General features: G+C 64.7%; 75 protein-coding genes, 1 tRNA gene and 1 riboswitch. Of the genes, 34 read left to right on the top strand and 42 right to left on the bottom strand.

All coding sequences use genetic code 11. The features are described from left to right. Positions 1 to 144 precede the first annotated feature (144 nt). The 4 genes from ACIPUB_RS11660 to ACIPUB_RS11645 all read left to right on the top strand — a co-directional run bounded on the left by ACIPUB_RS11660 (position 145) and on the right by ACIPUB_RS11645 (position 4,969). On the top strand, positions 145 to 1,635 hold the full coding sequence (locus ACIPUB_RS11660; protein ID WP_407607518.1) for a glycoside hydrolase family 1 protein: 1,491 nt from the start codon (positions 145 to 147) through the stop codon (positions 1,633 to 1,635). Positions 1,636 to 1,686: 51 nt separating this feature from the next. Beyond that, positions 1,687 to 2,307, top strand: coding sequence for a LysE family transporter (locus ACIPUB_RS11655; RefSeq protein ID WP_407607517.1), 621 nt, complete (start codon positions 1,687 to 1,689; stop codon positions 2,305 to 2,307). A 120-nt stretch (positions 2,308 to 2,427) separates the two neighbouring features. Next, entirely contained in the window at positions 2,428 to 2,937 is a 510-nt protein-coding gene (locus tag ACIPUB_RS11650; RefSeq protein ID WP_407607516.1) for a low molecular weight protein-tyrosine-phosphatase, read from the top strand. Further along, positions 2,927 to 4,969 carry a chorismate-binding protein gene (locus ACIPUB_RS11645; RefSeq protein WP_407607515.1) on the top strand — a complete coding sequence of 681 codons (2,043 nt, stop codon included), beginning with the start codon at positions 2,927 to 2,929 and terminating at the stop codon, positions 4,967 to 4,969. The genes ACIPUB_RS11650 and ACIPUB_RS11645 overlap by 11 nt, the downstream gene beginning before the upstream one ends. Before the next feature lie 20 nt (positions 4,970 to 4,989). Here ACIPUB_RS11645 and cls read toward each other — a convergent pair whose 3' ends face one another. Beyond that, positions 4,990 to 6,480, bottom strand: coding sequence for a cardiolipin synthase (gene cls, locus ACIPUB_RS11640; protein WP_407607514.1), 1,491 nt, complete (start codon positions 6,478 to 6,480; stop codon positions 4,990 to 4,992). 100 nt (positions 6,481 to 6,580) lie between these two features. On the opposite strand from cls, the gene ACIPUB_RS11635 reads away from it, so the two are divergent. Further along, on the top strand, positions 6,581 to 7,456 hold the full coding sequence (locus tag ACIPUB_RS11635) for an aminodeoxychorismate lyase (protein ID WP_407607513.1): 876 nt from the start codon (positions 6,581 to 6,583) through the stop codon (positions 7,454 to 7,456). A gap of 19 nt (positions 7,457 to 7,475) precedes the next feature. Next, positions 7,476 to 7,937: an NUDIX domain-containing protein gene (locus ACIPUB_RS11630; protein ID WP_407607512.1), complete on the top strand. Its 462-nt coding sequence runs from the start codon at positions 7,476 to 7,478 to the stop codon at positions 7,935 to 7,937. An 88-nt stretch (positions 7,938 to 8,025) separates the two neighbouring features. On the opposite strand, the gene ACIPUB_RS11625 is transcribed toward ACIPUB_RS11630, so the two are convergent. Both ACIPUB_RS11625 and ACIPUB_RS11620 read right to left on the bottom strand, forming a co-directional pair. Beyond that, the gene (locus ACIPUB_RS11625) at positions 8,026 to 10,395 is read right to left on the bottom strand and encodes an ATP-binding cassette domain-containing protein (protein WP_407607511.1); all 2,370 of its coding nucleotides are present in this window, start codon (positions 10,393 to 10,395) and stop codon (positions 8,026 to 8,028) included. Between the two features lie 15 nt (positions 10,396 to 10,410). Further along, complete coding sequence (locus ACIPUB_RS11620; protein ID WP_407607510.1) at positions 10,411 to 11,034, bottom strand: ECF transporter S component; 624 nt, start codon at positions 11,032 to 11,034, stop codon at positions 10,411 to 10,413. 55 nt (positions 11,035 to 11,089) lie between these two features. Then, a riboswitch (TPP riboswitch) is annotated at positions 11,090 to 11,211 on the bottom strand. A 71-nt stretch (positions 11,212 to 11,282) separates the two neighbouring features. On the opposite strand from ACIPUB_RS11620, the gene ACIPUB_RS11615 reads away from it, so the two are divergent. Then, positions 11,283 to 11,543 (top strand): DUF4235 domain-containing protein, encoded by a 261-nt coding sequence (locus tag ACIPUB_RS11615; protein ID WP_264269959.1) that lies wholly within the window; start codon positions 11,283 to 11,285, stop codon positions 11,541 to 11,543. Positions 11,544 to 11,672: 129 nt separating this feature from the next. Here ACIPUB_RS11615 and mnhG read toward each other — a convergent pair whose 3' ends face one another. Genes mnhG through ACIPUB_RS11585 form a run of 6 tightly spaced genes read right to left on the bottom strand, consistent with a single transcriptional unit; the run spans position 11,673 to position 18,024 of the window. Then, complete coding sequence (mnhG, locus tag ACIPUB_RS11610) at positions 11,673 to 12,080, bottom strand: monovalent cation/H(+) antiporter subunit G (protein ID WP_407607509.1); 408 nt, start codon at positions 12,078 to 12,080, stop codon at positions 11,673 to 11,675. Beyond that, entirely contained in the window at positions 12,080 to 12,343 is a 264-nt protein-coding gene (locus ACIPUB_RS11605) for a monovalent cation/H+ antiporter complex subunit F (RefSeq protein ID WP_264269961.1), read from the bottom strand. Before ACIPUB_RS11605 ends, mnhG begins: the two co-directional genes overlap by 1 nt. Next, complete coding sequence (locus ACIPUB_RS11600; RefSeq protein ID WP_407607508.1) at positions 12,340 to 12,954, bottom strand: Na+/H+ antiporter subunit E; 615 nt, start codon at positions 12,952 to 12,954, stop codon at positions 12,340 to 12,342. The genes ACIPUB_RS11605 and ACIPUB_RS11600 overlap by 4 nt, the downstream gene beginning before the upstream one ends. After that, positions 12,951 to 14,579: a Na+/H+ antiporter subunit D gene (locus ACIPUB_RS11595; RefSeq protein ID WP_407607507.1), complete on the bottom strand. Its 1,629-nt coding sequence runs from the start codon at positions 14,577 to 14,579 to the stop codon at positions 12,951 to 12,953. The genes ACIPUB_RS11600 and ACIPUB_RS11595 overlap by 4 nt, the downstream gene beginning before the upstream one ends. Next, on the bottom strand, positions 14,576 to 15,040 hold the full coding sequence (locus ACIPUB_RS11590; RefSeq protein WP_407607506.1) for a Na(+)/H(+) antiporter subunit C: 465 nt from the start codon (positions 15,038 to 15,040) through the stop codon (positions 14,576 to 14,578). Before ACIPUB_RS11590 ends, ACIPUB_RS11595 begins: the two co-directional genes overlap by 4 nt. Further along, positions 15,037 to 18,024, bottom strand: coding sequence for a Na+/H+ antiporter subunit A (locus ACIPUB_RS11585; protein ID WP_407607505.1), 2,988 nt, complete (start codon positions 18,022 to 18,024; stop codon positions 15,037 to 15,039). Before ACIPUB_RS11585 ends, ACIPUB_RS11590 begins: the two co-directional genes overlap by 4 nt. A 247-nt stretch (positions 18,025 to 18,271) precedes the next feature. Here ACIPUB_RS11585 and ACIPUB_RS11580 point away from each other — a divergent pair, with 247 nt between their 5' ends. The 3 genes from ACIPUB_RS11580 to ACIPUB_RS11570 are packed head-to-tail and all read left to right on the top strand — an operon-like array spanning position 18,272 to position 21,188. Next, a complete protein-coding gene (locus ACIPUB_RS11580; protein WP_407607504.1) occupies positions 18,272 to 19,615 on the top strand; it encodes an MFS transporter in 1,344 nt (447 codons plus the stop codon). Between the two features lie 26 nt (positions 19,616 to 19,641). Beyond that, a complete protein-coding gene (locus ACIPUB_RS11575; protein WP_407607503.1) occupies positions 19,642 to 20,670 on the top strand; it encodes a malate dehydrogenase in 1,029 nt (342 codons plus the stop codon). A gap of 29 nt (positions 20,671 to 20,699) precedes the next feature. Next, positions 20,700 to 21,188 (top strand): GNAT family N-acetyltransferase, encoded by a 489-nt coding sequence (locus ACIPUB_RS11570; RefSeq protein WP_407607502.1) that lies wholly within the window; start codon positions 20,700 to 20,702, stop codon positions 21,186 to 21,188. Positions 21,189 to 21,245: 57 nt separating this feature from the next. On the opposite strand, the gene dcd is transcribed toward ACIPUB_RS11570, so the two are convergent. Next, positions 21,246 to 21,827, bottom strand: coding sequence for a dCTP deaminase (gene dcd / locus ACIPUB_RS11565; protein ID WP_407607501.1), 582 nt, complete (start codon positions 21,825 to 21,827; stop codon positions 21,246 to 21,248). 180 nt (positions 21,828 to 22,007) lie between these two features. Between dcd and ACIPUB_RS11560 the strand changes: the two genes are divergently transcribed. Continuing rightward, the gene (locus ACIPUB_RS11560) at positions 22,008 to 22,841 is read left to right on the top strand and encodes a D-alanyl-D-alanine carboxypeptidase family protein (RefSeq protein ID WP_407607500.1); all 834 of its coding nucleotides are present in this window, start codon (positions 22,008 to 22,010) and stop codon (positions 22,839 to 22,841) included. Positions 22,842 to 22,997: 156 nt separating this feature from the next. Here the strand turns inward: ACIPUB_RS11560 and ACIPUB_RS11555 are convergent, their stop codons facing one another. Then, positions 22,998 to 24,704 carry a fumarate hydratase gene (locus tag ACIPUB_RS11555; RefSeq protein WP_407607499.1) on the bottom strand — a complete coding sequence of 569 codons (1,707 nt, stop codon included), beginning with the start codon at positions 24,702 to 24,704 and terminating at the stop codon, positions 22,998 to 23,000. A 110-nt stretch (positions 24,705 to 24,814) separates the two neighbouring features. Here ACIPUB_RS11555 and ACIPUB_RS11550 point away from each other — a divergent pair, with 110 nt between their 5' ends. From ACIPUB_RS11550 to ACIPUB_RS11505, 10 genes are all read left to right on the top strand, one after another. Further along, positions 24,815 to 25,306 carry an SseB family protein gene (locus ACIPUB_RS11550; RefSeq protein ID WP_407607498.1) on the top strand — a complete coding sequence of 164 codons (492 nt, stop codon included), beginning with the start codon at positions 24,815 to 24,817 and terminating at the stop codon, positions 25,304 to 25,306. A gap of 74 nt (positions 25,307 to 25,380) precedes the next feature. Continuing rightward, positions 25,381 to 25,863 carry a cation:proton antiporter regulatory subunit gene (locus ACIPUB_RS11545; protein ID WP_302264888.1) on the top strand — a complete coding sequence of 161 codons (483 nt, stop codon included), beginning with the start codon at positions 25,381 to 25,383 and terminating at the stop codon, positions 25,861 to 25,863. 17 nt (positions 25,864 to 25,880) lie between these two features. Next, positions 25,881 to 27,068 (top strand): cation:proton antiporter, encoded by a 1,188-nt coding sequence (locus tag ACIPUB_RS11540; RefSeq protein ID WP_407607497.1) that lies wholly within the window; start codon positions 25,881 to 25,883, stop codon positions 27,066 to 27,068. Positions 27,069 to 27,156: 88 nt separating this feature from the next. Continuing rightward, positions 27,157 to 27,227 (top strand) — tRNA-Gly (locus ACIPUB_RS11535). 99 nt (positions 27,228 to 27,326) lie between these two features. Next, positions 27,327 to 28,253 carry an AEC family transporter gene (locus ACIPUB_RS11530; protein WP_407607496.1) on the top strand — a complete coding sequence of 309 codons (927 nt, stop codon included), beginning with the start codon at positions 27,327 to 27,329 and terminating at the stop codon, positions 28,251 to 28,253. Between the two features lie 180 nt (positions 28,254 to 28,433). Continuing rightward, positions 28,434 to 29,255: an amino acid ABC transporter substrate-binding protein gene (locus ACIPUB_RS11525; RefSeq protein ID WP_407607495.1), complete on the top strand. Its 822-nt coding sequence runs from the start codon at positions 28,434 to 28,436 to the stop codon at positions 29,253 to 29,255. A 71-nt stretch (positions 29,256 to 29,326) separates the two neighbouring features. Further along, the gene (locus tag ACIPUB_RS11520; RefSeq protein WP_407607494.1) at positions 29,327 to 29,992 is read left to right on the top strand and encodes an amino acid ABC transporter permease; all 666 of its coding nucleotides are present in this window, start codon (positions 29,327 to 29,329) and stop codon (positions 29,990 to 29,992) included. After that, positions 29,979 to 30,758: an amino acid ABC transporter ATP-binding protein gene (locus ACIPUB_RS11515; RefSeq protein ID WP_407607493.1), complete on the top strand. Its 780-nt coding sequence runs from the start codon at positions 29,979 to 29,981 to the stop codon at positions 30,756 to 30,758. The genes ACIPUB_RS11520 and ACIPUB_RS11515 overlap by 14 nt, the downstream gene beginning before the upstream one ends. 83 nt (positions 30,759 to 30,841) lie before the next feature. Next, a complete protein-coding gene (locus ACIPUB_RS11510; protein ID WP_407607492.1) occupies positions 30,842 to 32,551 on the top strand; it encodes a helicase HerA-like domain-containing protein in 1,710 nt (569 codons plus the stop codon). Between the two features lie 46 nt (positions 32,552 to 32,597). Then, positions 32,598 to 33,593: a hypothetical protein gene (locus ACIPUB_RS11505; RefSeq protein ID WP_407607491.1), complete on the top strand. Its 996-nt coding sequence runs from the start codon at positions 32,598 to 32,600 to the stop codon at positions 33,591 to 33,593. Between the two features lie 32 nt (positions 33,594 to 33,625). Here ACIPUB_RS11505 and ACIPUB_RS11500 read toward each other — a convergent pair whose 3' ends face one another. The 9 genes from ACIPUB_RS11500 to ACIPUB_RS11460 form a co-directional block, all read right to left on the bottom strand. Next, positions 33,626 to 34,897: an MFS transporter gene (locus ACIPUB_RS11500; protein WP_407607519.1), complete on the bottom strand. Its 1,272-nt coding sequence runs from the start codon at positions 34,895 to 34,897 to the stop codon at positions 33,626 to 33,628. 5 nt (positions 34,898 to 34,902) lie between these two features. Next, positions 34,903 to 35,391, bottom strand: coding sequence for a MarR family winged helix-turn-helix transcriptional regulator (locus ACIPUB_RS11495; RefSeq protein WP_407607490.1), 489 nt, complete (start codon positions 35,389 to 35,391; stop codon positions 34,903 to 34,905). 228 nt (positions 35,392 to 35,619) lie between these two features. Further along, entirely contained in the window at positions 35,620 to 37,575 is a 1,956-nt protein-coding gene (locus tag ACIPUB_RS11490) for an NHL domain-containing thioredoxin family protein (RefSeq protein WP_407607489.1), read from the bottom strand. A gap of 147 nt (positions 37,576 to 37,722) precedes the next feature. Then, on the bottom strand, positions 37,723 to 38,499 hold the full coding sequence (locus tag ACIPUB_RS11485) for a hypothetical protein (protein ID WP_407607488.1): 777 nt from the start codon (positions 38,497 to 38,499) through the stop codon (positions 37,723 to 37,725). Next, entirely contained in the window at positions 38,489 to 40,618 is a 2,130-nt protein-coding gene (locus ACIPUB_RS11480; RefSeq protein ID WP_407607487.1) for a cytochrome c oxidase assembly protein, read from the bottom strand. Before ACIPUB_RS11480 ends, ACIPUB_RS11485 begins: the two co-directional genes overlap by 11 nt. A 130-nt stretch (positions 40,619 to 40,748) precedes the next feature. Further along, positions 40,749 to 41,345, bottom strand: a complete 597-nt coding sequence (locus ACIPUB_RS11475; protein WP_407607486.1) for a copper resistance protein CopC — start codon at positions 41,343 to 41,345, stop codon at positions 40,749 to 40,751. A gap of 58 nt (positions 41,346 to 41,403) precedes the next feature. Next, complete coding sequence (locus ACIPUB_RS11470) at positions 41,404 to 42,039, bottom strand: hypothetical protein (protein WP_407607485.1); 636 nt, start codon at positions 42,037 to 42,039, stop codon at positions 41,404 to 41,406. A 187-nt stretch (positions 42,040 to 42,226) separates the two neighbouring features. Further along, positions 42,227 to 42,511: an HU family DNA-binding protein gene (locus ACIPUB_RS11465; protein ID WP_071212675.1), complete on the bottom strand. Its 285-nt coding sequence runs from the start codon at positions 42,509 to 42,511 to the stop codon at positions 42,227 to 42,229. Positions 42,512 to 42,833: 322 nt separating this feature from the next. After that, on the bottom strand, positions 42,834 to 43,817 hold the full coding sequence (locus tag ACIPUB_RS11460) for an SDR family NAD(P)-dependent oxidoreductase (RefSeq protein ID WP_407607484.1): 984 nt from the start codon (positions 43,815 to 43,817) through the stop codon (positions 42,834 to 42,836). A gap of 202 nt (positions 43,818 to 44,019) precedes the next feature. Between ACIPUB_RS11460 and ACIPUB_RS11455 the strand changes: the two genes are divergently transcribed. Then, complete coding sequence (locus tag ACIPUB_RS11455) at positions 44,020 to 44,658, top strand: DUF1992 domain-containing protein (RefSeq protein WP_407607483.1); 639 nt, start codon at positions 44,020 to 44,022, stop codon at positions 44,656 to 44,658. Positions 44,659 to 44,770: 112 nt separating this feature from the next. Here ACIPUB_RS11455 and rpsN read toward each other — a convergent pair whose 3' ends face one another. From rpsN to ACIPUB_RS11415, 8 genes are all read right to left on the bottom strand, one after another. Next, positions 44,771 to 45,076 carry a 30S ribosomal protein S14 gene (rpsN, locus tag ACIPUB_RS11450; RefSeq protein ID WP_068733062.1) on the bottom strand — a complete coding sequence of 102 codons (306 nt, stop codon included), beginning with the start codon at positions 45,074 to 45,076 and terminating at the stop codon, positions 44,771 to 44,773. A 2-nt stretch (positions 45,077 to 45,078) separates the two neighbouring features. Then, on the bottom strand, positions 45,079 to 45,246 hold the full coding sequence (gene rpmG / locus ACIPUB_RS11445; RefSeq protein ID WP_007270730.1) for a 50S ribosomal protein L33: 168 nt from the start codon (positions 45,244 to 45,246) through the stop codon (positions 45,079 to 45,081). Further along, positions 45,246 to 45,482, bottom strand: a complete 237-nt coding sequence (gene rpmB, locus ACIPUB_RS11440; RefSeq protein WP_132359223.1) for a 50S ribosomal protein L28 — start codon at positions 45,480 to 45,482, stop codon at positions 45,246 to 45,248. The genes rpmG and rpmB overlap by 1 nt, the downstream gene beginning before the upstream one ends. A 416-nt stretch (positions 45,483 to 45,898) precedes the next feature. Further along, the gene (locus ACIPUB_RS11435) at positions 45,899 to 46,372 is read right to left on the bottom strand and encodes a MarR family winged helix-turn-helix transcriptional regulator (RefSeq protein ID WP_407607482.1); all 474 of its coding nucleotides are present in this window, start codon (positions 46,370 to 46,372) and stop codon (positions 45,899 to 45,901) included. 90 nt (positions 46,373 to 46,462) lie between these two features. Continuing rightward, on the bottom strand, positions 46,463 to 47,260 hold the full coding sequence (locus tag ACIPUB_RS11430; RefSeq protein WP_264269989.1) for an ABC transporter permease: 798 nt from the start codon (positions 47,258 to 47,260) through the stop codon (positions 46,463 to 46,465). Between the two features lie 11 nt (positions 47,261 to 47,271). Next, positions 47,272 to 48,216: an ABC transporter permease gene (locus ACIPUB_RS11425; protein WP_407607481.1), complete on the bottom strand. Its 945-nt coding sequence runs from the start codon at positions 48,214 to 48,216 to the stop codon at positions 47,272 to 47,274. Further along, positions 48,213 to 49,367 (bottom strand): ABC transporter ATP-binding protein, encoded by a 1,155-nt coding sequence (locus tag ACIPUB_RS11420; protein ID WP_407607480.1) that lies wholly within the window; start codon positions 49,365 to 49,367, stop codon positions 48,213 to 48,215. The genes ACIPUB_RS11425 and ACIPUB_RS11420 overlap by 4 nt, the downstream gene beginning before the upstream one ends. Positions 49,368 to 49,470: 103 nt before the next feature. Next, entirely contained in the window at positions 49,471 to 50,706 is a 1,236-nt protein-coding gene (locus tag ACIPUB_RS11415) for a spermidine/putrescine ABC transporter substrate-binding protein (RefSeq protein ID WP_407607479.1), read from the bottom strand. A gap of 318 nt (positions 50,707 to 51,024) precedes the next feature. Between ACIPUB_RS11415 and ACIPUB_RS11410 the strand changes: the two genes are divergently transcribed. Together ACIPUB_RS11410 and ACIPUB_RS11405 are read left to right on the top strand one after the other, a co-directional pair. Beyond that, complete coding sequence (locus ACIPUB_RS11410; protein ID WP_071213195.1) at positions 51,025 to 51,462, top strand: Lrp/AsnC family transcriptional regulator; 438 nt, start codon at positions 51,025 to 51,027, stop codon at positions 51,460 to 51,462. After that, a complete protein-coding gene (locus ACIPUB_RS11405; protein ID WP_407607478.1) occupies positions 51,459 to 52,874 on the top strand; it encodes an aspartate aminotransferase family protein in 1,416 nt (471 codons plus the stop codon). The genes ACIPUB_RS11410 and ACIPUB_RS11405 overlap by 4 nt, the downstream gene beginning before the upstream one ends. 116 nt (positions 52,875 to 52,990) lie before the next feature. Here ACIPUB_RS11405 and ACIPUB_RS11400 read toward each other — a convergent pair whose 3' ends face one another. Beyond that, a complete protein-coding gene (locus ACIPUB_RS11400; RefSeq protein ID WP_407607477.1) occupies positions 52,991 to 53,275 on the bottom strand; it encodes a cupin domain-containing protein in 285 nt (94 codons plus the stop codon). A gap of 468 nt (positions 53,276 to 53,743) precedes the next feature. Next, positions 53,744 to 54,151: a DoxX family membrane protein gene (locus tag ACIPUB_RS11395; RefSeq protein ID WP_407607476.1), complete on the bottom strand. Its 408-nt coding sequence runs from the start codon at positions 54,149 to 54,151 to the stop codon at positions 53,744 to 53,746. A gap of 96 nt (positions 54,152 to 54,247) precedes the next feature. Here ACIPUB_RS11395 and ACIPUB_RS11390 point away from each other — a divergent pair, with 96 nt between their 5' ends. After that, positions 54,248 to 54,916, top strand: coding sequence for a helix-turn-helix transcriptional regulator (locus tag ACIPUB_RS11390; RefSeq protein WP_407607475.1), 669 nt, complete (start codon positions 54,248 to 54,250; stop codon positions 54,914 to 54,916). Between the two features lie 173 nt (positions 54,917 to 55,089). After that, a complete protein-coding gene (locus ACIPUB_RS11385; RefSeq protein WP_407607474.1) occupies positions 55,090 to 57,039 on the top strand; it encodes an acyl-CoA dehydrogenase family protein in 1,950 nt (649 codons plus the stop codon). Here the strand turns inward: ACIPUB_RS11385 and ACIPUB_RS11380 are convergent. Genes ACIPUB_RS11380 through ACIPUB_RS11350 form a run of 7 tightly spaced genes read right to left on the bottom strand, consistent with a single transcriptional unit; the run spans position 57,036 to position 63,325 of the window. Next, positions 57,036 to 58,007: a PDR/VanB family oxidoreductase gene (locus ACIPUB_RS11380; protein WP_407607473.1), complete on the bottom strand. Its 972-nt coding sequence runs from the start codon at positions 58,005 to 58,007 to the stop codon at positions 57,036 to 57,038. The genes ACIPUB_RS11385 and ACIPUB_RS11380 overlap by 4 nt on opposite strands. A gap of 45 nt (positions 58,008 to 58,052) precedes the next feature. After that, positions 58,053 to 58,856, bottom strand: coding sequence for an amino acid ABC transporter ATP-binding protein (locus ACIPUB_RS11375; RefSeq protein WP_407607472.1), 804 nt, complete (start codon positions 58,854 to 58,856; stop codon positions 58,053 to 58,055). Beyond that, on the bottom strand, positions 58,853 to 59,788 hold the full coding sequence (locus ACIPUB_RS11370) for an amino acid ABC transporter permease (RefSeq protein WP_407607471.1): 936 nt from the start codon (positions 59,786 to 59,788) through the stop codon (positions 58,853 to 58,855). The genes ACIPUB_RS11375 and ACIPUB_RS11370 overlap by 4 nt, the downstream gene beginning before the upstream one ends. 15 nt (positions 59,789 to 59,803) lie before the next feature. Continuing rightward, entirely contained in the window at positions 59,804 to 60,736 is a 933-nt protein-coding gene (locus ACIPUB_RS11365) for an ABC transporter substrate-binding protein (RefSeq protein ID WP_310292082.1), read from the bottom strand. 56 nt (positions 60,737 to 60,792) lie between these two features. Beyond that, the gene (locus ACIPUB_RS11360) at positions 60,793 to 61,833 is read right to left on the bottom strand and encodes a succinylglutamate desuccinylase/aspartoacylase family protein (protein WP_407607470.1); all 1,041 of its coding nucleotides are present in this window, start codon (positions 61,831 to 61,833) and stop codon (positions 60,793 to 60,795) included. After that, positions 61,830 to 62,279, bottom strand: a complete 450-nt coding sequence (locus ACIPUB_RS11355; protein ID WP_407607469.1) for a hypothetical protein — start codon at positions 62,277 to 62,279, stop codon at positions 61,830 to 61,832. The genes ACIPUB_RS11360 and ACIPUB_RS11355 overlap by 4 nt, the downstream gene beginning before the upstream one ends. Positions 62,280 to 62,284: 5 nt before the next feature. Then, complete coding sequence (locus tag ACIPUB_RS11350; protein WP_407607468.1) at positions 62,285 to 63,325, bottom strand: Rieske 2Fe-2S domain-containing protein; 1,041 nt, start codon at positions 63,323 to 63,325, stop codon at positions 62,285 to 62,287. A 169-nt stretch (positions 63,326 to 63,494) separates the two neighbouring features. Between ACIPUB_RS11350 and ACIPUB_RS11345 the strand changes: the two genes are divergently transcribed. Next, complete coding sequence (locus ACIPUB_RS11345; protein WP_302264832.1) at positions 63,495 to 64,157, top strand: GntR family transcriptional regulator; 663 nt, start codon at positions 63,495 to 63,497, stop codon at positions 64,155 to 64,157. A gap of 28 nt (positions 64,158 to 64,185) precedes the next feature. On the opposite strand, the gene ACIPUB_RS11340 is transcribed toward ACIPUB_RS11345, so the two are convergent. Then, on the bottom strand, positions 64,186 to 65,748 hold the full coding sequence (locus ACIPUB_RS11340) for a PucR family transcriptional regulator (protein ID WP_407607467.1): 1,563 nt from the start codon (positions 65,746 to 65,748) through the stop codon (positions 64,186 to 64,188). A gap of 191 nt (positions 65,749 to 65,939) precedes the next feature. On the opposite strand from ACIPUB_RS11340, the gene ACIPUB_RS11335 reads away from it, so the two are divergent. The 3 genes from ACIPUB_RS11335 (at position 65,940) to ACIPUB_RS11325 (ending at position 71,667) form a co-directional block, all read left to right on the top strand. Beyond that, the gene (locus ACIPUB_RS11335) at positions 65,940 to 67,994 is read left to right on the top strand and encodes a hydantoinase/oxoprolinase family protein (protein ID WP_310292072.1); all 2,055 of its coding nucleotides are present in this window, start codon (positions 65,940 to 65,942) and stop codon (positions 67,992 to 67,994) included. A gap of 2 nt (positions 67,995 to 67,996) precedes the next feature. After that, positions 67,997 to 69,994: a hydantoinase B/oxoprolinase family protein gene (locus ACIPUB_RS11330; RefSeq protein ID WP_310292070.1), complete on the top strand. Its 1,998-nt coding sequence runs from the start codon at positions 67,997 to 67,999 to the stop codon at positions 69,992 to 69,994. Between the two features lie 371 nt (positions 69,995 to 70,365). Then, entirely contained in the window at positions 70,366 to 71,667 is a 1,302-nt protein-coding gene (locus ACIPUB_RS11325) for a purine-cytosine permease family protein (RefSeq protein WP_407607466.1), read from the top strand. Between the two features lie 114 nt (positions 71,668 to 71,781). Here the strand turns inward: ACIPUB_RS11325 and ACIPUB_RS11320 are convergent, their stop codons facing one another. Further along, the gene (locus tag ACIPUB_RS11320; RefSeq protein ID WP_407607465.1) at positions 71,782 to 73,434 is read right to left on the bottom strand and encodes a PucR family transcriptional regulator; all 1,653 of its coding nucleotides are present in this window, start codon (positions 73,432 to 73,434) and stop codon (positions 71,782 to 71,784) included. Positions 73,435 to 73,553: 119 nt separating this feature from the next. Here ACIPUB_RS11320 and ACIPUB_RS11315 point away from each other — a divergent pair, with 119 nt between their 5' ends. Continuing rightward, entirely contained in the window at positions 73,554 to 75,047 is a 1,494-nt protein-coding gene (locus tag ACIPUB_RS11315) for a CoA-acylating methylmalonate-semialdehyde dehydrogenase (protein ID WP_407607464.1), read from the top strand. Between the two features lie 31 nt (positions 75,048 to 75,078). Beyond that, positions 75,079 to 76,452 (top strand): aspartate aminotransferase family protein, encoded by a 1,374-nt coding sequence (locus tag ACIPUB_RS11310; RefSeq protein ID WP_407607463.1) that lies wholly within the window; start codon positions 75,079 to 75,081, stop codon positions 76,450 to 76,452. A gap of 209 nt (positions 76,453 to 76,661) precedes the next feature. On the opposite strand, the gene ACIPUB_RS11305 is transcribed toward ACIPUB_RS11310, so the two are convergent. The 3 genes from ACIPUB_RS11305 to ACIPUB_RS11295 all read right to left on the bottom strand — a co-directional run bounded on the left by ACIPUB_RS11305 (position 76,662) and on the right by ACIPUB_RS11295 (position 79,939). Next, positions 76,662 to 78,128, bottom strand: coding sequence for an APC family permease (locus ACIPUB_RS11305; protein WP_407607462.1), 1,467 nt, complete (start codon positions 78,126 to 78,128; stop codon positions 76,662 to 76,664). Between the two features lie 135 nt (positions 78,129 to 78,263). Beyond that, positions 78,264 to 79,193 (bottom strand): helix-turn-helix domain-containing protein, encoded by a 930-nt coding sequence (locus ACIPUB_RS11300; protein WP_407607461.1) that lies wholly within the window; start codon positions 79,191 to 79,193, stop codon positions 78,264 to 78,266. Between the two features lie 152 nt (positions 79,194 to 79,345). Then, the gene (locus tag ACIPUB_RS11295) at positions 79,346 to 79,939 is read right to left on the bottom strand and encodes a TetR/AcrR family transcriptional regulator (RefSeq protein WP_407607460.1); all 594 of its coding nucleotides are present in this window, start codon (positions 79,937 to 79,939) and stop codon (positions 79,346 to 79,348) included. A gap of 177 nt (positions 79,940 to 80,116) precedes the next feature. On the opposite strand from ACIPUB_RS11295, the gene ACIPUB_RS11290 reads away from it, so the two are divergent. Together ACIPUB_RS11290 and ACIPUB_RS11285 are read left to right on the top strand one after the other, a co-directional pair. After that, positions 80,117 to 82,033, top strand: coding sequence for a primary-amine oxidase (locus ACIPUB_RS11290; RefSeq protein WP_407607459.1), 1,917 nt, complete (start codon positions 80,117 to 80,119; stop codon positions 82,031 to 82,033). 10 nt (positions 82,034 to 82,043) lie between these two features. After that, positions 82,044 to 82,535 carry a hypothetical protein gene (locus ACIPUB_RS11285; RefSeq protein WP_407607458.1) on the top strand — a complete coding sequence of 164 codons (492 nt, stop codon included), beginning with the start codon at positions 82,044 to 82,046 and terminating at the stop codon, positions 82,533 to 82,535. Positions 82,536 to 82,615 lie beyond the last annotated feature (80 nt).

The raw sequence follows: 82,615 nt of genomic DNA, 5'->3' as shown, positions 1-82,615 counted from the left end.
GCGGCACGGGCACAGGTCCCGGGAAGGGCACCTCCCCCGGCCGGTCCCGCCGCCTCTGGCCCGCGGTGGCGATTCGCACTAGGCTCGTGGCAACCGTCGGCCGAACGCTGGTGCGTTCATGATCGTTGAGGACCAGTCCCCGCCATGACCGAACTCCCCACCACGGGCACGCCCCGTCCACTTGCCGCCGGATTCGATTCCACACGCACCCTGGAGTTTCCGCCCGGATTCCGCTTCGGCTCCGCCACCGCGGCCTTCCAGATCGAGGGCGCCGCCCACGAGGAGGGCCGCGAGGATTCCATCTGGGATGCATTTTGCCGGGTGCCCGGCGCCGTCTTCGAGGGGCACGACGGTTCCGTTGCCGCGGACCACTACCACCGGATGCCGCAGGACGTGGCGCTCATGGCCGAGCTGGGCCTGGACACCTACAGGTTCTCCACCTCGTGGGCGCGGATCAAGCCCGGGGACCGGACCCTGAACCCCAAGGGGCTGGACTTCTACTCGCGCCTGGTCGATGAGCTGCTGGGCCGCGGGATCGCCCCGTGGCTCACGCTCTACCACTGGGACCTGCCGCAGGCGCTGCAGGAGCGCGGCGGCTGGGCCAACCGCGACACCGCCTACCGCTTTGCCGACTACGCGCTTGAGGTGTTCGAGCACCTGAAGGACCGAGTCACCGATTGGACCACGCTGAACGAGCCGTGGTGCTCGTCCTTCCTCTCCTATGCAGGCGGCGAGCACGCCCCCGGGCACACGAGCCCGGAAGAGGCGGTGGCAGCGGCTCACCATCTGCTGCTGGGGCACGGGCTGGCCACCGGCGCCATGCGGGAAGTGGCGGACAAGGACCACCGGCTGGGGATCACGCTGAACTTCACCGTGGCAGATCCGGCCGACCCGCAGGATCCGGCCGATGTCGATGCCGCACGGCGCATCGACGGCGCCTTCAACCGCATCTTCCTGGATCCGATCTTCCGCGGCCAATACCCACCGGATGTGCTCGAGGACATGGCCGGGGCAGGCCTGGAGCAGCACATCCACGGCAACGACCTGGAGGTCATCGCCGCTCCCATCGACGTGCTGGGCGTGAACTACTACAACGGCGAGCTGGTGGCCGGGCCCACGATGCCGACCGCACCCGATGAGTCACTGGTGTTCGCCTCGGATCGCGGCCTGCCCCGCCGCTCCCCGATGGTGGGCAGCGAACGGGTGGGGCGCGCCTCGCGGGACCTGCCACGCACGGCCATGGGCTGGGAGGTCCAACCCGAGGGACTGGAGCGCCTGCTGCTGCGCTTGCAGGAGCACTACACCGGCCCGGCCGGCATCCCCATGGTGATCACGGAGAACGGTGCCGCCTATGACGACGTCGCCGACGAATCGGGCTTTGTCGATGATTCCGGGGACCGGCTGGCCTTCATCGACGCGCACCTGCGCGCCACGCACCGGGCCATGGAGCAGGGCGCGGACGTGCGCGGGTATCTGGTGTGGTCGCTCATGGACAATTTCGAGTGGGCCTTCGGGTACGACAAGCGCTTCGGGATCGTGCGTGTGGACTACCCGACCCAGCGGCGCATCCCCAAGGCCTCGGCCAAGTGGTACGCGCAGGTTGCGGCCTCGCACCGCCTGCCGGCACGCCGGTAGCGGCGTGACCGCGGGTACGGGAGGGTCGGGGAGCTGCCCTAAACTTGAGCGGTGACTCTTTCCTTGTGGCTTTCGCTTCTTGGCGCCTCGACGCTGATCAGTTTCACCCCGGGCGCCGGGGCCATCAACACCATGACCAACTCGCTGAACTCCGGGTTCCGCCGTTCCATGTGGGGAATCCTGGGCCAGCAGGCGGCGCTGCTGGTCCACGTGGTCGTGGTCGCTGCCGGAGTCGGGCTGCTGGTCTCCCGTTCCCCGGCCGCCTTCACCGCCATCCGCTATGCCGGAGCCGCCTACCTGGTGTACCTGGGCGTGCGGCTGATCCTGGCCAAGCCGCAGGATGCGGCGGAGCTTGACGTCAAGGGCCGGGAATCGGCACTCTCGATGTTCAGGCGCGGGCTGTGGGTCAACCTGCTCAACCCCAAGGCCATCGTGTTCTTCCTGGCCTTCACACCGCAGTTCATTCGCCTCGATGCCCCCGCGCTGCCACAGTACCTGGTCTTCATCGGCACCATCGTGGCCGTGGACATCATGGTGATGTGGCTGTTCTTCGCCGCCTCGGCCAAGAGCTTCAGCCGCTTCACGGCCACCGAGCGTGGCCAGCGGATCCTGAATCTGGTCTTCGGCACGCTCTTCATCTTCGTCGCGGCCCTGCTGGTCTTCATCCACTGAGTCGCTGCAACCCCGCCCCATGCCCCTCGGAAGGCCCAGCCAAGGCCACAATCCGATAACCATCGCGGCGAACCGTGTTTGGTCCTGTCACGAGGTGCGTCAGGGCCCTAGACTAAAACCATGTTCCGGATAATCACAGTGTCCACGGGCAATATCTGCCGCTCCCCCATGGCCGAGTACATGATTCGCACCGCGCTTGGCGATGCGGGAATCGTCGACGTCTCGGTCGAGTCCGCCGGCACCAGCGACGGCGAGGCGGGGAACGCGATCGACCCGCGGGCCGCCGCCATCCTGCAGTCCCACGGCATCAACGCCGAAGAGCACGTGGCACGGGTGCTGGACCCCGCCATGATCACCGGTGCCGACTTGCTGCTGGCCATGGACCAGGACCACCTTGCGACGCTGGCGAAGATGCTGCCTGCCGAATCCTCGGCGCCCCGGCCCGACTTGCGCATGATGCGCTCCTTCGACACGACCCTGGCCTCGGCCCCGGTCGAAGGCCAGGGCATTTATGATCCGTGGTTTGGCGACTCGGCGGACTTCCGCCTGTGCTGGCAAATGGTCAACGCCGCCATCCCGGGCGTTCTCGACTACGTGCGCGCACACATCATGCCCCAACGTGGCAACTAGCCCCGTACTGGTCCTTGGCATCGATGGAAGATCGGGCGCGGGAAAGAGCACGCTTGCCGCGGAACTAGCCACCGCGCTGCGCCGCCACCGCGAGGTAGCACTCTTCCACCTCGAGGACATCTACCCCGGATGGGACGGCCTGGAAGCCGGCACCCACGCCTATGTCACCCAGGTCCTTGCACCCCTGTCGCGCGGCGAGGCCGCCGCCTGGAACAGCTGGGACTGGGCGGCAAGCACCCCCGGTCCGCGCACCACGCTCTCGCCCGCACCCGTCGTGATCATCGAGGGCGTGGGTGCCGGCTGTGCCGCTGCCCGCGAACTGCTCGATGCAGTGATCTGGGTCCAGGTTCCCGATGCCACGCGCAAGGTCAGGGCGCTGGAACGCGACGGTGAGGTCTTTGCCGCGCATTGGGACCATTGGGCAGCCCAGGAAGAGGCGTATCTCGCCGCCGATGCGGTCCCCGACCACGCCGATGTCACCGTGGAGAACCGGGCCGACGGAAGCGCCCCGGACCACGTGCTGCGCGCGCTGAAGGCCCTGCCCCGGTGTGCCCCGGCCCTCTCCCCCGAACGCACCGAGTCCGCTGCGCAAGCACCGTTGCACATCGCACTGCAGGGCGCGCCCGACGCAGCCGCACTCTTCGAAGCGCTCTACGCCGAAGCCGGGCACGCGGTCCTGCTCGAATCCAGCAACCTGCACTTCGCCGACCCGCGCCAACGTAACCGATACTCCATCATGGCCGCTGCCACCACCGACCAATGCGCTACCTACGAACACCGCGGCGCGGTGGGGATCCTGCGCGAGGGCACCGCCACGGCCAGGCTCGCGGGCGGCTTCTTCGACTGGCTCGCCGGCAGCTGGGATGCCGCCGGCTTCCTGCCGGCGCAAGGCGAGCTTCCCTTCGTTCCAGGCTGGCTGGGCTACCTGGGGTACGAGCTCAAGCGGGAAACCGGCGGAAGCGACATCCCGGTGGACCCGCAGGTACCCTCTCGACCGGCGGACGCCGCCATGATCAGGCCGTCCCAGGTCATCGTGGTTGACCACCACGCCTCCACGGTGCACCTGCTGGCCACGGCCGCGACTGACACGGAGGGCTTCTTCGGCCGCGTCCGGGAGCTGCTGCCACAGCTGCCGACCACGGCCGCCGTGCCCGCGCCCCTGGTCCCGGCACCCGCGTTCACCTCGCATGACGACCGCCCCGCCTACCTGGAGAAGGTCCGTGCCGCACAGGAACAGATCCGCCTGGGCAACAGCTACGAAATCTGCCTCACCACCTCGCTGCAGGCTCAGGAGGTGCCCTGCGACCCGTGGGAGAACTACCTGCGACTGCGTGCGGCAAACCCCGCGCCGTTCGCGCACTACCTGCGCTTTGGCGACATGGCGGCGGCCAGCACCTCCCCCGAGCGCTTCATGTCGATCGGCTCCGATGGCTGGATGCGCGCCGAACCCATCAAGGGCACCAGGCCGCGCGGTGACTCGCCCGAGGCCGACCTGGCACTGGTCCGCGAGCTGGAAAGCTCACCCAAGGACCGCGCCGAAAACATCATGATCGTGGACCTGTTGCGCAACGACCTCTCGCATTTCGCCGATCCCGCGACCCTCTCGGTGCCGCGACTGTGCGCCATCGAAAGCTACGCGAGCGTCCACCAGATGGTCTCGACCATCGACGCCAGGTTGCGTCCCGGGGCCCCGCGCGCCGAGGCCATTGCCGCGGCGTTCCCCGCCGGGTCCATGACCGGTGCGCCAAAGGTCTCCACCATGGAGATCCTGGATGTGCTCGAGGACGGCAGGGCCCGCGGGCTGTACTCCGGGGCCGTGGGGTATTTTTCCGCCACCGGCGCCGCCGACCTGTCGGTCGTCATCCGCACCCTGGTCATGGGCAGCGCCGCTACCCCCGGCACCTGGAACCTGTCCCTGGGCGTGGGCGGTGCCATCACCGCCGATTCGTCGCCGCAGGAGGAATGGGACGAAGTCAGGACCAAGGCCTTCGGCGTCCTCTCCGCGCTGGGCAGCGTGTTCCCGGGCCCCTGATCTCTCCGGCGGCGTCGGGCTTACTGCAGGGTGGCCGACAGCCGGGCCACGTTGTCGATCCACCGGTTCACCGGGGTGCGCCGGCTCCACGTCTCAAGGGTGAGCTCGGTCGAGTTGGCCCGGTAGATGTCCTGAACCTTCATCAGCTCCCCGACCAGGTCCGCGCCCAGGAGCATCAGGGTGATCTCAAGGTTCAGCGAGAAGGAACGCATGTCCATGTTGGAGGACCCCATGACCACCACGTCGTCGTCCACCGCCATGCACTTTGAATGCAGGACCGCGGGGGCCTTGTAGAGGTAGATCCGCACCCCCGCCCGCAGCAGGGCCTCGTAGTAGGACTGTTGGGCGTGCTGCACCAGGGCCTGGTCGCCCTTCTCGCAGACGAAGAGTTCCACCGCCACCCCGCGCTGGGCGGCGGTGGTGATGGCATAGAGCAGCGAATCGTCGGGAACGAAGTAGGGGCTGGTGATGGAGAGGCGCTCGGTGGCCGAATAGATCAGCGTGTTGAACAGCCGCAGGTTGTTTTCCGACTCGAAACCCGGTCCGCTGGGCACCACCTGCCCCAGGTCCTCCCCGGCGTTCGGCGCCTCGGTCATCGCCTCTTCCACCACCGCCAGGTCGTTGAGCAGGTCTTCGTCGGACTCCTGGGACCAGTCGGTCGCGAAGACCACGTCCAGGCTGGTCACCAGCGGGCCATGGATCTTGGCCATGAGTTCGACCCATTCCCGCCCGATCTTGTGCGCGCTGGTCCGCTTGTATCCGGGTTCAATGAGGTTTTGGCTGCCGGTGAAGGCCACGTGGCCGTCCACCACCACGATCTTGCGGTGGTTGCGCAAGTCCGGGCGCCGCCACCGGCGCTGGAAGGGCGCCAGCGGAAGCATCCGCCGCCACTTGATGCCCGCCTCGCTCATCCGCCGCACCAGGGAAAAGTAGCCCTTGACGCGCAACGAGCCCAGGTGGTCAAAGAGCACCCTCACCTTGACCCCGCGCGCCACCGCCCGTTCCAGGGCCTCGAGGAACGGGGCGACGTACTGCTCGTCGTCGCCGATGATGTAGAACTGCACGTGCACGTAGTGCCGGGCCTTGTCGATTTCCCGTCGCATCTCATCGAGGGATTCCTTGTAGCCGGTGATGAACTCCACCGCGTTGCCGGCCTGCAGCGGCAGCGCGCCCAGCCTCCGGTTCAGCTGTACCGCCGAGAGCACCCAGTCCGGGGCATCGGGCGCCGAGGTGTCCCCGCTCAGGTGCTGGGTGGCTTCGAGGATCGACGCGTTGACGCGGCGCTGGCGTTCGATGCGGCGCCGGGAGAGCTTGATGTTGGCAAAGAGCAGGTAGAGCAGCAGGCCCGCCACGGGCAGGAAGAAGATGGCCAGGAGCCACGCCATCGCGGTGGTGGGCCGGCGGTTGCCCGGAACGATGCCCACCATGGTGATGCGGATGGTCAGCTCGATGCCCACGGCGATCGACCACAGGGCTGCACCAATCTCCAGTGCGTCGTTGCCTGCGTCCATGGATCCCTCCTTGCCAGAGCCGGGTTGCCAGCCATACCCCAGACTACCGCCCGCACGGCGCACACCGGAGAACCACTTTCGCGGCGGTAATCTGGTAGCCATGACTGCACTTGTGTTCCTTGACAGCGATTTTCCCGCCGGCCGCGTCGCCGATGCCGCAACCGCACAGCTCTCGGTCCTCGACCAGGGCGTGACGCGCGGGGACGGGATCTTCGAATCCGCGTTGTACTCCCGCGGGGTCGTGCGCAAGCTCGACGCCCACCTGGCACGGATGCGCGTCTCGGCCTCGACCTGCGACCTGTTGATCCCGCACGAGGAGGACTGGCGCACGGCGATCAAGACCGCCGTGGCAGCATACGATGCCGAGTCCCCCAGCGAGGAAGCCGTCGTGAAGCTCGTGGCCACCCGCGGCACCGAGGGCACCGGCCACGGCACGTCCTGGGTCATGGTCTCCCCCGCCCCGGAGCTGGGACGCCGGCAGCGCGAGAGCGGGGTCTCGGTGATCTTCCTGGACCGCGGCTACGACTCGCGGGTTGCCGAGCGCGCCCCCTGGCTGCTGATGGGCGCCAAGACGCTGTCCTACGCGGTGAACATGGCAGCGTTGCGCCATGCCAGGAAGCTGGGCGCCGATGACGTCATCTTCGTTTCCAGCGACGGAATCGTCTTGGAGGGCCCGACGTCCACGGTGCTCATGGCGCACCGTGACGGGGACACCAAGCGGCTGATCACCCCGACCCTGGAAACCGGCATCCTTCCCGGCACGACCCAGGGCGCCATCTTTGCCGCCGCGCGGGAAGCCGGGTGGGAACTGGGCTACGGGCCGCTGACCCCGCAGGACCTGCTGGCTGCCGAAGCCCTCTGGCTGGTCTCCAGCGTGCGGCTGCTAACCCCGGTGAACTCCATCGACGGCACCGCCATTGCCCGCGACGCCCGGCTGCACGCCGAGCTCACCGCGATGGTCGACGCCATCGCCTAAGATTCGAGGCACAACCCCCATGCAAGAGCTGTTCCAGCTGGTGCCCGCCGCCTACGTGGTGCTGCGCCGCGGCAACCGGGTGCTGCTCCAGCTGCGCCAAAACACCGGTTTCATGGACGGGCACTGGGCCTGCGCCGCGGCCGGCCATGTCGAGGCGGGGGAATCGGTGGAAGCCGCCGCGGTGCGCGAGGCCGCCGAGGAAATGGGATTGCGGGTGGATCCGCGGGACCTGCTCCCGCTGGCCACCTTGCACCGCACCAACGGCGGGGATTCGCCGCGCGCCCAGCGCGTGGACTTCTTCTTTGCCGTGTCCCGCTGGGCCGGGGAACCGAGCATCATGGAGCCGGAGAAGTGCGGGGCCATTGCCTGGTTCGATCTGGACAAGCTGCCCGACCCCATGCCGGAGCATGAACGCTATGTGCTGCAAAACCTTGCGGCCGGCACGTTGCCGGCCATCGCCTCGCTGGGCTTCACCGGGTAGCCCGGAGCACCCAGGGAAACGAACGGGGCCTTGCCCGTGCCCATCGCAAGATGCACCCGGGCAGGGACCCGTCGTGTCGTTGGCCGGGCTAGCTCCAGACCAGGTTCCAGGTTCCCAGAGTGAGGGCAGCCCAGGTGGCCGCGGCACCCAGCAGCAGGCCGGCGGCGACGATGGCTGCATCCCGCCGCCCGTAGACAGAGGTCCGGAGCCAGGTCCGGGCATTGGTCCCGAAGCCCTTGGCTTCCATGGTCACCGCCAGCCGCGAGGCCCGGCGGATGGCCTGGACCAGCAGCCCGAAGACCTGTCCCAGGTTGGCGCGCAGCCGCTGCCCCGCCGAGCCCCGGCTGCCCACGCCGCGGGCGCGCCGGGCCATGCCCAGCGTGGTCCACTCCTCGATCAGCAACCCCAGCAGGCGCATGCCCGCCAGCGCCCCGAGCACGAAGCGGTGTGGAAGCCGCGCCTTCTGCGCCAGCGCGTTGGCCAGGTCCGTGGGGTCGGTGGTGAACAGCACCAGCACCGCCGGGATGGCGATCGCGAAGGCCCGCAGGCCCGTGGCGGCACCGGCAGCCAGCGAACCCTCGGTGATGTCGAAGATGCCCAGGTCAAGAAGCACCACGCCGGAATCGTTGCCCACCAGTGCGGTGCCCCATGCCCCGAAGAGCGCCGCGAGCAGCAGCGGCCAGCCGCGAGCCAGGAAGCGCGGGATCGACAGCCCCGCCAGCGGCAAGGCCAGGAAGGTCGCCACCACCACCAGGGCGCTGCTGACCCAGTCCATGGAGGCCACCAGCGGGATCGTCGCCAGCGCCACCGCGGCGAGCTTGGCCAGAGGGTTGGCCCTGCCCAGGAAGCTGGCCCCGCCGCGCGCATCGGCCTCCAGCAACCCGGGCCGGATCGCGACGCCGTGTTCGCCATACGTGGTCCCCGGGCTCTCGAGGACAAATTCCCCGGCCCCCAGGGCGCGGGCGAAATCCGCGTCGTGGGTCACGGCGATGATTGCCGTGCCGCGCTCCAGTTCCTCGCGCAGCAACAACGCCAGCTCCCGCCAGGTGTTGGCGTCCTGGCCGAAGGTCGGCTCGTCAAGGATCAGGATCCGCGGACCCGAAGCCAGAACAGTGGCCACCGAGAGACGTCGCTTCTCACCGCCCGAAAGCGTGAAGGGGTTCGCCTCGGCAAGATGCCCCAGCCGCAGCCGCAACAGCAGTGTTTCGACCCGTGCCTCGATCTCCCCGTCCGTGAACAGCGGATCCCGGGTGCCGGGCTTGACCGCGTGGGCAGGCCCGAAGGCCAATTCCTCGCGGACCGTGTTGGTGACGAATTGGTGCTCCGGTTCCTGGAACACCGAACCGATGCGCCCCACCAGTTCGGTGGCGCGCCAGTGGTAGGGGCGGGCCTCGGAGCCGGCAGCCAGCTCCCCGGTGGCCAGCACGGTGCCTGAGGCCTGTGGCAGCAAGCCCCCGAGCGTCAGGGCGAAGGTCGACTTGCCCGAGCCGTTGGCCCCGCGCACGCACCAGGCCTCACCGGCCGCGACGCGCAGGTCAAGCCCCCCGGCAGCGATTGATCCGCCGCGCTTCCGGGTGACCGCCAGGTCCGTGGCCTCGAGCAGCAGGGCGCCGCCATCGGTTCCGGCGGACCGCACGTCGATCGACGGGGTGTATCCGGGGACCCAAACCCCGGCGGAGATCAGTTCCTCGCGCACCTTCCCGGGCCCGAAGAGCTCGCCGGGGGTTCCGTCGTGGGCGATGCCGCCGCCCGGTTCCAGCACGATGACCCGGTCCATGTGCGGAGCCCAGGCCTCAAGGCGGTGTTCGACGATCAGCAGGGTTGCCCCGGTGGCATCCAGCGCCGCCAGCACCGCATCGCGGACCTCCAGAACGCCGTCCGGGTCGAGGTTCGCCGTCGGCTCGTCCAGGAGGACCAGTCCCGGGCCCATGGCCAGGATCCCGGCGAGGGCCAGGCGCTGTTTTTGTCCGCCGGAGAGTGCGGCGGTGGGGTGGTCCAGCGGGACATCGAGTCCCACGGCATCGAGGGCCTCGATGATGCGTTGGGCGATCTCTTCCGGCGGCACCGAAAGGTTTTCGGCGCCGAAAGCCGTGTCGTCCCCGACCCGGGCCTGGACGACCTGGGTTTCGGGGTCCTGTTGCATGAGCCCGACCAGGCCGCGGCCCTGGGCCGCCGGGGTTCCGTCCAGCAGCAGTTCGCCGGAGGAATAGGCCTCGTCGTCCTCGTGCAGGACCCCCGCCAGGGCATAGAGCAGCGTGGATTTGCCAGCGCCCGAGGGACCGGCCAGGAGCACGCGTTCCCCGGCGCGGATATCCAGGTCAAGGCCGCGGAGCGCCGGCTGGGCGCGGTCGGCATGCCGCCAACCCCAGTTGCGGGCGCTGACCGAGACGGCCGTGGCCAACCGGCTGCCGGTGTCCGGGGTGCCGGCTTCACGGTTCAGCATCGAAGGTGAGGTCATGATGGCTGCCGCGTCCTAGAGGATGGCTTCAGTGGCCGCCTTGCGGCTGGCCAGGGCGCCCAGGGCGCCGGTCTTGGCCAGGGCGCGGGTGGCCAGGAAGGAGAGCAGCCCGGCAATGACGATGCCCGAGATGGTCATGAACGCGATGTAGGAGAAGAGCATGCCGGTGGTGTATTCGGGGAACCAGCGGAAGATGAAGGTGTCGTTGACACTGCCGAAGAGCCCTGCCGCGCCTCCGGCCAGCAGTGCCACGGGAAGGTTGAACTTGCGGTAGCGGAACGCGGCGAACACCAGTTCAGCGCCCAGACCCTGGATCAGGCCGGAGGCCAGGACGGTCAGCCCGAATTCGGAGCCCATGAGTGCCGAGACCATGGCGGCGACGATTTCGCAGAAGAGTGCGGCACCGGGCTTGCGGATAATCAGCGCGCCGAGCACCGCAGGGAAGAGCCACATGCCCGAGACCAGGGAGGCGGAGGGCGGGAAGGCCAGGAAGAGGAAGTCAAGCAGGTGGTGGGTGCTGTTCCAGGCCCAGAAGATGACGCCCGAGGACACTGCGATGACTGCCGCGATAACGATGTCAACGACACGCCAGGACGAGGTTGCCGGCTTGTGCCCGGCGGGCTGGTTGGTGGTGCTCATGGTGGTGATCCTCCTTGGATACAAGGAGGGGAGGGAAAACGCGTTTTTGAACGCACCCCCTGAGAACTCGACTTCCTTCGCCGGTACTAGCCGGGGCAGGTTCGAGGGTCTGCGGCTATCCGCACTCTCAGCGCCTTGGTGCGAATTTCTTCGCACGACGCTCCCCTGTCGTGATTGTTTCAGTTCTTTGATGTTACCTCAGGCTATGCTGGGGCAGGTACCGTTGCCAGCAACATTTGGGAGTCCCCTTGAACAGCTTGATGAAACTCATCGGCCCAGCTATCTCGATCGCCGCCGGTTTCCTGGGTGGAAAAATCGTTGACAAAGCCTGGACCGGTTTCACCGGCCGGAAGCCGCCGAAGCATGGCAACGCGGAAGCGCAGGCCGAGGCCAGCCTGCGCCAGATCATTGGCTTCGCCGTCCTGTCGGCCACGACCGCGGCCCTGATCCAGGTGTTCACCGACCGCGGCACCCAACGGGCATTGGCCAGGTTCGCCAAAAAGGCCTGACGCAGTAAATGACTGAGGAGGGGGTCCACGATTTTTCGTGGACCCCCTCCTCAGTCATTTGCCGCCGAGCCGTCCCGGACGCCGGCCTGGAACCGGGCCTTCGCCAACCACCGGCGGGCCGAGGGCGCCCTAGTCGATGAAGTCGGTGCGGTCCCGGGGCTGGCCCTTGCCGTGGTCTTGTTCCTCGCGCTGGGCCGCGGCATCGACGACGGCGGCCAGTTCGTCGGCCACGAGTGTCTCGCGCTTGAGGTGCCGCGTCCGGTATCCGGCGCGTCCCACCATGTGCGCGGAGACCGGCGCGGTGAGCAACTGCAGCAACCAGGCCAGGACCAGCACCGGCAGCACCGCCCAGGAACGCAATTCCAGCCCGAGCGCAGCCAGCAGCAGGAACAAACCCAGCACCTGCGGCTTGGTAGCCGCGTGCAGGCGCGAGAGCAGGTCGGGGAAGCGCAGCATGCCGATTCCGGCGGCCAGGGACATCAGGCAGCCGACGATCATGAACGTCCCGGCAATGATGTCGATGATGGTGTCAAGCATCAGGCGTTTCTCCGATCCGTGACGAAGCGGGAAACGGTGACCGAACCCACGAACCCGACCAGGCACGCCAGCAGCACGAAGACCAGATTGTTGGTGTGCCGGTTGACTGTCATCTCCACGCAGAGTGCCGCGGAGATGATCAGCAGCAGGACGTCGGTGGCGATGACGCGTTCCAGGATGGACGGGCCCATTGCCAGCCTGACGATGGCCAGGCAGGCGGCAATCGAGAGCGTGATGCCGCAGATCCACAGGACGATGATCATGAGGGTGCTCCGTCTTCGTTGTTCGGGGCCGTTGTTTCGGCGTTCAGCGCGGCCAGTTCTTCCTTGGTGCCCATCATGCGGATCAGCCGTTCCTCGATCAGCAGGACGGCCGCCCTGGCCTTCTCCACGCCCGCCTGGTCGTTGACATTGAGCACGTGCAGGTACAGCGTGGAGGACCTGCGGTCCACCTCGACGACATAGGAGCCGGGCACCAGCGTCAGCACGTGGCCCACGCAGGTGGCCAGCAGGTCGGACTCGGTGCGCAGCGTGACGGTGATGACGGCGCTGGTGGTCCGCGGGCCGCGGAATATCGCCAGGAACATGACCTCGAAGCTGGCACGGGTGATGTCGCGCAGGAAGGCGAGGATGAAGACCACTGCACGCCAGATGTTGAAGCGTCCCGAGAGGATGATCGGCGGCAGGCGGAAGACCCGCACCAGCAGCAGCGAGATCAGCAGCCCGAAGACCAGGTTGCCGACGGCGAAGTCCTGCCAGAGCGCGCCCCACACCAGGGTCATGCCGATCAGCAGCGGGATTTCCTGGCGCAGCGTGGAGCGTTGGCGATGGCCGCTCTCGTCCTTGGCGTCGACCAGTCGTTGTTCCGGGCTCATCGTGCCTGCCCTTCTCCGGTGCCGAGGACGGCCTCGATGTAGTTGCCCTTGTCCAGCATTTCCATGGCCACCCTGTCGGTGAAGTCGAAGAGCGGCCCGGCAAACACCGTCAACGCCACGCCCACCAGCACCAGGGCAGCGGTCATGGCGACCATGCCGTTGGGCAGCAGGGCTGCGTTGCCGCGGTCGGAATAGCGGCTTGCCGGCTCGTCCGCGACGATGTCGTAGGTGGCGCCGCGCGCCGCGGAGACGCCCACCAGCAGCAGCGGGTCCGGGTCCGTGGCGTCCTCGGCATTGCGCCAGAAGGCCCTGTTCCAGATGCGGGCGACGGCCAGCAGGGTCAGCAGCGAGGTCAGCAGGGAGACTCCCACCAGCGCCCAGGCCATCGGGGTGCCCAGCTCGGCACCTCCCTGGACCAGCCCCAGCTTGCCCAGGAAGCCGGAGAACGGCGGGATGCCGCCGAGGTTCATGGCGGGGACAAAGAAGAGCAGGGCCAGCAGCGGGGAGAGCTTCGCGAGGGAACCGAGCCTGTCGATGTTCGAGGTTCCGGCGCGGCGCTCAATGAGCCCCGCCACCAGGAACAGCGAGGTCTGCACCACGATGTGGTGGGCCACGTAGTACACGGTGGCGCCGAGTCCCAGCTGGTTGCCCACGGCCACGCCGAAGATCAGGAAGCCGATGTGGCTGGTCAGCGTGAAGGAAAGCATTCGCTTGATGTCGGTCTGCGCCACGGCACCCAGGATTCCCACCAGCATGGTCAGGCCGGCCACGACCATCAGCGCGTCGGAGAGCTGGTTCCCGGGGAAGAGCAGGGTCTCGGTGCGGATGATGGCATACACGCCCACCTTGGTCAACAACCCGGCGAACACCGCGGTGACCGGTGCCGGGGCCGTGGGGTAGGAGTCGGGAAGCCAGAAGGACAGCGGGAAGACCGCGGCCTTGATCCCGAAGGCCACCAGCAGCATCACATGCAGCACCGTCTGGGTGCCCGGTGAGATCTCCGGCAGCTTTTGTGCCAAATCGGCCATGTTCACGGTGCCGACGGCCGCGTAGATCATGCCGATGGTGATCAGGAACAGCACCGAGGAGGTCACCGACACCACCACATAGGTGGTTCCGGCGCGGATGCGCGCGGTGGTGCCGCCGAGGGTCAGCAACACGTAGGAGGCGGTCAGCAGGATCTCGAAGCCCACATAAAGGTTGAACAGGTCCCCTGCGAGGAAGGCGTTTGACACGCCGGCCACCAGGATCAGGTAGGCAGGGTGGAAGATCGACACCGGCCCGTCCTCGTCCCCGTCGGCCATGCCCTGGCTGGTGGCGTAGAGCAGCACCGCGAGGGAGACGATGGTGGAGACCACCAGCATGAAGGCGGAGAACCCGTCGACGACCATGGAGATTCCGAAGGGCGGCGCCCAGCCGCCCAGGGTGACCGAGTAGGTCCCGCCGTTCCAGACCGTGGCCAGCATCCAGGTCTCAAGGATGAGGGTGAACACCAGGACGCCAATGGTCACCGCGCGCTGGGTGCGGCGCTTGCGGCGCAGGATGAAGGCCAGGGCCGCGCCGAAGATCGGCAGGGCCACGGCAAGCGGGGCAAAGGAAACGGCGCTCAGTGGTGCGTCGATCATGCGCCGGGCCCCTTGTCGGTGGTGGTGTCCGTTGGCACGGAGTCGTCCCCCTCGAATTCTGTGGTGTCTTCTGGCACCGGCGAGTCTTCCTCGAAGTCGAAGGTCGACTGCTGGGAGACGCGAAGGTCCTCGACGTCGTCGGCAACCACGTCGGCCCGGGAAATCACCCAGGAGCGGTAGATGATGCCCAGCATGAACGCGGTCACCGCAAAGGTGATCACGATGGCCGTGAGGATCAGCGCCTGCGGCAGCGGGTCGCTGTATTGTTCCGGGCCCAGCGCCGACTGGTACAGCGGCGCCTCGCCGCGGCGTCCGCCGGCGGAGAGGATCAACAGGTTCACCCCGTTGCCCAGCACCACGATGCCCAGCAGCACCCGCGTCAGCGAGCGTTCGAGCAGGAGGTAGATCCCGACGGCAAAAAGTACGCCCATCACTATGAGCAAGGTGATATTGGTGCTCAACGTCCCACTCCCGTCTCCGCGTCGGAAACCATGTCATGTGTGTCGGTGGGGCTGCGGCCCTCGGAACGGTCGTCGATTTCCGAGCCCAGGGAACGGAGCACGTCGATGACCAGCCCGACCACCACCAGGTAGACGCCGATGTCGAAGATCGTCGAGGTCACGAACTTCTGCTCCCCGAAGAGCGGCCAGGTGAATTCGATGGCGGCGGAGGTGAACATCTGGGCGCCGAAGAGCAGCGGTGCCGCCGCGGTGAGTGCCGCGAGCCCCAGCCCGGTGCCCATCAGCGTTCCCGGGCTCACCGGCGTGGCCTCGGCCAGTTCCACCCGGCCGCCGGCCAGGTAGCGGATGGCCAGGGCCAGGCCGGCCAGCAGGCCGCCGGCAAAGCCGCCGCCTGGGGTGTTGTGCCCGGCCAGCAGCAGGTACACCGAGGCCAGCAGGATGGTGTGGAAAACCAGCCTGGTGACCACCTCGAAGGTGATGGAGCGTCGCTCGGGGGCCAGCGTATGGCCTGCCACCAGCCAGGAGTCCTTCTTGGAGATCGCGAAGTTCCGCGCCACGGCAAGTCCCGCACGGCTCTGGTCACGTCCGCCGATGGCCTCAGAGCCGTGGTCCACCGAACCGTGGGGCACCGCGGAGACGCGCAGCCGTTTGTCTCCGCGACCGCGCACGAAGATCAGCGAGGCGACGCCGGTGGCGGCGGCAGCAAGCACGGTGATCTCGCCGAAGGTGTCCCAGGCACGCATGTCCACCAGGGTCACGTTCACGATGTTCTTGCCCGCCCCGCCGACGTAGGCCAGCTCCGGGTAGGCCAGCGAAATGGGGTCGGCCACGCGCGAGGCCATGGAGGTGGCGGCGATGTAGATCATCGACGCACCGAAGCCGATGCCGATCAGCGCGCGGCCCAGCCGATGGCCGGTGGGGTTCTTGGCCCACAGTTCCACCGGCAGGGCACGCAGTGCCAGCACGAAGGCCACCAACACGATGGTTTCCACCAGCAGCTGGGTGATGGCCAGGTCTGGCGCTCCCTGTAGCGCGAAGATCGCCGCCATGCCGTAGCCGCTGACCGACACCATCAGCACGGCCAGGAAGCGCCGGTTGGCCTGAACTGCCCCGATGGCGCCGACAATCATGATCAGGCCGATAACCATCTGGGCGGGGTGGTCAAAGGCGATGAAGTTCCCCGGGTCCGGGGTGCTGAGCATGATGGCGACCGAACTTGGCAGCAGCAGCGCCACCAACAGGATCACCACGAGGTAGAAGGACAGGGAACCACGCTGGGTGCGGCCGGTGAGCCAGATGGCCAGGTTGTCCACGCCGCCGACGGTGTATTTGTAATCGCGTTCGGCATCGAACACCGCGGGGACCTTGGCCTGGAAGGCAAAGACCTTTTCACGCGCCAGGAAGAGCAATGCACCGACCACCATGGTCAGGGCCGTGAGTCCCAGCACCGGGGTGAAACCGTGCCAGAGTGCCAGGTGGATGGGGGCCTGGGCGGGCTCGAACAACCCGATGTACGGGGCAATGGCGCCCTCAAGGACCTGCGGGATCCAGGCGAATGCGACGGTCGCGGCGGTCAGGACGAGCAACGGCGTCAGGAACAACAGCGGCACCTTGGGGAAGGCGGTCGGTGCCATGCCTGGCTTCGCTGCAAATCCGCCCCAGAGGAAACGGGCCGCATAGGCGAAGGTCATCATTGACCCGGCCACCACGCCGATGAACAGCACAATGCCGGTTGTGCCATGGCCCTGGGCGTATTCCAGGAGGGACTCGTAGACGGCTTCCTTGGCCACGAAGCCGTAGAGCGGCGGGAACCCGGCCATGGAGGCCGAGGCAATAGCCGCGACCGTAAAGAGCAACGGCGAGGACTTGTAGAGCCCGGAAAGCTGGTGGACATCGCGCGTCCCGGATTTGTGGTCGATGATGCCCACGATCAGGAAGAGCGTGGCCTTGAAGAATCCGTGGGCCAGCATCATGGCCAGGCCCGCCAGCGCCGCGTTGGGGGTGCCTACGCCCATGATCAGGATCAGGAAGCCCAGCTGTGAGACGGTGCCGTAGGCCAGCAGCAGTTTGAGGTCGTGTTGCTTCAGCGCGCGCCAGCCGCCGATGAGCATGGTGGCAAGGCCGAGCCACAGCAGCATCGGTTGCCAAAAGGCGGTTTCACTGAAGCCGGGCGCCAACCGCGCGACCAGGTAAATGCCGGCCTTGACCATGGCTGCGGCGTGGAGGTACGCGGAGACCGGCGTCGGTGCGGCCATCGCACCGGGCAGCCAGAAGTGGAAGGGAACCAACGCGGACTTCGAGACGGCCCCGATCAGCACCAGGGCAATGGCCACGTCGATGTAGGTGCCCAGGGCGGTGAGGTCCGGTGCCATGGCCAGGATCTCGGAGATGCGATAGGTTCCGGCGGCATTGCCGAGCATGATCAGCCCGGCCAGCATGGTCAGGCCGCCAAAGGTCGTGACCATCAGCGCAGTGAGGGCCGAGCGTCGGGCGCTCATGCGGGTGCGGTTGAAGCCGATCAACAGGAACGACAGGATCGTGGTCAATTCCCAGAAGACGAACAGCAGAAGCAAGTCGTCGGCGGTCACCAGGCCGAACATTGAGGCAGCGAAGGCGAGCAGTTGGGCACCGAAGGCGGCTGTGTGCGGATCCTCGTTCTTGAAATAGCGTGCGCAATAGAACAGCACCAGGGCACCGACTCCCAGCACCAGAAGGCACATCACCGCGGCAAGGGCATCCATCCGGAAATCAAGATGGGCGTTCAGCGGACCGATCCAGCTATAGAGCTCGGACGGCGGTGCATTGGGGCCGCCGCTGGCGACGGCCTGTTCGGACTGGGTGAATGCCGAGAAATTCGCCAGCAGCCAGACGAAGGCCAGCGCCGGGACCGCGGCCAGGACATAGAACGTTGACCGGCCCAGATATCGAAAAATCAAAGGTGCAATTCCCGCAACGACAAAAAGCGCAATCAGGACAAGGAGCACACGTATCTCCTATGGTCGGCGGGCCAGTACACTGGCGGCGAAACGGTCAAAAAGGCTCCTTCATCCTAACAGCCGTCATGCCCTTGCCCGGCGATTTGACTCGTGATTCAGCTGATGAAATCTTGCGGAATAATACGTCATTTCAGATTGTTAAAGATCCGTCGCACAATGATTCATTTCGCGGCACGCCACGATGCATTTATCCGAGGCATCCCCGTTGTTGGTTCGATGCGGCTACGATGCACCCATGAGCGAGTTTCCCGCGGCACCGTCGGCCTCGACCGATCGGCAACGTATTATCACCAAACCCGTCGTGGCGTGGGCTTCGTGGGATTGGGGTTCCGCGGCCATCAACGCGGTGATGACCACTTTCGTGTTCACCGTCTACCTGACCAGTGACCTATTCGGAGACACGGATGCCAACTCGGTGGTCCTGGGCAACGGACTGGCCATCGCCGGCGTGGCGATCGCACTGCTGGCCCCGGTGACGGGATTGCGCTCGGATGCCGGCGGACGCCGCCGTTTCTGGCTCGGAGTGAACACGATAATCGTCGCGGTGCTCACCGCGGCCTGCTTCTTCATTTTCCCCGAACCGCGCTTCCTGGTCCTCGGAGTGACGCTCATCGCGATGGCTTCGGTGTTTGCCGAGTTCGCCACGGTGAACTACAACGCGATGCTGCCGCAGATTTCCACCCCCGCCACCATCGGCAAGGTCTCGGGCTTCGGCTGGGGCATGGGCTACCTCGGCGGCATCCTGGCGCTGGCCATTGTCTTGTTCACTCTGGTGACCCCGATCTTCCCATGGGCCGGTGCCTCCGAAACCGATGCCCTGAACCTGCGCCTGGTCGCAGTGTTCTCCGCGGTGTGGTTCCTGGGCTTCGGCCTGCCGGTGCTCTTCGCGGTGCCGGAGATCCCGGGGGAATCCGGCGGGCCGCGCTTCACCGTCCTGCAGTCCTACGCCGAGCTGCGGCGACGGGTCGTTGCCTTGGCCCGCAAGGACCGGCACACCGTCTTCTTCCTGCTCGCCAGCGCGGTCTTCCGTGACGGGTTGGCGGCCGTGTTCACCTTCGGCGGCATCATCGCCGCCGGAACCTTCGGGTTCCCGCTGCAGCAGGTGATCATCTTCGCCATCGTCGGCAACGTCGTCGCTGCCTTCGGCGCCATGGTGGGCGGGGTGCTCGATGACAAGATCGGACCAAAGCGCGTGATCATCGCCTCGCTCATCGGGTTGCTCGTGGCGGGTCTGGGTGTCTTCCTCTCCCCCGGGGCCTCCGGGTTCTGGGTCTTCGGTCTGCTGCTCTGCCTGTTCGTCGGGCCTGCCCAGTCCTCCAGTCGCGCGTTCCTGGCCCGGCTGGCCCCCGCGGGGCAGGAGGGCGAGCTCTTTGGCCTCTATGCCACCACCGGCCGCGCGGTCAGCTTCCTGGCCCCGGCATTGTTTGCCGCGTCGATTGCGCTGGCGGCCCCCCACGTTGCCGAGGCCCAGCGCTATGGCATCCTGGGCATCCTGGTCGTGCTCCTGTTGGGGCTGCTCCTGCTGATCCCGGTGCGGGCCCCGGACCACGGGCCGGTCCCCCTGGACCGTGGCCCCTGAGCGGCGTTGATGGTTGTATGGGAGCCATGAGCACCCAAACACCAGTGACAGTGACAGTGACCGGCGCCGGAGGGCAGATCGGGTACGCGTTGCTCTTTCGCATCGCCTCGGGTGCCATGTTCGGGCAGGAGGTTCCGGTCAGGCTGCGGTTGCTGGAAATCCCGGCCGGCCTGAAATCTGCGGAGGGCACCGCCCTGGAGTTGCAGGATTGCGCCTTCACCACCTTGGACTCGGTCGAGGTCACCGACAATGCCGCCCGCGCCTTCGCCGGCACCAATGTTGCGCTGCTGGTCGGTGCCCGGCCCCGCGGCCCGGGCATGGAACGCGGGGACCTGCTCTCGGCCAATGGCGCCATCTTCGGCCCCCAGGGGGCGGCAATCAACACCGGCGCCGCCGACGACGTGAAAGTCCTGGTGGTGGGCAATCCAGCGAACACCAACGCGTTGATTGCCGCCGCCCATGCGCCTGATGTCCCACCCGAACGCTTCACCGCGATGACCCGCCTGGACCACAACCGTGCGCTGGCCCAGCTGGCCGGCACCCTGGAGGTTGGGGTGGGTTCGATAAGGAATGTCATCATCTGGGGCAACCATTCGGCATCCCAGGTTCCCGATGTCTCCCACGGCGTCCTCGTCGTGGAGGACGGCACCCAACGCCCGTTGCCCGATGCCCTCGCCGAGGCCCTTGGCGGTGCCGGCAAGGTGGCCCCATGGCTCAATGAAACCTTCATTCCCCGGGTGGCCGGGCGCGGGGCGGAGATCATCGACGTGAGGGGTTCCTCCTCGGCGGCCTCCGCAGCGGCGGCGGCCATCGACCACGTCCGCGACTGGGTGCAGGGTACCGACGGTTCCTGGACATCGGCGGCCATCCGCTCCGACGGCTCCTACGGCGTCCCGAAGGGGCTGGTCAGTTCCTTCCCGGCACATGCCCGCGACGGCGCCTGGGAGATCCAGCAGGGACTTTCGATGGCCGCGGACGTGCGCGCCCGCATCGACAGGTCGGTCAAGGAGCTCGAAGAGGAACGCGACATGGTCAGGTCCCTGGGACTGGTCTAACGGGGGCTGCCCGCGAAAGGAAATGGCCAGTGGAGCAAAGAGCGGTCTTGCAGATCGACGGGTTGGAGGTCGCGGTGCGCGATGCCGTCAGGGAGGACCTTCCAGCACTTTTGGCCTTGTTGGCCGACGATCCCCTGGGAGCGACACGTGATTCGTCCCCAGACTCCGATTCGGCGCCTTATCTGGCAGCCTTTGCGGCAATCGACAGCGATCCGGCGCACCGACTACTGGTGTGCGAGAGCGACGGGCAGGTTCTCGCCATGTTGCAGCTGTCCTTTATCCCGGGGCTTTCGCGCCGCGGGGCTTGGCGCGCCCAGATCGAGGCTGTTCGCACCCACGCAGACTTCCGTGGCCGCGGCTTGGGCAGGAGTTTTTTGACGTGGGCCATCGAGCACGCGCGCAACCGTGGCTGCGCCCTGGTCCAGTTGACCACCGACAAGAGCCGCGCGGATGCCCACCGCTTCTACGAGGGCCTGGGCTTCATCGCCAGCCACGAGGGCATGAAGCTGGTTTTCTAGGAAAATTTCCCACCCGGCCCCGGGGCCCGCACGCGTATTGGCCAGTTGCCTGGCTACCTAGTTTTCCAGGGTGGTCCTGTGGAAGTTCAAGTGGCTGCGCGACGCCGTGGGGCCGCGCTGGCCCTGGTAGCGGTTCCCGTAGGCTCCGGAACCGTACGGGTGCTCGGCCGGAGAGGAGAGCTTGAAGAAGCACAACTGCCCGATCTTCGAGCCCGGCCACAGCTTGATGGGCAGGGTCGCCATGTTCGACAGTTCCAAGGTCACGTGCCCGGAGAATCCGGGGTCAATGAAACCGGCGGTGGAGTGGGTCAGCAATCCAAGTCGTCCCAGTGAGCTTTTGCCTTCAAGCCGGGCGGCAATGTCGGTGGGCAGGGTGACCGCTTCATAGGTGGACCCCAGGACGAATTCGCCCGGGTGCAGGATGAACGGCTCATCCGGCTCGACTTCCACCAGTCGGGTCAGCTCGGGCTGGTCCGTGGCCGGGTCGATGTGGGCGTACTTGTGGTTGTCGAAGAGACGGAAGAACCGGTCGATCCTCACGTCCACGCTTGCCGGCTGGATCATCGCCGGGTCGAAGGGGTCCAGCTTTATACGTTCGGACGCCAGCTCGCGTCGAATATCACCATCAGAAATCAGCACAGTACCCAAAATATCCCATTTGGCCCGTGGTTCCGGCATCGAAGACGTGGGCGGATTGTCGGCGGCAGGGTGGCCGTGCCCCCGCAGGGCGAATCAGTGCCCGTCAGACATGGGCAGAACCACGGGGTCTGCAGTTATCCTGAAAGGGCTCCATCCAGATTTTTTCCCCGAAGGGACATCGTGTCTTTGTTTCGTGGCGGCATCCCCGCCATCTTGTTAGGCGTCAGCCTGGTGCTGGCGGCCCCGCTCGCTGCACAGGCTGCACCCGCGGGACCCGCAGCTGCAACCGTGCGTGCCGAAAAGCCACGTAAGGCACCGACCACCGACGAACTGACGAAGGACCAAGGCTCGTACCTGGCGCTGGTAAGCCGGGACCACCCCCTGGATCCGGCGAACTACAAGCCCAAGGACCTGCGCACGATTTCCGGGACCGGACTGGAACTGCGCAAGGATGCGGCCACCGCACTCGAAAGCCTGCTCAAGGCCGCACGCAAGGATTCACAGTCGCTGAGCGTGCTCAGCGCCTACCGTTCCTACGACCGTCAACTTGCGCTGTTCAATGGATACAAGGCTCGCTACGGGACAGACTATGCCACGCGGATCTCGGCACCTGCCGGCACCAGCGAGCACCAGATCGGGCTCGCGGCGGACATCGGCATGAGCAGCGGCCGGTGCGATCTCAAGGCCTGCTTCGGGGACACGGGCGGCGGAAAATGGCTAGCCGCCAACGCCGCTGACTTTGGATTCATCATTCGCTACCCGGCCGAAGGTGAAAAGGTGACCGGCTACAAGTACGAGCCATGGCATCTTCGTTTTATCGGCGTGGACCAGGCAAAGGCCATGGAAAAGTCCAAGACCGTCACCTTTGAACAATTCCATGCGGCTCTGCTGAAGGCTTCGAAGGTCAAGACGCCCACCGCGGCCGAGATCAAGAAGCAGCGTGAGGCACTGCTGATCCTCCGATTCCTTCCGCCCTACCGCGACTGGTCGATCGGCTACGACTTCGCCCGGTAACGAATAGGCGCGGCACATCAGCTGCCGCGCCGCGCCAGAAGATTTTGGCGAGCCGCCGTTGGGCTGACGCCCCCACACACTGCGAACCAAAAAGGCATCGGTAGTCCGGGTTTAAACCCGAACCACCGATGCCTTTTGGGATCTTCCTGCCGCGGCCTACTTGGTGCGGATCGGAAGGCCCGTGAAGGTCGGCTTCGAGGTTTCGGAGAAGAAGTCGTTGCCCTTGTCATCGACGACGATGAACGCCGGGAAGTCCTCGACCTCGATCTTCCAGATGGCCTCCATGCCGAGCTCCTCGTATTCGAGCACCTCGACCTTCTTGATGCAGTCCAGGGCCAGGCGGGCGGCCGGGCCGCCGATGGATCCCAGGTAGAAACCGCCGTGGGTGTTGCACGCATCGGTGACCTGCTTGGAGCGGTTGCCCTTGGCAAGCATCACCATGGAGCCGCCGGCTGCCTGGAACTGCTCGACGTAGGAGTCCATGCGTCCGGCGGTGGTCGGGCCGAAGGAACCCGAGGCCATGCCTTCCGGGGTCTTGGCCGGGCCCGCGTAGTACACCGGGTGGTCCTTGAGATACTGCGGCATTTCCTCGCCGGCGTCCAGCAGGTCCTTGATCTTGGCGTGCGCGATGTCGCGGGCCACCACCAGCGGGCCGGAGAGCGAGAGGCGGGTCTTCACCGGGTGCTTGGTCAGCTCGGCCAGGATCTCATCCATTGGCTTGTTCAAATCGATTTTCACCACGGAGGAACCGCCGGTGCCGGAGACACCGCTGGTTTCATCGTCGTGTGCTGCGATCGCCGGGTGGTCGGACTCGGGCATGAAGCGCGCCGGGTCGGTTTCCAGCTGTTCCACGAAGACGCCCTCGGGGGTGATCTTCGCAAGCATCTGGCGGTCGGCCGAGCAGGAGACGGCGATGGCCACCGGCAGCGAGGCGCCGTGGCGCGGCAGGCGCACCACGCGCACGTCGTGGCAGAAGTACTTGCCGCCGAACTGGGCGCCGATGCCGAAGTTGCGGGTCAGTTCAAGGACCTGCTCCTCCAGCTCGGTGTCGCGGAAGCCGCGGCCGGTCATCGCACCGGTGGTCGGCAGGTTGTCCAGGTACTTGGCCGAACCGTATTTGGCGGTCTTCAGCGCGAATTCGGCGCTGGTGCCGCCGATGACGATGGAGAGGTGGTACGGCGGGCAGGCGGCGGTGCCCAACGAGCGGAGCTTCTCATCGAGGAACTTCAACATCGCGTTCGGGTTCAGGATGGCCTTGGTTTCCTGGTAGAGGAAGGACTTGTTGGCCGATCCGCCGCCCTTGGCCATGAACAGGAACTTGTACTGGTTCTCGTGGCCCGGCTCGGTGTCCGCGTACAGTTCGATCTGCGCGGGCAGGTTGTTGCCCGTGGACTTCTCTTCCCACGTGGTCAGCGGGGCCAACTGCGAGTAGCGCAGGTTCAGCGTGGTGTACGCGTCGTAGATGCCCTTGGACAGGTCCTTCTCGTCCGGGCCCTGGGTCAGCACCTGCGAACCGCGCTTGCCCATGACGATCGCGGTTCCGGTGTCCTGGCACATGGGCAGGACACCGCCGGCGGCGATGTTGGCGTTCTTGAGCAGGTCAAGGGCGACGAACTTGTCGTTGGGGCTGGCGTCCTCGTCGTCGAGGATGTTGCGCAGCTGCTGCAGGTGCGCCGGGCGCAGGTAGTGGGAGATGTCGTGCAGCGCGGTGGTGGCCAGCTGCTGCAGGGCCTCGGGGTCGACCTCGAGATACGTTCGGCCGCCCGGACCCTCGATGGTGCGGACACCATCGGTGGAAATCTGGCGGTAGGTGGTCTCGTCCGCCCCAATGGGCAGGAGGTCTTCGTACTGGAATTCGGGCATGAGGCTTCCTCGCAAAAGATTCAAAACGTTTCCCACCAGTTTAGGACGGTTGGGCGAACAACCAGACATCGGGTTGCGCCGACGGGCGCAATGTAGACATGCTTGGGGGCATGAGCGAAGAGAACCCGCAAGCCAAGTCCACCAAAGGCACCGACGACATCCAGTCGGCGCTGGGCATTGAACCGACCGTCACCGGCAACGAACCGGCGACCCATTTTGAAATGATGATCCGGGCCGCGCAGAACGACCCCGCCCTCAACGGCCAGGTCATCGCGACCCTCATGAATTCCGAGGTGTATTTCCTCAGCCGCGAGGAAGTCAGCGGCGAAGCCCGCAACGCCCAGCCCATGGTCCTGCAGAACGCCGCGGGCGAGCCGGTGATTGCCTTGTTCACCCACCTGGCCCGCATCCCCGGCGCCTACATCGATGTCGCCCCGTACGGCGTCCAGGTCCTCGGCGGGACCGTCGTCCGCTCGCTGCAGGACACAGGCTTGGTCATCAACCCCGGTCACGAACTGTGCCTGGAGATCGACGCCGCCGGGGTGAAGACCATTCGCGAGGAATTCAACCTCGACGGAACGCCGAAGGACCCCTCGAAGTAGGGGTCGAGAACACCTCGCGCATCACCCCCGAAACCCGGCCTCCTTTCGCGTTCCGGGAGGTCTAGAGTGGGAGCATGGATTTTGAAGATACGTCGTTGCCCGGCCTCGGTGTCCGTCGCGAAATAATCCTCGCGTCCGGGCGCCGGGTCGGCGTGGTGATCCTGCGTGATGGTTCGATGCAGTTGATCATTTCCCAGCGCGACGACCCCGATGCCTGTGCCGCGTCCATTCCGTTGAGCGTTGAGGAAGCCGGGGCCATCGGCGCCATGCTCGGTGCCCCACAGCTGGTGACACAACTATCGGACCAGCACCGCGACTTGCCCGGTGTCAACACCCAGCAATTCGTGTTGAGCCATGAAAGCCCCTACGTGGACCAGACCCTGGGCGACACCCGCCTGCGGACCCGCACGGGCACCTCTGTTGTCGCCATTTCCCGTAGCGGGAAGGTCTTCCCCTCCCCCGCTCCTGATTTTGAACTCAATGTGGGTGACGTTCTGGTCATTGTCGGAACCGCCGCAGGTTTGGAAAAAGCAGCGCACCTGATCAACAACGGCTAAGGGGAGGTGCGCGGGACATGCACGGCACCGCTCTAATACTCGTTGAGCTCGGCGCCGTCTTCTTGGGGCTTGGCCTGTTGGGGCGCCTGGCGGCAAGATTCGGGATGTCACCGGTTCCCCTGTACCTGCTCGGCGGCCTGCTCTTCGGAAGCGGCGGCGTGGTCAACCTTGCCGGCATCTCAGAGTTCGGGGAGATTGCCAGCGAAATCGGCGTGATCCTGCTACTGCTCATGCTGGGCCTGGAATACACCGCCCGCGAACTTGTCACCGGGCTGAAAGGTTCATGGGTCGCCGGAGTCGTGGACCTGGTCCTGAATTTCACTCCGGGTGCGGCCCTGGCCTTGATCATGGGCTGGGGCGTTACAGGAGCCTTGGTCCTTGGCGGGGTCACCTATGTGTCGTCCTCCGGAATCATTGCCAAGGTGCTCTCCGACTTGGGCAGGTTGGGCAACCGCGAGACGCCGGTGGTGTTGTCCGTGCTGGTGCTCGAGGACCTGGCCATGGCCGTCTACCTGCCGGTGCTCACCGCAACCTTGGCAGGACTCGGATTCCTGGGCGGGCTGCGTGCAGTGGGTATTGCCATGGGCACCATCACGCTGGTGTTGCTGGCCGCCCTGCGCTTCGGGCCGCAGATTTCACGGTTGATCCATTCCTCGGACCGGGAAAATTTCCTGCTTAAGCTCATTGGTGCCGCGCTGCTGGTTGCGGGTCTGGCCTCAGCGTTGCAAGTCTCCGCTGCGGTCGGCGCATTCATGCTCGGTATTGCCATTTCCGGATCAACCGCACATTCGGCCACCAAGGTCCTGGAGCCGCTGCGCGACCTTTTCGCTGCCATGTTCTTCGTGGTCTTCGGCCTGAACACCGATCCATCGAGCATTCCCGCGGTCTTGCCCATGGCCATCTTGTTGGCCATTGTCACCTCGCTGACGAAGGTGGCCACCGGAGTGTGGGCGGCTAAGCGGGCCGGGATCGGGATCCCCGGCCGGGTTCGCGCCGGCGTCGCCTTGATTGCCCGGGGTGAGTTTTCCATTGTCATCGCCGGCCTGGCAGTTGCCTCCGGTGCGGTTACCGGGGAACTTGCCGCCTTGGCAACCGCATACGTCTTGTTGTTGGCGGTATTCGGGCCGGTCGCCGCCCGCCTCGCCGAACCCCTGGCCAGGCCGTTCCTGCCCAAACCCTCGCAGGCGCCCGACGCCGCATTTTGACGCGCGCGACGTTCCCGATTAGGTTTTGGCACCCCACCTTGGGATATGCTGTTTTAGCCCGGGACGCCATTAGGCTTTCCGGAGCTTCGCGGGCGTAGCTCAATGGTAGAGCGCCAGCTTCCCAAGCTGGACACGCGGGTTCGATTCCCGTCGCCCGCTCGCTATGACATTGGGACCCGGCCGGCGGCCGGGTCCCAATGCGTTAAGCGCACCCCCGGTGCGGTGAAGGAACAGCGGAAAGAGGGAATCCAAAGGCTTATGAACGGCGTGCTCTCTGGTTTTGCCGTGGTCTGGACCGTCATTGCCGTGGGGTACTTCGTCGGACGCACGGGTGTCCTGGGAGAAAACGCGCGCTATGTACTGAACCGGCTCACCTTCTTCGTGGCCAGCCCAGCATTGTTGTTCACTACGCTCGCCGATTCGGACCCCGCTTCGGTGCTCGGCCCCTTCCTGGGCGTTGCTGCGATTTCCTCCCTGGCCACCGCCATCGTCTTCGTACTGGTGACCCGGTGGTGGCTGCGGCGCGACCTGACCGAGTCGACCATCGGCGCGATGAGCGCCTCCACCGTGAACTCGGCCAATCTCGGCCTGCCCATTGCCCTCTACGTCCTGGGCGACATGGCCCATGCGGCACCGGTCATCCTGTGGCAGCTGGCCCTGTTCTCCCCGGTATGCCTGGCCATCCTGGACGCCAGCACGTCCAGGCACCGGACCACCGTGTTTTCCATGTTGGTGCAGACACTAAGGAACCCGATGATTGTCGGTTCCCTGGCCGGATTGGTGTGCGCGCTCTTCGATCTGGAACTTCCCCAGCCGCTCGCCGACCCGATAGAGCTGATTGCCGGCGCTTCCATCCCGGCCATGCTCATAGCCTTCGGCATTTCCTTGGTCGGCTCCAAGCCGCTCGAGGCTTCCGGCGGGCGTCGAGCCGATACGCTGTTGGCCACGGGAATGAAATTGTTCTTCCAGCCCGTTGTCGCCTGGATGCTTGCCGTGTGGCTCTTTAGGCTGGACAGCCACGCTGTGTTTGTTGCGGTGATCATGGCCGCCCTGCCCACGGCCCAAAATATCTTCGTGACTGCCTCTCGCTACGAACGCGGCGTCGTGCTGGCCAAGGACACCGTCCTGCTTACCACCATCGTTGCCGTGCCGGCGATGATGCTGGTTCCCCTGCTGTTGACCTGACTTCACCGGACGGCCGGGTCAGAACTTGCCTCGACGCACACGGCAATATGGGGCTTATGCGAGCCCCACCTCCGTGTTAGCGTCAGAGCAAGGTTCATCCTGCCACGGGTGCGGATCCCTATCCCGGGGTGCCGCTCCCCCGTCGGCATGTGAACGATTGTCATCGAAAGGACCGTTTCCATGAAGCGTCAAATTATCGCGCTAATGACCACCGCGTTGCTCGCCTTGACGGTCACCGGCTGCAGCGGCTCCACCGAGCCATCCGGTTCACCGGCCGCCAGCGGAACCGCGACCGGTTTGACCCTCCAACAGGTCCAGGATGCAGGCGTCCTGAAGGTCGGAACCGAGGGGACCTACAAGCCGTTTTCCTTCCACGAGGGCGGAACCGGTCCGCTGACCGGATTCGATGTGGAAATCGTGACGGCCGTAGCCCAGAAGCTGGGTGTGGAGCCACAGTTCGAGGAAACCCAGTTTGACGGGATCTTCGCCGGGCTCGAGGCCGGACGCTTTGACGTCATTGCCAACCAGATTTCCATCACCCCCGCGCGCGAGGCGACGTACGAGTTCTCCAAGCCATATACCGTGAGCACCGGTGTAGTCGTGACCCAGGCGGGGAACACCGATATTGCGTCTTTCGAGGACCTGAAAGGGAAGTCCACCGCACAGTCGCTGACCAGCAACTGGTACCAGCTGACCAAGGATGCCGGGGCGAACGTCCAAGCCGTGGAAGGGTGGGCACAGGCCATCACGCTGCTGAAGCAGGGCCGTGTGGACGCCACTGTCAATGACAAGCTGACCTATCTGGATTCACAGACCACCAAGCAGGACGACGGCATAAAGATCGCCGCCGAAACCGCCGACAAGTCGCTCAGTGCCATGGCCTTCCGCAAGGGTAGCGGCGACCTGGTCGAGGCCGTCGACAAGGCCCTGGATGAACTCGCGGCCGACGGAACGCTCTCGAAGATTTCCCAGAAGTACTTCGGAGCAGACGTCACCAAGTAATTTCCGGCAGTGTCGCGCGCCGCACCCCAGTGGCCCGCGGTTTCACCTTGCGAATGCGAAGGAGTCCTGCCATGGATATTGATTGGCAGTTAGTCGGCGATTCTTTTTGGCCCATAGTGGTGGGTGGACTACGCGGGACCATTCCACTGTCGTTGGCAAGCTTTGCCATCGGCCTGGCGATCGCATTGCTCATGGCACTGATGCGGTTGAGCCGGAATCCAGCGGTCACGTTCATTGCCAAGGCGTATATCTCGGTGATCCGCGGAACCCCGTTGTTGGTGCAGCTCTTCGTCATTTTCTACGGGTTGCCCTCGATCGGGGTCACGCTGGACCCATGGCCCAGCGCCATCATCGCCTTCTCGCTAAACGTGGGCGGGTACGCAGCCGAGGTGATCCGAGCCGCCATCCTCTCGGTCGCCAAGGGCCAGTGGGAGGCCGGATACACCATCGGCATGTCGCGCACCACGACACTGCGCCGGGTGATCCTGCCGCAGGCCGCCAGGGTTTCGGTGCCGCCGTTGTCAAACACCTTCATCTCCCTGGTCAAGGACTCGTCCCTGGCATCGCTGATCCTGGTGACGGAGTTGTTCCGCAACGCCCAGGAAATAGCCGCCTTCAGCCAGCAATTCTTGCTGGTCTATATCGAGGCAGCGTTCGTGTACTGGGTATTCTGTCTTGTGCTCTCCTCCGGCCAGACCAGATTGGAAAGAAGGCTTGACCGCTATGTCGCACACTAACGTCCCCGGTGCACCGGCCCTGTTGAAAGTCCGCGACCTGCAGAAGAGCTTTGGCGACCACCAGGTCCTGAAGTCCATTGACCTGCAGATCGGCAAGGGCCAGGTGCTCGCCTTGATCGGCCCCTCCGGCTCGGGCAAGACGACGGTGTTGCGCTGCCTAAACGGGCTGGAGATCCCCGATGGCGGGGAGGTTGCCTTCAGCGACGGTCCCGCCGTGGTCTTTGCGCCGAAGACAACGCAAAAGCAAGCCCAGGTGTTGCGCACACGCAGCGCCATGGTCTTCCAGAACTACAACCTCTTTCCGCACATGACGGTGCTGGAAAACGTGATTGAAGGGCCGGTCCAGGTCCAGCGCCGCAAGCGTTCCGAGGCCGTCGCCGAAGCCGAATCGCTGCTGGCCAGGGTCGGACTAGACCAGAAGCGCGACCAGTACCCGCACCAGCTGTCCGGCGGGCAGCAGCAGCGGGTGGGCATTGTCCGGGCGCTCGCGCTCAAGCCCTCGTTGTTGCTCTTTGACGAGCCGACCTCCGCGCTGGACCCGGAGCTGGTGGGTGATGTGTTGAAGGTGATCAAGGAATTGGCCGACGAGGGCTGGACCATGGTCCTGGTGACCCATGAGTTGGCTTTTGCCCGGGAGGTCGCAGACGAAGTCGTATTCATGGACCAGGGAGTGGTGATCGAGCGCGGCCACCCCGATGTCGTCTTGCGGGCGCCGCAAAACGAGCGGACCCAGCAATTCGTGCACCGCCTGCTCAACCCGTTCTAAGGGCATGGAGTTTCCGACGCGGGGTTCGGCAACAAAAAGAATTGGCGCGCCCACCACCACGGACACGATCCAGACCGTAGGCTATGGACATGGCCAAGATGACAACAGCCCAGCATGTGGAATCCATCAGCGCAGGTTATGCCTTTGACGGTTTGGCGGTGAATCTGGGGGCGGCACTGGTCGACGGGCAGGTCTTCCCCGAAGCGCAGGTCCGTTTGCCGCTGCGGATGATGAACCGGCACGGATTGGTGGCCGGAGCCACCGGAACCGGCAAGACCATTACCCTGCAATTGATGGCCGAACAGCTTTCCGCCCACGGGGTTCCGGTGTTCCTTGCAGACATCAAGGGGGATCTCACCGGCCTCTCCACACCCGGAACGGCCACGGAAAAACTCACGGAACGCACCGCGTCGGTCGGCATGAAGTGGCAGGCCAAGTCCTTTCCCGTCGAGTACTACGCCCTGGGCGGCGACGGACAGGGAACCCCGATCCGCGCCACGATCTCCTCCTTTGGTCCACTGTTGCTGTCGCGGATCATGGAGTTGAACGAGACCCAGGAATCCTGTCTGCAGCTGATCTTCCACTACGCCGACACCAAGGACCTGGAACTCCACGACCTCAAGGACCTGCGCGCGGTCATCCAACACCTGACCAGCGACGAGGGCAAGGACGAGCTCGAGGGCCTCGGCGGCGTGTCCAAGGCGACCGCCGGCGTCATCCTGCGCGAGCTTGTCACCCTGCAGTCCCAGGGCATGGAGTCCTTCTTCGGCGAACCGGAGTTCGACACCGCAGAGCTCCTGCGACAGGCTCCCGACGGCAGAGGGGTCATCAGCATCCTGGAGCTGCCGACCCTTATGCAAAAGCCGCTGCTCTTTTCCACCTTCATGATCTGGCTGCTGGCGGATCTTTTCTCCGAGCTGCCGGAGGCAGGGGACCCCGAGAAACCCAAGTTGGTCTTCTTCCTTGACGAGGCACACCTGCTCTTCAACGACGCATCCAAGGCATTTTTGACCTCGATCACGTCAACCGTGAGGCTGATCCGCTCCAAGGGCGTCGGCGTCTTCTTCGTAACCCAGACTCCCAAGGACGTTCCCGGCGACGTGCTGGGACAGCTGGCCAACCGGATCCAGCACGCGCTGCGTGCCTTTACCCCTGATGATGCCAAGGCGCTGAAGGCAACCGTCTCCACGTTCCCCACCAGCGAATACGACCTCGACCAGGCACTGACCCAGGCAGGAACCGGCGAAGCGGTGGTTACCGTCATGAACGAAAAGGGCGCGCCCACACCGGTGGCCTGGACTCGCATGTGGAGCCCTGAATCAACCATGGGCCCCTCGTCCCCGGACACGGTATCCGGAATCATCGCTTCCTCGGCCCTGATGCAGGTTTACGGCACGAGCGTGGACCGTGAATCCGCCTACGAGAAGATCAACGGAACCAGCACCGAGGCCACGGCCGCACCGGTGCCCACCGGAGGGTCGGTCGCCGCCAGGGTCCCCGGCCCCGGCCAAAGCCAGGCGGACATCGATGCGGCCGCACGGAACATCGAGGAATCCATCCTTGGACGCCCGTCCTCCCTCCCGAATTCGGCTCCGCAGCCGGGCGCCTCGGACTACACCATGCCCGAACCGCCGGTGGCCACCACGGGTTCCCCGAAGCGGCAGACCAAGGCCCCCGCCCCGGCGCAGAATCCGGACAATCCGCTGCTTGACATGGCTCTACAGGCGGCGAACATTTTTGGCCGGGAGATGCTCCGCGGCATGTTCGGCACCAAGCGGAGGCGTCGCCGCTAGGAAGGGTTGCGCAAACGGCGCAATTTTCCCGGTAGCCTTGGATTCAATGAGCGAACGTTTATCACCCACAAGGGTCGCTGCCATCTGGGCGGCGGCCCTTGTGGTGCTGGCCGTAGTTGCAGTTTCCGTCATCGCCCTGGTGAACCAGAGGGTCTTTGGGCCCGCCCAAATGGTCAAGACACTCCACTCCCACCTCGTCAACGGCGAAGGCGCCCGGGCATTGGGGCTGCTGAATGCCAAGGTGCCACCGGGCAATGCCCTGCTTCTCGACGGGGAGGGCCTGAAGGCGGCCAGTGCCGACATCAAGGATTTCACTGTCGGCGAGCCCGAGGAGATCCCCGGGGCCGAAGACACCGTCAAGGTGGTGGCAAGCTACTCGATCCATGGGGTCGAGCAGCAGACGTCCTACCAGTTGCGGAACGCCGGCAGCCGTTGGATGTTCTTCGATGAGTGGGAATTCATTCCCACGACCCTTCCCACCGTGGCGATCTCGGCAAACACCACCAATGAAGTCGTCGTGAACTCGCGTCCTGCACCGCTGGTCAAGGGCCGGGCCACGGTTCCGGTCTTTGTGCCGGCGGTCATTGACACCAGTTTTGCGACGCCCAATTTCGCGGCTGACTCACGCGGCCTTGCCGTCACCGACTTCGCGAAGAAGGACACTGCCGTGAAGTTGCGGACCCAACCCACCAAGAAATTGCAGGACGAGGTCAACAAGCAAATCAATGCATACCTCGATGGCTGCGCCGAGCAGCAGGTACTCATGCCTGCGGGCTGCCCCATGAGCTACTCCACCACGGCGCGGGTGCAGTCGGACTCCATCCACTGGAGCATCCTGGGCTACCCGCCCGCCGAGATCGTTTCCTTTGACGGCGGCTGGGCCCTGCGCCCGCTGACGGTCAAGGTCCGCCTGGAACTCACCGAGCAGGACCTGCGCACCGGCAGGTACACCGAACAGACCATCGACAACGACTTCGGATTCACCGCGTCACTCAGGGCCAACACCACCAAGGTCAGCGTCACCCCCGTCTCCAGCGAGTAACGGCCGCGCTGCCCGGTCCTGCCGCCAGTGGACTACCGTCCGAGCGCGGGGACCAGGGCGCGGGCCCTGGCCCTATGCCGGGCCGGGGACCCGGCTTGCTTGCCAGGGGTCGCCCGCGACCTGCGCACCACCAGGGCAACGGCAATGAGCCCGGCAACCAGGGACAGCACGGCGCCGCTGCCGACCGACCAGCGGGCGCCGAATTCCGTGCCCAGCCAGCCCACCAACGGGGCGCCCAGGGGCGTTCCGCCCTGGACCACCATCATGTAGAGCGCCAGGACGCGCCCGCGGTAGGCCGGATCCACGGAGAGCTGGATCATGGTGTTGGCGCTGTTAAGGAACGTCAGCGAGGCCAGGCCCACCGGCACCATCATGAGCGCGTACCAGAGGAAACTCGGCATGAAGCTGGCGATCAGTGCCGTGGCGCCAAAGCCAACGGCACCACCCAGCAGGTAGCGCATGCGCGGCCTTCCCCGCCGGGCTGCCAGCAGGGCCCCGGCGAGTGTGCCGATGGCCATGATGGTTCCCAGCAAGCCGAATTCCCCGGCACCGACATGGAAGACGTCGGTGGCCATCATGGCGTTGGTGAGCTGGAAGTTCAGGCCGAAGGTGGCCACGACAAAGGCCAGGCCAAAGATCAGCAACAGGTCAGGGCGCTGGCGCACATAGGCCACCCCCTCCCGGATCTGGCCCTTCCGGCGGGCCACCAGGGTGGTGGGCTGGAAGCGCTCCTTGCGCATCTTGGCCAGGGAGAAGATCACCGCACCGAAGCTGGCGGCGTTGATGAGGAATGCCGGTCCGGTCCCGAAGACGGCGATCAGCATCCCGGCGACGCCGGGGCCGGCCAGCCGGGCCAGGTTGAACGAGGCGCTGTTCAACGCCACGGCGTTGGGCAAGTCGCTTGTCGGGACCAGTTCCGAGACAAAGGCCTGGCGGGCAGGGGCGTCGAAGGCGCTTGCCACGCCCAGGCCGAGGGCCAGCAGGTAGACATGCCAGAGCTCGGCCGACCCCGTGAGCACCAGCAGGCCCAGCAGCACGGCAAAGAAGCCCATGGCCGATTGGGTGATCAGCAGCAGCTTGCGCTTGTCCATGCGGTCCGCAAGCACCCCGGCAAACGGGCCAAGGAGGAGGATGGGGAGGAATTGCAGGCCGGTGGTGATGCCGACGGCGGTGCCGTCGTGGTCGGTCAGGATGGTGAGCACCAGCCAGTCCTGGGCCACGCGTTGCATCCAGGTGCCGATGTTCGAGACCAGGGCACCGGCGGTCCATAGGCGGTAGTTAGGGTTTTTCAGGGCGCTGAACATCCGGCTCACTTGGCGCTCATTTCCTGCAGCAGGGCGGCTGCCCGTGCCAGTGTCGCCCGGTCCTCGGCACCGAGTGTTTCCACGCGGCGCGCCAGCCAGGCGGTGCGCTGGCTGCGGGCCGCTTGGAGAGCGGCCTTGCCCTCGGCGGTGGTGGCGACCAGCACCTGGCGCCCATCGTGCTCGCTGGCCGTGCGGGTGACCAGCCCCGCCTCCAGCAGGGACCTCACGATGCGTGTCATGGACGGGGCGGCGATCTGTTCGCGGGCGGCCAGCTCGCCGATGGTGTGCTGCTCGTTTCCCAGGCCCGCGAGCACCGAATACTGGGCGGGGGTGAGCGTCTCGGAACTGGATTCCAGGCGCAGGCGGCGGGATGTCTTCATCACGGCCACCCGTAGTTCGGCGGCCAGGTCGCCGGTGCCGCCGGCATCGGCGGGGGTTGTTGGTGCGGGTTTCGGGGCGTTGTTGGTTACGTTCACTTGATCCGGGCGAGCCACGGACCCTCCTTCAATGCGCCGGGCGACCCGGCGTCTTTGGTTTCGACCTCGTTAGTTTCTTTAGCATTGCTAACGATACGCGGGCCGAATTTTCCCCGCCATGACGCGCCTCACCGAAGGCGTGTCGGAGCGGGTGAGATGCCCCACCTTCGCCGCCATCCCCAGACGGCACGAGGCCCGTCCCCCGGAAAGGGAACGAGCCTCGTGCAGTGGACGTGGGGCTGCCGGTTAGGTGTCCAGGCCGCGCAGGTCCAGGACCAGCTCGCTTTCGCCCTCGGCATCCAGGACCACCGGGATGCCCCAGTCCTGCTGGTAAAGGTGGCAGGCGGCGTGCATCGGGATCTCGCCGCCGGGCTCGCCGTCGCAGGCGGCCGCGCGGGCTGTGATGTGCAGGACGCCCTCGAGGACCTCGGGGTTCAACTCCAGGGTCCGGGTCAATCCGGTCGAGGTGCCGCCGCCGGACAGCAGCAGCTCCTCCGGGGAGGACGAGATCTTCAGCTGGGTGGGATCGCCCCAGCGGTCATCGAGCTTCTGGCCCTTGGGTGCGGAGAAGCGGACCGTCAGTGCGTGCTCCCCCGCAGTGACCTTGGTCTTGGGGCGCTGGGTCTGGCTAGCACCCTCGTCAACGACCAGTGCCTCGGCAGGCAACGGCAGGCGCACCAGCTGGTGGCTGTTGGTCTCCACGACCAGCAGCACCGGTTCACCGTCCACCGAGGTGTCGAGCTGCACGTCCGCGGGCTCGTTGAGCCCGCGGGCCAGGGTGCTGACGGTGGCGGTTGAGGGGTCGTAGCGGCGCACCGCGCCGTTGTAGGTGTCGGCGATGGCGATCGAGCCGTCGGGCAGCGCAGCAACGCCCAGCGGGTGCTGCAGGCGGGCCGCCTCGGCGGCGCCGTCGCGGAACCCGAAGTCAAAGAGCCCGGCGCCGATGGCGGTCTCGACGGCGGCGACGGAGCCGTCCTCGGCCAGCACCAGGCGGCGCAGCGCGGAGGTCTCCGAGTCGGCCACCCAGATGTTTTCCGCCTTGTCCAGGGCCAGGCCCGAGGACTGGGCGAACCAGCTCTCCGAGGCCGCGCCGTCGGTCAGCCCCTCCAGCCCGGTGCCGGCGAAGACCGACAGTGCCGAAGTCTGGGGGTTGAAGGCGAAGATCTGGTGGGTTCCGGCCATCGCGATGATGACGGAGTCGGTCTTGGGGCTCCACAGCACGTCCCACGGGGAGGACAGCGAGGTGTTCAGCGGGTCGCTGCCCAGGTCGCTGAGCCAGGCCTCTTCGTTGTCCTCGCCGACTTCCGAGCGCGCCTGTTCGGCGTCGAGCAGGCGCTGGATGCCGTTGCCTGCCAGCGTGGTGACGACGCCGGTGTCAAGGTTCAGCCCGCGCAGGCGGTGGTTGACGGTGTCTGCGATGACCGCGTGGTAGCCCAGGGCCGCGGCGCGATCGGCCGGGAGCAGAGCCAGCCCCTGGGGCTCGTTGAACTGCGCGGTTTGGGCGTCGCCGTCGGCAAAGCCCTTGGTCCCGGAGCCGAAGGTGCGCACCACGGTGGACAGGTCGTTGCCCAGTTCCACGATGCGGTGGTGGCCGGAGTCGCCGACGAGGAAGTTCCCGTTTTCCAGGGCAACCGCCTTGCCGGGGAAGCGCAGGTCGCCCTCGCGCGCCGGGGGCGCCACGTAGGGGCCGGTGCCGCGGTGCAGGGTGCCCTTGGCGTCGTGCTCGGCGATGAGCTCCTCGACCAGGGATTCCAATCCGCTGGCGTGGCCCTCGCCCGAGAGGTGGGCGACGATGTAGCCCTCGGGGTCAACGACCACCAGGGTCGGCCAGGCGCGGGCGGCATACGCCTGCCAGGTGACCAGTTCCGGGTCATCGAGCACCGGGTGCTGGATTTCGTAGCGTTCCACCGCAGCTGCCAGCGCCACAGGGTCGGCCTCGTATTCGAACTTCGGGGAGTGCACGCCCACGGTCACCAGGACATTGGAGTACTTGGCCTCCAACGGGCGCAGCTCGTCCAGCACGTGCAGGCAGTTGATGCAGCAGAACGTCCAGAAGTCCAGGATCGTGATCTTGCCGCGGAAGTCCTCAAGGGACAGCTGCTTCCCGCCGGTGTTCAGCCAATTGCGGCCGACCAGTTCGGAGGCGCGGACCTTGTAGGAGGTGCGCACGGATTCGGTTCCGGCGTTTGTGGACGCTGTCATGTGGGGGTACTCCTCGGCTTGTCGGCTGACACTGTGCTGGATTCAATTATCCCGGTTTGCTGCCGGGAGCGGGACATCATGACCTGATGCGACGAACCCGGGTCCGGGACCGTCGCCAGGTGCCTCCTGGACGGGAAGCGCGGGCTGCTAGCCCGCCTGGGCGAGTGCGGCGTTGAGGATCTCGGCAGCCATCTGGCTGAACTCGGGCGCCTCGAGGCCGTCGGCGGCGATGAAGGACACCATTGCCACGTGGTCCCCCTTGGACTTGATCAACACCAGGGCCTGCTGCCGCATTCCCTGGCCCGGCGTGCCGCGCGTCCAAGCGATGGCCGAGTCCGCCGCGCCGGCCTTAAGCTGCGGCTTGGAGGTCTTGAAGGGAACGGTCTCGGTTTCCTGGTGCATGGTCACCGACTTGCACTCGGTCAGCATGGCCAGCACGGTGGCGTAGTGCGCCTCCAGGGCCGCCTTGTCGGTGATCTCGGCAACCTCGACGGAACCGGTGGCGGCGATCTTTTCGGTCAGGAAGTCGGTGCGCGCCCCCTCGCCGCCCATTTGCAGCGGCGACCAGTTCAGCGACTCGATGACGTCCCCGCACTGCGTGGGCAGCACGGCAACCGAACCCCGGTTTTCCTCCGGTGACTTCTTCAGGTCGGCGAGTTCGGTTCCGGAGATCACCCGGGCCTGGTCGAAGCCCAGCCGTGCGGCCATGGAGATTCCCGAGGCCACCGACAGCCCAGAGACGTCCAGCTCCGTCGCCGCGGATGGTGCCGCGGGGGAAGCGGCTGCGGATCCACCGGTGACGGGGGCGTGACCCTCGGGCAGTTCAACGGCCTGCGGGGATCCGGCACATCCGGCCAGCAACAGGCCCATTGACATGCTCAGGGCAAGGGTGCGCAGCGCACCCATCTTGGTCCTAGCGGCCACGGCGCGCAATCTCCTCGTCTCGCTTTTTCAATTGGGCAAACATGTCGTTGTAGGCGTTCAGTTCCGCTTCGTTGTCCCGGTCGGCCTGCCGGTCCTTGCGCTTGGATTCCTTGGAATCGTCCCGGTTCCAGGACACCATGACGCCCAGGGCCAGCAGCAGTGTGGGGATCTCGCCGATCCCCCACATGGCCCCGGCGCCCAGCCGTTGGTCCTCCAGCGCGTCCTCGCCCCAGCTGCGTCCCATGTTGCCGAACCAGTCGGCCTGCATCAGCGAGGTGGAGCTCATGATGGAGACCCCGTAGAAGGCATGGAAGCTCATGGTCGCCAGCAGGATCACCAGGCGCAGCGGGTAGGGCGCACGGCGCGGCACCGGGTCGGTGCCGATCATGGACAGGGCAAAGAGGTAACCGGTGATCAGGAAGTGCACGTTCATCAGTTCGTGGCCCACGTGGTTGCGCAGGGCGAAGCCGAAGATGTCGGTGCCGTAGAAGATGATGATCGATCCGGCGAAGTTGGCGGCGGCGAAGATCGGGTTGGTGACCAACGCCGAGAACTTCGAGTGGACCAGCACCAGGATCCATTCGCGCGGTCCGCGGGTGCCGTCGGAGCGCGAGGGCAGTGCCTTCAGCGCGAGGGTGACCGGCGAGCCGATCACCATGAACAAGGGTGCGACCATGGTCATGGCCATGTGGTCGACCATGTGCACGGAGAAGAGGATCTTGCCGTACACGGCCAGGGCGCCGGAGGTGAAGTAGAACAGGCAGACCAGGCCCACCAGCCAGGAGATCGTGAGCAGGACCGACCACTTGTCGCCGCGGCGGCGCACCTTCACCACCGCCCACAGGTAGGCGACAGCCAGGAAAATAACAATGGCGATCCAGAGCCAGTCGAAGCGCCAGACCTCCAGCCAGCTGTCGCTGGTGAGCTCGGGGGGAAGTTCGTATCCGGTCAGCAGCCGGGCGGGGGTCGGCAGTTCCGGCGGCGTATCGGGAGTGGGGGGTGCGGTGCGGGCCAGCACCGTCGCCAGTGCCATGACGGCGGCCATCACGATGGTTTCGGCAGCCACCACCAGCCAGGCGGCGCGCGTGGCCTCCAACCTTCCGGCCCGCAGTGCAGGGATCACCCGGCTGCGGTGGGCAAGGCCCAGCGCCCCCAGGGCCAGGGTCGCGACGGCCTTGGCAATCACGATCAAGCCGTAGGGGGTCATCCACTGGTTCCAGTCGGTGATACGGATGGTGGCGTTCACGACGCCGGAACCCGCGACCAGGACGATGGAGATGGTGGCCAATGCCGAGAAACGCTGCAGCACGGTGCCGGCCAGGATCGGCCGGGTGCCCGAATGGCGCCCCGGGGCCTTGGAGGCCAGCAGCGGTGCCAGGGCGGCCAGCACGACGATGCCGCCGAACCAGAGGCACACGCCCACCAGGTGCAGCATGATCGAGTTGACCGCGCCCCAGTGGTCATCGCCGCCCGCGGCGTGTCCGATCAGCGACATCGGGAGGACTCCGGCCAGGGAGAAGACGGCGGTGGCACCCACCCATGACGGGGACCTCACGCCAAAGGCCAGCGATGAGGTGATCGCGGCGATCACGATCATCCAGGCCCATGCCCGGCCCACGGAAATATTCAGCACGTAGTCGAGCATCGCGGATGTGTAGCTCGGGTCGGTGCTCATGGGCTTGCCCACGAGGTCCCAGAAAGTGAAGACCAGCACCGCCGCCGCGGAAACCGTCCAGAGCAATCCGGCGGCGGCCGCCAGGTTCATGGTGCGGGCAAAGGCCGGGTGGACTTCGCCGCCATCGGTGTCCTGTTCGCCCGGTGCAGGGCGTTTGGGCTTGGTGGAACGCGGCAGGATGGTTGCGGCAAAGACCAGGGCGGCCACGGTAATGGCCATCGAGGAGTGGTGCAGCGCCTTGGCCGCAGGCAGGGCCCACCGAACCAATGGACCGGGGTCACCCAGCTCGCTGGCCGTTGCGGTGCCGGCAAAGTAGCTGGCGGCGACGAGCACCAGCACGCCGACCAGCAGCGCCGGAAGGGTCAACAGGGGCCAAAGCGGCCCCGTGGGGGTCGCCGCCTGCGCCCGGGAGGCCGTGGCCTGCGTGTTCCGTGACTTGTTCACAATGTCCTTTCAGCGTCCTGCCGCTTCATTCTCCCACCGATTGGCAGAAGCCGAGGGACCAGGGTGGCCTGTGCCACCCCGGGCCCCCGGCCGCTGCCCGGTATGTGCGGTTCCGGTACCGCGTCGCCGGCTACCTGTTTTGTCGGCGGACCTTGAGCAGCACCAGGACGATCATGCCGATGCCGGCAAGTGCGAGGATGGTCCAGATGAGGCCGGTGGGCATGCCGGCCAGGGGCTGGCTGTCCTCGGAATCCTCTGTGGCCTCAGGTGCTGGTGCTGCCGCCGGCGGGCTGGCGTTCGCGCCCTCGGGTGCGGAGCTGGCGACCTCCGCGGGGTCGTTGATCTCGAAGTCAATGTCCTTGGCGATCGGGTGGCCGTCGGAGGACACCACGCGGGCCACCAGCGTGTAGCTGCCGTTGGTCAACGGGGCCTCCGGGGTCACTGTGACGTCTCGGCGGTCGATGTTGAATGTGGTCCCGACCTTTTGCCCGTCCGCCGCTTTCAGTTCGAGAATCGTGCCGATCTTCTTGATGTCACCGCTGAAAGTGAGCACGAGTGAAGTTGGTGCGCTCTTCAGCACGTCGCCGGAGGCAGGGGTCGAAGAGATCAGTTCGTCGTGCGCCTGGGCACTTGAGACCCCAATGAAGGTCATCAGGCACAGCAGCACTGCAGCGAAGATGACGCCAATTCGGGTAGCCGTTCGTGGGGTTTGGATTGCATCGGTCATGGGTCTTGTGATCCTGTCCTTCGCGGCAGCTATGCGCCGCGCTTGTGGTCTGGGGCTTTTACGAGAATGCGAAAGCGGGACCACCGGGAGGACCTCGGCGATGCAAAGCAGGACGCAACACGTCCCTGAGGACCGGGGGCTGGTAGGCGACACCGCACAACGGCTGCTTGCCGCGTACGGACGGCAGGCCGCCAATGAAGAGGATTCGTCGCAGCACGCATAGGGACACTGCCTCGGTAAAAGCACGAACCGCCATTTCGCCCCGGCGCAGGGCGGCAATGGTCAGCAGGGCAGCGACCATGTGTGCGACGGGCATCAACCAGGGATTGGAGGAATCACCAGTGCCTGCGCTTGCCAATGACGGGCCGACGACCAGATCCATTTCGTGTGCCGCATGTCCTGCGAGGCCGGTGGATTCATGGAGCAGTCCGGAGGGCTGGTGTTGGTGCCCGAAGAGGGCGAAGGCCCCATGGTAGGCACCCTGGCTCAACGCCACGGCCAGGCCGGTGCGCAGCAACGAGATCCCGCTGGAGGACAACGCCGTGCAGATGACCGCGCTGATGCAGAGCAAGAGGCCAAGGATCGGCAGCGGCGGCAGGGCACCGTCGACCAGGGTGTGGGAGGCAGCAGCAAGGCAGGTGCATAGAAGTGCACCAATCCAGCCACGCAGTATGCGCAGGCCTTGATTCTTCATGCCGTGATTCCTCCGCTAGGGAATTCCGAGGTCTTGCCTACAAGTACCAGCAGACATTCTACGGGTTTCTACTGTACGTAGAACCCGGATTTCGCCGAGGGCTCCCGTTAACGCCAAACCGCCCCCTGGCACCCGGTCAGTGGACCGAGGCAGGAGGCGGTTTGAAAGCTGTTGCGCGGGGCGCAGACTACTTGCCGGTGACGGCAGCTTTCAGCTTCGAGCCAGCGGTCAGCTTGACCGAGTGGCCGGCCGGAATCTGGATGGCTTCGCCGGTCTGCGGGTTGCGGCCGGTGCGTGCTGCACGGTCGGTGCGCTCAACTGCGAGCCATCCCGGGATCGAGACCTTCTCGCCCTTGGAAATCTGGGAAACGAATACGTCGAACACTGCATCCAAAACACCGTTGACGGCTACCTGGGAGTTGCCGGTCTTCTCGGCGACAGCTGCAACAAGTTCACTACGGTTCATAGCCAAAGTATGTCCTCCTGGACTTCTCTTCCCGCCCGGTATCGGCGCGGGTCGCCTCGCGTTCGCGGGGACTTCTGTGTGAGAACTTACCAAATCTTCCTGCGCAAAACGCCCGAATTGGGCCGAATTCCCGGGAAATTTTTGAACTTTGGCAGGTTTTTCGCTGTCAGCGGTAGATTTTTCCCCAAAAGAGAGACGAACAGCACGCTTGGGCCCCGAGAGGGCTTCAAGCAGGTCTGCCACCCCCAGCGACCGTTTACTGTCCTTCCGCCGACCAATTTCCGGTGTGGTTTGACCCGCTGGATCGAATCACGGGCGATACCAGGCCTTAGCCGAGCAGGGAATTTCCGGTGGCGGATTCGGCCGCGAACCAGATGGTTTTCGCCGCGTCCCGATTCGTTGTGATTGATGCGGGCCTGGACAATGTTGGGCCACCCTTGACCCAACCCCGCGGACCGTAAAACACAGGTCCCGGTAGCTCGAACACCTTGGGGTCCAGGGACGCCCGAACAATGGGCCAGGCACCGCGGTCCTTGCCCTGGGTGAAGGGTGCCTGGAGCGTATCGCCGGTTCGCTTCAGAATGCCTGGCTCGTTGATTCCGGCAACAGCGGGGGTGCGACCGGAAATCGAATAGCCGGGATGCGCGCTCAGTGCACGGATGCTGCTCGACGCCAGCTGGAGTCGTCGATCGAGCTCGAAGGCAAAGGACTGGACCATGATCTTGGATTGCGCGTAGGCACGCCACGGCGAATAGTTTTCCAGCAACTGCGGATCGTCAAGGTGCGGGCGAACCAGCCGTGTCGACAACGATCCAAGTGTCACCACCCGGGCAGCGCCTGCCCGTTCCAATGCAGGCAGAAGTCCGGCGACCAGGGCAAAGTGGCCGAAGTAGTTTGTCGCTGCCACCAGTTCCAGTCCGTCCACGCTGCTCCGGCGCGTGCGCGGAGTGTGGACCATGCCGGCGTTGGCAATCAGGACATCCAGATGCGAGAGACCGTTGAGCATCTTGGCCATGTTGGCCACGGAATCGAGGCTGGATACATCGAGCTCGACGGTGCGAAGATTTGCGTTGGGCACCCTGGCCCGGATGGCCTTGGCAGCGATTTCGGCTTTGCCGGTGTTGCGGCACGCCATGATGACCTCGGCGCCGCGCTGGGCGAGCTGGAGGCTGCTCCAGAATCCGATGCCGGCATTCGCTCCGGTAACCAGAATCCGCATCCCCGATGCATCGCCGGCCTCGCGCTGCGCCTCGGTATCCATCAGTGGGGCGGCCCGGTTCGGGTTTGCATCTGTGGTTTGATTCTTGCTCATGATTTCCAAAGCTACAGCCTGCCTTCCATTCGGCCCGCGTTGCGGCTTGGTTGATGCCGCCCACCCTCTCCTCGGCGCAGGGGGGGCAACAACTTGAAAGTCCCGACCACAGGTCCTGCAATCCCCACCATTGTTCTTCGTTGCTCCGTTGTCTTGGCCTCGATAGTGTTGGTAACGAACCGTTCTGGAAGGCTGGCACCACATGTCCCGACGCAATCTTGACGAAAACAGCGAGGCCTCGCTGCGTTCGGCCCGTTACCGATCGGAACGTGAAAACGCCGAAGAACACATACCCGCCGATGAATACGCCCGGCGGACCGGGAAAACATTTGGCGACCCGGAGGACTCGACATCGACCATCCCGCAGTTCCATGCCGACGACGATGTTTGGGAGGTCGCCAACAGCGCCCTCGACGCAGCTTTTGCACGGGGAGAATTCGACAACCTTGCATACGCCGGCAAACCCATACCCGGCCTGGGCACCTCAACGGACCCCGATTGGTGGGTCAAGGGACTTATTGAGCGAGAGCACATCAGCGGCCTCGGTCCCCCGGCCTTGATGCTGCGCAAGGAAGACGAAGAGCTCGAGTCGACACTCGACCAGCTGGCCGGCCAGTCCGCCGTGCGCGAGCTGCTGGAGGACTTCAACGCCCGTGTCATCGAGGCACGCCGCCAACTATTGGGCGGTCCCCCGGTGATTACTCCCCTACGGGACGTCGACGCCGAAATCGCGGCATGGGAATCACGACGAAACGCCGATGCAGGGACTGATGATACGCCGGAGGTGCGCCCGCGGGCCTTCTGGCTCGGTCGATGGCTGACTACGCGCAAAACGCACTAATCCCGTTCCAAGGCACGACGTCGTCCGGAGTCAGCCCGCAATAAAATCGCTGGCCGTTAAATGGCCAATGGCCCCAACCGAATCGGTTGGGGCCATTGACTGCTTCTGGAATTTACCAGGAAGACTTGGTGATGCCCGGAAGCTCGCCACGGTGTGCCATGTCGCGGAAGCGAACACGGGAGATACCGAACTTCTGGAGGGTACCGCGGGGACGGCCGTCGATGGCGTCGCGGTTGCGAACGCGGATCGGCGATGCGTTGCGGGGCAGCTTCTGCAGGCCCAAGCGGGCCTCTTCGCGTGCCTCGTCGGTTGCGTTCGGGTCAACGAGGGTCTTCTTCAAGGTTGCACGCTTTTCGGCGTAACGCTCTACGATGACCTTGCGCTGCTCGTTCTTAGCAATCATGGACTTCTTGGCCATCTTTAGCGCTCCTCTCGGAATTCGACGTGCTTGCGGACTACCGGGTCGTACTTCTTCAGAACCATGCGGTCTGGGTTGTTACGACGGTTCTTACGGGTCACGTAAGTGAAACCGGTGCCGGCGGTCGACTTGAGCTTGATGATGGGACGTACGTCCTTATCCTTAGCCACTAGATCTTCACACCCTTTGCAATGAGTCCGGTTACAACGGCGTCGATACCGCGAACGTCAATGAGCTTGATGCCCTTTGCCGACAGGGTCAGCGTGACGTTACGGCGCAGGGACGGAACCCAGTAGCGCTTCTTCTGGATATTCGGGTCGAACCGACGCTTGTTGCGGCGGTGCGAGTGGGAGATGCTGTGTCCGAAGTTCGGAACTGCACCAGTCACCTGGCATACTGCTGCCATGATCACTCCTCAGTTGTAGTAAATATTGGCGGTACTCGTTGACAGATACAGCGGAAAACTGCTGCCTCTGAATCTGCGTATAAGAGTCCCGCCACCAGTTGTGACACCGTTATTACTGCACACTTTGAAGGTAACCAGGCTGGGTGAGAACCAACCGAAGCGCCTTGATTAGCGTGAAAGACGGTGAACCTCGCGGTCGGTGAGTATTTTTCCCTACTCAAATGACCGCGATATTCGGTTTTACGGGTAACCGCACAAACCCGATTGGGCATGCACGACTTAACGCCTAATCATTCTAGGCGATTAACACATCGGCAGCCAAATCGACAACAGGCCTTTTAAGCTTCCCCGCATGCGATCTACCTCACTACCGCGCCCGGTTGGGCCGCTGCGGGGCAGATTGGCCCGGACGCTCCCTACCGAAGGATCCAATGTTCGGGGTTCAGCCGGCCGACGAGCTTCCGGCCGATTCGCGCCAATTCAGCGACATCGCGGTCGTCAAGTCCTTGAAAAATCAGCTTTTGCACCGAGTCGACGTGTTCGGGGGCCAGGGAAACGACAGTGTCCCAACCTTCGCCCGTGAGCTTGGCAATGGTGACCCGGGCGTCCTCGGCAGACCTGCTGCGCATGACCCACCCGCGCCCCTCAAGCTTCTTGACCACATGCGAGAGGCGCGACAGCGAGGAACTGGTGCGCGATGCAAGCTCGCTCATGGGGAGGATGTGCTCGGGTGCTTCCGACAACATGGCCAGCACCGTGTAATCAAACAGGGTGATCTTTGCCTGGACCTGCAACTCGCTGTCGAGAGCCGCCGGCAACAACGTCGTAACCGACACCAGTGCCAACCAGGCTTCTCGTTCCACGGGCGTCAGCCACTTCGGTTCAGTCATGGGCACTATCCTTCCATAGCCCCCGCCCGCATTCCCCTTTTTCGCCCTTGTCACAAGTGGTTAGTGGCAAAAATCGCGCTCCTTGCAGCGTCAGCGCGCGGCAAGCGCCTTGCGGCGGCGGTAGGCAATGACCTGGGAGGTCACCACCACCACCAGCGCAAGGATGAACATCGCCGATCCGATCACGTTCGCCTGGGCCGGGATGCCCCGGGTGGCAGAGACATAGATGAACTTCGGGAAGGTCGAGAAGTTCCCGGAGTTGAAGTTCGTGATGATGAAGTCGTCGAAGCTCATCGCGAACGACAGCAACGCCGCGGCCACGATGCCGGGGACCAATAGCGGGAAGGTCACCTTCCAGAAGGTGGCGAACGGACTGGCGTAGAGGTCGGAGGCTGCTTCTTCCAGGCGCGGGTCCAGCGACGACACTCGTGCCCTGACCGTAACCACCACGAACGACATGCAGAAGATGATGTGGGAAATCACGATGGTGCTGAATCCGAGTTCCCATCCAAGGTTCAGGAACTGGGCCAGGAGGGAGGCGCCGAGCACCACCTCGGGTGTTGCCAGGGGCAGGATGATCAGCAGGTCCGCGGTGTTGCGGAACTTGAACTTGTAGCGCACCAGCCCCAGTGCCACGCAGGTTCCGAGCACCGTGGCGAAGATGGTGGCAACCACGCCGATCTGCAGTGAGTTCACCAGCGACTCGCACACGTTGGGCGCACCGCAGGGGTTCTTCCAGTTGTCGAGCGTGAATCCACGCCATTCAAGATTGGTTCGCCCGGCATCGTTGAACGAGAAAACGAAGATGTAGGCAATTGGTACCAGCAGATAGATGAAGGCAAGGCCCCCGGCGACCGGAATGAACCAGCGCCCAAATTTTTGTCTCATGCCAAGCCTTCCTAGAACAGTTCCTTGGTGCCGAAGCGCCTGATGTAGAGCATGACCAGCGCAAGGATCAGGATCATCAGGATGAAGCTCAATGCCGAGGCCCCGGGGTAGTCGACAACCTTGAAGAAGCGCGAATCGATGATCTGCCCGATCATGGCCGTGTCGCGGTTGTTCCCCAGCAGTGCGGCATTGACGTAGTCGCCGGCCGCCGGGATAAACGTCAGCAGGGTTCCGGCAAAGACGCCGGGCATCGACAGCGGCAAGGTCACCTTGAAGAATGTGGTCAGCGGACTGGCGTACAGGTCTCCCGAGGCCTCCAGGAGGTTGGTGTCCAGCCGGTCCAGGTTCGCGTATATCGGCAACATCATGAACGGCAGGAAGTTGTAGGTCAGGCCGCACACGACGGCGAAAGCGGTGGCGGTGAGGTGGCCGTCCGCCGGCAGGATCGCGATGGCCCGCAGCACCGTCACCACCGGGCCCTCGTCGGAGAGGATCTGCTTCCACGCCTGGGTGCGCAGGATGAAGCTGGAGAAGAAGGGCGCGATCAAAAGCACCAACAGGATCCCCTGCAAGAGCTGCCGCCCCCTCAGCCGCACCGCCACGAGATACGCCATGGGGTAGCCGATGACCAAGGCAGCAACGGTTGCAATGAACGCGAAGAGGAACGAGCGCAGGAACACCTCCCAATAGGCGCTGACCACCGTGGCGTAGTTGCCGAATTCGAGTCCCGGAACGAACTCGCCGATTTCGGCTCCCGGGGGCCTGGCGTAGAGCGACATTCCCAGGAGCACCACGACCGGGGCCGCAAAGAACAGGGCCAGGACGGCCATGCCCGGAATGATCAGGTACAGGCCGATCCGGCCCTTGCGCCTTTCGGCGAGGATTTCCTCTTCGCTGCGCAGATCCTGTGGAGGCTTGCTCTTGCGCCCGGGCGAACGGGCGGCCGTGGCGGTCATACCGCGTCCTGCCCTGTGGTGGTCTTCTCTGACCCGTCGAGACCGAAGGAGAATTCCGGTTCCCAGGTCATGCGGACGGTGTCCCCGCGCTGTGCCGGGGCTTGTCCCAGGTTCTGGGAGAACGTGGCGATGGTTCCGATGCCCTGGACCTCCACTAGGTATTCGGTACTGACCCCGGTGAACGAGGCGTCCAAGACGGTGCCGGTGAGCATGTTGGCGCTGGCCGAGTATTCGTCGGTCACGTTCATCACCCGCATCTTCTCCGGTCGAACGCCCACCACCGCGGCACCGTGATGCGACACGGCCCGCTCCTTGGGCATGACCAGCCGGTGCCCTGCCACGTTGACGGCGACGGCGTCGCCGAGGTCCTCGGTGACGGTTCCGGGCATGAGATTGGATTTGCCCAGGAAGTTGGCGACGAAGGCCGTCCTGGGCAGTTCATACAATTCCCGTGGCGCACCCATTTGCTCGATCTTGCCCTTGTTCATCACCGCGACGGTGTCGGCCATGGTCATGGCCTCTTCCTGGTCGTGGGTCACGTGGATGAACGTCAGGCCGACCTCGGTCTGGATGGATTTGAGTTCGACCTGCATTTGCCGGCGCAGCTTCATGTCCAGCGCACCGAGGGGTTCGTCGAGCAACAGGACCGCGGGACGGTTGACCAGGGCGCGGGCGAGGGCCACGCGCTGCTGCTGCCCGCCGGAAAGTTGCATGGGCTTGCGCGAGGACATGTGGTCCAGCTCCACCATGGCCAGCGCCGCCTTGGCCCGCTCGAGTGAATCCTTGACCCGCTTGCGCTTGAGTCCAAACGCCACGTTGTCCAGAACGGTCATGTGCGGGAAAAGGGCGTAGGACTGGAAGACCGTGTTCACCTGGCGTTGAAAGGACGGGAGCTTGGTGACGTCCTTGCCACCGATGCTGATGGTGCCGCTGGTGGGCTGTTCCAGGCCTGCGATCATCCGCAGCGTGGTGGTCTTGCCGCAGCCCGAGGGTCCCAGCAGGGCGAAGAACGTACCGCTTGGCACCGTCAGCGTCAGGTCGTCGACGGCGGTGAAATCCGTGAACCGCTTCGTGACATTGCCCAGGTGGAGGTCAGCTCCGGAGGAGGCCATGGGCTGGGTTTGGTCCTTCAGGGTGGTCGTGGTTGTCATTATCGGACGCCAATCACTTGCTGGGACTTGTTGTGGACCGGGGTTTCGGCAATCCCGCGGAAAGGTCGCCGGTGCGAGCCCCGGCGGTGTCCAGGGAATGGCATCAAGCGCCGATCGATGTCTGGAACTGGCCGTTGAAGTTGGTTTCTTCCTCGGCGCTCAGGGACCTGAACACGTGCGCCTTGGCCAGATCGGACTCTGAGGGGAAGATCAACGGATTGTCCATCAGGCTCGGATCGATTTTTTCCATCGCTTCCTTGGCGCCCTGGACCGGGGAAATAAAGTTCACGTAGGCCGCCACCTGGGCCGCGATCTCCGGTTCGTAGTAGTAATCCATCAGCTTTTCGGCATTGGCCTTGCGGGGGGATGCCACGGGAACCATGAGGTTGTCGCTCCACAGCGTTCCGCCTGCCTCCGGGAGCACGAACTCCCACTGGTCGTCGTTCTCGAAGTTCATCTGGGTGATGTCACCACTCCAGACTATTCCGGCAATTGCGTCCCCGGAGATGAAGTCTTCCTTGTAGGAGTTGCCCTTGACCTGTCGGATCTGTCCGTTGGCGATTTGTTGGGAGAGCACGTCGGTGGCGGCGGCGAATTCGGTGTCTCCCCAGCCGCCGGCGATGTCCACGCCGTTGTCGAGCATCAGTAGGCCCATGGTGTCGCGCATTTCATCGAGTACGGTGATGCGGCCCTTGAGGTCAGAATTCCACAGGTCTGAGACCGTCCGAAGACCCTTGGGGTACTTTGCCTTGTTATAGGCAATGCCCGCGTAGCCGCTTTGCCAGGTCAACGAGTTCTTGCGCCCCGGGTCGAAGTCGACTTCCTGCAAGCTCGGCAGCAGGTTCTTGATATTGGGGATGTTCGCCTGGTTCAGCTCCTGCGTGAACCCTTGGCGAATCACGCGGCCCGCCATCCAGTCGGTCAGGGTCATGATGTCCTGCCCGATGTCCTGCCCGGCTGCGAGCTGCGCCTGGACCTTGCCGTAATAGGAATCGTTTCCGTCGATGTCCTCGGCGTAGTTCACCTTGATTCCGGTGCGCTTGGTGAAGTCCTCCAGCGTCGGATAGTTCTTGGCTTCATCGTCGTAGTCCAGGTAGAGGGTCCAGTTGGCCCAGAAGATGTTCTTGTCGCTTTGGGACAAGTCGCTCACTGCGGGGGCGCTACTCGCGGTGCTGCTTCCCGTGCCACCGGTTCCGCAGGCGGCCAGGAAGGCCGCGAGGCCAAGGCCCCCGGCGCCGGCCAGCAACTTGCGTCGCGAGAGCTGGATTCTTTGCGCCTGCTGGACCAAGGCCCGTACCGCTGGATCCCTGGGCAACTCACGCTGGTTCTGGTTGGACATACTCGGATTCCCCTTCAGCTGGGCAGCGTCTTGCCTTGACGCGCAGTGGGTGATCGTGACCCCAGTCACGCTCGACTCTTGTCATGGATCATGTCAGGAATCATCTGTGCTGACAATAGTTTTCGTTGACTTACATTTCCCACACGAAGGAAATCAACCGTAAGACGACCCTTCCGCAACTGATTCCTTCGGGCTATGCTCATTCCCAAGCAATGTGGCAGGGGCCACGTCGCGGAGCACGGACACCCGTTTGATCGATCAGGAGGTCGATAGGAAGTGACCCAGTCCCCACCCAACGGAGCATCCAACGGTTTCATCATGGATGAAACCTCCAAGGCCATCATTGAGCAGTTGCAGCAGGACGGTCGCCGTTCCTACGCAGCGATTGGCAAAGCCGTTGGCCTGAGCGAGGCCGCGGTGCGGCAACGGGTCCAGAAACTCGTCGATAGCAAAGTCATGCAGGTGGTTGCGGTAACCGACCCCCTCCAGCTTGGCTTCAAGCGCCAGGCCCTACTGGGCATTAGGTCCACCGGCGACATCATTGCCACCGCGGATCGGATCGCCGCCCTGCCCGAAGTCGACTACTGCGTTGTGGTGGCCGGACCCTCGGACATCATTGCCGAAGTCATTTGCGCCAATGATGAGGACCTGCTTCGTATCATCACTGAAATTCGATCCGTGGAAGGGGTACGTGAAACCGAAACGTTCATGTATCTCTCGCTACGCAAACAGGAATATAACTGGGGTACCCGATGAGCATTTCCAGCACCACCGCCAGCACCTCCACCAGCACCACGCCCCTGGGCACCGACCGACAGTCCGCCGCCCGGGACCACCTGTGGATGCACATGGCTCGCCACTCGCCCTTACAGGGCGGGGCCCGAGTCCCGATCATCACCCGCGGCCAAGGGCACATGCTCTACGACGATGCGGGCAAGAGCTACATCGACGGATTGGCCGGTCTCTTTGTCGTCAACGCCGGCCACGGCAGGGCCGAGCTGGCCGAGGCCGCGGCCAAGCAGGCGGAGAAACTCGCCTTCATGCCCCTGTGGTCCTATGCGCACGAACCGGCCATCGACCTGGCCGAGCGCCTGGCCAACTACGCACCAGGCGACCTTAACCGCGTCTTCTTCACCACCGGCGGCGGAGAAGCCGTCGAATCGGCATTCAAGTTAGCCAAGCAGTACTTCAAGCTGCAGGGAAAACCGGGCAAGCACAAGGTCATTTCCCGCGCTCTTGCCTACCATGGCACCCCGCAGGGCGCTCTGGCCATCACGTCGTTGCCGGACATGAAGACACCGTTCGAGCCGCTGGTGCCCGGGACCTTCCGGGTGCCGAACACCAACTTCTACCGCGCCCCGGAGCAGTTCGCCGACAACGAGAAGGACTTCGGGTTGTGGGCTGCCGAGCGCATCCGCGAGGCGATCGAGTTCGAGGGGGCGGATTCCGTAGCGGCGGTCTTCCTTGAACCGGTGCAGAACTCCGGCGGCTGTTTCCCGCCGCCGCCGGGCTACTTCCAGCGGGTGCGCGAAATCTGCGACGAGTACGACGTGTTGCTGGTCTCGGACGAGGTCATCTGTGCCTTCGGTCGCATCGGCTCGATGTTCGCCTGCGAGGATTTCGGCTACGTGCCGGATATCATCACCTGCGCCAAGGGCCTGACCAGCGGCTACTCTCCGCTGGGTGCCATGATCGCCTCGGAGAAGCTCTTCGAGCCGTTCAAGCACGGGGACACCACGTTCTATCATGGCTACACCTTTGGCGGGCACCCCGTGTCCGCCGCCGTGGCGATGGCGAACCTGGACATCTTCGAGCGCGAGGGCCTGAACCAGCGGGTCAAAGACAACGCGCCGATCTTCAAATCCACTCTGGAGAGGCTCAAGGACCTGCCGATCGTCGGCGACGTGCGCGGCGCCGGCTACTTCTACGGCATCGAGTTGGTCAAGGACAAGAAGACCAAGGAGACGTTCAACGACGATGAGTCCGAGCGTTTGTTGCGCGGCTTCCTGTCCACCGCACTCTTTGACGCCGGCTTGTATTGCCGCGCCGATGACCGCGGGGACCCCGTCATCCAGTTGGCACCGCCACTGACGGTGGGCCCGCCGGAGTTCGACCAAATCGAGTCGATCCTGCGTTCGGTGCTCACCGAGGCGGAGAACCACTTCTAGAAAGTGCTCGGTCGTCAACAGGGGCGGGAGTCGATGGGTTTCATCGGCTCCCGCCTCTGCTCTGCTCCGCTGTCCTTTCGCGCCCCCGCTCCGTCCCTGTCGGCGCGAAGGCCGGGCTACTTGAATTCGATCTCCACGAACACGAACTCGGAGGCCGCGTCATTGAAGACGTTGTGCTCGCTGCCTGCGACCCTGGTGTAGGAAACTCCCGCCTGCAAGGAATTCACGACGACTCCGTCCCTTGTCTCCAGGCCCAGCTCACCAGTGGACATCGGAACCACGACGTAGTCGGCGGGATGGACGTGCCAGCCGGTCTCCGTTCCCGGGGCGAAACGCCATTCGGTGACGCGCATGCGCTCATTCTCGATCTGGATGGTGGCTGTGGCCGCAGGACGTGTCATCGTTATCGTTCGCTTTCCATGTTTCGGTACTCGACCAATGTTCGGGTGGAAGCCAGGGGGCTGCCGCGGTTCGCCGGCCAGTAGCCGGGCAAAGCTGACGACAGCGCCGCGGCTTGCCTCGCCGCTCTCATTCTGTCTCAACGCCAATGGCCAGGACAAGAGAAATGGCCGGGCCCCGAAATAGGAAGTCGATCCTGGACGCCGCGTCGTTGGTGCAGCTGAACCACGCGTTACCGCCATCTGGCCCTCGCCTCGTTGGCTGACGTCGCTCACGACCGTGTTCCTGGCCCCAGGACCCGAGGCGTCGCCGAATCAAGTTCGGCGGTGCGCGAGAACAAGACGCGCACGAACAATTCGACCGTTCCCCACTGATTTCACGAAGAAGGTCGGGGAGGTTCATGATGAACTTCCCCGACCCTGAAATCCTTTGCGGCTGGAAACTCCGGCCGTCGCCGAAGCGGGCGCTAGCTAGGCTCCGCGTGCCGTTGCCAGCCTGTTCAGCGCCAGTGCGCCTACCAGCAACCCGAAATCGCGCAGGGCGACGTCGAAGAAGCCAGGCAGCACGAGCAAGTTGACGATGATGCCCAAGAGCCAGAGGGCGACGACCAGCGATCCTATCTTGGGGCGCAGCGCGACCAGGATGCCGGCAACGATCTCCACGACACCGACCACGTACATGAACACCTGTGGGCTGACCGGAATGATGTCGGTGGCCAAGGGTGCCAGGTATTGCGTCCAATCGGTGAGGATGTTGGTGAACTTATCGAGCCCGAAGACGATCGGTGCGACGGTAAAGATGGTTCGCAGGAGCAGGAACGCTTGGTGATTGAGCTTGGCGCTGCGTTCGGTTGCAGCACTCACTGTGTGAGTGGCCATGATGTCGGCCCTTCTTTCTAAAGTGATGATGCCTAATTTTAGAAACACAGTCGTCTCTAAGTCAACAGCTACTAGCTTTAGATTTACACTGGAGCCATGAAGTTTCCACCGGGTGATCAAGGGCTCTCGGCCGTGGCCGCATTGGCGGATCCGGTACGCAAGGCAGTGTACGAATTCGTGCGCACCAGCGAGGCGGCCGTGGGGCGGGACGAGTGCGCCGCCGCCCTCGGATGGCCCCGCAACACCGTGGCCTTCCAGCTGGACAAGTTGGCCGACCAAGGGCTGCTGACCGTGGAGTTCCGCCGACTTAAGGGAAAGGGCGGCCCGGGTTCCGGACGGCCGGCAAAGCTCTACGCGGCCGCGCATCTGGACGTGGCGGCCAGTGTGCCGCACCGCGAATACGCCCTGGCCGCGGACCTCATGGCCAAGGCCATCGAAAGGGCCGGCACCGAAGACCGGCCGGTCACCACCGTATTGGCGGAGGTCGCCCGGGAGGCCGGACAGGTGATCGGCGCCCGCGCAGGCTCGCTGACCCAACTGTTGGCCGATCACGGATACCGCCCGGAGGTCCGCCGGGACGGTTCTGTCGAGCTCCTCGACTGTCCGTTCCACCACCTTTCGGCAAACCACAGGGACACCGTGTGCTCCATGAACCTCGAGCTGCTCACGGCGGTGGTCGAAGGGGCCGAAGCGCCATACCGGGTCTGCCTTGATCCGCCCACGCACCAGCACCACTGCTGCGTGAGGCTGGACCCCCGGGAATAGTTACCGCATCGGAATTCGACGGCCTCCTAAAATTTCCCCGACCCACACCGCGCACGGGAAAGGACGCCGAGGGCCCCCTATCGGCAACCGATGGCCGCGGCTAGGCTGACATGAATACGTCGGGGCCTGTGAGTCCGCATGGCAGGCCCCTTGTTTTCGACAGGGGAAGCGCCATGAGCATTGACGAAAAGCACTCCGGTGGACGCATCGATGAGAAGACCGCACGGCAGGTGGCCGAGGCCGCACGCGAGCAGGGATGGGATCGGCCCAGCTTCGCCAAGGGCCTGTACATGGGTAATTTCGATTGGAGCCTGGTCCACCCCCACCCGCAACCAGACCCCGAAGCCTCGGCACGTGGCGCGGCCTTCATGGCGGCCCTGCGCACGGCCATCAAGGACTTTGACCCGGGCGTCATTGAGCGAGAGTCCCGGATCCCCGATGAATACATCAAGGCCCTGCGCGAGGTGGGTGCCTTCGGCATGAAGATCCCCGTGGAATACGGAGGACTCGGCCTCAACCTCGCAGACTACGGCCGGGCCCTGATGCTCCTGGGCACCCTGAGCCCAAGCCTTGGCGCCCTGCTCTCGGCCCACCAATCCATCGGGGTCCCCGAGCCGGTGAAGATGTTCGGCACCGAGGAACAAAAACGGGCATTCCTCCCTCGCTGCGCCGCCGGAGCGATTTCGGCCTTCCTGCTGACCGAAAACGACGTGGGCTCCGACCCCGCCCGACTGGGCACCACCGCAGCCCTCTCGGACGACGGACAAAGCTACCTCATCAATGGTGCCAAGCTCTGGACCACCAACGGTGTGGTTGCAGAGCTGCTGGTGGTCATGGCCGCGGTCCCTGCCCGCCAACTGCCCGACGGAACCACGGCCCGCGGCGGCATCAGCGCCTTCGTCGTGGAAGCGGACTCCCCCGGAATCGTCGTGGAAAACCGCAACGCCTTCATGGGACTGCGCGGCATCGAAAACGGCGTCACGCGCTTCCACGACGTCAGGGTCCCTGTCGGGAACCGCCTGGGCAAGGAGGGAGCCGGGCTGAAGATCGCCCTGAGCACCCTGAACACCGGCCGCCTGTCCATTCCGGCGATGTGCGCAGGTGCCGGGAAATGGTCGTTGAAGATCGCCCGCGAATGGTCCAACGCCCGCATCCAGTGGGGCAGGCCCGTCGGGGAGCACGAGGCCGTCGGCAATAAAATCGCCTACATTGCCGCCAGCACCTTCGCCCTGGAGTCGATCTTCGAGCTTTCCGCGGCCCTGGCCGACGCCGGGATGAAGGACGTGCGCATCGAGGCCGCGCTGGCCAAGCTCTTCTCCTCAGAGGTCTCCTACAAGATCACCGACGAGTTGCTGCAGATCCGCGGCGGACGCGGCTACGAAACGGCAGCCTCGCAGCGGGCCCGCGGGGAACGCGCGGTACCCGTGGAGCAGGCGTTGCGGGACCTGCGCATCAACCGCATCTTCGAGGGCTCCACCGAGATCATGCACCTGCTCATCGCCCGCGAGGCCGTCGACGCGCACCTCAAGGCGGCCGGTGCGCTTGCCGACAGGGACTCGGACCTGCAGGCGAAGGCCAAGGCCGCCATGGGCGCCTCCGGCTTCTACGCGAAGTGGCTGCCGACCCTCGCCCAGGGATCGGGGTTGCTTCCCAACTCCTATGCGGAGCACGGAAGGCTTGCCAAGTACCTGCGCTACATCGAGCGGGCCTCGCGCCGCTTGGCCCGGCACACCTTTGCGGGCATGGCCAAATGGCAGGCGGGGATGGAACAGCACCAGGCGTTCCTGGGCAGGGTTGTTGACCTGGGGGCCGAGCTCTTTGCCATGGCGGCCTGCATTTCCCGGGTCGAGCTCATGCGCACGCGGGACCCGGCCAACGCGGCCTCGGCCGAGCTTCTGGCGCTGGCGTTCTGCGAACAGGCCGAGCACCGCTGCGAGGCCCTGTTCCGGGACCTGTGGGCCAACAGCGACAAGACCGATCGGAAACTGTCCAAGAAGGTGCTCGCCGGGGACTTCACCTGGTTGGAAAAAGGCATCCTCGATCCCTCGGAGGGCACCGGCGAATGGATCGCCCCCTGGTCCATCGAGACGTTGCCGGACCGGAGGCGCCCCTTCGGCGTCTAGCCGAGATCGAGGACCAGGCGTTGGCCCCTGCACCGTGACACGCAGATCATCATGGTGTCCCCGGCCTCGCGTTCCCCATCCGAGAGCAGGGAATCGCGGTGGTCGATCTCCCCGGAGATCACCGGGGTCTCGCAGGTGCCGCAGATCCCCTCGCGGCATGAGTTCAGCGGGCTCATGCCGGCATTTTCCAGGGCCTGCAGGATGCTCACTCCGACCGGGACGCTGACCTCGGTTCCGTCGGTGCCCTGGACCGTGAATTCGTGGTCCCCCTGGTGCGGCGACACGGCCGCGCCAGCCGTCTCGGGATCCGCGGCAAAGCGCTCGAAGTGCAGGCGGGACGGATCCTGCCAGGACCCGGCCAGCGATTCGACCATCTTCAGCAGGGGCCCGGGACCGCAGGTGTACAGGTGGAAACCGGCGGCAGGATCGTCCAGCAAGTCGGCCAGCGGATAGAAGCCGCTCTCGTCGTCCGCGTGGATGTGCACCTTGTCCCCGTACACCGCCAGCTCGTCCAGGAAGGCCATGTTCGCCCGGCTGCGGCCCAGGTACACCAGCTTCCAGGGCACTCCCGCCGCGGCGGCGGCCCGCACCATGGGCAGGATCGGGGTGATGCCTATCCCTCCGGCCAGGAACACGTACTCCCCCGCTTGGGCCAGGGCGAAGTTGTTCTTGGGCCCGCGCACCTGGATCTTGGTGCCGGGGCGCAGTTCGTCGTGCACATAGGCCGAACCGCCGCGCCCCGCGGGTTCGCGCAGCACCGCCAGGCGCCAGGATTCCCGCACCCCGGGATCCGAACAGAGGGAATACTGTCGGATCAATCCATTGGGGAGCATCACGTCAAGGTGTGCCCCGGCGCTCCATTCGGGCAGCTCCTGCCCCAACGGGTGGCGTAGCTCCAGGGACATGACGCCGTCGGACTCTCTGGTGATGCGGTGGACGACGGTTTCAATAAATTCCAGGGTCGACATGGCTGTGTGCCCTTTCGAGGATGACTGGATGAATGGATGGATGTCTCAGAGGACCGAGGCCAGGAAGGCGCGGGTGCGATCGTGCTGCGGGTTGCCGATGACGTCCTTGGCAGGGCCCGACTCGACCACGTGCCCGTTGTCCATGAACACCACGCGGTCCGCGACATCGCGGGCGAAGTTCATTTCGTGGGTCACCACGACCATGGTCATGCCGGTGGCGGCCAGGTCTTTCATGACCTTGAGGACCTCGCCGACCAGCTCCGGGTCCAGGGCGCTGGTGGGCTCGTCGAAGAGCATCACCTTCGGCTTCATGCACAGCGCACGGGCGATCGCCACGCGCTGTTGTTGCCCGCCCGAGAGCTGGCGCGGGTAGGCCTTCGCCTTGTCGGCCAGACCCACCGAATCCAGCAGCACCATGGCCCGATTGGACGCCGCGGCACGACTTTCCTTGAGCACCAGACGCGGGGCCTCGATGAGGTTCTCCAGCACGGTCATGTGCGGGAAGAGGTTGAAGTGCTGGAAGACCATCCCGATTTCCGTGCGGGATCGGCAAACCTTCGCATGCGGCTGTTCGTGCAGCTTGCTGCCCTTGATGTCATAGCCCATGACCTTCCCGTCCACCCACATGCGCCCACCCTCGATGGATTCCAGGTGGTTCATGCAACGCAGCAGCGTGGATTTGCCCGAGCCCGAGGGCCCGATCAGGCACACGACCTCCCCGCGGGCCACTTGCAGGTCGATGCCCTTGAGCACCTCCAGGTGGCCGTAGCTCTTGCGGACAGCATCGGCCTTGATCATCGGTCCCGGCGTCGTGGCCGTGGCGGCGGTTTCCATGGTGGTCGCACTCATTTCCTGGCTCCCTTGCCGGTCAGCGGGTCGTGGACCCGCACGAAGCGTTTGAGTTGTTGCCACGGGGTCGGCGGCAGGCTGCGCTGCCCGCCCTTGGCGTAGTGGCGCTCCAGGTAGAACTGCCCGACGCTCAGGATGGAGGTGACCACGATGTACCAGATGCTGGCCACCATCAGCAGCGGGATGGTCTCGAAGTTCCGCGCGTAGATGACCTGCGCGGAGTAGAGCAGCTCGGGAACCGAGATCACCGAGACCAGCGCTGTGGTCTTGAGCATGCCGATGGTTTCGTTGCCGGTGGGCGGGATGATCACCCGCATGGCCTGGGGCAGGATGATCCGCCGCATGGTCTGCAGCCGGTTGATGCCCAGGGCGCCTGCGGCCTCCGACTGGCCATGCTCCACCGAGAGGATGCCGGCCCGCACGATCTCGGACATGTATGCCGCTTGGTTCAGGCCCAGGCCCAGGATCGCGGCGGTGAGCGGGGTGATGATCGCGTTCGCATCCAGGTCCAGCCCGGGGATCCCGAAGCTGATCGAGGGATAGAGTGCGGCGAGGTTGTACCAAAAGAGCAGCTGGACCAGCACCGGGGTGCCGCGGAAGAAGTTCACGTAGGCGAAGGCAGCGGTGCGCACCACCGGGTTGGCCGAGATGCGCATGACGGCCAGCACCACCCCCAGAACGATGCCGATGAGCATGCAGATGGCGGTCAGTTCCAGGGTGATGCCGATGCCGCGCACGATGGAGACGTCGCGGATGTACATCCCTACGGTTTCCCACCCGAAATTCGGGTTGGTGACCACCGAGCGGGCAAGTAGCAATCCCAGGAACAGGATCACTGCGGCGGATAGCCATCGCCCCGGGTGCCGGGCCTTGACGATGGAGTATTCGTCACCCAACGCCGCGGTCTTCTTGGGTTCGGTCATGAGGGTCATGGCGTGGACCTTCCGCTACTTCAGCACGACGTCGGCGACGGTGATTTCGGTGCTTTCCGGCAGCCCCCACTTGGTGTTGATCTCTTGGTAGGCCGGGGATTCAAGTACCGCGGTAGTGGCGGCCTGGATGGCCGGCAGCAACTCACTCTTCTTGCCCAACGCCGTGCCTGTCAGCTCGGGCTCGTAGTCCGGGCCGGCGGCGACCTCGAACTTCCCGCCCGCAAGCTTTCCCTGGTAGGCCAGGGACACCGAGTCGGCCATGACGCCCTGGACCCGGCCCGAGGTCAGTGCGAGGTTCGCGTCGTTCTGCGTGGGGAAGAACTGCATGTCGATCGCCGCGTCCCCGGCCTTGGTGCACGACTTGGAGAACGCCGGCAGGATGTCCAGGGATTGGATCGAGCCCTTCTGCGCGGCGATCGCTTTGCCGCACAGGGAGGCCGCGTCCACGCTCAGCCCCTGCGGGTTGCCCGGGGCCACGGCCAGGCCGGTTCCGCCCTGCAGGTAGGGAACGAAGTCCACGACCTTGCGGCGTTCCTCCGTCACGCTGAAAGTGGACATGCCCAGGTCGTACTTGCCGGAGGCCAGGCCCGGAAGGATGGTGTCGAAGGTCGCCGGAACGTGTTCGACCTCCAGGCCGAGGACCGCACCGATGGCATCGCCCATGTCGGCGTCCCACCCGATCAGGGTCTTGTTGTCGGTGTCGTAGAACTCGAACGGCGGGTAGGTCGGGTCAGAGGCGATGCGCAGCACGCCCGCCTCGCGGATCTCCTCCGGCAGCAGGGCGCGGGCGGCATCGTTGACGCCCAGTGCCGCGGTGGAGGCCGAACCCGACGCCGGGGCACCGGCACCTTGGGGTGCTTCGGCCTGCGAGACCGTGGTGCAACCGGTGGCGGCAAGGGCAATGAAAAGTCCGCCTGCGAACAGACGTGCGGTGTTTTTCTTCAACATGGCGAGTCGTTCCTTCATGGGTTTCCGTGCGGAAAGGGGCACGGGTCGGGTGAGGATCACTTGATGGTGGAGATGTCGATCGGTGGAGCGATGTACAGCAGGTGGGAGCCGGCCGTGACCAGGGTGGGACGGCGAAGGATTGCGACAACGCCGGAGGCTCGGGCGGCAAAGCTGCGCGGGGGCCTGTCCAGTTCGTCGATGAAGTGCACGCGCGCCACGTCCTGGCCGGCGCTCACGGTGTCCCCCAGTCCGACCAGCGGCTCAAAGAGCCCCGCCACGGTGGAGGTCACCGGGGATTCGGGAACAAGTTCCAGCCATTGCGGTTCGCCAGCAGGTTCCGCCAGCGCCGAACTTGCCCCGAGGATCCCCAGCGCGGCCAGCAGTGCCGGCATTCCACGGCGCATGGCTTGAAGCGCGGAACGGTCCACTGTCCCGCCGCCGCAGAGTTCGGTGGAAATGGTGGGGATTCCGGCGAGGTCACCGGCGCTGGAAAGCGAGCCGGGTTCCATCAGCGGTGCAACCACCATGGCGTAGGGAAGCCCCAATTGGCGCACCGCCCGCAGCTTCTGGTGCCACAGCGACTCGTCCGGGCCGCGGTAGATGAAGCTCGATGGCAGGTAGGTCGAGTTCGACCCGCCCGAGTGCAGGTCGATCACGAAGTCGGCGCGCGGCAGCAGGTGCCCGGCGATCAGCGCCGCCACCTGGTCGGTGGGGCTGCCGGCCGGGTTGCCCGGGTAGCTGCGGTTGAGGTTTCCGGCGTCGATGGGCGATACTCGGGCAGCGGCGCGCACAGCCGGGGAGTTTGCCGCTGGCACCACGATCACGGTGCCGTTCAGCTGCCCGGGTTCCAGCTCGCGGATCAATTCGTGGGCCAGGATCTGCCCCTCGTACTCGTCCCCGTGGGTGCCGGCCACGACCAGGGCAACCGGCCCGGGCCCGGAGGAGATGACAGCGACGGGCACCGGGATGATGGAGCCGTCGTGCACATTGTCGGAATGCACCACGTGCCCGTAACCCAGCTGCTTGCCGGTGGCGGAGAAGTCGATCCCGGTGAACACCGCCGCCGCCGTGGCCTCGCGGGTTGCCGCGGCGCTCACGGGACCCACCTCAGTGCCGCGGCGCGGCGCGGGGCCAGCATCGTGACCGAGACGCGGGCGTCGGGATTGGTGAGCGAAAGGCGCAGCGATTCGTGCTCCTCCCCCTCCACGATGAACACGTCGCCGGGGTTCAGCCAGCGTTCCCACGGTCCGTCGACCGCGGAGATGAGTACCTGTCCGTGCAGCGAGGTCACCACCATCTGGTGCCCGGAGGGGCGTTCAACGACCCCGGTGTGCCCTTCGGCGAAGACGGAGGTCTGCACCCCGATGTAGTCGGGGTCCGCGTCGATGAGCACCTCGGACCCGGTGGCGTGCTCGGCCAGCCGCGCGGTCCAGCGCCATGGGTCCCCGCGCTCGCCGGTGTCCGGGCAAGCGGCCAGCGTGCGCGTTCCGGCGTCGGCGCCCCAGTAGTCGTCGAGCGAATCGGATCGTACCAGCAACCACATGGCGGCTAGGCCCTGGCACCGGCCACGGGCCGGGCCGTGTCGGAGGTCTGCTCGCGCTTGATCAGCGTGGAAAGGATGCGCCGGGCCTTGGCCACGCCGCCGTCCTGGGCGATGAGCACGTCGAATTCGCCGGCCGGGCGGGACTGCATGCCGATCTCCTGGGCCTCCAGGGCGTCGGCGTCCTCCTGCAGCACGGTGTTCAGGCCCACCCGCAGGTCTTCGGTGGCCTGCGCGTCGTCGACGGCGAAGTTGCGGCTGAAGGCGTAGTAGTACCAGGAGTTGTGCTCGTCGATGGGGGTGATGCCATTGAGAACCTTGATGAGGTAGCCCTCCGCGCGGGGCTTGCCCTCGCCGGTGATCCCGGAGTGCAGCACGTGCAGGTTGGGCACGAAGAACTCGGTGCAGTGGAAGCGGTCGAAGAGACCGCGGGCGTCCATGGTGTCGGCGTACAGCGGCGGGGCCTCCACAGACGGCATCAGCCGGTCGACGCTGACCACCGAGCCCTCGACCTCGACGGTGATGCCGTGCTCGTAGATGTAGTCGTCGCCCACGGTGGTCTTGTGCAGGAACGACTCGTGGGTCAGGTCCAGCAGGTTGTCGTGTATCAGCCCGGCGCGGCATTTGAAATGGAAGGAGTGGGTGACGGTGGCCCACTCGGGGTCGGTCATCCAGTGCGTGTCCGGCACGTCCGCCGGGTTGGCCAGCTCCGCATCGCCCATCCAGGCCCAGATCCAGCCGTCTTTTTCCACCAGCGGGTACTTGCGGACCTTGGCACGCTCGGGGATGGTGCTTTGCGCCGGGACCTTGGTGCACATGCCGTCTTCCCCATAGGTGAAGCCGTGGTAGCCGCATTCGATGGAATCCCCGATGGTGCGGCCCTCCGAGAGCGGGAAGGCGCGGTGCGCGCAGCGGTCGGCCAGGGCCACGGGCGTTCCGTTCTGGGTGCGGAAGAGCACCAGCGGCTGCTCGCAGATCACCCGCTTTACCGGCTTGCGGTCGACCTCGTTGCTCCAGGCCGCCACGTACCAGGTGTTCAAGACATACATGTTTTTTCCTTTGTCGGGAGATGGAACGCGATGAATTGTATTCACCGTATACAGTGGATACAGATGGGTCAAGGGTTTTTTGTGACCCGCACCACCAGCGCCTCGTCGGAGAACGAAAACCGCACGCTAGACTGCTGGGAACCGCGAGGAAACATTTTCAGGGAGACGCATGGCTACGGGAGTCCACGACGCACGGCCATTGGCGGTACGCGTCCACGAACAAATCGCGTCCGAAATCGTCAGCGGCGCGCTGAAGCCAGGGACCGCCCTGGTCCAGGAACAGGTTGCCGCCCAATACGGCGTCTCCCGCACCCCGGTGCGCGACGCGCTGGCCCAGGTCGCGATGGAGGGCCTGGCCACGCTGGTGCCCGGGAGCGGCTACGTGGTCAACGACCTCACGGCCCAGGACGTGCAGAACGTCTTCGAGGTGCGTTACCACCTGGAACAACTGGCGATGTCACAGGCCATCGGCAAGCACTCCCCTGCACAACTGGTGCGGCTGCGGGCGCTCATCGACGAATTCGAGACGGTGGAACCCACCGACGCGGAGGAACAGTTCCGCCTCGGTAAGGAATTCCACCTCAGGCTCATCGACCCCTGCCCCAACCAATACCTGCGCGAGACCCTGGGGAGCATCTGGGGACACCCGATCCAGCGGCGGATCACCCGCGCCTACCAGCTGGGGCCCGAGCACCAGGCCTCCATTGCGCAGGCGCACCGGGACATCCTGGCGGCGCTCCCCGCCGGTGACCTGGAAACGATCATCCGGGTCCTGGGCTACTGCCACGACGCCGGCGACATCGACCCGCAGGCCCTGCCCTCGCGCGGGTGAGTCAGGCAAGTCTTGGAGCGGGCCGGTGCTATCCGCCTGCCCCGGAACGGCGAATCCGCAGGATCTCGTCTTGGTAGGCAAGGTACAGATTGGCAATGAGCCCTACATCGTTCAGGTTCCCGCCCAGGATCTCGCCGACTTTTTTGATCCGGTAACGGACGGTGTTGGGGTGGACGTAGAGCCAAGCCGCAACTCGGGCAACGTCCTGGTCCATGGCCAGGTATCCCTGGATGGTTTCCACCAGTTCCTTCTCATGCCGCAGCAGTTGGACGTACCGGGTAAGCCGCTTGCGGTCGGACGGGCTCTTGAGACGTGCCAAGAACCAGCTAGCGGGATCAACCTCATCCATCCGCACCAGACTTCCATGCGTCCCGGCATCGCCGACGGCGCACCGCCGAGCTATGCTCGCGGCAAGTTCGGCATCCTGGAATTGCTCGGGAACCTGCGCCAGCGACCCCAAGGGCTCACTCAAACCGATCATCAAGCCTTTCGCACCGGACGCCAGCCACTGTTCACTTGCCTTGGAATCGGGAAGCAGTGCGTGGAACCCCGGGGGGACCTCCGGCGTCTTTCCGTTCTCTGCAAAGAGAAGGGGCACGCCCATACGCTCCGCAGATTCAATCAGCGCGTCTACCCTCCCCCGCGACAGCAGTTCATCTCCAAGGGTGCTGGCCACCACCGAACGCACAGGCTCGAAGCCCTTGAACCCATAGGGCTTCAACAGTTCCCAGTAGCGCAGTTCGCGGGAGACACCGATGCCGTCCTGCAAACTGGTGAGCAATTGGGCGTTTTCATGCCGTTGTCTCGAGGTGTCCAGGTGACTGATGCCTTTGATGGCCCCGAGCATCCGCTGGGTGGTTTCAAGCAGGACATCGCCGAGGTCGTCAAGCATCGATCCCTGACGCGTGGCAATGGCCAAATGGTAGCCCCGGCCACGCAAGACCATGGAACGGTACATGACCTCCCAGCGACCAATGGCTATTCGGTCAAAGTGGGACGAGCCGCCATTGATTGCCGCGAATATGAGGTTGGTTGGCCCGTCACCCGTCGATTCGATGATGGCACCCGAATCCTCGTAGAGCACGGCAGTCCCTCGGCAAGCGGTGCCCAGACGAGCAATTAGAGACTTGATCGGGGTGTCTGAAGCGACGCTATCGAGCAGGTCATTGGTCAGCCACATCATGCGTTTGATTCCATAACCGTCAGGAACCGACGCATTTTGGTTGATGTAGTTTTCTACGTGCCGAAATGGGATTTCCGGTGCAACCGCCACGAGCGGAAATCCCGCCTCGGCACAGCATCGGCGCAACGCGTCGGGAACAGACTGAAAATACACGCCTACACCGAAAAACAAGGCAGCCACCTTAGCTCGACGCAGCGAGGCCACCAGTTCCCGGAAAGCCGCTTCTGTATGCGCCTCGTCTAGGAATCGCATGCCGGTGGTCAGCATGATGTTTCCCGGTTCCAACCAGCGGGCCGGATCATGTATTTCCGAACTATGTGCACCACTGATTTCGGGATCGAGGGATCCGGAAACAACGAGTTCCAAGCCGAGAGACTTATTTTTCAGAACTTCATTTAAGCAAAGCACGGTGGTTCACCTTCACTCGATTCGTTCATGATTTGGTGGCCTTGAATCCCAAGATCGCCCCGTGACACATGTGCATTTGTAGAAATCACAATAATAGTGGCAGTGGCCTTGGAGTTCCGCTAGTGACAGAGATGCGCGTCACATTGCATGGTTGGGGAAGCAAAAACCTCGAACTCAGCAAGGAGCGCATGATGGCCAATTTACGAGTCGCCGTAGACGTCGGAGGTACCTTCACCGATGTCTGCATCTTCGATGAAGAGACCCAGGAAATGCGGGTCACGAAGGTCCCTTCCACTCCGCACGACCCCATGCTAGCCGTGATGGGAGGCGTCGAACGAGCCAAAATCAATCTGGCCGATGTCTCCTTGTTCTCCCACGGAACCACCGTAGCTACAAACGCACTCATCACCCGCAAGTTCCCGGCCGCGGCCATGATCACCACCCAGGGTTTCCGCGATGTCATTGAAATTCGCGACGGCACCAAGGACGATCTTTGGGATGCTTACAACGACGTTTCTGGTCCCTACATTCGCCGCCGTGACCGCTTCGAGGTCGCTGAGCGCATCGATTTCTCCGGAAAGGTCGTCACCCCGCTGGACGAGGTCGAGGCCCGCCGCCTCGCAGCTCTGTTGCGCAAGCGAGGAACCACAACAATTGCCGTGTGCTTCATCAATTCCTACGCGAACCCCGCCAACGAAATTCGGATGCGCGAAATTCTCCAGGAAGAGCTTCCCGGGGCCACGGTCTCCGCCTCGGCCGAGATCCTGCCCGAAATCTTTGAACACGACCGATTCAACACCGCTGTGTCTAATGCAGTACTTGCCCCCTTGGTGACCGGTTATGTAGACCGGCTGGCCGCACAACTCAAGGACGGCGGATACACCGGGGATTTGCTCCTGCTCCACTCCGGTGGCGGGTCAATGACCCCGCGGATGGTCAAGCGCTACCCCGTGAGACTGGCAGCCTCCGGTATTGCCGCCGGAGCGATCGCAGCCAAGCATGTGGCCCAACAATGCGGCTTCGAAGATGCCGTTGGACTGGATATGGGTGGTACCTCCACCGATATTTGTCTGGTATCTGGCGGCGAATTGCGTATCACCAAGGAGTGGCAGGTCGAATACGGGCATCCGATTGTCTTCCCATCGATCGAGGTCCTGACGATTGGGGCCGGTGGTGGGTCACTGGCCCACATCGATATCGCCGGCGCACTGCGCAACGGACCGCAGTCGGCAGGTGCTGCTCCGGGTCCCGCCTGCTACAACTCCGGCGGCGACCAGCCCACCAACTGCGACGCGAATGTGGCGTTGAACCGTCTCGGAACGTCGTTGGCAGGCGGCGCCAAGACTCTGGACCGCACGCTTTCCCTCGAGGCCATTAAGCGCGTCATTGCCGAGCCCCTGGACATGGAATTGGCCGAGGCGGCATATGCCATCCTGCAGGTCGCCAACGCCAACATGGCCGATGCGGTGCGCCTGATCTCGATCCGCCGCGGCTACGACCCACGCGACTTTGCACTCATTGCCTTTGGCGGTGCAGGTGCACTACACGGTGCCGAAGTGGCCCGTGAACTGAACATCCCCACCGTCGTGGTCCCGGCCAATCCCGGTGTCACCTCCGCCCTGGGCTGTCTACTGGTTGACATACGGCATGACCTCTCGGCAATGTTTAGCGGATTGGCTTCCGAGACCGATCCAGGCGAGATCGAAGTCCGGTTTAAGACACTAGAAAAGGAGGCTTCCTCGCGCCTGCGCCATGAAGGGGTGAACGACGAGAATGCCGTGCTGAAGCGCGAGATTTCCATGCGATACGCAGGTCAGTGGCGATCACTGTCAGTGCCCATCGGTACGGGGCGCGGCGCCCTGGAAACGGCGATAGAAACCTTCCATCAGGAACACGAACGTGAGTTCGCGTTCCGGCAGGACGATCAGCCGGTCGAGATCTACCAGTTGCTGCTTAGCGCCATCGGCAAAACACCGAAGCCTGCCTTCATCCCGGCCACCGAGCTGAACGCCGATCCGGGGGAACCTGTCTCCACCCGCGAGGTCTACTTCGGCAACACCGGCTGGTTGTCCACTCCCGTCTACGACCGCCGCCGTCTCCCGGCCGGTGCCACGTTCTCCGGTCCGGCGATCATTGACCAGCTCGATTCCACCACCGTGGTTCCCCCGCGAACGACCGCCGAAATCGACGGCTGGGGCAATATCCGCATCCACCTTCACGATCTTCCCTCAAGCAAGGAGTCTTAGTCATGACCGATACACTCGTTGCCCCAGACGCCCTGGCAACCTCTCCGACACGTCCATCACTGGATCCGGTCACCTTTGAGGTGCTGAAGAACGCGTTCGCCACGTCGGTTGACTTGATGAGCGAACAAATCCTGCGGACCTGCTACTCGTTCGTCATCTATTCGCGTGATTTCTCTTCCGCCCTATGCGATGCGTCCGGAAACACCGTGATGCAGGGTTCCGGTGACATTGCGGTGCATGTGGGCACCTTGCATTTCCAGTGCAAGGCCGTCATCGAGGAGTTTGGCACCGACATCCACCCCGACGACGTTTTTGCCATCAACGACCCGTACCGCGGCGGTACCCACTTCAACGATGTTTCGTTCATCCGCCCCATTTTCGCTGACGGCGAGGTCATTGCCTTTGCCCAGAACAAGGGCCACTGGGCCGACATCGGTGGCAATGTCCCCGGCTCTTTCGACGTAAACGCCAAGGAACATTTCGGCGAGGGCTTGCGCATCACACCGGTGAGGATCTGGTCCAAGGGCGTGTTCCTGCACGACGTCGCCCAACTGCTGGTCTCCAACACCCGCGCGCCGCGGCAGGCCATGGGCGATCTGCACGCCCAGTCCGAGGCCACCGCAGTCTGCGAGCGCGAGGTACATCGCTTGGTCGGCAAGTACTCCAAGGACACAGTGCTCGCGGCCATGCAGGAAACGCAGGACTACGTGAAGCGGACCGTGTTGCGACAGCTGGAGTCCCTTCCCCAAGGTGAATGGGAAACCACCGACTACATCGACGTGGATCCGGGCAAAGGCGAAGGTCTCGTGCCAATCAAGATCAAGCTCAAACTTGACGGGAACGGCATCCATTATGACCTCTCCGGATCAGCTCCAGCGGTGGCAACGTTCCTCAACTCCGGCTACGGCACCACCCACTCGGCCATCTACGCCGGCACCAAAACCTTCTTCCCTGATGTGCCGCTGAATTCAGGCTTCTATGCCGCGGTCCAAGCAGAGATCGGCCCGGAGGGTACGGTGGTCAACGCCGGATGGCCGTTCGCGGTCACCGGGTTCTGCTCCGGCCCTTACGAGAAGATCATGAACGGGATCTTCGAGCTGTGGAGCCAGATCATGCCGGAACGCGCCATGGCGTGCGCGTTCAATCTCGAATACCTGTTGGTAGGCGGCAAGGACGCGCGGACCCCGAAGAACGAGTACTTCATGTGGTACGACTGGATGGCCGGCGGCTGGGGCGGACGTGCCACCAAGGATGGTTCTAGCGCTACGGCTCCGGTGTTCGGCCCGGGCCTAGCCGTGCAACCGGTCGAGGGGCAAGAACGACTCTCCCCTGTCTTGACGACCCGGCACGAGATCGCCATGGACTCGGCCGGCCCCGGCCGCTATCGTGGCGGCCTGGGAATCGAAAAGGGCGGGATGCTTACCGATGCCTTCGACACCGTCATGAGCTATTGCTGCGACCGTGCCCGCTCCATCACCTGGGGCATCGAAGGCGGCTTGCCCTCAATACCGCACGGAGTCTGGCTGAACAAGGGCACCGCGGAGGAACGCTACCTTGGTTCCAATTTCTCCTCCGTTCCCGTGCAGTCGGGCGATACCTTCACACGCCCCTCCGCCGGAGGCGGCGGATTCGGCGACCCGTTACTACGCACCCCCGGCGAAGTTCGGGAGGACGTCATTGACCAGTATGTCTCGATCGATCGAGCAGCCAAGGACTACGGAGTGGTGATCCGCGAGATCGATGCAGAGCTCGACGAGTTCGAGATCGACGAGGCCGCCACGACGACGCTGCGGGCACAGATCCGCGCCGCGCGGAACGGATGGCTTACCGAGGATCCGCATGTTGTCGCGGAAAACTACCGCAATGGCACCACGGACATGCTCGATGTCATTCGGAGGCACGGCGTCATCCTGGACTGGGGCACCGGCGAGCTATTTGAAAACACCACGGCTGAGTACCGGCAGCTGATGGCGCGCCGCTCTTCCTCACACTGGGTCTAGCCACTTGCATGCACACGTGCTAGGAGTGCGGAACGCCTGTCGATTCGTTCACTCCTGGCCCGGCACCGCGCCCAAGGGCCATCTGATTTCCAGGGGGTACCGCCGGCAAAGATGCGGGCGGTAGCGTCCCCGGAAAATAGAACGGGAATTCGATAGGCTCCCGTTCCGACCGCTAACGAGCGGCATTTGTTCGACATGCTTCGCCGGGCACCGACCAGTGCTCGGTCGAAATTGCACCTTATTCCTTGTCACACTCGCCTGGCACCAAGCACGCACGGGTTCGACCCGATGCCCTGCCGTGCCCGTTTTTCAGGAGAAGTCTCGTGTCAACACAATCAACGGCTGAGAATACGGTCCCAGAAAACAGGAAGATGAGCGCGGGCTCACTCTCTATGGCTTGGTACGGCCTGGTCTCGGCCATGTTCTTCATCTACATCGGCGCCTCACTGGCCCAGGCCTACGGCACCATCGATACCCTCATAGGGCTGTCCATCACGATCGTCATCTACGGCGCCATCAACCGGGTCCTGGCCGGATATGCTTTGAAGCATTCCTTAACCGTTGCCCAGTTCTCCCGCACCCTGCTCGGCAGCAAGGGCGCATTACTGGCCACACTGGTCTTTGCCGCCACCGCCATCTACTACGCAGTCTTCGAGGGCGCCATCCTCGGCTACGCCTTCCAGGCCCAGTTCGGCGGACCCATCCAGCTTTGGTACGCATTGGTGGTGCTGTACACGATTCCGCTCATCGCCGGTGGCATCCAACGCTGGCTGGACAAGATCAACGGCTGGCTGCTTCCCATCTACTGGGGCGGGCTGATCACCGCGGTCGTTTGGGCGTCCATTGCCCATTCTAACGGCAGTGCCTGGCTCACGCACTCAGCAGGTTCGCTGTCGCTCGTTGCTGGCGGGCCCGGCTGGCTGGCCACCTGCGCCGCCTTCATGGGCGTGTGGATCCTGATGATGTACACCATGGACTTCGCTGCACTTGGGCGCGCAAAGGACGTGAAGTTCCACCAGCGTTACACTTTCGGCTGGCTCTTCTACACCCTGGCCTTTGGCGTCAACTCACTGATCGGCATCTACCTCACCTTCACTATTCCCGGCGCGGAGGCCACCGAGACCGGTGTTGCTGGCGCCTTGGTCCAGCTCATGGGCCCGCTGGGCCTGCTGGTGATCTTCGTGTCCCAAACTCGCATCAACACCGCGAACTATGCGCTGGGTATTGCCAACCTTCGTGAATTCGGAGAGCGAGCCCTGCGCCTGAGGTTGCCGTCGCTGGCTTGGGTCGGGATCGGTGCGCTTATTATCTACCTGTTGATGCTGCTGCCGGTCGTCAAGTACCTCTTGTTGGCCCTGTCATGGCAGGGGGCGCTGGTCACCGGCTGGGTGGCGATCGCGCTGGTACACATCTTCGTCCAGGAACGGCGCGGCGGCATCGTGCCGGACGGGTCGCTTCCGGACTCTGCATTCCCTGCGCTCAACCGAGCCGGGGTCGCTGCGTGGGTCATCTCGGCCGTTGCCGGAATCACGCTTATCCAGTCCGGCAGCGCGTGGGGCTCGAACATCGGCTCGCTGGCCACCCCGATACTGGCGGCACTGATTTATGCGGCACTGATTCGCGTTTCCCAGGCACGAATAGGCGATTCCACGGCGAAACTCGTCAAGCACTAAAGTCCTGCCACTTACTCAACGCAGTGCAGCCGGTGTACGGAGCCCTCGTCGGTTCCGTGCACCGGCCCCACGTCACCCGTCCCAGTGGCCCGTTGCGCGCCGCAGGCACCCGGTCTAGGTCCGGCCCAACCCGCGCCAGAGCAAGGCCACGTGCAAAGAGGTCCGCGACTCGGCGTCATCCAGGCTGACGCCGAGCTTGTCCTCCAGCTTTTCGAGCCGGGCGTAGAGCGCCGGGCGGCTCAGGAATCCGGTGCGGGCCAGTGCCGACTTGTTGCCACCGTGCTTCAGGTACAACCCGAGCAGCTCGAGTCCGGGCTCGTCCAGCGGGTCCAGGATGCCCGCCAATTCCGCCTCGGCAAAGGACTTCAGGCGCGTGTCGGCGTGCATCAGCGCGAGCAACCCGCGCAGCCGCACGTCGGCAAAGCGGTAGAAGGGCCGGGCACGTGTGTCGAAGGTTGCCACCGTCTCGGCGACCTGGATGGCTTCTTCCAGTCCGTGGGCTGCTTCCTTCGCGCTGCCCCTTCCCCGTCCCACCCCCACCGACCAGTCGACGGATTGCTGGCCTTGGGCCAGCTGCCGGCAGATCCGCTCCAGCAGGGGCTCCTCGAGTTGCCTGGCACCCACGCCCAGCACCATGCCGACCTGGCCGCTCTGCAAGCTGGCGGACAGCGATGTTGCCCTGGCCGATCCCACGACGTCGTTGAGTGCGTCAAGCAGTGCGCGTTCGCGCAATTGCACCTCGGTTGGCGTTTGCCCCTGGCGGTCATCAAGGCGGAAAACGACCGGGACGTAGTGCGGGGACTCCGCAAGCCCCAGTGCTCCGGCACGGATCATCACCTCGTCAGTGCCCAAGGCATGGGGCTGGCGCAGCTCGTGCAGCAGGCCGGCACGGGCTTGGTGCAGCAGCTCCTTTTGGTCCCGCCCGGCCAATCGGGCAATGGACAGCGTCTGCCCCGCGCGCTCGAGCACCATGGCAGCGTCCTCGTCGTTTCCCAGCTGCCTGGGAACAACCAACCGCCCCCAGCGCTGACCTTGGATTCCCACCGGGGTCTGCAACCAGCTCTCCTCCCCCGCCCCGCGCCCCGTGGCCTCCAGGTAACCGACCCGACGCGAGCGTTCGGGCCAATGTGCAAGCAGCCCGGCGTCCCGTTGCGGTCCGGCGTCGAAGCCCAGGACCAGGTGCGCCACGTCCTCCAGCACCACCGGGGCACCGATGAGTTCGGCTGCCCGGGACACGATGCCTTCCTCCGTCGCGTTTTGCAAGCTCAACGCGGTGAACACCTCGTGGATCATCCGGGAGCGTTCCAAGGCGGCAAGCTGGTCCGAGACCAGCATGCGGTGAACCACCTCGGTGATCTCGACAAAGCGCACCCGTCGCTGCAACAGGATGACAGGGAAGTCGCCTTGCCCTGCAACCCGACGCAGCGCGGCGATGGAGCCCGGTTGGTCCACGGCCGCCCCGGCGGCAACCAGCTCGACAATAAGTCCCGACGCTCCCGCAGCCTGAACTTGTGAGACAAAGGCAGCCACTCCGGACCCCGCTTCGCCGAAGGCCAGCCCGGTGGTCAGCACCAGTTCCCCACCGGAAAGCAAATCGGCCAGATCGGGGGTTTCGGCCACGTGCACCCAGCGCACGGGGTTGCCCAGCATGTCCGCACCCCCCAACACTTCGGGCTCCCCCGCGGCTACTGCAGGCAATTCAAGGACCCTTGCAATGCTCAGGGTCCCGGCAACGGCAGGCTTTTGGCGACTGGCGACTGTACTCATGGACACAGTGTATTGCTTTTAGACAAAGAGTTGACAGGTTGTCCATATCCCAGGTGTGTCCCGCGCTACACAATGGATTCAGCAGACCATTGCCCCGCCTTGAAAGGAACCCACACACCATGCAGACACTCTCCCACTGGATCGACGGAACCAACCTCGAAGTCCCGGCCGATTCCCGTTTTGCCGACGTGACCAACCCGGCCACCGGCAAGGTGTCCTCCCGCGTTGCCCTGGCCTCGGCCGACACGACCGCCGAGGCCATCGCCGTGGCCCACGCCGCGTTCCCGGCCTGGCGCGACACCTCGCTGACCCGCCGCTCGCAGATCCTGTTCAACTACCGCGAGCTGTTGAACAAGCGCAAGGGCGAGCTGGCCGCCATCATCACCGCCGAGCACGGCAAGGTGCTCGACGACGCCATGGGCGAGATCGCGCGCGGCCTCGAGGTCGTCGAGTACGCCTGCGGCATCCCGCACCTGGTCAAGGGCGGTTACACGGAAAACGCCTCCACCAAGATTGATGTGCACTCCATCCGCCAGCCCTTGGGCGTCGCCGCAATCATCTCCCCGTTCAACTTCCCGGCCATGGTGCCGATGTGGTTCTTCCCGATCGCCATCGCGGCCGGCAACTCCGTGGTCCTGAAGCCCAGTGAAAAGGACCCGACAGCGGCCCAGTGGATGGCCGAACTGTGGAAGGATGCAGGCCTTCCCGACGGCGTCTTCAACGTGGTGCACGGCGACAAGGAATCGGTCGACACGCTGTTGACCGACCCGCGCGTCGCCTCGGTCTCCTTCGTCGGCTCGACCCCCATCGCCCAGTACGTCTACGCGACCGGCACGGCACACGGCAAGCGCGTCCAGGCCCTGGGCGGGGCCAAGAACCACATGCTCGTCCTCCCCGACGCCGACCTGGACCTGGCCGCCGACGCAGCCGTCAACGCCGGCTTCGGAGCCGCGGGCGAACGCTGCATGGCCATCTCCGCGCTTGTCGCCATCGACTCGATCGCCGACGAACTGGTGGCCAAGATCGCCGAGCGCACGGCTACCCTGCGCGTGGGCGACGGCACCCGCGGCTGCGACATGGGCCCGCTGGTCACCGCGGCGCACCGCGACAAGGTCGCCGGCTACATCGACGCCGGCGAGGCCGCTGGAGCCACCATGGTGCTGGACGGCCGGCGCGTGAACCCGGACGCGGAGGGCGAGGGTTTCTTCCTGAACCCGACCCTCTTCGACAACGTCACCACCGACATGTCCATCTACACCGATGAGATCTTCGGCCCGGTCCTCTCCGTGCTCCGCGTCGCCTCCTTCGAGGAAGGCATCGAGACCATCAACTCCAACCCGTATGGCAACGGCACAGCCATCTTCACCAACGACGGAGGTGCTGCACGCCGCTTCGAGAACGAGATCCAGGTAGGTATGGTTGGAATCAATGTGCCGATCCCGGTACCGATGGCCTACTACTCCTTCGGCGGCTGGAAGAACTCGCTCTTCGGCGACACCCACGCCTACGGTGCCGAGGGCATCAACTTCTTCACCCGCGGCAAGGTCGTCACCTCCCGCTGGCTGGACCCCAGCCACGGCGGCCTGAACCTCGGCTTCCCGCAGAACGCCTAGGGCCTCGAGAATCCCGGAAAGGGGTACCCCCATGAGCATCGATGTGAGCACCGAAACCATCACGCCCGAGCAGATCGCCGCCGGCGCCCGCGCCCACGAGCTGGACCGCAAGCATGTCTTCCATTCCTGGCAGGCACAAGGACCTTTCGACCCCATGACCATCATCAAGACTGAGGGTTCCTGGGTCTGGGACGGGGAGGGCAACAAGCTCCTCGATTTCTCTTCCCAGCTGGTCAACACCAATATCGGCCACCAGCACCCGAAGGTCGTCGCCGCCATCCAGGAGCAGGCAGCACGGATCTGCACCATCGCCCCGCAGCACGCCAACGACGCCAGGTCGGAGGCCGCGCGGCTGATCGCCGAACTGACCCCGGGGGATCTGAACAAGATCTTCTTCACCAACGGCGGCGCCGACGCCAACGAACACGCCATCCGCATGGCCCGCCTGCACACCGGCAGGAACAAGGTCCTGTCCGCCTACCGCAGCTACCACGGCGGCACGCACCTTGCGGTCAACGTCACCGGCGACCCGCGCCGCGTGGCATCCGACAACGCCACCGACGGGATCGTGCACTTCTTCCCGGCCTACCCGTACCGCTCCTACTTCCACTCCACCACCGAGGCCGAAGAGACCCAGCGCGCCCTGCGCCACCTGGAGGACACCATAGTCCTCGAGGGCCCGGGCACCATCGCGGCCTTGGTGCTGGAATCCATCCCGGGAAGTGCCGGCATCTACATGCCGCCGGCGGGCTACATGGAGGGTGTACGGGAGCTCACCACCAAGTACGGCATCGTCTTCATCGCCGACGAGGTCATGGCCGGCTTCGGTCGCGCCGGCCAGTGGTTTGCCGTCAACCACTGGAACGTGACCCCGGACCTGATCACCTTCGCCAAGGGCGTGAACTCCGGCTACGTGCCACTGGGCGGCGTGGCCATTTCCGAGGCCATCTTCGAGACCTTCCGCGAACGTCCCTACCCGGGCGGGCTGACCTACTCGGGCCACCCGCTGGCCTCGGCCGCCGCGGTGGCGACCATCAACGCCATGAAGGATGAGGGCCTGGTGGAAAATGCCGCACGCATCGGGGCGGACATCATCGGTCCGGCACTGCGTGAGCTGAAGGACAGGCACCCTTCCGTGGGAGACGTGCGTGGCACCGGCTGTTTCTGGGCAGTCGAACTGGTCACCAACCGCGAGACCCGCGAGCCGATGGCACCGTACGGCGGATCCTCGCCGGCCATGGCCGCGGTGACCGGTGCCTTGAAAAAGGCAGGCATGTTGCCGTTCGTGAACTTCAACCGCGTCCACGTGGTCCCGCCGCTGAACATCACGGACGAGGATTTGCGTACAGGGCTGGCCATGCTGGATACGGCCCTGAGCGTCGCAGACACGTTCGTCGAGGCCTAAGAAGCCCCTGCGAACATGCACCACGGCCGGTGGCCGTGTCCCGAGGATTAGATCCGCGGGACACGGCCACCGGCCGTTAAGGGGCAGGTAACGCCGCCTTGCCTTCGGCGTGACGAGTACCGGCCGGAGTCGCCGACAAAAACCGGCGGGCAAGCATCTTCGCGCTGGCCCGCCGGCGCGAAGCGAATTCCCGGGAACTTTCAGGTTGCCTAAAGGTCGCCGCCGCGGCCCACCCTGGCGTAGACCGCAGGGTGGCTGCGGCGAAGGCGGAAGGCCCACAGCACCCCAAGGATCCCCGGGACTATCACAAGTGCCGGCAGCAGCCATCCCAGGATGCTGGCTTCCTCCAGCCCGATCAGCACATCGAAGTTCACCACGATTGCGCCGAACAGAACCGTCAGGCTCACCCCGGCGAGCAGCGGTGCCACCTGTGCGGCCCACGGACCGAGTCCGTGCGGCTCGGTGCGGAAATATCCGATGACGGCAAAGGAGGTCAGCGCCATAAGCATGACCAGGCCGAAGGCACCGGTGTTCGTGAGCCAAGTGAAGAGGGTGAGCACCGGGAACATCACGTCCTGCCCGGCGCCGACGACGGCGAAGACGACCAGGACCACCAAGGCCAACACCGATTGGGCCAAAGAACCGGCCATCGGGGCATGTGTACGGGGATTGGTGCGGGCGAGTACCCGTGGCAGGACTCCCTCGCGCCCCAGCGAGAACAGATAACGGGCCACCACGTTGTGGAAGGCGATCAGGGCGGCGAGCAGGCTGGTTATAAAGAGCACGTTGCCCAAATCCACGAACCAGCCCGGGGTGTGCTCCGCCAGGAAGACAAACATCAGATCGGGCCCCATCTCGGCCGACCTGCCCACGACCGCACTGTCTCCCTCTCCCACGGCCATGGCCCAAGCGGAAATGGCGTAGAAAACCGCGATGATTCCTACGGCGATCAGCGTGGCACGACGAGGGGTGTTCTTGGGATCCTTGACCTCTTCGCCGTAGATCGCCCCGGATTCAAAGCCCATGAAGGCAGCGATGCTGAAGGACAGGGCCGCACCGATTCCCGCAGTGAACAGGCTCCCCGGTTCCAAGGACTGGGTGCTGATTCCCTCGGGGGCGACCCTGATGGCCAGCACGTCATACACGATGACCACGAGGAATTCGCAGGCCACGACGATGCCCAGGAGCTTGGCCGAAAGGTCAACCTTGTTCACCCCAAGAACACCAACAACGGCCCAGCCGATCAGGGCACACGCCCACCATGGGAGGCTCAGCCCGAAGGTGCCGGCAAGGAACGATGACAGGGCAAAGCCGAAGAGTCCGTAGATGCCGATCTGCATGGCGTTGTAGCTGATCAACGCGACCCAGGCCGCGCCGATACCGGCTGCCTTTCCCAGACCTCGGGCGATGTAGGCGTAAAACGCCCCGGCATTGTGCACGTGTTGGCTCATGGCAGTGTATCCAACGGCGAAGACCAACAGGACGATGCCGAGGACGATAAAGGAAAGCGGGATGCCCAGCACTCCGGTCACCGCGTAGTTGCTGGTGACACCGCCGGCGACAACCGTCAGCGGTGCCGAGGCGGCGATGATCATGAAGACCAGCGCGGGTACCCCGAGTGTGCGTTTGCCGAGGCTCGGGGCCTCGGTGATGCGTGGATCGGTGGATGCAGCCATGGGAAGTTCCTCCTTGAAGCGTCTTTCCTACAAGCGTGCGCGAACGTATCCATTTGGTGCTTGGCTTTGCGTGAGCGCCTTTTGGCGAACCGTGCAGCGTTGTCTCCGGACGCCTGATCCGAGACCTTGGCGTCGCTAGCTTTGGGCCCTGAAAGCCGAGGGGGAACTGCCATATGCGGCCCGGAATACCCTGCTGAAGTGCGCTGCGTCAGGCAATCCCCAACGCGCCCCCACTGCTCCCACCGGCACGTGGTGTTGAAAGGGGTCACTTAAATCGCGTTTGCATTGCTCCAGCCGTCGGGTGCGAATCCACTCGGAGACGGTGTGGCCGGACTGGGCGAAAATCTTATGCAGACTGCGCAAGGAGATGTATTGGGACCCTGCAATGGATCCCGGGCACAATTCGGGATCGGTGAGGTGCTCATCGATGTAGGCCTGGATCGAACGGAATTGCCGGTGATGCCCATCGACCGCGAGTTCGTCGTGTTCGTGGAGTTCGGCCGCGAGCAACGTACCCAACAGGTCCACGGCATTCGCGGCCAGCCGATGTCCGACGGGACCCTGCAGCTGGGGCAACAGGCCCGCCAGCTGCCCCAGGAAGGGGTTGATGGCCCGACCCAAGGGATGTTCGGCGCCGATGGCGGTGGCTGTCATCTCACGGATTTGGGCAACCGGCAGTCCCAGCTGCTGCTGGGGAAACATGAGGACGAGGGTCTTGAATTCCTCCTCGAACATCAAGGTGTAGGGACGCTGGGTGTCATAGATCGCCAGCTCCCCGGGTCGAAGCAAGGTTTCCCGCCCGTCCTGCAGCAGGATGCCATGCCCGCTGAGCTGCAGGTTGAGCTTGAAGTGGGGGTGGTCCCCAGCGGCCAGCAGGTCCTCGGTGCGGCGCACTGCGTGTGCCGTGGCCTCGACCTCCATCACCCCCACGGAACCGAACTGGTTGCCGGCAATGCTGCCGGCAAAGGAGCCGGCCCGTACCGGCTCGGAAGTGAGCGGAACGAAGGCGCTGGAGACAAGGGCCTTCCAGTCTCCGAAGGAATCAGCGTGCTGTATCTGGTACATGAGCGATAGACCTTTCCCCAATTTCGGCCACGCCCCTCGGTATCGACAATCGGGAGGGAGGTGAACGGCGTCACATTCCAGCCAATCTACGCGCAAAAATTCCTAAAGTCACGTTTTTTCTCTGACTGTAGGTTTTAAAGCAGGGACGTTGCTCAACCCGTGCGCAGCAGACCCAGGTGTTGTTCCAACTGAGCTCGCAATTGGCTCGGATCGTTGAAGCCCGCATCAAGCACTGCCGCTATCTGGGATCCCAACAGGAAGGTCAAGAACGATTCCGCCGCGACCATTAGATCCACATTGCCACGCAGCGAACCCTCATCCCCCGCCTGGGCAATCCACCCCCGAATCCAGTTGCGCCACTGGAGCATGGCTTCGTCATTGAGCGCGGCGAATTCTGGCTCATGGATGGCGACTTGCCAGAAAGGGATCACGACCCGGGCCTCGTCCAGCCGGTCCGCATCCAGTGGCAGGACCTCCGCGGCGAAGGCTCGTAGTGCCGACAGGCCGGCCAACCCTTGGGTTGAGGTCGCGATCCGAGAGTTGGTACGGCCAAAGACGTGGCTAAAGGTAGCCCGAATCAAGCTCGCCCGCGTGGGAAAGTATGGTTTTAATGCGCCATTTGCAAAGCCTGCTTCGGCCGCAATATCGCGCAAGGTCACACCGTCAAAGCCGCGGCGGGCAATAACCTTCCACGTAACCTCAACAAGCTCGAGTCGGCGAGCATCGTGATCAACAATCTTTGGCATGCAACCCATCCTACGGATCACTCCGCCAACCTTTGCGCACCACCCGCACCAACCCCCACCCCTTGCCACGGTGAAGAAACGCGGTTATTCTCTACAATCAGAGAATAAAAACGTGGTGCACGTCACCGGCACCGGTAATGCACGTCTCCTCCCACATTCCCTCGAAAGGGCAACGCCATGACCCCCAGCAACGCGATCGCCGAAAACACCGACCTCGGTGCCTACGCACTTGCCACCGAACAGGAAATCGCACTGGTGCGCACCATCCTGTCCGAGAACGGCCACTTCCCGGATTCGGCCCGCGTGGCCTACCTGGGACTCGAGGATCCTCGCCGGGACGCGACGGAGATCGATCGCCGGTTCCGGATTTTCATCCTCGACACGGCAGGTGCCAGGCCCAAGGACGTTGTGGTCTCGGTGACCAACCGCATTATCGAGTCGGTCATCGAACTGGACACCACCGCAAGCGGCGAGCTGCCGGTCCTGGAAGAGGAATTCGAAGTCGTCGAGCAGCTGCTTGCCAAGGACCCTCGATGGCTCGAGGCCCTGGCCAAGCGGAACCTGGACGTGAAGAAGGTGCGCGTTGCCCCGCTCTCGGCCGGCGTATTCGAGTACCCGGAGGAATCAGGCCGCCGCATCCTGCGCGGACTGGCCTTCGTGCAGGACCACCCGGAGGATTCGGCATGGGCACACCCCGTGGATGGTTTGGTCGGCTACGTGGATGTGGGCAACCGCAGCGTGGACCAGGTCATCGACCTGGGCGTCGTGCCGATCCCCGCCGAGCACGGCAACTACACCGACCCCGAACTGACCGGCCCGCTGCGCACCACGCAGAAGCCGATCTCCATCACCCAGCCCGAAGGTCCCAGCTTCATTGTCACCGGCGAGAATCATGTGGAGTGGGAAAAGTGGAGCCTGGATGTGGGCTTCGACGTGCGCGAGGGCCTGGTGCTGCACAATATTTCCTTCGAGGACAAGGGCGCCCCGCGCCGCATCCTTAACCGTGCCTCCATTGCGGAGATGGTGGTCCCCTACGGCGACCCGTCCCCGGTGCGCAGCTGGCAGAACTACTTCGACACCGGCGAGTACCTGGTGGGCCAGTTCGCCAACTCGCTCGAGCTCGGCTGCGACTGCCTGGGCGAGATCCACTACATCTCCCCCGTGGTCTCCAACGCGCGCGGCGAGGCCCGCACGATCCGCAACGGGATCTGCATGCACGAGGAGGACTACTCGATCCTGGCCAAGCACTCGGATCTGTGGAGCGGCATCAACTACACGCGCCGCAACCGCCGCCTGGTGATTTCCTTCTTCACCACCATCGGCAACTACGACTACGGCTTCTACTGGTACCTCTATCTCGACGGAACCATCGAGTTCGAGGCCAAGGCCACGGGCATCGTGTTCACCAGCGCCCTGCCCGACGGGGAAACACCGTACGCCTCCGAGCTGGCCCCGGGCCTCGGCGCCCCCTACCACCAGCACCTCTTCGGGGCACGCCTGGACTTCGCCCTGGACGGCGGCCCGGGCCGCGTCGAGGAGGAGGACGTCGTGCGGGTCCCGACAGGTCCGGAGAACCTGCGCGGCAATGCGTTCTCGCGCAAGCGCACGGTCTTCACCCGCGAATCCGAGGCCATCCGCGATGCCGACGGCACCAAGGGCCGCACCTGGGTCGTCTCAAACCCCGAATCGAAAAACCGCCTCGGCCACCCGGTGGGCTACAAGCTGCACCCTCAGGGCAACCCCACGCTGCTGGCCGACGAGGGATCCTCGATCCACCGCCGCGCCACCTTTGCCTCGAAGGCGCTGTGGGTCACCCCGGCCACCGAGGGCCAGCGCTACCCGACCGGCGACTTCGTGAACCAGCATGCCGGCGGTGCGGGGCTGCCCGAATGGGTCAAGGCTGACCGCAACATCGACGGCGAGGAGATCGTTCTGTGGCACACCTTCGGGCTCACCCACTTCCCGCGCCCGGAGGACTGGCCCATCATGCCGGTGGACACCGTGGGCTTCAAGCTGCGTCCCGAGGGCTTCTTCGACCGCTCGCCGGTCCTGGATGTCCCGGCCCCGGCAACCGGCAAGTCCTGCCACTCTTAGGCGGCATGCCATGATGACGAATCTTGCCGGTGCCCCCGCCGCGTGGCCCGCGCCGCGGATCGGGGCGAGCGTGCGTACCCGCGCACCCCGGGCCCCGGCGCCGGTGCTCTACGCGCGCAGCGTTGCCGCCCTGGCCGTGGCAATGGGCGTGGGGCACCTGTGGATCATGGCGGTGTTCCCCCACGGGCCATGGGTGGCCACCGTCCTGGGTGCCATGGTCATGTTGTGCCTCAAGTGCGCGCACCGGGCGTGGAACAAACCGGCTGCCCTGGTCGAATTGCTGGCCATGTCCGCGCTCATGGCCCTGGCACACACCTTCATGGCCCTGGGCATCCCGGTGCATGTCCACGGCGGCGATGGCCCGGTCGCGGCAGCTACTGCCGGCCCGGTCGCGATGCTCGGCGTCGCCGCGGCCGAGCTGGTGCTGGTCATGCTCTGCGGGATCGGCATGCGGCTGGGTGACCCGCGCATCACCCCCGGCGGCCACGGCGCTCACAGTTAAGCTGCAGCCGATCCTCCGTAACCGGGCGGGGGGGGGGGGGGGGGGGGGGGGGGGGCCCCCCCCCCCCCCCGGGGGGGGGG

This window comes from Paeniglutamicibacter sp. ORCA_105 (assembly GCF_045798545.1).
Lineage (GTDB): Bacteria > Actinomycetota > Actinomycetes > Actinomycetales > Micrococcaceae > Paeniglutamicibacter > Paeniglutamicibacter sulfureus.
The sequence above is the reverse complement of the archived record's forward strand: the minus strand, read 5'-3'. Positions and strand labels throughout refer to the sequence as shown.

Coding starts and splice junctions, on each gene's coding strand:
- ACIPUB_RS11660 (WP_407607518.1), top strand. CDS start 145: ATGACCGAACTCCCCACCACGGGCACGCCCCGTCCACTTGCCGCCGGA.
- ACIPUB_RS11650 (WP_407607516.1), top strand. CDS start 2,428: ATGTTCCGGATAATCACAGTGTCCACGGGCAATATCTGCCGCTCCCCC.
- cls (WP_407607514.1), bottom strand. CDS start 6,480: ATGGACGCAGGCAACGACGCACTGGAGATTGGTGCAGCCCTGTGGTCG.
- ACIPUB_RS11635 (WP_407607513.1), top strand. CDS start 6,581: ATGACTGCACTTGTGTTCCTTGACAGCGATTTTCCCGCCGGCCGCGTC.
- ACIPUB_RS11630 (WP_407607512.1), top strand. CDS start 7,476: ATGCAAGAGCTGTTCCAGCTGGTGCCCGCCGCCTACGTGGTGCTGCGC.
- ACIPUB_RS11625 (WP_407607511.1), bottom strand. CDS start 10,395: ATGACCTCACCTTCGATGCTGAACCGTGAAGCCGGCACCCCGGACACC.
- ACIPUB_RS11620 (WP_407607510.1), bottom strand. CDS start 11,034: ATGAGCACCACCAACCAGCCCGCCGGGCACAAGCCGGCAACCTCGTCC.
- mnhG (WP_407607509.1), bottom strand. CDS start 12,080: ATGCTTGACACCATCATCGACATCATTGCCGGGACGTTCATGATCGTC.
- ACIPUB_RS11605 (WP_264269961.1), bottom strand. CDS start 12,343: ATGATCATCGTCCTGTGGATCTGCGGCATCACGCTCTCGATTGCCGCC.
- ACIPUB_RS11600 (WP_407607508.1), bottom strand. CDS start 12,954: ATGAGCCCGGAACAACGACTGGTCGACGCCAAGGACGAGAGCGGCCAT.
- ACIPUB_RS11595 (WP_407607507.1), bottom strand. CDS start 14,579: ATGATCGACGCACCACTGAGCGCCGTTTCCTTTGCCCCGCTTGCCGTG.
- ACIPUB_RS11580 (WP_407607504.1), top strand. CDS start 18,272: ATGAGCGAGTTTCCCGCGGCACCGTCGGCCTCGACCGATCGGCAACGT.
- ACIPUB_RS11575 (WP_407607503.1), top strand. CDS start 19,642: ATGAGCACCCAAACACCAGTGACAGTGACAGTGACCGGCGCCGGAGGG.
- ACIPUB_RS11555 (WP_407607499.1), bottom strand. CDS start 24,704: ATGCCCGAATTCCAGTACGAAGACCTCCTGCCCATTGGGGCGGACGAG.
- ACIPUB_RS11550 (WP_407607498.1), top strand. CDS start 24,815: ATGAGCGAAGAGAACCCGCAAGCCAAGTCCACCAAAGGCACCGACGAC.
- ACIPUB_RS11545 (WP_302264888.1), top strand. CDS start 25,381: ATGGATTTTGAAGATACGTCGTTGCCCGGCCTCGGTGTCCGTCGCGAA.
- ACIPUB_RS11540 (WP_407607497.1), top strand. CDS start 25,881: ATGCACGGCACCGCTCTAATACTCGTTGAGCTCGGCGCCGTCTTCTTG.
- ACIPUB_RS11530 (WP_407607496.1), top strand. CDS start 27,327: ATGAACGGCGTGCTCTCTGGTTTTGCCGTGGTCTGGACCGTCATTGCC.
- ACIPUB_RS11525 (WP_407607495.1), top strand. CDS start 28,434: ATGAAGCGTCAAATTATCGCGCTAATGACCACCGCGTTGCTCGCCTTG.
- ACIPUB_RS11520 (WP_407607494.1), top strand. CDS start 29,327: ATGGATATTGATTGGCAGTTAGTCGGCGATTCTTTTTGGCCCATAGTG.
- ACIPUB_RS11515 (WP_407607493.1), top strand. CDS start 29,979: ATGTCGCACACTAACGTCCCCGGTGCACCGGCCCTGTTGAAAGTCCGC.
- ACIPUB_RS11510 (WP_407607492.1), top strand. CDS start 30,842: ATGGACATGGCCAAGATGACAACAGCCCAGCATGTGGAATCCATCAGC.
- ACIPUB_RS11505 (WP_407607491.1), top strand. CDS start 32,598: ATGAGCGAACGTTTATCACCCACAAGGGTCGCTGCCATCTGGGCGGCG.
- ACIPUB_RS11500 (WP_407607519.1), bottom strand. CDS start 34,897: ATGTTCAGCGCCCTGAAAAACCCTAACTACCGCCTATGGACCGCCGGT.
- ACIPUB_RS11490 (WP_407607489.1), bottom strand. CDS start 37,575: ATGACAGCGTCCACAAACGCCGGAACCGAATCCGTGCGCACCTCCTAC.
- ACIPUB_RS11475 (WP_407607486.1), bottom strand. CDS start 41,345: ATGACCGATGCAATCCAAACCCCACGAACGGCTACCCGAATTGGCGTC.
- ACIPUB_RS11470 (WP_407607485.1), bottom strand. CDS start 42,039: ATGAAGAATCAAGGCCTGCGCATACTGCGTGGCTGGATTGGTGCACTT.
- ACIPUB_RS11460 (WP_407607484.1), bottom strand. CDS start 43,817: ATGAGCAAGAATCAAACCACAGATGCAAACCCGAACCGGGCCGCCCCA.
- ACIPUB_RS11455 (WP_407607483.1), top strand. CDS start 44,020: ATGTCCCGACGCAATCTTGACGAAAACAGCGAGGCCTCGCTGCGTTCG.
- rpsN (WP_068733062.1), bottom strand. CDS start 45,076: ATGGCCAAGAAGTCCATGATTGCTAAGAACGAGCAGCGCAAGGTCATC.
- rpmB (WP_132359223.1), bottom strand. CDS start 45,482: ATGGCAGCAGTATGCCAGGTGACTGGTGCAGTTCCGAACTTCGGACAC.
- ACIPUB_RS11435 (WP_407607482.1), bottom strand. CDS start 46,372: ATGACTGAACCGAAGTGGCTGACGCCCGTGGAACGAGAAGCCTGGTTG.
- ACIPUB_RS11430 (WP_264269989.1), bottom strand. CDS start 47,260: ATGAGACAAAAATTTGGGCGCTGGTTCATTCCGGTCGCCGGGGGCCTT.
- ACIPUB_RS11425 (WP_407607481.1), bottom strand. CDS start 48,216: ATGACCGCCACGGCCGCCCGTTCGCCCGGGCGCAAGAGCAAGCCTCCA.
- ACIPUB_RS11420 (WP_407607480.1), bottom strand. CDS start 49,367: ATGACAACCACGACCACCCTGAAGGACCAAACCCAGCCCATGGCCTCC.
- ACIPUB_RS11415 (WP_407607479.1), bottom strand. CDS start 50,706: ATGTCCAACCAGAACCAGCGTGAGTTGCCCAGGGATCCAGCGGTACGG.
- ACIPUB_RS11410 (WP_071213195.1), top strand. CDS start 51,025: ATGGATGAAACCTCCAAGGCCATCATTGAGCAGTTGCAGCAGGACGGT.
- ACIPUB_RS11405 (WP_407607478.1), top strand. CDS start 51,459: ATGAGCATTTCCAGCACCACCGCCAGCACCTCCACCAGCACCACGCCC.
- ACIPUB_RS11400 (WP_407607477.1), bottom strand. CDS start 53,275: ATGACACGTCCTGCGGCCACAGCCACCATCCAGATCGAGAATGAGCGC.
- ACIPUB_RS11395 (WP_407607476.1), bottom strand. CDS start 54,151: ATGGCCACTCACACAGTGAGTGCTGCAACCGAACGCAGCGCCAAGCTC.
- ACIPUB_RS11390 (WP_407607475.1), top strand. CDS start 54,248: ATGAAGTTTCCACCGGGTGATCAAGGGCTCTCGGCCGTGGCCGCATTG.
- ACIPUB_RS11385 (WP_407607474.1), top strand. CDS start 55,090: ATGAGCATTGACGAAAAGCACTCCGGTGGACGCATCGATGAGAAGACC.
- ACIPUB_RS11380 (WP_407607473.1), bottom strand. CDS start 58,007: ATGTCGACCCTGGAATTTATTGAAACCGTCGTCCACCGCATCACCAGA.
- ACIPUB_RS11375 (WP_407607472.1), bottom strand. CDS start 58,856: ATGAGTGCGACCACCATGGAAACCGCCGCCACGGCCACGACGCCGGGA.
- ACIPUB_RS11370 (WP_407607471.1), bottom strand. CDS start 59,788: ATGACCCTCATGACCGAACCCAAGAAGACCGCGGCGTTGGGTGACGAA.
- ACIPUB_RS11365 (WP_310292082.1), bottom strand. CDS start 60,736: ATGTTGAAGAAAAACACCGCACGTCTGTTCGCAGGCGGACTTTTCATT.
- ACIPUB_RS11355 (WP_407607469.1), bottom strand. CDS start 62,279: ATGTGGTTGCTGGTACGATCCGATTCGCTCGACGACTACTGGGGCGCC.
- ACIPUB_RS11350 (WP_407607468.1), bottom strand. CDS start 63,325: ATGTATGTCTTGAACACCTGGTACGTGGCGGCCTGGAGCAACGAGGTC.
- ACIPUB_RS11345 (WP_302264832.1), top strand. CDS start 63,495: ATGGCTACGGGAGTCCACGACGCACGGCCATTGGCGGTACGCGTCCAC.
- ACIPUB_RS11335 (WP_310292072.1), top strand. CDS start 65,940: ATGGCCAATTTACGAGTCGCCGTAGACGTCGGAGGTACCTTCACCGAT.
- ACIPUB_RS11330 (WP_310292070.1), top strand. CDS start 67,997: ATGACCGATACACTCGTTGCCCCAGACGCCCTGGCAACCTCTCCGACA.
- ACIPUB_RS11325 (WP_407607466.1), top strand. CDS start 70,366: ATGAGCGCGGGCTCACTCTCTATGGCTTGGTACGGCCTGGTCTCGGCC.
- ACIPUB_RS11320 (WP_407607465.1), bottom strand. CDS start 73,434: ATGAGTACAGTCGCCAGTCGCCAAAAGCCTGCCGTTGCCGGGACCCTG.
- ACIPUB_RS11315 (WP_407607464.1), top strand. CDS start 73,554: ATGCAGACACTCTCCCACTGGATCGACGGAACCAACCTCGAAGTCCCG.
- ACIPUB_RS11310 (WP_407607463.1), top strand. CDS start 75,079: ATGAGCATCGATGTGAGCACCGAAACCATCACGCCCGAGCAGATCGCC.
- ACIPUB_RS11305 (WP_407607462.1), bottom strand. CDS start 78,128: ATGGCTGCATCCACCGATCCACGCATCACCGAGGCCCCGAGCCTCGGC.
- ACIPUB_RS11300 (WP_407607461.1), bottom strand. CDS start 79,193: ATGTACCAGATACAGCACGCTGATTCCTTCGGAGACTGGAAGGCCCTT.
- ACIPUB_RS11295 (WP_407607460.1), bottom strand. CDS start 79,939: ATGCCAAAGATTGTTGATCACGATGCTCGCCGACTCGAGCTTGTTGAG.
- ACIPUB_RS11290 (WP_407607459.1), top strand. CDS start 80,117: ATGACCCCCAGCAACGCGATCGCCGAAAACACCGACCTCGGTGCCTAC.
- ACIPUB_RS11285 (WP_407607458.1), top strand. CDS start 82,044: ATGATGACGAATCTTGCCGGTGCCCCCGCCGCGTGGCCCGCGCCGCGG.